At 73.6% G+C, this 114946-nt stretch carries 106 protein-coding genes, 2 tRNA genes and 1 other RNA gene (1 of these 109 cut by a window edge); 41 read left to right on the plus strand and 68 right to left on the minus strand.

Annotated features, from left to right (window positions below):
- Together EV378_RS11110 and ssrA are read right to left on the minus strand one after the other, a co-directional pair.
- Positions 1 to 708 carry the 5' end (the start) of an AAA domain-containing protein gene (locus tag EV378_RS11110; RefSeq protein ID WP_132423585.1) on the minus strand. 2046 nt of this gene lie to the left of the window's left edge, so only the first 708 of its 2754 coding nucleotides appear in the window; it begins with the start codon at positions 706 to 708; its stop codon lies off the left edge, out of view.
- 136 nt (positions 709 to 844) lie between these two features.
- Positions 845 to 1231, minus strand: a transfer-messenger RNA (tmRNA) gene (ssrA, locus tag EV378_RS11115).
- Positions 1232 to 1364: 133 nt separating this feature from the next.
- Here ssrA and EV378_RS11120 point away from each other — a divergent pair.
- Both EV378_RS11120 and EV378_RS11125 read left to right on the plus strand, forming a co-directional pair.
- The gene (locus EV378_RS11120) at positions 1365 to 1634 is read left to right on the plus strand and encodes a type II toxin-antitoxin system Phd/YefM family antitoxin (RefSeq protein ID WP_279389612.1); all 270 of its coding nucleotides are present in this window, start codon (positions 1365 to 1367) and stop codon (positions 1632 to 1634) included.
- A complete protein-coding gene (locus tag EV378_RS11125; protein WP_132423588.1) occupies positions 1631 to 1882 on the plus strand; it encodes a Txe/YoeB family addiction module toxin in 252 nt (83 codons plus the stop codon). The genes EV378_RS11120 and EV378_RS11125 overlap by 4 nt, the downstream gene beginning before the upstream one ends.
- On the opposite strand, the gene EV378_RS11130 is transcribed toward EV378_RS11125, so the two are convergent.
- From EV378_RS11130 to EV378_RS11140, 3 genes are read right to left on the minus strand one after another with little or no spacing between them, the layout of a single operon-like run.
- Positions 1876 to 2790 carry an amidohydrolase family protein gene (locus tag EV378_RS11130; RefSeq protein ID WP_132423591.1) on the minus strand — a complete coding sequence of 305 codons (915 nt, stop codon included), beginning with the start codon at positions 2788 to 2790 and terminating at the stop codon, positions 1876 to 1878. The two genes, EV378_RS11125 and EV378_RS11130, sit on opposite strands and share 7 nt — an antisense overlap.
- 32 nt (positions 2791 to 2822) lie before the next feature.
- Entirely contained in the window at positions 2823 to 4718 is a 1896-nt protein-coding gene (locus tag EV378_RS11135; protein ID WP_132423594.1) for a primary-amine oxidase, read from the minus strand.
- Between the two features lie 11 nt (positions 4719 to 4729).
- Positions 4730 to 6157, minus strand: a complete 1428-nt coding sequence (locus EV378_RS11140; RefSeq protein WP_132423597.1) for an APC family permease — start codon at positions 6155 to 6157, stop codon at positions 4730 to 4732.
- Between the two features lie 187 nt (positions 6158 to 6344).
- Here EV378_RS11140 and EV378_RS11145 point away from each other — a divergent pair, with 187 nt between their 5' ends.
- The gene (locus tag EV378_RS11145; RefSeq protein WP_132423600.1) at positions 6345 to 7766 is read left to right on the plus strand and encodes an APC family permease; all 1422 of its coding nucleotides are present in this window, start codon (positions 6345 to 6347) and stop codon (positions 7764 to 7766) included.
- Positions 7763 to 8509 carry an IclR family transcriptional regulator domain-containing protein gene (locus EV378_RS11150; protein ID WP_132423603.1) on the plus strand — a complete coding sequence of 249 codons (747 nt, stop codon included), beginning with the start codon at positions 7763 to 7765 and terminating at the stop codon, positions 8507 to 8509. The genes EV378_RS11145 and EV378_RS11150 overlap by 4 nt, the downstream gene beginning before the upstream one ends.
- A gap of 19 nt (positions 8510 to 8528) precedes the next feature.
- Here EV378_RS11150 and smpB read toward each other — a convergent pair whose 3' ends face one another.
- The 8 genes from smpB to EV378_RS11190 form a co-directional block, all read right to left on the minus strand.
- Complete coding sequence (gene smpB, locus EV378_RS11155; protein ID WP_132423606.1) at positions 8529 to 9014, minus strand: SsrA-binding protein SmpB; 486 nt, start codon at positions 9012 to 9014, stop codon at positions 8529 to 8531.
- A 40-nt stretch (positions 9015 to 9054) separates the two neighbouring features.
- Positions 9055 to 9957, minus strand: a complete 903-nt coding sequence (ftsX, locus tag EV378_RS11160; RefSeq protein ID WP_132423609.1) for a permease-like cell division protein FtsX — start codon at positions 9955 to 9957, stop codon at positions 9055 to 9057.
- A complete protein-coding gene (gene ftsE, locus EV378_RS11165) occupies positions 9957 to 10646 on the minus strand; it encodes a cell division ATP-binding protein FtsE (RefSeq protein ID WP_132423612.1) in 690 nt (229 codons plus the stop codon). The genes ftsX and ftsE overlap by 1 nt, the downstream gene beginning before the upstream one ends.
- Positions 10647 to 11006: 360 nt before the next feature.
- Positions 11007 to 11714 carry a LolA-like protein gene (locus EV378_RS11170; protein ID WP_132423615.1) on the minus strand — a complete coding sequence of 236 codons (708 nt, stop codon included), beginning with the start codon at positions 11712 to 11714 and terminating at the stop codon, positions 11007 to 11009.
- Complete coding sequence (gene prfB, locus EV378_RS11175; RefSeq protein ID WP_132423618.1) at positions 11711 to 12829, minus strand: peptide chain release factor 2; 1119 nt, start codon at positions 12827 to 12829, stop codon at positions 11711 to 11713. Before prfB ends, EV378_RS11170 begins: the two co-directional genes overlap by 4 nt.
- Positions 12830 to 12895: 66 nt before the next feature.
- On the minus strand, positions 12896 to 13405 hold the full coding sequence (locus EV378_RS11180; protein WP_132423621.1) for a PadR family transcriptional regulator: 510 nt from the start codon (positions 13403 to 13405) through the stop codon (positions 12896 to 12898).
- 125 nt (positions 13406 to 13530) lie between these two features.
- Positions 13531 to 14553, minus strand: coding sequence for an acyl-CoA dehydrogenase family protein (locus EV378_RS11185; RefSeq protein ID WP_132423623.1), 1023 nt, complete (start codon positions 14551 to 14553; stop codon positions 13531 to 13533).
- Positions 14554 to 14562: 9 nt separating this feature from the next.
- Positions 14563 to 15735: an acyl-CoA dehydrogenase family protein gene (locus tag EV378_RS11190; protein ID WP_132423626.1), complete on the minus strand. Its 1173-nt coding sequence runs from the start codon at positions 15733 to 15735 to the stop codon at positions 14563 to 14565.
- A gap of 117 nt (positions 15736 to 15852) precedes the next feature.
- Here EV378_RS11190 and EV378_RS11195 point away from each other — a divergent pair, with 117 nt between their 5' ends.
- From EV378_RS11195 to EV378_RS11205, 3 genes are read left to right on the plus strand one after another with little or no spacing between them, the layout of a single operon-like run.
- Positions 15853 to 16095, plus strand: a complete 243-nt coding sequence (locus EV378_RS11195) for a hypothetical protein (protein WP_132423629.1) — start codon at positions 15853 to 15855, stop codon at positions 16093 to 16095.
- A gap of 7 nt (positions 16096 to 16102) precedes the next feature.
- Entirely contained in the window at positions 16103 to 16495 is a 393-nt protein-coding gene (locus tag EV378_RS11200; protein ID WP_132423632.1) for a hypothetical protein, read from the plus strand.
- Between the two features lie 41 nt (positions 16496 to 16536).
- On the plus strand, positions 16537 to 17508 hold the full coding sequence (locus EV378_RS11205; RefSeq protein WP_132423635.1) for a zinc-binding dehydrogenase: 972 nt from the start codon (positions 16537 to 16539) through the stop codon (positions 17506 to 17508).
- 136 nt (positions 17509 to 17644) lie between these two features.
- On the opposite strand, the gene EV378_RS11210 is transcribed toward EV378_RS11205, so the two are convergent.
- A complete protein-coding gene (locus tag EV378_RS11210) occupies positions 17645 to 18442 on the minus strand; it encodes a tyrosine-protein phosphatase (RefSeq protein ID WP_132423638.1) in 798 nt (265 codons plus the stop codon).
- A gap of 57 nt (positions 18443 to 18499) precedes the next feature.
- On the minus strand, positions 18500 to 18982 hold the full coding sequence (gene soxR, locus EV378_RS11215) for a redox-sensitive transcriptional activator SoxR (RefSeq protein WP_279389614.1): 483 nt from the start codon (positions 18980 to 18982) through the stop codon (positions 18500 to 18502).
- Positions 18983 to 19376: 394 nt separating this feature from the next.
- Here soxR and EV378_RS11220 point away from each other — a divergent pair, with 394 nt between their 5' ends.
- Both EV378_RS11220 and EV378_RS11225 read left to right on the plus strand, forming a co-directional pair.
- A complete protein-coding gene (locus EV378_RS11220) occupies positions 19377 to 20180 on the plus strand; it encodes a transglycosylase SLT domain-containing protein (protein WP_165922245.1) in 804 nt (267 codons plus the stop codon).
- Between the two features lie 101 nt (positions 20181 to 20281).
- Positions 20282 to 22366 (plus strand): acyltransferase family protein, encoded by a 2085-nt coding sequence (locus EV378_RS11225; protein WP_132423644.1) that lies wholly within the window; start codon positions 20282 to 20284, stop codon positions 22364 to 22366.
- A 9-nt stretch (positions 22367 to 22375) separates the two neighbouring features.
- On the opposite strand, the gene EV378_RS11230 is transcribed toward EV378_RS11225, so the two are convergent.
- On the minus strand, positions 22376 to 22600 hold the full coding sequence (locus EV378_RS11230) for an RNA-binding S4 domain-containing protein (protein ID WP_132423647.1): 225 nt from the start codon (positions 22598 to 22600) through the stop codon (positions 22376 to 22378).
- A 34-nt stretch (positions 22601 to 22634) separates the two neighbouring features.
- Here EV378_RS11230 and EV378_RS11235 point away from each other — a divergent pair, with 34 nt between their 5' ends.
- A complete protein-coding gene (locus EV378_RS11235; protein WP_207908635.1) occupies positions 22635 to 23264 on the plus strand; it encodes a class I SAM-dependent methyltransferase in 630 nt (209 codons plus the stop codon).
- Here EV378_RS11235 and EV378_RS11240 read toward each other — a convergent pair.
- From EV378_RS11240 to EV378_RS11250, 3 genes are all read right to left on the minus strand, one after another.
- Positions 23262 to 23335: transfer RNA gene (locus EV378_RS11240), tRNA-Met, on the minus strand. The genes EV378_RS11235 and EV378_RS11240 overlap by 3 nt on opposite strands.
- 253 nt (positions 23336 to 23588) lie before the next feature.
- A tRNA-Met gene (locus EV378_RS11245) sits at positions 23589 to 23662 on the minus strand.
- A gap of 93 nt (positions 23663 to 23755) precedes the next feature.
- A complete protein-coding gene (locus EV378_RS11250; RefSeq protein ID WP_132427733.1) occupies positions 23756 to 26653 on the minus strand; it encodes a UPF0182 family protein in 2898 nt (965 codons plus the stop codon).
- Positions 26654 to 26863: 210 nt separating this feature from the next.
- Between EV378_RS11250 and EV378_RS11255 the strand changes: the two genes are divergently transcribed.
- Together EV378_RS11255 and EV378_RS11260 are read left to right on the plus strand one after the other, a co-directional pair.
- A complete protein-coding gene (locus tag EV378_RS11255; protein WP_132423654.1) occupies positions 26864 to 27868 on the plus strand; it encodes a YlbL family protein in 1005 nt (334 codons plus the stop codon).
- 105 nt (positions 27869 to 27973) lie between these two features.
- Positions 27974 to 29464: a zinc-dependent metalloprotease gene (locus tag EV378_RS11260; protein ID WP_132423657.1), complete on the plus strand. Its 1491-nt coding sequence runs from the start codon at positions 27974 to 27976 to the stop codon at positions 29462 to 29464.
- 9 nt (positions 29465 to 29473) lie between these two features.
- Here EV378_RS11260 and EV378_RS11265 read toward each other — a convergent pair whose 3' ends face one another.
- Positions 29474 to 30079 (minus strand): M48 metallopeptidase family protein, encoded by a 606-nt coding sequence (locus EV378_RS11265; RefSeq protein WP_243653387.1) that lies wholly within the window; start codon positions 30077 to 30079, stop codon positions 29474 to 29476.
- A gap of 113 nt (positions 30080 to 30192) precedes the next feature.
- Here EV378_RS11265 and EV378_RS11270 point away from each other — a divergent pair, with 113 nt between their 5' ends.
- Together EV378_RS11270 and EV378_RS11275 are read left to right on the plus strand one after the other, a co-directional pair.
- The gene (locus EV378_RS11270; RefSeq protein ID WP_132423660.1) at positions 30193 to 31227 is read left to right on the plus strand and encodes a TOMM precursor leader peptide-binding protein; all 1035 of its coding nucleotides are present in this window, start codon (positions 30193 to 30195) and stop codon (positions 31225 to 31227) included.
- Positions 31224 to 32552, plus strand: a complete 1329-nt coding sequence (locus EV378_RS11275; RefSeq protein ID WP_132423663.1) for an ABC1 kinase family protein — start codon at positions 31224 to 31226, stop codon at positions 32550 to 32552. The genes EV378_RS11270 and EV378_RS11275 overlap by 4 nt, the downstream gene beginning before the upstream one ends.
- 88 nt (positions 32553 to 32640) lie before the next feature.
- On the opposite strand, the gene EV378_RS11280 is transcribed toward EV378_RS11275, so the two are convergent.
- From EV378_RS11280 to EV378_RS11295, 4 genes are all read right to left on the minus strand, one after another.
- A complete protein-coding gene (locus EV378_RS11280) occupies positions 32641 to 32880 on the minus strand; it encodes a hypothetical protein (protein ID WP_132423666.1) in 240 nt (79 codons plus the stop codon).
- A gap of 41 nt (positions 32881 to 32921) precedes the next feature.
- Positions 32922 to 33272, minus strand: coding sequence for a WhiB family transcriptional regulator (locus EV378_RS11285; RefSeq protein ID WP_132423669.1), 351 nt, complete (start codon positions 33270 to 33272; stop codon positions 32922 to 32924).
- Positions 33273 to 33423: 151 nt separating this feature from the next.
- Positions 33424 to 33615 carry a hypothetical protein gene (locus EV378_RS11290; RefSeq protein WP_132423672.1) on the minus strand — a complete coding sequence of 64 codons (192 nt, stop codon included), beginning with the start codon at positions 33613 to 33615 and terminating at the stop codon, positions 33424 to 33426.
- 146 nt (positions 33616 to 33761) lie between these two features.
- Positions 33762 to 35810, minus strand: a complete 2049-nt coding sequence (locus EV378_RS11295; protein ID WP_132427737.1) for an ATP-dependent DNA helicase UvrD2 — start codon at positions 35808 to 35810, stop codon at positions 33762 to 33764.
- Positions 35811 to 36034: 224 nt separating this feature from the next.
- On the opposite strand from EV378_RS11295, the gene EV378_RS11300 reads away from it, so the two are divergent.
- Together EV378_RS11300 and EV378_RS11305 are read left to right on the plus strand one after the other, a co-directional pair.
- Entirely contained in the window at positions 36035 to 36274 is a 240-nt protein-coding gene (locus EV378_RS11300; protein WP_132423675.1) for a mycoredoxin, read from the plus strand.
- Positions 36271 to 37503, plus strand: a complete 1233-nt coding sequence (locus EV378_RS11305; RefSeq protein WP_132423678.1) for an MFS transporter — start codon at positions 36271 to 36273, stop codon at positions 37501 to 37503. The genes EV378_RS11300 and EV378_RS11305 overlap by 4 nt, the downstream gene beginning before the upstream one ends.
- A 612-nt stretch (positions 37504 to 38115) precedes the next feature.
- On the opposite strand, the gene nudC is transcribed toward EV378_RS11305, so the two are convergent.
- From nudC to EV378_RS11330, 4 genes are read right to left on the minus strand one after another with little or no spacing between them, the layout of a single operon-like run.
- Positions 38116 to 39126, minus strand: a complete 1011-nt coding sequence (gene nudC / locus EV378_RS11315; RefSeq protein WP_132423681.1) for an NAD(+) diphosphatase — start codon at positions 39124 to 39126, stop codon at positions 38116 to 38118.
- Complete coding sequence (locus EV378_RS11320; protein WP_132423684.1) at positions 39123 to 40514, minus strand: M16 family metallopeptidase; 1392 nt, start codon at positions 40512 to 40514, stop codon at positions 39123 to 39125. Before EV378_RS11320 ends, nudC begins: the two co-directional genes overlap by 4 nt.
- Positions 40511 to 41854 carry a M16 family metallopeptidase gene (locus EV378_RS11325; RefSeq protein WP_243653388.1) on the minus strand — a complete coding sequence of 448 codons (1344 nt, stop codon included), beginning with the start codon at positions 41852 to 41854 and terminating at the stop codon, positions 40511 to 40513. The genes EV378_RS11320 and EV378_RS11325 overlap by 4 nt, the downstream gene beginning before the upstream one ends.
- Before the next feature lie 50 nt (positions 41855 to 41904).
- Positions 41905 to 43179, minus strand: coding sequence for an aldehyde dehydrogenase family protein (locus tag EV378_RS11330; RefSeq protein ID WP_132423687.1), 1275 nt, complete (start codon positions 43177 to 43179; stop codon positions 41905 to 41907).
- Between the two features lie 106 nt (positions 43180 to 43285).
- Between EV378_RS11330 and EV378_RS11335 the strand changes: the two genes are divergently transcribed.
- Positions 43286 to 43477 carry a hypothetical protein gene (locus tag EV378_RS11335; RefSeq protein WP_132423690.1) on the plus strand — a complete coding sequence of 64 codons (192 nt, stop codon included), beginning with the start codon at positions 43286 to 43288 and terminating at the stop codon, positions 43475 to 43477.
- 7 nt (positions 43478 to 43484) lie between these two features.
- Here the strand turns inward: EV378_RS11335 and EV378_RS11340 are convergent, their stop codons facing one another.
- From EV378_RS11340 to EV378_RS11360, 5 genes are all read right to left on the minus strand, one after another.
- Complete coding sequence (locus tag EV378_RS11340) at positions 43485 to 44429, minus strand: class F sortase (RefSeq protein WP_132423693.1); 945 nt, start codon at positions 44427 to 44429, stop codon at positions 43485 to 43487.
- Between the two features lie 35 nt (positions 44430 to 44464).
- The gene (locus EV378_RS11345) at positions 44465 to 45382 is read right to left on the minus strand and encodes a DUF4142 domain-containing protein (protein WP_132423696.1); all 918 of its coding nucleotides are present in this window, start codon (positions 45380 to 45382) and stop codon (positions 44465 to 44467) included.
- Between the two features lie 102 nt (positions 45383 to 45484).
- Positions 45485 to 46348, minus strand: a complete 864-nt coding sequence (locus EV378_RS11350; protein ID WP_132423699.1) for an exodeoxyribonuclease III — start codon at positions 46346 to 46348, stop codon at positions 45485 to 45487.
- Positions 46349 to 46383: 35 nt separating this feature from the next.
- Positions 46384 to 47397 carry a potassium channel family protein gene (locus EV378_RS11355; protein WP_132427741.1) on the minus strand — a complete coding sequence of 338 codons (1014 nt, stop codon included), beginning with the start codon at positions 47395 to 47397 and terminating at the stop codon, positions 46384 to 46386.
- Between the two features lie 55 nt (positions 47398 to 47452).
- On the minus strand, positions 47453 to 48604 hold the full coding sequence (locus EV378_RS11360) for a saccharopine dehydrogenase family protein (RefSeq protein WP_132423702.1): 1152 nt from the start codon (positions 48602 to 48604) through the stop codon (positions 47453 to 47455).
- A gap of 53 nt (positions 48605 to 48657) precedes the next feature.
- Between EV378_RS11360 and EV378_RS11365 the strand changes: the two genes are divergently transcribed.
- The 6 genes from EV378_RS11365 (at position 48658) to EV378_RS11385 (ending at position 54774) form a co-directional block, all read left to right on the plus strand.
- Positions 48658 to 49779 (plus strand): sensor histidine kinase, encoded by a 1122-nt coding sequence (locus tag EV378_RS11365; protein ID WP_243653389.1) that lies wholly within the window; start codon positions 48658 to 48660, stop codon positions 49777 to 49779.
- A gap of 65 nt (positions 49780 to 49844) precedes the next feature.
- A complete protein-coding gene (locus tag EV378_RS11370; protein ID WP_243653603.1) occupies positions 49845 to 50576 on the plus strand; it encodes a LytR/AlgR family response regulator transcription factor in 732 nt (243 codons plus the stop codon).
- Positions 50573 to 50938, plus strand: coding sequence for a hypothetical protein (locus EV378_RS36265; protein WP_243653390.1), 366 nt, complete (start codon positions 50573 to 50575; stop codon positions 50936 to 50938). The genes EV378_RS11370 and EV378_RS36265 overlap by 4 nt, the downstream gene beginning before the upstream one ends.
- Positions 50935 to 52608 (plus strand): sodium/solute symporter, encoded by a 1674-nt coding sequence (locus EV378_RS11375; protein ID WP_243653391.1) that lies wholly within the window; start codon positions 50935 to 50937, stop codon positions 52606 to 52608. Before EV378_RS36265 ends, EV378_RS11375 begins: the two co-directional genes overlap by 4 nt.
- Positions 52609 to 52792: 184 nt before the next feature.
- The gene (locus EV378_RS11380; RefSeq protein WP_132423708.1) at positions 52793 to 53158 is read left to right on the plus strand and encodes a DUF485 domain-containing protein; all 366 of its coding nucleotides are present in this window, start codon (positions 52793 to 52795) and stop codon (positions 53156 to 53158) included.
- Positions 53155 to 54774 carry a solute symporter family protein gene (locus EV378_RS11385; protein WP_132423711.1) on the plus strand — a complete coding sequence of 540 codons (1620 nt, stop codon included), beginning with the start codon at positions 53155 to 53157 and terminating at the stop codon, positions 54772 to 54774. The genes EV378_RS11380 and EV378_RS11385 overlap by 4 nt, the downstream gene beginning before the upstream one ends.
- Positions 54775 to 54890: 116 nt before the next feature.
- Here EV378_RS11385 and EV378_RS11390 read toward each other — a convergent pair whose 3' ends face one another.
- The 3 genes from EV378_RS11390 to EV378_RS11400 all read right to left on the minus strand — a co-directional run bounded on the left by EV378_RS11390 (position 54891) and on the right by EV378_RS11400 (position 60887).
- Positions 54891 to 55676, minus strand: coding sequence for a glycoside hydrolase family 16 protein (locus EV378_RS11390; protein WP_165922247.1), 786 nt, complete (start codon positions 55674 to 55676; stop codon positions 54891 to 54893).
- 164 nt (positions 55677 to 55840) lie between these two features.
- Complete coding sequence (locus tag EV378_RS11395; protein WP_132423716.1) at positions 55841 to 59179, minus strand: ATP-dependent helicase; 3339 nt, start codon at positions 59177 to 59179, stop codon at positions 55841 to 55843.
- A 34-nt stretch (positions 59180 to 59213) separates the two neighbouring features.
- The gene (locus tag EV378_RS11400) at positions 59214 to 60887 is read right to left on the minus strand and encodes a family 16 glycosylhydrolase (protein WP_132423719.1); all 1674 of its coding nucleotides are present in this window, start codon (positions 60885 to 60887) and stop codon (positions 59214 to 59216) included.
- Positions 60888 to 60997: 110 nt separating this feature from the next.
- Here EV378_RS11400 and EV378_RS11405 point away from each other — a divergent pair, with 110 nt between their 5' ends.
- Together EV378_RS11405 and EV378_RS11410 are read left to right on the plus strand one after the other, a co-directional pair.
- Entirely contained in the window at positions 60998 to 61837 is an 840-nt protein-coding gene (locus EV378_RS11405; protein ID WP_132423722.1) for an LLM class F420-dependent oxidoreductase, read from the plus strand.
- A 51-nt stretch (positions 61838 to 61888) separates the two neighbouring features.
- Positions 61889 to 62572, plus strand: a complete 684-nt coding sequence (locus EV378_RS11410) for a phosphatase PAP2 family protein (RefSeq protein ID WP_132423725.1) — start codon at positions 61889 to 61891, stop codon at positions 62570 to 62572.
- Between the two features lie 27 nt (positions 62573 to 62599).
- Here the strand turns inward: EV378_RS11410 and EV378_RS36270 are convergent, their stop codons facing one another.
- Positions 62600 to 66376, minus strand: a complete 3777-nt coding sequence (locus tag EV378_RS36270; protein ID WP_243653392.1) for an ATP-dependent helicase — start codon at positions 66374 to 66376, stop codon at positions 62600 to 62602.
- Between the two features lie 89 nt (positions 66377 to 66465).
- Between EV378_RS36270 and EV378_RS11425 the strand changes: the two genes are divergently transcribed.
- Entirely contained in the window at positions 66466 to 66771 is a 306-nt protein-coding gene (locus EV378_RS11425; RefSeq protein ID WP_132427749.1) for an MGMT family protein, read from the plus strand.
- Positions 66772 to 67309: 538 nt separating this feature from the next.
- On the opposite strand, the gene EV378_RS11430 is transcribed toward EV378_RS11425, so the two are convergent.
- The 11 genes from EV378_RS11430 to EV378_RS11480 all read right to left on the minus strand — a co-directional run bounded on the left by EV378_RS11430 (position 67310) and on the right by EV378_RS11480 (position 82339).
- Complete coding sequence (locus EV378_RS11430; RefSeq protein ID WP_132423728.1) at positions 67310 to 68116, minus strand: putative protein N(5)-glutamine methyltransferase; 807 nt, start codon at positions 68114 to 68116, stop codon at positions 67310 to 67312.
- 7 nt (positions 68117 to 68123) lie between these two features.
- On the minus strand, positions 68124 to 69098 hold the full coding sequence (locus tag EV378_RS11435) for an ArsR/SmtB family transcription factor (protein WP_132423731.1): 975 nt from the start codon (positions 69096 to 69098) through the stop codon (positions 68124 to 68126).
- A gap of 97 nt (positions 69099 to 69195) precedes the next feature.
- A complete protein-coding gene (locus EV378_RS11440) occupies positions 69196 to 69918 on the minus strand; it encodes a sirohydrochlorin chelatase (protein ID WP_132423734.1) in 723 nt (240 codons plus the stop codon).
- Positions 69915 to 71093, minus strand: coding sequence for a uroporphyrinogen-III synthase (locus tag EV378_RS11445; RefSeq protein ID WP_132423737.1), 1179 nt, complete (start codon positions 71091 to 71093; stop codon positions 69915 to 69917). The genes EV378_RS11440 and EV378_RS11445 overlap by 4 nt, the downstream gene beginning before the upstream one ends.
- Before the next feature lie 77 nt (positions 71094 to 71170).
- Entirely contained in the window at positions 71171 to 71614 is a 444-nt protein-coding gene (gene nirD / locus EV378_RS11450; protein WP_132423740.1) for a nitrite reductase small subunit NirD, read from the minus strand.
- Positions 71611 to 74148, minus strand: coding sequence for a nitrite reductase large subunit NirB (nirB, locus tag EV378_RS11455; RefSeq protein ID WP_132423743.1), 2538 nt, complete (start codon positions 74146 to 74148; stop codon positions 71611 to 71613). Before nirB ends, nirD begins: the two co-directional genes overlap by 4 nt.
- Positions 74149 to 74333: 185 nt before the next feature.
- Positions 74334 to 75689 carry a nitrate/nitrite transporter gene (locus EV378_RS11460; RefSeq protein WP_132423746.1) on the minus strand — a complete coding sequence of 452 codons (1356 nt, stop codon included), beginning with the start codon at positions 75687 to 75689 and terminating at the stop codon, positions 74334 to 74336.
- A gap of 124 nt (positions 75690 to 75813) precedes the next feature.
- On the minus strand, positions 75814 to 76641 hold the full coding sequence (locus tag EV378_RS11465) for a TIGR02569 family protein (RefSeq protein ID WP_132423749.1): 828 nt from the start codon (positions 76639 to 76641) through the stop codon (positions 75814 to 75816).
- Positions 76642 to 76726: 85 nt separating this feature from the next.
- A complete protein-coding gene (locus EV378_RS11470; protein ID WP_132423752.1) occupies positions 76727 to 79759 on the minus strand; it encodes a hypothetical protein in 3033 nt (1010 codons plus the stop codon).
- A 269-nt stretch (positions 79760 to 80028) separates the two neighbouring features.
- Complete coding sequence (gene moeZ / locus EV378_RS11475; RefSeq protein WP_132423755.1) at positions 80029 to 81201, minus strand: adenylyltransferase/sulfurtransferase MoeZ; 1173 nt, start codon at positions 81199 to 81201, stop codon at positions 80029 to 80031.
- 103 nt (positions 81202 to 81304) lie between these two features.
- Positions 81305 to 82339 carry an alpha/beta fold hydrolase gene (locus EV378_RS11480; protein ID WP_132423758.1) on the minus strand — a complete coding sequence of 345 codons (1035 nt, stop codon included), beginning with the start codon at positions 82337 to 82339 and terminating at the stop codon, positions 81305 to 81307.
- A 157-nt stretch (positions 82340 to 82496) separates the two neighbouring features.
- On the opposite strand from EV378_RS11480, the gene EV378_RS11485 reads away from it, so the two are divergent.
- From EV378_RS11485 to EV378_RS11495, 3 genes are read left to right on the plus strand one after another with little or no spacing between them, the layout of a single operon-like run.
- Positions 82497 to 83420: a glycoside hydrolase family protein gene (locus EV378_RS11485; protein ID WP_132423761.1), complete on the plus strand. Its 924-nt coding sequence runs from the start codon at positions 82497 to 82499 to the stop codon at positions 83418 to 83420.
- Between the two features lie 6 nt (positions 83421 to 83426).
- Positions 83427 to 85160 carry an HAD family hydrolase gene (locus tag EV378_RS11490; RefSeq protein ID WP_132423764.1) on the plus strand — a complete coding sequence of 578 codons (1734 nt, stop codon included), beginning with the start codon at positions 83427 to 83429 and terminating at the stop codon, positions 85158 to 85160.
- Between the two features lie 27 nt (positions 85161 to 85187).
- Positions 85188 to 85823 (plus strand): TetR/AcrR family transcriptional regulator, encoded by a 636-nt coding sequence (locus tag EV378_RS11495; protein WP_132423767.1) that lies wholly within the window; start codon positions 85188 to 85190, stop codon positions 85821 to 85823.
- Between the two features lie 67 nt (positions 85824 to 85890).
- Here EV378_RS11495 and EV378_RS11500 read toward each other — a convergent pair whose 3' ends face one another.
- Genes EV378_RS11500 through EV378_RS11510 form a run of 3 tightly spaced genes read right to left on the minus strand, consistent with a single transcriptional unit; the run spans position 85891 to position 88629 of the window.
- Positions 85891 to 86814: an alpha/beta fold hydrolase gene (locus EV378_RS11500; protein ID WP_243653393.1), complete on the minus strand. Its 924-nt coding sequence runs from the start codon at positions 86812 to 86814 to the stop codon at positions 85891 to 85893.
- 32 nt (positions 86815 to 86846) lie between these two features.
- Positions 86847 to 87749, minus strand: coding sequence for an AurF N-oxygenase family protein (locus EV378_RS11505; protein WP_132423770.1), 903 nt, complete (start codon positions 87747 to 87749; stop codon positions 86847 to 86849).
- A gap of 1 nt (position 87750) precedes the next feature.
- On the minus strand, positions 87751 to 88629 hold the full coding sequence (locus EV378_RS11510; RefSeq protein ID WP_132423773.1) for an SDR family NAD(P)-dependent oxidoreductase: 879 nt from the start codon (positions 88627 to 88629) through the stop codon (positions 87751 to 87753).
- A gap of 45 nt (positions 88630 to 88674) precedes the next feature.
- Here EV378_RS11510 and EV378_RS11515 point away from each other — a divergent pair, with 45 nt between their 5' ends.
- Positions 88675 to 89385, plus strand: coding sequence for a TetR family transcriptional regulator (locus EV378_RS11515; protein ID WP_243653394.1), 711 nt, complete (start codon positions 88675 to 88677; stop codon positions 89383 to 89385).
- Positions 89378 to 89689, plus strand: a complete 312-nt coding sequence (locus EV378_RS11520; protein ID WP_132423776.1) for a DUF4873 domain-containing protein — start codon at positions 89378 to 89380, stop codon at positions 89687 to 89689. Before EV378_RS11515 ends, EV378_RS11520 begins: the two co-directional genes overlap by 8 nt.
- A gap of 106 nt (positions 89690 to 89795) precedes the next feature.
- Here the strand turns inward: EV378_RS11520 and EV378_RS11525 are convergent, their stop codons facing one another.
- Positions 89796 to 90026, minus strand: a complete 231-nt coding sequence (locus tag EV378_RS11525) for a DUF3107 domain-containing protein (RefSeq protein ID WP_132423779.1) — start codon at positions 90024 to 90026, stop codon at positions 89796 to 89798.
- Between the two features lie 56 nt (positions 90027 to 90082).
- Entirely contained in the window at positions 90083 to 90757 is a 675-nt protein-coding gene (locus EV378_RS11530) for a ferritin-like fold-containing protein (RefSeq protein ID WP_132423782.1), read from the minus strand.
- A 326-nt stretch (positions 90758 to 91083) separates the two neighbouring features.
- Between EV378_RS11530 and EV378_RS11535 the strand changes: the two genes are divergently transcribed.
- The 4 genes from EV378_RS11535 to EV378_RS11550 all read left to right on the plus strand — a co-directional run bounded on the left by EV378_RS11535 (position 91084) and on the right by EV378_RS11550 (position 96097).
- Complete coding sequence (locus EV378_RS11535; protein WP_424511216.1) at positions 91084 to 92811, plus strand: DEAD/DEAH box helicase; 1728 nt, start codon at positions 91084 to 91086, stop codon at positions 92809 to 92811.
- Between the two features lie 7 nt (positions 92812 to 92818).
- Entirely contained in the window at positions 92819 to 94042 is a 1224-nt protein-coding gene (locus EV378_RS11540; protein ID WP_132423785.1) for an Rv3212 family protein, read from the plus strand.
- Positions 94043 to 94081: 39 nt separating this feature from the next.
- Positions 94082 to 94690 carry a PadR family transcriptional regulator gene (locus EV378_RS11545; RefSeq protein WP_132423788.1) on the plus strand — a complete coding sequence of 203 codons (609 nt, stop codon included), beginning with the start codon at positions 94082 to 94084 and terminating at the stop codon, positions 94688 to 94690.
- Between the two features lie 75 nt (positions 94691 to 94765).
- Positions 94766 to 96097, plus strand: coding sequence for an FAD-dependent oxidoreductase (locus EV378_RS11550; RefSeq protein WP_132423791.1), 1332 nt, complete (start codon positions 94766 to 94768; stop codon positions 96095 to 96097).
- 18 nt (positions 96098 to 96115) lie between these two features.
- Here EV378_RS11550 and EV378_RS11555 read toward each other — a convergent pair whose 3' ends face one another.
- From EV378_RS11555 to EV378_RS36725, 5 genes are all read right to left on the minus strand, one after another.
- Entirely contained in the window at positions 96116 to 96400 is a 285-nt protein-coding gene (locus EV378_RS11555) for a hypothetical protein (RefSeq protein ID WP_132423794.1), read from the minus strand.
- A gap of 239 nt (positions 96401 to 96639) precedes the next feature.
- Positions 96640 to 97497: a RecB family exonuclease gene (locus EV378_RS11560; protein WP_243653395.1), complete on the minus strand. Its 858-nt coding sequence runs from the start codon at positions 97495 to 97497 to the stop codon at positions 96640 to 96642.
- Positions 97498 to 97539: 42 nt separating this feature from the next.
- Positions 97540 to 98421 (minus strand): PHP domain-containing protein, encoded by an 882-nt coding sequence (locus tag EV378_RS11565; protein WP_132423797.1) that lies wholly within the window; start codon positions 98419 to 98421, stop codon positions 97540 to 97542.
- Between the two features lie 30 nt (positions 98422 to 98451).
- A complete protein-coding gene (locus tag EV378_RS11570; protein ID WP_132423800.1) occupies positions 98452 to 99006 on the minus strand; it encodes a PH domain-containing protein in 555 nt (184 codons plus the stop codon).
- Between the two features lie 2 nt (positions 99007 to 99008).
- Positions 99009 to 99134, minus strand: a complete 126-nt coding sequence (locus EV378_RS36725) for a hypothetical protein (RefSeq protein ID WP_279389618.1) — start codon at positions 99132 to 99134, stop codon at positions 99009 to 99011.
- 322 nt (positions 99135 to 99456) lie between these two features.
- On the opposite strand from EV378_RS36725, the gene EV378_RS11575 reads away from it, so the two are divergent.
- Entirely contained in the window at positions 99457 to 99888 is a 432-nt protein-coding gene (locus EV378_RS11575; RefSeq protein WP_132423803.1) for an NUDIX hydrolase, read from the plus strand.
- A 4-nt stretch (positions 99889 to 99892) separates the two neighbouring features.
- Here EV378_RS11575 and EV378_RS11580 read toward each other — a convergent pair whose 3' ends face one another.
- Entirely contained in the window at positions 99893 to 100396 is a 504-nt protein-coding gene (locus tag EV378_RS11580; protein WP_132427759.1) for a MaoC family dehydratase, read from the minus strand.
- Between the two features lie 305 nt (positions 100397 to 100701).
- Between EV378_RS11580 and corA the strand changes: the two genes are divergently transcribed.
- The gene (gene corA, locus EV378_RS11585; RefSeq protein ID WP_132423806.1) at positions 100702 to 101808 is read left to right on the plus strand and encodes a magnesium/cobalt transporter CorA; all 1107 of its coding nucleotides are present in this window, start codon (positions 100702 to 100704) and stop codon (positions 101806 to 101808) included.
- A 10-nt stretch (positions 101809 to 101818) separates the two neighbouring features.
- On the opposite strand, the gene EV378_RS11590 is transcribed toward corA, so the two are convergent.
- From EV378_RS11590 to EV378_RS11615, 6 genes are all read right to left on the minus strand, one after another.
- The gene (locus EV378_RS11590) at positions 101819 to 102883 is read right to left on the minus strand and encodes a methyltransferase domain-containing protein (RefSeq protein WP_341540418.1); all 1065 of its coding nucleotides are present in this window, start codon (positions 102881 to 102883) and stop codon (positions 101819 to 101821) included.
- A gap of 101 nt (positions 102884 to 102984) precedes the next feature.
- Positions 102985 to 103503: a YflT domain-containing protein gene (locus EV378_RS11595; protein WP_132423812.1), complete on the minus strand. Its 519-nt coding sequence runs from the start codon at positions 103501 to 103503 to the stop codon at positions 102985 to 102987.
- 157 nt (positions 103504 to 103660) lie between these two features.
- Positions 103661 to 104854, minus strand: a complete 1194-nt coding sequence (locus EV378_RS11600) for an acyl-CoA dehydrogenase family protein (RefSeq protein WP_132423815.1) — start codon at positions 104852 to 104854, stop codon at positions 103661 to 103663.
- A gap of 259 nt (positions 104855 to 105113) precedes the next feature.
- Positions 105114 to 106073: an HpcH/HpaI aldolase/citrate lyase family protein gene (locus tag EV378_RS11605; RefSeq protein WP_207908636.1), complete on the minus strand. Its 960-nt coding sequence runs from the start codon at positions 106071 to 106073 to the stop codon at positions 105114 to 105116.
- Between the two features lie 143 nt (positions 106074 to 106216).
- Positions 106217 to 107092: a PhzF family phenazine biosynthesis protein gene (locus tag EV378_RS11610; RefSeq protein ID WP_132423818.1), complete on the minus strand. Its 876-nt coding sequence runs from the start codon at positions 107090 to 107092 to the stop codon at positions 106217 to 106219.
- An 11-nt stretch (positions 107093 to 107103) separates the two neighbouring features.
- A complete protein-coding gene (locus tag EV378_RS11615) occupies positions 107104 to 107760 on the minus strand; it encodes an O-methyltransferase (RefSeq protein WP_132423821.1) in 657 nt (218 codons plus the stop codon).
- Positions 107761 to 107827: 67 nt separating this feature from the next.
- On the opposite strand from EV378_RS11615, the gene EV378_RS11620 reads away from it, so the two are divergent.
- The 3 genes from EV378_RS11620 to EV378_RS11630 are packed head-to-tail and all read left to right on the plus strand — an operon-like array spanning position 107828 to position 110761.
- Positions 107828 to 108772, plus strand: coding sequence for a LysR family transcriptional regulator (locus EV378_RS11620; RefSeq protein WP_165922248.1), 945 nt, complete (start codon positions 107828 to 107830; stop codon positions 108770 to 108772).
- 38 nt (positions 108773 to 108810) lie between these two features.
- Entirely contained in the window at positions 108811 to 110127 is a 1317-nt protein-coding gene (locus tag EV378_RS11625) for a magnesium transporter MgtE N-terminal domain-containing protein (protein ID WP_132423827.1), read from the plus strand.
- Positions 110120 to 110761 (plus strand): DUF1003 domain-containing protein, encoded by a 642-nt coding sequence (locus tag EV378_RS11630; RefSeq protein ID WP_132423830.1) that lies wholly within the window; start codon positions 110120 to 110122, stop codon positions 110759 to 110761. The genes EV378_RS11625 and EV378_RS11630 overlap by 8 nt, the downstream gene beginning before the upstream one ends.
- Here EV378_RS11630 and EV378_RS11635 read toward each other — a convergent pair.
- Positions 110739 to 111149 carry a MarR family winged helix-turn-helix transcriptional regulator gene (locus EV378_RS11635; protein ID WP_132427763.1) on the minus strand — a complete coding sequence of 137 codons (411 nt, stop codon included), beginning with the start codon at positions 111147 to 111149 and terminating at the stop codon, positions 110739 to 110741. The genes EV378_RS11630 and EV378_RS11635 overlap by 23 nt on opposite strands.
- Before the next feature lie 192 nt (positions 111150 to 111341).
- Here EV378_RS11635 and EV378_RS11640 point away from each other — a divergent pair, with 192 nt between their 5' ends.
- A complete protein-coding gene (locus tag EV378_RS11640; RefSeq protein WP_132423833.1) occupies positions 111342 to 112496 on the plus strand; it encodes an Mrp/NBP35 family ATP-binding protein in 1155 nt (384 codons plus the stop codon).
- A gap of 64 nt (positions 112497 to 112560) precedes the next feature.
- Here the strand turns inward: EV378_RS11640 and EV378_RS11645 are convergent, their stop codons facing one another.
- Together EV378_RS11645 and EV378_RS11650 are read right to left on the minus strand one after the other, a co-directional pair.
- Positions 112561 to 113817 (minus strand): aspartate aminotransferase family protein, encoded by a 1257-nt coding sequence (locus EV378_RS11645; RefSeq protein WP_132423836.1) that lies wholly within the window; start codon positions 113815 to 113817, stop codon positions 112561 to 112563.
- Between the two features lie 94 nt (positions 113818 to 113911).
- Positions 113912 to 114844 (minus strand): AEC family transporter, encoded by a 933-nt coding sequence (locus EV378_RS11650; RefSeq protein WP_132423839.1) that lies wholly within the window; start codon positions 114842 to 114844, stop codon positions 113912 to 113914.
- Positions 114845 to 114946 lie beyond the last annotated feature (102 nt).

The following is a 114946-nucleotide window of genomic DNA, read 5'->3' on the forward strand; positions in this document are numbered from 1 at the left end:
GTACGAGATCACCCCGACGCTGCCCAGCCGAGCGCTGACGATGTTGGCGACCAGATTGAGGATCGTCTCCGTCTTTCCGGTACCGGGCGGACCCTCGATGACCGATATCGACCGCCTGAGGCCGAGTTCGACGGCGGTCCGCTGGCTGAGGTTGCACCGGAACGGAAAGATCAGGGAGGTGTCCGGATCCCGCTCGACGACGGGCGTCGCCCGTAGGTAGGTCCCGAGAACGCTCTCCGGATGGACGAAATCCAGCCGACGATACGGATCCCGTAGAGGGTCGTCCTCTGGCCGTCCGTCGACGACCTCGCGGAAGTACCTCAGCACCTCGGCCGCGCCTCGCTCCTGCTCGGCACTCGTCACGACCCGGATCAGAGAAGCCGGGAACGTGTAGTGATCCGCGTCGCCGCGGAAGACTCGCCACCACTCACCGTCGCGGTCGGAGAAGATCAGGACGGCGGTGACCCGGCTCCAGCACACGCCGGCAACCTCGATGCGCATCCGCGCGTCGAGCGGCAGCGGCCGAGGCGCGCGCAGGATCCGGACGTTGCCCGGACGGTAGGTATACGACCTGCGTCCCCCGCGGAACGCGATGTGGGTCGTGCCGTCGGAACCGACGTCGTAGCGATCCACGTCCCTGGTGCGGTCCGAGAGCAGGCCGGTGCTCTTGTCGGTGATCAGAACGGCTTCACCACGAGGGTCGATCACACGGTCTCCCGAGAGTTGGCCCTGTCACCAACAGTGACATGAGGGAGACCGGATGTCACGAATGGGTTCGCACCTGCGAACGAGAACGGGGCCGCACCCACCGGCTGGTGGATGCGGCCCCGTCTGCGGTTTCACTGGGTGGAGGTGCCGGGAATCGAACCCGGGTCCTCCGTCGGTTCACGAGGGCTTCTCCGTGTGCAGTCTGCTGGGTCTCTACTCGGGTCCACCGCTCACGCAGACAAGCCGGTGTGACGACCCCAGTCACTGTTTGGTGTTCCGTACGGCCCCGTGACCGGGCCGGACGGTGAGTCCCCTAGATGATGCCGGGATCCGGGGCGGGGACGCCCCCGGTCCGACAGCCTCTACCTGACTAGATCAGGCAGCAAGAGCGAGGTCGCTCTTGGCGGCAGCGGGACTGTTGTCCGCATTTATTGTTTGCGACGTCATGGTTAACGAGATCATCGCCGCTTTCCTCGACACGCTTCACCTCGATCGACGATCGGAGTCGAAACCGTTCACCCCCTTGGCGTGGTACGCCGGCCCGGCGTTCCCGGGCGGTCACCCAGCATAACGCGCCCGCCATCGCGGATCATCCCGGTTCCACGACGGCGGTCCTAAGCTCCCGAGTGGTACCATAAAGCGGTACAAGCGAGGTGATGACCGTGGCGCTGTCGGCGAGCGAGGCTCGCAAACTGCTCTTCCCGCTGATCGAGCAGGTCAACAACGACCAGGTGCCAGTGGAGATCGTCTCCAGGACCGGCACCGCCTTCCTGGTCTCTGCCGACCAGTGGCGATCCCTCCAGGAGACCGCCTACCTTCTCCGCTCGCCGGCCAACGCCGAGCGCCTGCTCCGCAGCATCGCGGAAGCGGAGTCGGGGCATGGCGAGCCCCACGAGCTGATCGATCCCGGGCACGATGTCGCGTGAAGGTCACCTTCACACGTGACGGCTGGGCGGACTACACCTCGTGGGCCAACGAGCGGGCGACGCTAAAGCGGATCAACAGGATGATCGAGGAAGCCGTGCGTGACCCCGCGGTCGGCATCGGCAAGCCTGAACGGCTGTCGCACAACCTGTCCGGTTACTGGTCCCGCCGCATCACAGACGAACACCGCCTCGTCTACCGCGTCCGCGACGAGGAGCTCGTCATCGTGCAGGCCCGTTATCACTACTGATCGTCGAGACCCAGCAGCGCTGACGGCGCGTCGTGCAGGACGGAGCGCAGGAACGCGAGACCGAGACGGTCGTCCGCGGCGGCCCACGACTGGATCGTCCGCAGCTGCTCGGCGTACTCGTACGGGATGTTCGGGAAGTCGGTGCCGAGCACGACGCGGCCGGGGAACTCGGTCAGCAGCGCGGGCCATTCCGCCGGCAGCGGAGCCATGGCCTCGGTGAACGCGGTACCGACCATCGTCGTGTCGATCAGGACGTTCTCGTGTCGGCGCAGGATCTCCAGGGCGCCGGTGTAGTCCGGGAGCCCGGCGTGGGCGATCACCACCCGCAGGCCGGGATGCGCGTCGAGCACCTCGCCGAACAGGTCCATGCCGGTGTACTTCCCGGGGATCGGCCCGTTGCCGCAGTGCACGATCGCCGGCACGCCCGCCTCGGCGAGCAGGCCCCACGCGTCGCGGAGCAGCTCGTCGCGCGGGTCGTAACGCCCGACCTGTACGTGCGACTTGACCAGCCGCGCGCCCTTCTCGACGGCCGCGCCCAGATAGTCGACGACGTCCGGCTCCGGGTAGAGCGTGGCCGTCCGGACCGCGTCCGGGTGCTCGTCGCAGAACTCGCCCGCCCACTCGGTGAGCCACCGGCCCATGCCCGGCTTGTGCGGGTAGGTCAGCGGCGCGAACCGGCGGACGCCGAGCCGCCGGAGCACCGCGACCCGCTCGGACTGGGGCAGCCGGTAGCGGATCGGCCAGTCCCGTCCGTAGTGCTCCCTGGCCTCGTCGAAGTACGCCCAGACCTTGCGCAGCATGCGCTCCGGCAGGAAGTGCACGTGCGCGTCGACGAGACCGGGGAGGCCGAGCTCGGCCGTCCAGCGGGGGACGTCGTCGTCGGAGTCCGGCGGGGCGGGGAGATCCACCCCAGCACGGTACGACGTCCCCCGCCGTACGGTTACTCGCCGCCGCCGCAGTGAGCGCTACGGGTGGGCGGCACGTCGAGCGCCGGGTTGCGGTCGAAGAAGTTGACCGGCTTGAGCGTGAAGCCGGTGTAGTCCACCGGCATGACCGGCCAGTCCTCCGTGCGCGGGAAGTGCGTCGTGCCGAACGTGTGCCAGACGACGATGTCCTCGCCGTCGACGTCGCGGTCCGCCGCCGTCCACGCCGGAAGCCCTGCACCGCCCGCGTTCTGGTTCACGAAGTCCCCCGCCGGGTAGCGCTCCGAGTGCTCGTAGCGGGTGACCCACAGGTTGCGGGTCGCGAACGTGGCCCGCCCCCGGATCGACGAGTTCTCGTCGGCCAGCAGCGTCGCCTTGTTCTCCGGGATCAGCGCGTAGCCGACGTTCTGGCCGAGCGCGTTCTGCTTGTCCCGGTTGACCACGTGCCAGGTCCGCACGACCGACCCGTCGTTGACCCGCTGGGCCTCGGACTCCGTCGTCAGCGGCGTGACCTTCTTGCGGAACGCGTTGCCGTACAGGTTGCCCTCGCCCATCGGCACGCGCTCGGCCTCGACCTCCTCGACGGCGTTGCGGACGCCGTCGACGGTCATGTCCAGCCGGGCACAGAACAGGTGCTGGTGGTACGGAGCCCCGACACCGGGCGCGACCTCGCTCGCGTACTCCCCCGGCGTGCCGGACGCGAACACGATGCCGGTCGCCTTGCACTCGAGCTGGATCGTGCCGTCGAGGTAGAGGTACCAGTAGAAGCCGTAGTCGTAGTTGCCGATCGGCACGAAGAAGCTCAGCACCAGGCGTCGCTGCCGTCGCACCTCGCTGGCCTGGGTGAAGAACACGTCGGTGTGCTTCCACAGCACGCCGTAGTCCTCCTCGTGCATGCAGATCGCGTTCTCGATCGTGCGCGGGTTGCCGAAGTCGTCGGCGATCGTCGCGTCGGTGTAGTGGATGTCGCCGAGGCAGTCGCAGCCGAGCGTCAACGAGTCGGCGTAGCGGGCGAACATGTACTCGCCGCAGTCGAAGTAGTTCTGCCAGAAGCGGACCGGGGCCGGGTCGGCGTAGGGCACGACCATCTCGGCGACGCTGGCCCGGTAGACGATCGGGCGGCCGTCGAACGAGATCTGGTGCAGGGTGAGGCCCTCGCGCTCGTTGAAGCCGTAGCGCAGGTCCCACTTGCCCCAGCGGACGCGGTTGCCCTCGACGGTGAAGCTGCGCCCCTCCGGCTGGGTGATCTCGATCGGCTTGAGCGAGTCCAGCGGCGGGCCCTGCACGTCGGGGTCCTGGAAGTTGCCGGACCCGTCCGGCACCGGCACCTGCTGGTGGTCGATCACCTTGTCGACGGTGCGCGCGGTGAGGTCGACGTAGGCGACGAGGCCGTCCACCGGGTGCGCCCACGGGTGGTCGTCCGGGCCGTCCTGGCGGAACGCGAACGCGCGGGCCAGCCGCCGTCCGGTCTCCTCGGGGTAGTCGTAGACCCCCGCGGACAGCGGCACGGCGCGCACCGACGCCGGGTCGATCCCGCGGGCCGCCAGTGCGTCCGTCCATCGTGGATCGGCGTTGAGGATGTCCTCCATCGGCTCGAACTCGGAGTCGATGATCGGCGGCTGGCCGTCGCGCGGCGGGTCGAGCTCGCGGGAGGAGACGACCTCCCTCGCATCCGTCGACACGACCGTGTCCCAGGACCGGCCGGTGTTCAGGTCGAGCAGGACGGCCCGGAAGCGGCGGTCGGTCGGGCCGCCGGCCAGCACCTCGTCCTTCGGCGGCTCCTCCGGCGCGAAGAACGCGTAGCGGACGGAGTCGGTCAGCAGCCCGGCCCCGGTGAGGACCTCGCGGACCGTGCGGACCTCCGCCTCGGTCGTCATCTCCAGGGCGTGTGTGCGGTTCTCCAGTGTGGTCACGGATGTCCCCTTCAGGCGGCGGGCGCGGTCGGCGTAGGAGTAGATTCGGACAGAACGGACGGTCGGCGCAACGACCAGACGATGCCGACGACGAACGCGAGCACCAGCACCGCGCCGATCGCGGTGGCCAGCGCCGGCGAGCCGCCGATCAGGGTCGGGAAGTTGCTCACCGTCAGGACCAGGCACGTCAGCAGCCCGAGCATGCCCAGTACGGGTGCGACGAGCGTGTGCCACACCCGGGTGTCCGCCCGGCTCCGGCGGAAGTAGGCGAGCACGGCGGCCGACGTCAGCGTCATCAGCGCGAGCACGCCCAGCGTCGCGGTGCCGGCCATCCACGCGAACACCTGCGCGACCGGATCCATCCCGGCCAGCGCGAACACGACGATGAACGCGGCCGCGACGACGGTCTGGGTGGCCGACGCGACGTGCGGCGAGCGGTGCTTGGGGTGGCTGGTGCCGCAGGCCCGGTGCAGCGCGCCGGTCTTCCCGAGCGCGAAGTAGTAGCGGGCGAGCACGTTGTGGAACGACAGCGCAGCGGCGAACAGGCTGGTCATCAGCAGCACCTGCGCGATGTCGCCGCCGACGGGGCCGAGGACGTTCGTGACCGTCGTGATGATCATGTTGCCGGGGTCGGCGCCGGCGGCCTCGACGGCGGCGGCGTCGCCCCACGCGGACACGACCGACCAGCTCGAGACGGTGTAGAACACGCCGATCAGCAGCAGCGCTGCGTACGTGGCGCGCGGGATCGTGCGCTGCGGGTCGCGGGCCTCGTCGCGGAACACGGCCGTCGCCTCGAACCCGATGAACGACGCGATCGCGAACATGATCGCGATGCCGAGCGAGCCGGACACCCACTGCGGCGGGGCCAGGAACGCGGTCGAGAGGTGCTGTCCCCGGGCGACGACGACGGCGTCGAACACCAGCACGATCGCCACCTCGGCGATCAGCAGCAGGCCGAGCACCCGCCCGGACAGCTCGATGTGCCGGTAGCCGAGCACGCCGACGACGGCGATCGCCACCAGCGCCCACAGCCACCACGGCAGCGCCGGCCCGCCCCAGTGCTGGACGAGCCCGTCGACGACGGCGCCGAGGTAACCGAACACGGCGAGCTGCACGGCCGCGTACGTGACCAGTGCGAGGAACGCGGCGCCGAGGCCGGGCGCCCGGCCGAGTCCCTGCTGGACGTAGGCGTAGAACGCGCCGGCCTGCGGGACGTGGCGGCTCATCGCGCAGAATCCGACCGCGAACAGCAGCAGCACGGCGCAGCAGAGCGCGAACGTGATCGGGAACGCGGGGCCGTTGCCCGCGGCGAGCCCGAGCGGGACCGTGCCGGCGATCACCGTCAACGGCGCGGCCGCGGCGACGACCATGAAGACGATCGACCCGACCCCGAGGCGTCCGGTGAGGGTGTGTGATCGTTCCGTACCCGTGTCGCTCATGAAGGCCTCCCAGGCCATCCGGGTCCTGTGACGCCGAGCACCCTGCGCGGGCACCACGGCGGGGTCAAAGGCCGTTCTCATTCGACCCGCTGGTGCGTGCCGGTCGTTCTCATTCGGGAGTCGTCGCTGGTCATCGGGCTGTTGCCGGCGGTTACGATCGCGCCCTGCCACCTGAGGAGCAGAGCGGATGAGCGACGACGTGCGGCCCGGCCTGCGGCGGCGGTCGCCGGTGCACGGGCTCGCGCGACGGCAGCTCGGACCGCTGGAGGTGCTCGCCCAGTCGGTGTCCGGCGCGGCGCCGTCGGCGGCCATGGCGGCGGTGCCGGCGATCGTCGCGGCGTCGGCCGGGGGCGGCACGGTCTGGTCGTTCGTGATCGCCACAGCGCTGGCGCTGCTGATCGCCGGCTGCATCGCCCGGTTCACGCGGCGGATGGCCGCGCCGGGAGGTCTGTACAGCCTGACCGCGAAGGGGCTCAACCCCGCCGCGGCGTACGCGAGCGCCGTCGGCATGGTGACCGGCTACGGCCTGCTGGCGGCGGGGACGCTGGCCGGGTTCACGATCTACGTCGAGGCGTTGCTCGGTGGTCTCGGGCTGGGGTTCGACGTGCTCACCGTCGTCGTGGCCGGGGCCGTGACCGGCGTGTTCGTGCTCCGCGGCGCGCGGCTGTCGGCCCGGGTCGTGCTGCTGGTGGAGAGCGTCTCGATCGGGCTGATGCTGGTCGTGTTCACGCTGCTGCTGGCGACGACGCCCGCGTCCCCGGCACCGTCGGCGCCGGCGAGCGTGACGGGTGTGGCGGTCGGGGTGCTGCCCGCCCTGACCGCGTTCATCGGGTTCGAGATCGCCACCGCGCTCGGTGCCGAGGCGCGCAGGCCGTTCCGCAGCGTGCCGCGGGCCGTCGGGATCACCGCGGCCGGGACCGGGGTGCTCTACCTGTTCGCGGCGCAGGTGCAGGTCGTGGGGTTCTCGGCGACGCCGGGCGGGCTGGCCGGCTCGGTGGAGCCGGTCGTCACGCTCGCCGAGCGGGGTGGCTGGAGCTGGATCCCGACGGTGCTCGACGCCGGTCTCGCGGCCTCGTTCTTCGCCGGCTGCCTGGCGGCGTCGACGGCATTGGTGCGGGTGCTGTTCTCGCTCGCGCGCGACGAGGTCGTCCCGGCCCCGCTGGGCCGGACGCACCCGGTGCACCGCACGCCGCACGTCGCCGTCGCCGTCGCGCTGCCGGTGGTGACGGCCGTCCCGGCGGTGATGCTGGCCGTCGGTGTCTCCCCCACGACGGCGCTGATGGCCCTCGTGACGCTCGCCGCCTGCGGGTTCCTGCTCGCGTACGTGCTGGTGTGCGCCGCGGCGCCGGCGTTCCTGCGCCGGATCGGGGAGCTGACGTGGCCGGCCGTGGCGGTCAGCGTGGTGCTGGTGCCGATCCTGATCGCGGTGCTGGTCGTGTTCGTCGCGGGCTCGCCGTGGTCGGTGCCGGTGCTGGGCGCGCTGCTGCTCGCCGGTGTCGCCGGGTACGTGACGCTGCGGGTCCGCCGTCCGGCCGCGCTCGCGGCGATCGGGGTCTACGACGAGACGACCGCCGACGACGTGCTCACCGACCGGTCCGGCCCGACATGACCGGCTCCCTCCCGCTCTCCGGGCGTCAGCCACGCGCCGTGCGCAGCGCGCTCGAGGTGCTGGAGGAGGTCGTCGTCGCCGGGCCGGGGGTGACCGCGAAGGAGATCTCGGAGAGCGTCGGGCTGCCGCAGGCCACGACGTACCGGATCCTCAACCTGCTCGTCGCCGAGGAGTACCTGGTCCGGCTGCCGGACCTGTCCGGGTTCGCGCTCGGTCGCCGCGCGTCCCGCCTCGCGCTCCCGGTGCCCGCCACGCCCAGCACGGCGGCGCGGGCCGTCGTCGCACACATGCGGACGCAGACACGGTGGGCGGTGCACCTCGCGTGGCTGACGTCCGGACGGATCACGTTGGCGGACACCGACCCGGACCATCCCGGACCGGACGCCGACCTGCTCACCCGGCATCCGTACGCGTTCGCGCTCGGGCGCCTCCTGCTGGCCGAGCACGCGGACTGGCGCGTGCTGGTCCGCGACCTGCGCGCGCTCACGCCCCGGACCGTCACGTCGGAGTCCGAACTGGACACGACGCTGAAGGCGGTCGCCCGCGACGGCGTCGCGAAGCAGTGCGGCGAGGTGCGCGAGGACCGCGGCTGCATCGCACTGCCCGTCCGCGCTCCGGACGACGGGCGCCTGGTCGCCGGGCTGGCGCTCGCCGGCCCCGCCGCACGCGTCGCGGAACCGAACGCGGAGCTCGTCGCCGTGGCGCGGGAGCACACGGACCGTCTGGCACCGTTGCTCGCGTGAACCGCGCTCCTCCGCCGGCTCAGCGCATGCTGCGGGCGCGGCCCTTTGCGGCCCGGCCGATCGCGCGCTGCATCTCGCGGTCGGCGTCCCGCTTGGCCATGTCCTGGCGCTTGTCGTAGTCCCGCTTACCGCGGGCGAGCGCGATCTCGCACTTGACCTTGCCGTCGTTGAAGTACAACGACAGCGGGACCAGCGTCAGGCCGCCCTCGCGGATCTTGCCGTACAGGCGGTCGATCTCCGAGCGGTGCAGCAGCAGCTTGCGCGACCGGCGCGGGGCGTGGTTCGTCCAGCTGCCCCGCAGGTACTCCGGGATGTGCAGCCCGCGCAGCCAGACCTCGCCGTCGTCGATGTTGGCGAACGCGTCCGCCATCGAGGCCCGGCCCTCCCGGAGGCTCTTGACCTCCGTGCCCATCAGGGCGACCCCGGCCTCATAGGTGTCCAGGATCGTGTAGTCGTGCCGGGCCCGGCGGTTCTGCGCGATCACCTTCCGGCCCTTCTCCTTCACCCCTGCAGTCTACCCGTGCAGGTCCAGGCGGTTCCGGCCGTCAGACCTTCACGTACCAGCGGAGCGTGAGGTAGCCGGTCAGGCCGGCCACGATCCCGCCCGCCGGGACGAGCAGCACCGCGACCGTGACCACATCGGACAGCAGGACCGGCGGGATCACGTTGGACTGCGCGATGGCGCCCAGCAGGTCGTCCACGACGAGGAACTTGCCCGCGATCAGCCCGGCCCCGGCCAGCGCACCGCCGATCAGGCCGGCGACCATCGCCTCGACCAGGAACGGCAGCTGCGTCGTCCACCGCGTGGCTCCGACCAGGCGCATCACACCGACCTCGGTGCGCCGCGTGAACGCCGACACCTGCACCGTGTTGGAGATCAGCAGCACGGCCGCGATCGCTTGGACCAGGGCCAGGGCGAACGCCACGTTGCGGACGCTGCCGAGGAAGTCGAACAGCTTCGCGACGACGTCGCGCTGGTCGATGACGTCACGCACGCCGGGCTGGCCGGTGACGGCGGCGCTCACCGCGGCCGGGCCGCCGACCTGGTCGGTCAGCTGCACGCGCAGCGTGGCCGGGAGCGACTGCGGGCGGGCGACGTCGGCGACGGCCTGACCGGCGAACAGCTCCTTGAACCGGGTGTAGGCGTCCTGCTGGCTCTCGAACCGCACCTCGCCGACACCGGGCGTCGACCCGATCAGGTTCCGCAGGGCCGAGCACTCCGGACCGGAGCAGTCCCGGTCGGACGCCGAGACGTCCGGGGTGAGCGCGACCTGGATCTCCAGCTGGTCGGTGTAGAGGTCACCGATCGCGTCGATCGTGCGCACGACGAGCAGCCCGGCGCCGACGGAGAGCAGCGTGACGGCCGTCGTCAGCACCATCGCCACGCTCATCGTGACGTTGCGGCGCAGGCCGGAGGAGACCTCGCGGGTGAGCAGCCCGGCGCGCATTACCGGCCCGCCCCGTAGACCGCGCGGGCCTCGTCGCGCTGGACGACGCCGTCGTCGAGCTCGATGACGCGGCGACGCATCGAGTCGACGATCCCGTCGTCGTGCGTGGCCATCAGGACGGTGGTGCCGCTTCGGTTGATCCGTTCCAGCAGGTGCATGATCCCGCGGCTGGTCTCCGGGTCGAGATTGCCGGTCGGTTCGTCGGCCAGCAGTAGCGGCGGCTTGTTCACGCTGGCCCGTGCGATGGCGACGCGCTGCTGCTCGCCGCCGGAGAGCTCGTGCGGCATCCGGTTCGCCTTGCCCTGCAGACCGACCATCTCCAGCAGCTCCGGGACGGCGCTGCGGATCTCGGCGGGTCTGCGGCCGAGCACCTCGAGCGCGAACGCGACGTTGCCGCCGACCGTGCGGTTGGACAGCAGGCGGAAGTCCTGGAACACGCAGCCGATGCGCTGGCGCAGGCGCGGGATCCGGCGGCGGGACAGGCTGCCGATGTCCTGGCCGTCGACCAGGACCTTGCCGGACGTCGGGCGGTCCTCACGCAGCAGCAGCCGCAGCAGCGTCGACTTGCCCGACCCGGACGGCCCGATCAGGAACACGAACTCGCCTCGGTCGACCGTGGCCGAGACCCGGTTCAGCGCCGGACGGGTCGACGCCGGGTACAGCTTGGTGACGTCCCGCAGCTCGATCACGGAGCGAGACGCTACCGCCGCCGGACGTGCACACCGCGTCACGACGCGCCCGTGGCGTGGCATCTCACCTGGCCGTGCTCCGAGCCGCTCCGCGCTCGCCGGAGCCTTGCCGGACGACGCTTTGCTCTGCTCACGCGGGCGCACCACCACCTGGACCAGCGCGTGCTCCATCCGGGTCGTGAGCCCGTTGCGTGGAGGTGAGCAGAGCAAAGGCGCAGTTCGGAGGGTCCGCCGTGGGTGGCCGAGCCGCATTCATGATCCGCGGAACGCGCTCGCCACGGGAGAACGCGCGTGCCCGGGCGCACGCGTTCTCCGACGACGCGCGCGTTCTGCGGATCAGCACGCGTGCGGCAGGACGGGCTACGGCGACGGCGGGGTGATGTCGGTGGGCACGCCGAGGTCGGTCAGGCGCAGCGTGACCGGGCCGGTGGCCGACCCGCCCGCCGGTGAGACACGCAACTGCGCGACCCGTCCGTCCGGGCCGAGCCAGACCTCGACGGCCGGGCGCCCGGTCACGAGCCCGGCCAACGACCGCAGGCCCGCCGCGGTGGCGGGATCGGCCGATGCCGCCGCGGCCGCCTCGAGGTCGGCGGTCCCGCGGTAGCGGGTGGTCGGGACACCGCCGAGGTCCTCCGTCCCGTCCGCGACGACGTCGCGCAGGCCGGGCGCCGCGTGCAGTGCGCCGGTCAGCGCGTCGACCGGGACGAGCCCGGAGGAGACCCGCTGCCACCGCCCGCCGAACTCGACCCACGACGAGCCGTCGACGGTACGTACGGAGACCGCCCTGCCCTGCACGGTCGCGGACAGGTCGGCGGCGAACGGCGCGAACCGCAGAGGGCCGTTCGCGGTCACCGCTCCGGCGGCGGTGCCTGCGTCGATCGACGCGCGGGCCGAGCCGGCGGACAGCGTCGCGGCGAGCGCGTCGCCGACGACGCGGTCCGGGGACGCCGTCGTGGCGGGGGACGGCGTGGCCACGGACGCGGCGGGCGTGGTGCCGGTGCACCCGGTCAGGACGAGCAGGGCGCAGGCCGCGGCGGCGAGCGCCGCGGCCGGTCGGGCGAGGTTCACGCGCCGGTCGACTCGGTCTCGGTCTGCTTGCGCCAGCGGATCCCGGCCTCGATCAGGTCGTCGATGTCGCCGTCGAGGACACCGCTCGGGTTCTGGTTCTCCAGGCCCGTGCGCAGGTCCTTGACCTGCTGGTACGGGTGCAGGACGTAGTTGCGCATCTGGTTGCCCCATGACGAGTCCGACGAGTCCTTGAGCGAGTCCATCAGCTCGCGCTCCTCCTGCTTGCGGCGCGCGAGCAGCTTGGCCGAGAGCACGACCATGGCGCTGGCCTTGTTCTGCAGCTGCGAGCGCTCGTTCTGGCAGGAGACGACGATGCCGGTCGGGATGTGCGTCAGCCGGACCGCGGAGTCGGTCGTGTTCACGCCCTGACCACCGGGTCCGGACGAGCGGTAGACGTCGACCCGCAGGTCCTTCTCGTCGATCTCGACGTGGTCGGTGGTCTCCACGACCGGGACGACCTCCACGCCGGCGAAGGACGTCTGGCGGCGGCCCTGGTTGTCGAACGGCGAGATCCGGACGAGCCGGTGGGTGCCCTGCTCGACGGACAGCGTCCCGTAGGCGTACGGCGCGTGGACCTGGAACGTCGCCGACTTGATCCCCGCCTCCTCGGCGTAGGACGTGTCGTAGACGTCGGTGCCGTAGCCGTGCCGCTCCGCCCAGCGCAGGTACATCCGCATGAGCATCTCGGCGAAGTCGGCGGCGTCCACCCCGCCCGCGCCCGCGCGGATCGTGACCAGCGCCTCGCGCGGGTCGAACTCGCCGGACAGCAGCGTGCGGACCTCGAGCGACTCGATCTCGGAGCGCAGCTTGCCGCGGTCCCGGTCGGCGTCGGCGATCGCGGAGTCGTCGCTCTCCTCCTCGGCCAGCTCGTAGAGCACCGGGAGGTCGTCCAGCCTGCGGCGCAGCTCCTCGAGCCTGCGCAGGTCGCCCTGGGCGTGCGCGAGCCGGCTGGTGATCTTCTGCGCGGCCTCGACGTCGTCCCACAGATCCGGACGCCCCGCCTGCTCGGACAGCTCGTCGATCTCCGTGCGCAGGTTCTCGACGTCGGCGACGGTCTCGATGTTGGAGAGCGTGCCGTCGAGTTCCTTGAGGTCGGCCTGGACGTCCGGGTTCACAACGGTCCAGCCTACGCGGCCGGACGAACCGCCCCGATGCCCGGCAGCCGGTGCGGAGGCCGCGGATCAGTCGGTCGGGACCGAGTCGATCAGCTTGATCATGGCCCGGGTGTGCGCGACGGCGAACTCGGCGACCGGCTTCTCGTACGGGTCCTCCGTGTCCTTGGCCGCGGCACGTGCCTGCGCCAGGCGCTCGGTGTAGGCCTGCTTCGCGTCACGGACGAGCTCGGTGCGCTGCTTGACCGTCAGCGACCCGGCGTGCAGCACACGCAGCACCAACGGGCTGCGGACCGGCTCCGCCTCGCCGCCCTCGGCGAGCCAGGCCTTGAACGCGCGCTTCCCGGCGGCGGTCAGCACGTACTGCTGCGACGCGCGGGCACCCTGCTTGCCGAGCCGGAGCAGTCCGGCGTCGGTCAGGACGGGCAGCTCCCGGTAGACCTGGCTGCGGGTGACCGAGAAGAACAGCCCGAACTGCTCCCCGGCGGCGGACACGAGCTGACCACCGGTCATCGGCCCCCCGTGCAGCAGGCCGAGGAGTGCGGCGGCGGTGGAATTCACGGGTACGGCAGGTGGCATCGACTCACCGTCCCACGTCAGCGCCGTACCCGCCATTCCACAGTGCACATCCGCGACGGCGTGTCGCCGGGCGGTCCGATGCGGACCGTCCCGGCGAGACATCCACCACGGGATCGGTTGGGGCTCTAGACGGTCAGCGCCGCGATCTTCTCGCGCTGGACGTCGACGCCGCCGAACTGGCCGGCGAGACGCTTGGCGCGCTTGTAGAAGAAATGCGCCTCGTGCTCCCAGGTGTACCCGATGCCGCCGTGGTACTGGATCATGGCGCCGGTCGCCTGCAGCGCGACCTCGCTCGCCTTCCCCTTCGCGACGGCGACGGCGAGATCCGCGTCGTCGAGCCCGGTGTCCACCGCGTGCGCGGCGTACAGCGACGCGTGCTCGGCCATCGTGACGCCGACGTGCAGGTCGGCCATCACGTGCTTGATCGCCTGGAACGAGCCGACCGGGACGCCGAACTGCTCGCGCTCGCGGTCGTAGGCCACGGTGCGGCTCAACGCCTCCCGCGCGATCCCGACCAGGTCGGCCGCGACCAGCACGGTCGCCCGGTCCACGAGCGCCTTCTGCACCTCGACCGTCGCGCCCGCCAGCTCCTCGGCCGTCCCGCCGGACAGCGACGCGAGCCGCGTGGTGCCGTCGTAGCTGCCGACCGGCGTCGCGGACGCGCCGGTGACCAGCGACAACCCGGGCACACCGTCCTGCGACGGGGCCACGACGACGTCGGCGATCGCGCCGTACTCCACCGCGGGCAGCCCGCTCGCGGCGCTGCCGCGCTCGGTGAACGCGCCGACGGCCTGACCGGCGGCGAGCTTCGGCAGCCACTCCGAGCGCTGGGAGTCGCCGCCCGCCAGCCGGATCGCCTCCGCGGCGAGGACGGTGCCGCGCCACGGTCCCGGCGCGCAGCCCGCGCCGAGCGCCCGCGCGATCACCTGGGCCTCGACCAGGCCGAGGCCGAGCCCGTCGTTCTCCTCTGGCACGAGCGTCGCGAGCCAGCCCTGCTCGCCGGCGGCCGACCACAGCGAGGCCGGGTTGCCGTCGGACGCACCGTCCTCGACGACGCCGCGCACCGCCTCCAGGTCGAAGCGCTCCGCCAGGTAGCCACGCACGGCGGCGTCGAACTCGCGCTGGTCCTCATCGAGTGCGAAGAACATCGCTTTCCCCTACCGCGGCAGGCCGAGCACACGCTCGGCGGTGATGTTGCGCTGCACCTGAGACGAGCCGCCCCAGATCGTCACCGAACGCGACCACATGGCCTGCGCGTTCAGCGGACGGAGGTCGGTCCCGTCCGGCAGCGTGTCCTGTGTGGCGTACTCGCCGAGGATCCGGTCGTAGACCTCCCAGAGGTCCTGGAACGTCTCGGACCACTGCAGCTTCGTCATCGACGCCTCGAAACCCAGGTCACGGCCCTGCTCGACCTGGGTGAGCACGTGCATCGAGTGCAGGCGCAGGCACTCCAGCTCGGTCAGCACGCGCGCCAGCTCGTTGCGGATCACCGGGTCGGAGTCCCTGCCGAGCGACGTCGCGACGGCCACGATCTCGTCGTACTGCCTGCGGAACTCCGTGTACTGGGAGATCCCGGACGCGCCGCGCTCGAACGAGAGCAGCAGCATCGCCGTCCGCCAGCCGTCGCCGATCTCGCCGAGGCAGTCGGTGGCCGGGACGCGCGCGTCGTCGAAGAACACCTCGCCGAACTCGCTCGCGCCGCTCATCTGGCGCAGCGGCCGGGCGTCCACACCGGACTGGTGCATGTCGATCAGCAGCATCGAGATGCCGCGGTGCTTCTCCGAGCCCGGCTCGGTGCGCACCATGGTGAAGATCTTGTCGCCGTGCACGGCGTTGGTCGTCCACACCTTCTGCCCGTTGACGACGAAGTCGTCGCCGTCCCGGGTCCCCTTGGTGGACAGGGCCGCGAGGTCGGATCCCGCGCCGGGCTCTGAGAAGCCCTGGCACCAGATCACCTCGTTGCGCAGCATCGGGCCGATGATCTCCTTGCGCTGCGCGTCGGTCCCGATCGCCATGACCGTCGGCGCGAGGAACGTCAGTCCCAGCGGGTTCACCGTGCGCGGGGCGTTCGCGAGGACCATCTCCTCGTCGTAGATCGCCTTCATCCCGGGCGTACCGCCCCGGCCGCCGTACTCGGTGGGCCACTGGATGCCGGCGAAGCCGGCCAGTGCCTTGTCCCGCTCCCAGTCGCGGCGGATCCGGAAGTCCTCGTCGTCGTCGAGGGCCTCCCAGAAGCCGGGGCGGGACCACTCGTCGGGGATGTTGGCCGACAGCCAGGACCGCAGCTCGCTGCGGAAGTCCTCCTCGGCCGCGGAGTAGGTCAGGTCCATCGTGCGGTCTCCTCACCACGCTGCTTCGCGGGAGCGTACTCGTCGGTAACGTATCTATCACCCGACGGGAAGCGCCGCTCCGTGGTCGGCGCGGTATGCACGCGGTACGATTTCGGTATGCGCAGTGAGCGGGTGACGGTCACCCTGCCGGCAGAGCTGGTGGCCGAGGCGCGCGACGCGGTCGCGCGCGGATCGTCGGCGAGCCTGTCCGCGTACGTCGCGGAGGCCGTGCAGGCGAGGCAGGATCGCGACGCCTCGCTGGCCACCCTGGCCAGCCTCTACGGCGGCCCGCCACCCGCGGACGAGCTGGACGCGGCGCGGCGGTCGCTGCGCCCGCGCCACTCCGCGTGCGTCGGCTGACCCGCCGATGATCGGCGGACGCGTACTCGACTCCTCTGCACTGGCGGCGTTCGCGACCGGACGTCCGGTCTACGTGCGCGCCCTCGTCTGGGCCGCGGTCGAGGAGAACATCGTTCTGGCCATCCCCAGCGCCGCGCTCGGACGGGCCTGGTCGGTCCTCGAGCCGGAACACCACGGCGCGCTGCAGGTCCTGCTCGGGCTACCGAACACGGTGATCCACGAGCTGGACCCGGACACGGCGCAGGAGGCCGGGCTCCTGCTCGCCTCGACCGGCCAGGAGGACCTCGTCACGGCGCAGGTCGTGAGCACGGCACGGAAGCGCGGCTGGCCGGCCGTCACCGGCGACCCGGGCGGCCTGCGCAAGCTGGACACCGCCGTGATCGTCGAAGAACTGCCCTAGACGCTTGACCTGAAGTCGGCTTCATCTCGGATGATCGCGTCGTGGACGCGATCGTGCAGGAGGAGTTCGGGCCGCCCGACGTGCTGGTGGCCCGCGATGTCCCCGACCCGGCGCCCGGGCGGGGACAGGTGCGGGTCCGGGTCGCGGCGGCCGGGGTCCACCTGGTGGACACGCGCCTGCGGGCCGGCGAGGCGGGCGGGCCGTTCGGGCTGCCCGAGCTGCCGATGGTGCCCGGACGCGAGGTGGCTGGCGTCGTCGATGCGGTCGGCGCGGACACCGACCCCGACTGGCTCGGCGTCCGGGTCAGCGCGCACCTCGGCCCGGCCGCCTCCGGCGGGTACGCCGAGCTGGCCGTGACCGACGCGGACGCGCTGCACCGGCTGCCGGACCACGTGTCCGAAGTGGATGCCGTGGCCGTGCTCGGGACCGGCCGGATGACGACCGGGCTGCTGTCGCTCGCCCGCCCACGTACCGGTGAGCTCGCGCTCGTCACGTCGTCCGCGGGCGGCATCGGCACGCTGCTGGTGCAGTGGCTGGTCGCGAACGGCGTCGACGTCGTCGCGACCGCCGGATCGACCGCGCGGGCGGCGTCGGCGCACGGCACGGTGGCGACCGCCGGCTACTCGACGCCCGGCTGGGAGGCCCGCCTGGCCGCGGAGCTCGGGGACCGGCGCCCGTCGCTGGTGTTCGACGGCGTGGGCGGCGCGGTCGGGCGGGCCGCGTTCGACCTGCTCGCGCCCGGCGGGCGGATCGTGCTGCACGGGTGGTCGTCCGGGTCGGCGACGGCGTTCACGTCGCAGGACCTCTACACGACCGGCCGGACGGCGATCGTCGGGCTCGGGCCGCCGATCCTCGCACTGGGTCTGCGCCGGCTCGCCGACGAGGCGCTCGACCTGCTGGCCGACGGCACGTTCGCGCCGGTGACCACGCGCTTCCCGCTCGTCGACGCGGCCGGGGCGCACCGGGCGCTCGAGGAGCGCCGCACGGAGGGAAAGGTCGTGCTCGTGCCCTGAGTCGGTCGAGCTCGTGGTCCAGCTCGACGCCGTGGGTGCCGTCGGCGTCCACGACGAGCGCGCCGCGGCCGTGGATGCCGGGCCAGCTACCCGTACGAGCGCCCACCGACACCGGATCGACGACTCGCGACGCCGGCTAGTGACGGCCCTCGGCGGAGACGGTCTCGCCGGGGACGTCGTCCGCCGCGTCGTCGCGGAGGCGGGCGCGCAGGTGGGCCAGCTCGTCGTCGGTGAGGCCGTTGGCCTGCAGCCACGCGACCGGGCCGCCGTAGCGCTCGTCGAGCAGGGCCAGGAACCCGTCCATGACCTCGGCGCGCGGGCGGTGGCGGTCCAGCTCCTCGGCGTCCGGCATCGGCACGCCCGCGACGGTCGACCAGCGGCGGAACATGTCGTCGATCCGGGTCGCGGACAGCGCGTAGTCCGCGACGACGTCGTCGCGCCGCACACCGGCCGCGGACAGCACGAGCGCCACCAGCACGCCGGTCCGGTCCTTGCCCGCCGCGCAGTGCACGACCGTCGCTCCGGAGTCGAGCCCGGCGACCAGGCGGACGCCCGCGACGACGTTCTCGGCCCGGTCGGTGAGGTAGGCCAGGTAGTTGTGGACGACCGGGTCGATGTCACCGTCGATCTCCGGGAGGCCCCTGCCCTCCTCCGGGATGAAAGACAGGCGGTGCGTCTCGACGCCCGCCGCGTACAGCGCGCCCCGCCCGAAGCTGATCACCTCGCCGTCCTTGCGCAGGTCGATCACCTGGCGCACGCCGAGGAGCCCGGTCAGGCGGGAGACGTCGGAGTCGCTGAGCGACTCCAGGGACTCGGTGCGCAGCAGCACGCCGGTGCGCACGTGCCCGCCGCCGTCGAGCGGGAGCCCGCCGACGTCGCGGGCGTTCGAGAGGCCGTCGAACGGGAGCCAGCGATCCTGCTCGGCATCGGTCACGATCCCAGCCTAGGTGCCGGAACCGGCGCGGCGGGCCGGTTCGTGACGAGTACCCCGTCAGCGACCGTGCGGGGGCGGGCGGCGCAACGCGGACGGCAGGCCCTGCGCACCGGCGCCCTGGGCGCTGATCCGGTCGTCCGGGTTGATCAGCCGGCAGGTCGTCATGGACAGGCAGCCGCAGCCGATGCACCCGTCGAGCCCGTCGCGCAGCGCGAGCAACGCCTCGACCTCCTCGTCGAGGCGGGCGCGCCAGGCGCGGGAGAGCCGGGACCAGTCGGCCTTCGTCGGCGTCCGCTCGGACGGCAGCGACTCCAGCGCCTCCCGGACCTCGTCGAGCCCGATCCCGATCGACCGGGCCGCGCGGATGAACGCCAGCCTGCGCAGCGTGCTGCGGCGGTAGCGGCGTTGGCCGCCCGACGTCCGCGTCGTCGAGATCAGACCCTCACGCTCGTAGTAGCGCAGCGCCGAGTGCGGGAACCCGCTGCGCTCCACCATGTCGCCGATGGTCAGCAGATCCTTCGCGTCCACTTCGTCCCCCACGCAGAACCGACTCTGAAGCTGACTGGAGCTTACGGGATTCGGGCCCTTCGTCGCCCGTCGACGCCGTGCCCGGTACCTGGGTGATCGACCGCCTGCCGTGCGGGTGGCCCGTCGATCGCGCGAGCAGTACCTGGTTTCATGATCGAATCGTCGGTGAGCGGTATCGCAGACGCGCCGACGGACACGCCCCGTAGTGGACGTGATCATGGCGGAGCCGTAGGGTCCTCCGAGTCATCACGGCCCAGTCACGGACGGGCCGGGAGCCGGCCCCCCGACCGGCTCCCCCGGGACCCCCGACCCGGACGTCCGTGAGTGCGCCGTCCGTTGATCGCGAAAGGCGCGCACAACCTTGCCTGCACACCGCTCCCCCGGTGGCTACCGCATGCCTCCGACCGTGGCAGTCCCCGCTGCCGCACCGGCCGGTCCCTCCCCGAACCGGCCCCTGCCCTCGCCGGCGTCCGCCGCCCGGCGGGTCGGCACCTCGACCGTCGCGGCGGGCGCCGCGTTCGGCGTGGTCGCCTCCGGCGCGTTCGCCGCCGTCATCCCGACGACGCTGGACGGGCACTCGACCGAGGCCGCCGCGTCCGACGCCCCGGCGACGATGCTCGCGTCGCAGTCGACGCCGCTGGCCATGAAACCGACGTCGAGCAGCGCGACCGGCACGTTCAGCCCGGTCTCGTTCGCCGACGCGCCTGCCGCCCCCGGCGCCGCACAGGTCAGCAACGCCGATCTCGCATCGGCCGGCAAGGCGGGCAAGATCGCCCAGAAGATCGCCGCAGAGCAGGCCCGCGCGGTCGCCGCCGACCAGCAGCGGCAGGCCGCCCGCTCGGCACTGGACAAGAAGATCGCCGCGGGCGGGCTGGACGGCTGGATCGCCGAGGCGCTCGACCACATGGGCATGTCGCAGGACTTCGCCCCCGGTCTGAAGCGGATCATCCTCAAGGAGTCCAACGGCAACCCGGACGCGATCAACAACTGGGACTCCAACGCGCTCGCGGGCAACCCGTCCGAGGGCCTCATGCAGGTCATCCCCTCGACGTTCAAGAAGTACGTGCACCCGGACTTCGCCGACCGCGACGTCACCGACCCGGTCGCGAACATCACCGCGGGCGTCCGGTACATGATCGACCGCTACGGCGAGGACACGCTCGCCGCAGGCGGCCGCTCCGGCTCCGGCGGCGGGTACCTGGGCTACTGACGCCCGGCGTCACGTAGCGTCTCGGACGGGCCGGCAGGTTCTCGCTGTCGGCCCGTTCGCGTGTGCGGGGTCGATTCCCCCGCGCCACGGAGGGAGACGGTTTGGGCCCACAGGACCCCGTTGCCGGTTCCGTCGGCACCACGGCGGGACACGCGACCGCCCGGCGGCGCTTCCGGCCCGAGCTGGAGGGTCTGCGCGCGGTCGCCGTCGTCCTGGTGGTCGTCTACCACGTCTGGCTGAACAGGGTCTCGGGCGGCGTCGACGTCTTCTTCCTGATCAGCGGCTTCCTGGTGACCGGCGGGCTGTACCGGAGGGCGGCGGGCAAGGGCTCGGTGGCCGTGCGTGCGACGTGGGCGCGGCAGTTCGCGCGCCTGCTCCCGGCCGTCGCGGTCGTGCTGCTGGCGACGGTCGTCGCCGCCGCGCTGCTGCTGCCCGAGACGCGCTGGCTGCCGACCGTGCGCGAGATCGTCGCGTCCGCGCTGTTCCTGCAGAACTGGGAGCTGGCCGCGGACGCCGTGGACTACGCGGCGCGCAACGACGCGGCGAGCGTGGTGCAGCACTTCTGGTCGCTGTCCGTGCAGGGGCAGTTCTACCTGGTCTGGCCGCTGCTCGTGGGTGCGGTGGCGGTCGTCGCCCGGCGCGACGGCGCCGGTCTGCACCGGGCGCTGACGGCGACGCTGCTCGCGGTCGGTGTCCCGTCGCTGGTCTACTCGGTGCTGCTGACGGCCTCCGACCAGCCGCTGGCCTACTTCCACTCGCTGACCCGGGTATGGGAGTTCGCGCTCGGCGGCCTGCTCGCGTTGTGGATCGACCGTCTGGAGCGCCTGCCGGGGCCTCGCACCCGTGTCGTCATCGGCTGGACGGGCGTCGCCGCCCTGGTCTCCTGCGGGCTGCTGCTGACCGTCGACCGGGCGTTCCCCGGCATCGCGGCGCTGTGGCCGACCGGGGCGGCGGCTCTCGTCCTCCTCGCCGGGCACACCGGTCACCGCTTCGGCGCCGACCGCTGGCTGTCCGGTCCGCTGGCCCAGCGCCTCGGCGCGCTCGCGTTCCCGCTCTACCTGTGGCACTGGCCGATCCTGGTGCTGACGCTCGTGGTCACCGGACGCGAGCAGCTCGGACTCGCGTCCGGCGCGGCGGTCATCGCGGCGTCGCTCGTGCTCGCCGAGGCGACCCGGCGGCTCGTCGAGGAGCCGTTGCGCGGCGCAGGCACACGGACGGCGCTGCGGACGTCGGTCGCACTCGTCGCCGTCGTGCTCGTGCTGTGCGGGGCCTGGCAGGCCCTTGCCGTGGCGCGTACCGCGAGCGGGGGCGAGGACGTCGCCGCCGGGTCGGAGGACGTCTCCCTGACCCATCCCGGCGCCGCCACGCTGGACCCGGCGTCCGCCGTGGACTCGGCGACGACGGCCGAGGCGCCGCTGCTGCCGTCACTCGTCGGCGCCGGTGACGACTGGAGCTACCGCAACGGCACGTGGCAGTGCGGCCCGTCGCCGAGCCGTCCCGATCTCGAGGTCTGCCGGATCCCGCCACCGTCCGGGGCGCCGCCGCAGAAGCGGATCGCCGTCGTCGGGGACTCGCACGCCCAGCAGTACACGGCGACGCTGATGCCACTGGCCGCGCAGCGGGACTGGGAGCTCGTCGTCATGTTCCGCGGCGCCTGCCCGTACTCCGCGGCGTCCGAGGTGGACCCGGCCGACGACGGTTGCGTGAACTGGAACCGCGAGGCCGCCGACGAGGTCGCCGAGCAGCGCCCGGACGCGCTGATCACGCTGGCCAGCCGGGACGTGCGCACCGGACCGGACGGTCCGACGGAGCAGACGCCGCCCGGGTTCGTCGCGCAGTGGTGGCGTGCCCACGACGCCGGGATCCCGGTCGTCGCCGTGCGCGACAACCCGCGCCCCGGCTTCAACGTGCCGGACTGCGTCAGCCGCGAGGGCCGCCACTCGGGTGCCTGCGACCTGCCCCGCGACGGGTACTACCACTCGCTCCCGCCGTGGTCGACGGTCCCGGACGTCCCGCCGAACGTGAGCTTCCTCGACGTCGCCGACCTCGTGTGCGATCCGCAGCACTGCCCCAGCGAGGTCGGGAACGTGCTCGTCTACCTCGACGACAACCACCTGACGGCCACGTACGCGGCCACGCTCGCCCCGGCGATGGGCCGGCATCTGGAGACGACACTGGCCTGGTGAGACGGGCGCTCAGCCGGTCACCGGACGGGCGCTGCGGCCGTTCACGGCGACGACGTCGCCCGCGCGCAGCTGGGCGCCCCTGCGGTCCTCGGTGCGCCCGTTCACCGTCACCTCGCCGGACTCGAGCAGCTCCTTGGCGTGCCCGCCGTCCTCGGCCAGGCCGGCGAGCTTGAGGAACTGGCCGAGCCGGATCGGCTCCGCCGAGATCGGGACGTCGTCGGTCGGCGCGCTCATGCCGACCATCATCGCGCCCGTAGCATCACCGGGCGTGCCGGACCACTACTTCTCCGCCGCGCCGTCGGCGCCCAGCCGGCCGGGCTCGGTCCGCCTGCACACCGACGGCGTCGACCTGAGCCTCGCGACCGACTCCGGCGTGTTCTCCCAGGGGCGGGTCGACCGCGGCACGCAGGTGCTGCTCGACCACGCCCCGATGCCGTCCGTGCGCGGGCCGCTGCTGGACCTGGGATGCGGGTACGGCCCGATCGCGCTGACGCTGGCCACCCGTCGTCGACGGCTGCCGGTGTGGGCGGTGGACCTCAACGAGCGCGCCGTCGGGCTCACCCGGGCGAACGCGTCGTCCGCCGGGCTCGGCAACGTGACCGCCTGCCACCCGGACGAGGTCCCGGACGACCTGGAGTTCGCCGGTATCTACTCGAACCCGCCGATCCGGTCCGGGAAAGCGGCCCTGCACGAGCTGCTGCTGCGGTGGCTGCCGCGCCTGCAGCCGGGCGGGGCGGCGTTCCTGGTGGTGGGCAAGAACCTCGGCTCGGACTCCCTGGCCCGCTGGCTCGACGAGCGGGGCTGGCCGACGACGCGCGTCACGTCGCAGAAGGGATTCCGTGTGCTGCGCTGCGAACGGGCCCCCGGGAGTGATCCCGAGGGCCCGTCCGATGAGTAGCGGGGGCAGGATTCGAACCTGCGACCTCTGGGTTATGAGCCCAGCGAGCTACCGAGCTGCTCCACCCCGCGTCGGTAGTGACCACTCTACAGGTCAATGATCGACGCTCTCCGCGGGGGCCCGCCTGCCGTGCGGGCCCCCGCGACCCCCGACGACGCACCGGAGCTCCTCGTCCTGCTGAGCCGCCGCACCCCCGGTCGGCGTGTCGCACCGGCTGCGACGTGTGCGGCACGCCGGGAAGTGGTGCGGCACGCGCCGGGGAGGTGCGGCGGAGCACACACGCGACGACGCCCCCGGACCGGGGTCCGGGGGCGTCGCGTTTCGTAGCGGGGGCAGGATTCGAACCTGCGACCTCTGGGTTATGAGCCCAGCGAGCTACCGAGCTGCTCCACCCCGCGCCGTGTTTCGTTGTGTCCCTGACAGTACACGTCGTGTTCGCGTGAGGAGTCGGTGGGGTCCGGGGACGCAGGCCGTCCCGGACCCCACCCCGGTCAGCCTCCGGACGCCGACTGGAACTTGTTCACGGCCGAGTCCAGCGCGGACAGAGCCTCGCCCTGCTTGGCGAAGTCGCCGGACTGCTGGGCGGCCTTGAGCTCGTTCAGCGCGCTCCGGATCTCCGCCGCGGCCGCCTGCTGCGCCTGGCTCCCGCCCGCCGGGGTGGGCGTGGTCGGCGTCGTGGGCGTCGGTGTCGGCGTGCTGCCCTGGGTCGGGGCGGCACCACCGGCTGCTGCGCCCGCTCCCGAACCGAACACCTGATCCAGGGCGGTCGCGAGGCTCGGGTGGTATCCGACGCGACCGCCGTAGCTGACCAGCACGCGAGCCAGCTGCGGGTACGACGAGTCCTGCCCCGCCCGTTCGATGTAGACCGGCTCGATGTAGAGCAGCCCACCGGCGACCGGCAGCGTCAGCAGGTTGCCGTAGTCGATCGTGGTCTGGTTCTGCCGCAACAGGTTCAGCTCCTGGGACACCTGCGGTGACCCGAGGAACTGGGCCTGCACCTGTTGCGGACCGAGCGTCTGCGTGTCCGTCGGCAGCTGCAGGACCGTGAACTTGCCGTAGTTGTCCGGGTCGGAGTCCACGGACACGTACGACGCGAGGAACTGCCGTCGCAGGCTCACCAGAGCGCTGGTCAGCTGGAACGACGCCTCACGCTGGCCCGGCAGCCCGGCCAGGATGTAGTACGGCGGCTGCGCGTCCTGCGCCGCACCGGTGTTGCCCTGGACGGTCGGGTCGGACGGCACGTCCCAGAACGACACCGTCGAGAAGAACTCGCCGGGGTCGTCCACGTGGTAGCGGGTCAGCAGCTCCCGCTGGACCTTGAACTGGTCCTCCGGGTAGCGCAGGTGCGCGTTGAGCTCCGGCGAGATCTCGGACTTCGGCCGGACCGAGCCCGGGAACGCCTTCTCCCACGTCTGCAGCACCGGGTCCTGCTCGTCGAACGCGTACAGCTTCACGCTGCCGTCGTAGGCGTCGACCGTCGCCTTGACCGAGTTGCGCAGGTAGCTGATGTTGTCGTTCGGCAGCTGGGAGCCCTGCGCGCCGAGACGGCTGTCCGATGTGGTCTCGCCGAGCGGGACCTGCTGCGCGTACGGGTAGTTCTGCAGCGTCGTGTAGCCGTCGACGATCCACTGGATGCGCCCGTCGACGACGGCGGGGTACGGGTCGTTGTCGGCGGTCAGCCACGGGGCGACCTGCTGCAGGCGGTCCCGCGGGTCGCGCACGTAGAGGATCTTCGAGTTCTCGTTGATCGAGCTGTTGAACAGGATGTTCCGCTCGCCGTACTCGATCGCGAACACGAGCCGGTTGAAGATGTTGCCGATCGAGACGCCACCGGCACCGTCGTAGGTCCACTGCTGGGTGTCCGAGTCGTACTCGCGCGGGGCGTCACCGGGCCCGGCGCCGACGATCGAGTACTCGTTGTTCAGCAGCTCGCCGTAGTAGATCCGGGGCTGCTGGACCGGGATGGTCCCCTGGCCGGACGTGTCGCTGACCGAGAACCGCGGCAGGCCGCCCTGGCCACCGGTGTCCTCCAGCGCCGCGTTCACCTGGTTCGCGGGTGCCGAGACGAAGCCGTTGCCGTGCGTGTAGACGAGGTGCTTGTTGATCCAGTCCGTCTGGTTCCCGACGAGCGCGCTCTGGTCGAGCTCCCGGGCCGCGACGACGTAGTCCTGGGTCTGGCCGCCGACCGTGTACCGGTCGATGTCCAGGCCCTGGGCGAAGCCGTAGAAGTTCCGGCGCTGCTGGAGCTGCGTGAACGTCTTGTTCAGCTTGCCAGGGTCGAGCAGCCGGATGTTCGGGATCGTCGTGGTGTCCGCACGCACCTGGGCCGGCGTCGCCGTCGACGTTCCGCTGTAGGGCTTGATGTCGACGTTGTCCGGGGTCAGCCCGAACGCCTGCCGGGTGGCGTCGATGTTGCGCTGGATCGACGGGGCCTCGCGCTCGTTCGCGTTCGGCGCGACGACGAACTGCTGCAGCACGGCGGGCCACGCCGCCCCCAGCAGGATGGACGAGATCACCAGCATGACCAGCGCGATCGCGGGCAGCTGCAGGTTGCGCCGGAACGCCGCGACGAAGAACGCGATCGCGCAGATCACCGAGATGATCAGCAGGATGAGCTTCGCCGGCATGACGGCGTTCAGGTCGGTGTAGGTGGCGCCGAAGAACGTCGCCCGGTTCCGGGTGGAGAACAGCAGGTCGTACCGGTCGAAGTAGTAGGCGACGGCCTTGAACAGCACGAACACGCCCGCCAGCACGGCCAGCTGCGCCCGTGCGGCGGACGACACCTGACCGGAGCGGCCGGTCAGCCGGATGCCGCCCATCAGGTAGTGCGCGATCAGCGCGACCACGAAGCTGATCGCCGTGGCGGCGAACAGCCAGTTCAGCACGAGGCGGAAGAACGGCAGCGAGAACGCGTAGAACGAGACGTCGTTGCCGAACTCCGGATCCGTCTGACCGAACGGCGTGGCGTGCAGGAACATCTGCACGGTCTGCCAGTCGCCCTGGGCGAACACGCCGCACAGCAGACCGACCACCACCGGGATCCCGATCCCGAACAGCCGCGGGCGCTGCAGGATCACGGTGCGCCAGCGGGCGACCGGGTCCTCGGGGCCGCTCACCGGGACGAACACCGGCCGGAACCGGTAGGCGATCCACAGCGCGAGCGCGGTCAGGCCGCCCAGCACCATGCCGACGACGAGGAACTGGACGATCCGGGTGAACAGGATCGTGGTCAGGACGTTGCGGAAGCCGACCTCGCCGAACCACAACCAGTTCACGTAGAAGCTGGTCAGCCGTGAGCCCACGATCAGTAGGACGACCACCACCCCGGCGGTGATCAACAGCAACCGGGTACGGCGGGACAGCGACGGCGCTCCCACCGGGGGCCGCATGGACACGGGCACGCTCCATGGTTCGGGGTCTTCGAGAGCGGGTGCCGGGCCGACGGGGAGCGACGGCGCGATGTCCCACCTGTTGCAGACAACTCTACGGAGAGCGCGTGAGTTCCCTGTTGATTCCCCCTGACTTCGACGGATCCCCGGCCGCGCCGTCCCGCCGGGCGGCCGTAGGGTGCGCCCGTGGGCGTTCGATCATCTCCGTGGGTGACGTCGCTCCTGCTCCTGTTCGCGGTCGTGGTCGTGGCGCTCGTCGTGCCGGTTCCGGTCGTCGCGCTCGGGCCGGGACCGACGTTCGACACCCTCGGCGACGCGGGCGGTCGCCCGGTCGTCACGGCGGGCGGCCTGCGCACCTACCCGACGACCGGACACCTGAACATGACGACGGTCGGGGTCACCGACGGCATCACGGCCGTCCAGGCGCTCGGGTTCTGGGCCTCCGGTGACCACCAGCTCGCCCCGCGGTTCACGCTGTACCCGCCGGAGCTCTCCGGCGACCAGGTGACGCAGGAGAACCAGCAGGAGTTCGACTCGTCGGTGGCGAACGCCGAGGCCGCCGCGCTGACCTACCTGCGGCTGCCGACGAAGGTGACGGTCGGAGCGCTGACCCCCGGATCGCCGTCCGCTGGCGTGCTCACGGCCGGGGACCAGCTGGCCGCCGTCGGAGGGCGGCCGGTGAGCTCCGTCCCGATGCTGTTGGACGCGCTGCGCACGGCCGCACCCGGCAAGCCGGTCACGCTGCGGGTGGTGCGCGGTGACGACCCTCCGCGCGACGTGACGGTCACGGCCGCGCCCTACCCGGGCGACCCGTCACGGGCGTTCCTCGGCATCACGCCCGCGACCACGCCGCTCGACGGCGACCGGATCTCGATCGCGCTCGCCGACGTGGGCGGCCCGTCCGCGGGGCTGATGTTCACGCTCGCACTGGTCGACAAGCTGACCCCGGGCCCGCTCACCGGCGGCCGGTTCGTCGCCGGCACCGGGACGATCACCGCCGACGGGGCGGTCGGCCCGATCAGCGGCATCCGCTTCAAGATGCTCAAGGCGTCCGAGGTGGGAGCGACGACGTTCCTGGTGCCGGCGGACAACTGCGCCGAGGCCGCGTCGGACGCGCCGGACGGCCTGCAGCTCGTCCGCGTCGGATCGCTCGGCGACGCGATCACGGCGCTGGACATGCTCCGCGGCGGGGGCACGCCACCCGGCTGCTCCTGAGTTCCCTCCGACCGGGAAGTTCCCGGATCACCTCTCGGCGAACACGGGCCGACCAGCGGCGGAGCGACCGGCGACCGGACGTCGCACCCGCGTACGGTGGAGGCCATGAGCGACATCCCGTTCGGCTTCGGACCGTCCGACCGCGACCGCGACGACCGCAGCCGCGAGTCGGGGTCCGAGGGCGCCGAGGGATCCGGGAGCTCGGGCAAGGACCCGTCGGAGGAGGGCCCGAAGGATCCCTTCGGCTTCGGCACGCTGCCCCCCGGCGCGAACGACCCGTCCGGTGGCCAGGGCGGCATGCCCGGGTTCCCGGGGATGCCGGGCATGCCAGGGATGCCGGGTGGAGCGGGCGGCTTCGACATGAGCCAGCTCGGCCAGATGCTCAGCCAGCTCGGCCAGATGCTCAGCCAGGCCGGCACGACGTCCGGTGACGGCGGCCCGGTCAACTACGACCTGGCCCAGCAGATGGCCGTCCAGCAGCTGTCGCAGACGACGTCGTCGCTGACCGACGCCCAGCGCACGGCCGTGCGGGACGCGTTCGGACTGGCCGAGCTGTGGCTGGACCCGGTGACCGAGTTCCCGGCCGGCGCGCACGACGTGGTGGCCTGGACGGCGTCGGACTGGGTCAAGGCGGGCATGCCGACCTGGAAGCGGCTCTGCGACCCGGTCGCCCGCCGGTTGTCCTCGGCCTGGGTGGACGGACTGCCGGAAGAGGTGCGCTCCGCGGCCGGCCCGATGCTGTCGATGGTCGGCCAGATGGGCGGCATGGCGTTCGGAAGCCAGCTCGGGCAGGGCCTGGCCCAGCTCGCGGCCGAGGTGCTGACGTCGACCGATCTGGGCATCCCGGTCGGCCCGGACCGTACGGCGGCGCTCCTGCCGGAGGCGATCGCCACGTTCACCGAGGGTCTGGACCGGCCGTCCAGCGAGGTGATGCTCTACCTGGCCGCGCGCGAGGCCGCCCACCAGCGGCTGTTCGCGCACGTCGGGTGGTTGCGGGAGCGTCTGCTCGGCACGGTCGAGGAGTACGCGCGCGGCATCACCGTCGACACGTCGCGGATCGAGGACCTGGCGCGCAACATCGACCCGTCGAACCCGGCGTCGATCCAGGACGCGATGTCCTCGGGCATGTTCGAGCCGGAGGACACGCCGGAGCAGCAGGCGGCGCTGGCCCGGCTGGAGACGCTGCTCGCCCTGATCGAGGGCTGGGTGGACACGGTCGTCGCCGAGGCCGTCGGTGAGCGCCTGCCCGGTGCGGGCGCGCTGCAGGAGACGATGCGCCGCCGTCGTGCCTCTGGCGGGCCCGCGGAGCAGGCGTTCGCGACCGTCGTCGGGCTCGAACTGCGTCCGCGACGGCTGCGCGCGGCCGCCGAGCTGTGGGAGCGACTCGGGTCCGAGCTCGGCAGCGCCGGCCGCGACGGCGTGTGGGGCCACCCGGACCTGATCCCGTCCGCGGACGACCTGGACGACCCGGAGTCGTTCGTGCGCCGCACCGCGGGCTCCGGAGACGCCGACGACCCGATCGCCGAGCTCGAGCGTCAGATGAAGGCCGACGAGCAGAAGGCCGACGAGGAGAAGAAGGACGACGACGAGTCCTGACCGGCGCGGTCAGCCCGCCGTGACGGCGTCCTCCACCGGCTCGTCGGCGTCCGCGTCCTCGTCGGCACCGCCGGTGTCCTCGCCGTCGACGCCGGTGAGGCCCAGCGCGGCCGCGGCGTTGAGCCCCTCCAGGTAGCCGATCGCCCGCTCGGTGCGCGGATAGCGGTGCACCCACGACCAGAAGCGGGCGTCGTGACCGGCCTCGAGCAGGTGCGCCAGCTCGTGGACCAGCACGTAGTCGACCACCCACCCGGGAGCGTCGCGCAGCCGCTCGCTCAGGCGGATCGTGCCGTCGACCGGCGTGCAGGACGCCCACCGTGTGCGCATCGGCGGCACCCAGCGGATCGAGACCGGACGGGCGCGCCCCTCCAGGTAGCGGGTGGAGAGCTCCCGGCCGCGGCGCAGCAGCGCCTCGTCACCGCGGCGGCCCGGTGAACGCCTGCGCGACTCGCTGCGCTCCAGGCGCCGGACCATCTCGGCCACCCAGTCGTGCTCCTCGGCCTCGCTCATCCACCCCGGGATGAACACGACGACGGTGTCCCCCTCGCGCCGGGCACTGACCATGCGACGCCTCCGGGCGCTGCGGCGGACCTCGACGACCGGAGTGGAGCCCATGCGTCCAGGGTAGGCACCCCCGCCACGCACGGCGACGCCCGAGCAGTGCACGGGTGCGAACGGCCCACCCGGAGCGGCGGCCGTGGGACGGGCGGTCCGGGCACGATCGACGGGTGTCACCGCGATCCGCCCGCGTCCTCCCGGACCGGCTCGTGCTCGCCGCCCACCATGCCGTGCACGTCCGCGGGCCGGACGCACGCCAGATCGGGCTCGACCCGGCGTCCGGAATGGTGCTGGAGGACCTCTCCCCCGCCATCGCCGCGATGCTCGACGAGCTCGGACCGGCCGCCGTCGGGTCCTCGGAGCTGCTGGAGCGGGCCGGTGCGCGGGGCGCCGAACCGGCCGACGCGGCCGCCGTCCTGTCCGGGCTGCTGGACGGCGGTCTGGTGTGCGACGCGAGCGGTGCCGGACGGGTGGAGCGGCGTCGGGCGGGGTCGGTCGTCGTCGTGCGCGGGGACGGCCCACTGGCGCTCGGCACGGCGGCCGGGCTGGCGGCGGCCGGGGTGGGCGCGGTGCACGTGAAGACGGCGGGGCGCATCGACCGGTCCGATCTCGCCGTCGCCGGGCTCGTCGCCGACGACGTGGGCCGGGACCGTTCGGCCGTCGCCTCGGCGCTGCTGCACCGGGTCTCCCCGAGCGTGCGGACCGGGTCGCCCGGGCGGAACGCGCCGGACCTCGTGGTGCTCGCCGACGCGCAGGCCCGCCACCCCGACGAGGGCGCGGCGCTGGTCGGGAGCGCCGTCGAGCACCTTGCCGTGCACCTGCGCGACGGGCGGGGTGTCGTCGGGCCGCTCGTGCTGCCCGGCCGCTCGGCGTGCCTGGGCTGCCTCGACCTCGTCCGGACCGGACTGGATCCGGGGTGGCCCGGTGTGGTGGCCGGCCTGCTCGGGCGGACCGGAACGGCCGAGCAGGCCGTCATCGGCGCGACGGTCGCGCTCGCCGTGGCACAGGCTCTGCTGGCCCTGGACGGCCCGGTGACCGGTGGTCCGCCCCCGCCGACGCTGGGAGCCACCGTCGAACTCGATCCGGCACGGGCCAGCGTGACCACCCGGCGCTGGGACCCGCACCCCGGATGTCCCTGCGGCGCGCCGCCTCCGGGCGACGCACCGTGCGGAGCCACGGCCGGTCGGGGGACAATTCCGGGGTGAGCGACATACCCCGCCGGACCGCCTCGCGTACCGCCAAGCTCGCCGGCCTGCCCCTGGGCGTCGCCGGACGTGCCGCCGCGGGCTGGGGGCGTCGCCTCACCGGCGGCGACCGCGACGAGATCTCGACGCAGCTCGCGGCGAAGAGCGCCGAGCAGCTGTTCGCCGTGCTCGGCGAGCTCAAGGGCGGCGCGATGAAGTTCGGCCAGGCGCTGTCGGTGTTCGAGGCCGCGATCCCGGACGAGTACGCGGAGCCCTACCGCGAGGCGCTGACGAAGCTGCAGACGGCGGCACCGCCGATGCCCGCCGACGACGTGCACTACATGCTGTCCGAACAGTTCGGCCGCAGCTGGCGCACGCGCTTCCGCGAGTTCGACGACACCCCGGCCGCGTCGGCCAGCATCGGACAGGTGCACCGGGCGGTGTGGCGCGACGGGCGCGAGGTCGCGGTCAAGGTGCAGTACCCGGGCGCCGAGGAGGCGCTGCGCTCGGACCTGCGCCAGCTCGGACGGATGAGCAGGCTGCTGCAGCCGCTCGCCCCCGGCCTGGAGCTCAAGCCGCTGATCACCGAGCTGCGCGAGCGGATGGAGGAGGAGCTCGACTACCGCGACGAGGCCGCCTACCAGCGCGAGTTCGCCGCCATCTACGACGGCGACCCGAACGTGAAGGTCCCGGCCGTCGTCGCGTCCGCGCCGAAGGCGATGGTCAGCGAGTGGGTCACCGGGCGGAAGCTGGCGTCCGTGATCCGGGAGGGCACGCGCGCCGAGCGCGACCACGCGGGGGCGCACCTGGCCCGCTTCCACTACTCCGCCCCCGCCCGCGCGCACCTGCTGCACTCCGACCCGCACCCCGGCAACTTCCAGATCCTCGACGACGGCCGCCTGCTCGTCCTCGACTTCGGAGCGGTCGCGCGGCTGCCGGAGGGCATGCCGTCGACGCTCGTCACGATGACGAAGTACGCCCTGCAGGGACGGCCGGCCGAGCTCATGCAGGTGATGCGCGACGCAGGGTTCGTGCTGCCCGGCACACAGCTCGATCCGGACGAGGCGATGGCCTACCTGGCGCCGTTCACCGAGCCCCTGCACACGACCGAGTTCCACTTCAGCCGCCGGTGGATCCAGCGCCAGGCCGAGCGCGTCGGAGACCTGCGCAACCCGGAGGCCGCGACCGGCCGGAACCTGAACCTGCCGCCGCAGTACCTGCTGGTGCATCGGGTGTCGATGGGCACGCTCGGCATCCTCTGCCAGCTCGACGCGACGGTGCCGCTGCGCGAGATCGTCGCCGAGTGGCAACCGGAGCTGTTCGAGTCCGACGGCCGCACCGGCTGACCGGGAGCGACCGGCCCACGGCGGCCCCGGACACGACGGTGCCCCCGTCGCGGCGTGCGCGACGGGGGCACCTCCTGCGGCGGAACGCTCAGGTCACCGCCGTGCGGGCCCGGTCGGCCCGGCGCGCGGCCCATGCCGCCAGCCGGGACCAGGAACGGCCCGCGGTCAGCCGGCGGGCCCGGCGGTACTCCGCCGCGGCCCGCTCGGCCTCGGTCTGTCGTGACCGTGCGAGGGCTTCGTGGATCAACATGCCCGGGTCTCCCTCTCCTCGGGTGCGGATCGTCATGTCGCGGTCGAGTACGGAGATCGGCTTCGGGAAGTCGGACATCGTCGTTTCTCTTCTCTCGTCGTTCGGTTCGGTCGGGAAGGTCAGGCGCCCGCGGCGAGGGCCCAGGCGCGGTCGCGCTCGAGGTCGGCCTTGCGCGGCCGGCCACGCGGCCGCTTCCGCGGGATCACCCGACCCCGCTCCAGGATCTCGCCGCCCCACACGCCCCACGGCTCGCCGCGGGACAGGGCTCCGTCCAGGCACTCGGCCCGGATCGGACACTGGACGCAGAGGGACTTCGCCTCCTCCAGCGCGGACGGCGACTCGGCGAACCACAGGTCCGCGTCGACGTCGCCCCGCAGGCACGGCAGGTCCTGCCCCGCCGTCGGCGTGGCGGTGAGCAGGCCGGCGAGCGCACCCGCCACCGTCCCGCCACCGCCCTCCGACGTGACCACTCCGCCCTCGCACGGAGTCGATCGCACTAGCACTGAACTCGACCTCCTGAATCAGAACTGCATTTCGGTTGTCGGACAAAAAAATCGGGGCCGCGGATCCCTGGTGTGGGTTCCGCGGCCCCGATGAGCTTCGGCCGTCGACGTCGGGCGTCTAGGTGACACCTCGGCATCCAGGAACAGACACACCTGTGGACTTGTGCTTCTGCCAATCGGCGACACGCGCGACCACGCCGTCGGCCATCGGGTACGCCGGCCGCAGACGCGGCAGGAACCCGGGGCACGCGGACACGACGAGCTGCCCGCGACGCGTGCCGAACTCGATCGAGATCAGGTTCGTGGTCATCGGGGCACCTCCTCCATGGATCGCGGACCGGCTACCGCCGTCCGATGAGTCGACTGTAGAAGCCGCCTCCCGGCCGCACAACGGATTAAATCGCTTGATACTCAGAAAATCGCGTGAGTGTTGCATGCGGAACGATCACTCGTCGCTCAGCCGTCCTCCGAGACCAGGGCGAGCACCGCGTCGCCGTAGCGGTCCAGCTTCGCCGCGCCGATCCCCGGGATGCCGACCAGCGACGCCGGGTCCGACGGGCGCTGCTCGGCGATCGCGGTCAGCGTCGCGTCGGTGAGCACGACGTAGGCCGGGACGTCCTGCTGCTTCGCCGTGTCGGCCCGCCAGCGCTTCAGGCGGTCGAGCAGCTCCAGATCCACATCGGACGGACAGTCCGAGCAGCGGAGCAACTTCGTGGCGGCGCTGCCGAACAGCGGCGTCCCGCAGACCCGGCAGCGCGGCCGGGGCGCGCCGGGCCTGCGCTCGCCCGCGACGCGCGACGCCGGGTGCGAGTCCGGGACCAGACCGTGCAGGAACCGGCTGCGACGGCGGGGGCGGCCGCGGCCGGGTGCGCGGGTCAGCGACCAGGACATCGTCAGCACCCGCCGCGCGCGCGTGATCCCGACGTAGAGCAGCCTGCGCTCCTCCTCGATCGCGACCTCGTCGTTGTCCGCGTGCTGGATCGGCAGCGTGCCGTCGGCGAGCCCGACGAGGAACACGACGTCCCACTCCAGGCCCTTGGCCGCGTGCAGCGAGGCGAGCGTGACGCCCTGCACGACCGGCGGGTGCGAGCCGTCCGCGCGGGTGTCCAGTTCCTGGACCAGCCGTGCCAGGTCGGCGGCCGGTTCGACGGCGGCGAGCTCCTCGGCGACGCCGACGAGCGCCAGCAGCGACTCCCACGCGGCGCGCGCCGCGGCACCGGCGGGCGGTTCGTCGGTCAGGCCCGCGCGGGCGGCGAGCACCGCGCGGGTGATCGCGACGAGGTCGGTCTCCGGGCCGTCCTCCCCGGCCCGCTGCTCCGGCGCCGCGGACCGCAACGCGATCATCGCCCTGCGGATCTCCGGACGGTCGAAGAAACGCTCGCCGCCGCGCACCTGGTACGGGATGCCGGCCTCGGTCAGCGCCTGCTCGTAGGCCTCGGACTGGGCGTTGATCCGGAACAGCACCGCGATCTCCGACGGCGGCGTGCCCTCGGCAACCAGCCGCGTGATCCGGCCGGCGACGGCGTGCGCCTCCGCGGGCTCGTCGTCGTGCTCGGCGAAGTCCGGGTCCGGGCCCGGCGGCAGCTGCCCGACGAGCTGCAGCCGCGAGCCGGCCGGACGGTTGCGGGCCGCCGATATCAGCTGGTTCGCGCTGGACACGATCTGCGGCGTGGACCGGTAGTCCCTCTGGAGCCGCACGACCGTCGCGTCCGGGAATCGGCGCGGGAACTCCAGCAGGTAGCGGGGCGACGCACCGGCGAACGTGTAGATCGTCTGGTTCGCGTCCCCGACGACGGTGAGGTCGTCCCGCTCGCCGAGCCACGCGTCGAGCAGGCGTTGCTGCAGCGGCGTGACGTCCTGGTACTCGTCGACGACGAAGCAGCGGTAGCGGGAGCGGAACTCGTCGGCGACCCCGGCGTGCTCCTCCAGCGCGACGGCGGTGTGCAGCAGCAGGTCGTCGAAGTCGAGCAGCTCGGCGGCGTTCTTGAGCTCCTCGTAGCCCGCGTAGACGGCGGCGACCTGGTCGGCCGAGCCCGGGGTGTCCCGGCGGCGCCGCGCCGCCTCGGCCGCGTACTGCGACGGCGCGACGAGGCTGGACTTCGCCCACTCGATCTCCGAGGCGAGGTCACGCAGGGCGTCCGCGTCGGTGCCGGCCCGCGCCCGTGCCGCGGCCTGCCCGACCAGGCGCAGCTTGCCGTCGAGCAGCTGCCACGGCTGCCCGCCGACGACGCGCGGCCAGAAGTAGCGCAGCTGGCGCAGCGCGGCCGCGTGGAACGTGCGGGCCTGGACGCCGTGCGCGTCCAGCGCGCGCAGGCGGGTCCGCAGCTCGCCAGCAGCCCGGGCCGTGAACGTCACCGCCAGCACCTGGCCGGGCGCGACGTGGCCCTGGCCGACCAGGTGCGCGATCCGGCGGGTGATCGTACGGGTCTTGCCGGTCCCGGCACCGGCCAGCACGCACACCGGGCCGCGCGGCGCCGTCACGGCCTCCTGCTGCTCCGGGTCCAGCCCACCCGGTCCGGCTCCGCCCGGTCCTGCTCCGCCCGCGGGCTCGGGACGGGCGGCGGCTGCGGTGCGGGGGGCGGAGGGCGGCACGAACCCATCCTGACACCCGCCACCGACGATTCCGCGTCACCTCCACCGCGCCCGTCGCACCCGTGAACACCTCCGGTCGACGCTGTGAGTTCCGGCACCGCGGGAAGATGCGGGGACTCGGCGGGGTTCCATCGGTCATGGCCGATCTGACGATGTACACGACCAGCTGGTGCGGCTTCTGCCGCCGGCTGAAGATGCAGCTCGACGACGCCGGCATCGCGTACCGGGAGATCGACATCGAGCGTGAGCCGGACGCCGCGTCGTTCGTCGAGAAGGCCAACGGCGGCAACCGGACGGTGCCGCTCGTCCTGTACGCCGACGAGACGACGGCGACGAACCCCAGCTTCTCCGAGGTCAAGGCGAAGCTCGCTGCATGAGTGCGGAGCCCTCCGCCGCGACGACACGGACCCCGGCCGGGATCGGCCGGGGTCTCGTGCTGTTGCTGGCGATCACGTGCGGTGCGGCCGTCGCGAACATCTACTACGCGCAGCCGCTGCTCCCGATCATCGGCCAGGCCCTGCGGGTCTCCGAGGGCACGGCCGGTCTGCTCGTCACGGCGTCCCAGGTCGGGTACGCGCTGGCGCTCGCGCTGCTGGTCCCGCTCGGTGACGTCCTGGAGCGACGACGGCTGGTCTCCGCGCTGCTGGGCGTCACCGCCCTGACGCTGCTGGGCGCCGCGTTCGCGCCCGGGTTCGCCGCGCTGCTCGCGGCCGTCGCGCTGGTCGGTGTGACGTCGGCGGTCGCGCAGATCGTGGTGCCGATGTCCGCGTCGCTGGCCGACGACGAGTCCCGCGGCCGGGTCGTCGGGACCGTGATGAGCGGGTTGCTGATCGGCATCCTCGGCGCGCGAACGCTGGCCGGCTTCGTCGCGGAGCTCGGCGGCTGGCGCGCGGTGTTCGGCCTCGGTGCCGCGCTGATGCTGGTACTGGCCGTCGTCGTGCGGCTGGTGCTGCCGCTCGTGCCGGCGCCCGCACCGGACACGTCGTACCCGCGCCTGCTCGGCACGGTGCTCGCGCTCATCCGCGACGACCCGGTGCTGCGCGTGCGGATGGCGCTGGCCGCCGTCGGGTTCGCCTGCTTCTCCGTGCTGTGGACGGCCGTGTCGTTCCTGCTGGCCGCGCCGCCGTACGTCTACGGCCCGGCGACGATCGGCCTGTTCGGCCTGGCCGGTCTCGCGGGCGCGCTCGCGGCCCCGCTGGCCGGACGGCTCGCCGACCGCGGTCACGCGCTCCGGACGGTGACGGTCGGTCTGGTCACGCTGGCCGTCAGCTGGGCCTTCCTCGGACTGGGCGGCGTCTCGCTCGCCGCCCTGCTGGCCGGAATCGTGCTGCTGGACCTGGCCCAGCAGTCGTTGCAGATCTCGCACCAGAGCGCGATCTACGCCCGGCACCCGCAGGCCCGCAGCCGGGTGACGACGGCATTCGTCACGTCCGCGTTCGCCGGCGGCGCCGTCGGGTCGGCCGCGGCGTCGACGCTGTACGTCGTGGCCGGCTGGGTCGGCGTGTGCGTGCTGGGCGGCGTGATCGCCCTGATCGGCACGGGGATCTGGGTACTGGCCCACGTCCGCGGGATCGCCTCCCCGGACGCCCCGCTCCGCACCGCCTGACGCCCCTGGCCCCGCCCAGCAGGGCCCTGAACTGCCCCTTTGCTCTGCTCACACGGGCGCACCACCGCCTGGACCAGCCTCGACACGATCAGCTCAATCGGGCGTTGCGTGGAGGTGAGCAGAGCAAAGCGTGCTCCGGAGGGGCTGTCGGTCCGGCGTCCGGGGACCGGGGACCGGCATCCGGGGACCGGCATCCGGGATCCGGCGTCCGGCGACCGGCGTCCGGCGACCGGCGTCCGGCGTCCATGATCAGCGGACCGGTCCGGTTCGGGGCGAGATGATGCCCGGATCCGGACCGGATCGGCGATCATCCGACGCGGCCGCCCGTCGCGCCGCGCATGATCGCCGGAACTGGTCGTACCGCGACAGGGATGGCGCGCTCTGACCAGTTCCGCCGATCATGAAATCGGCGGCGGACCGTGAGCCGCCCATGATCGTCGGAAATGGTCACGGGGGCGACACGGATGGGGCGATCCGACCGATTGCGCCGATCATGGGGCGGAGGCGGGCCGTCCGCGGCGCGCCGGGTACCGGGTCCTCGTCCTGCCGGCTCGCTCCGCGGCGCGAACGGCCCGGTGTCGCCTGCGGGCGCACCGGATATCCCGCGGGGGCTCAGCCGCCCTGGGCCGCCCAGGACTCGAGCATCGTGCGGGCGATCGACACCTTGCCGGGCAGCATCACGACCGGCTGGCCCTCAGCGGGCTCGCCGCCCCACTCACCGCGGGCCAGTGCCGCGCGCAGTTCCGCGCGGGTGATCCACAGCGCGTCGGCGATCTCGCCGTCGGCCGGGGCGAGCGGGACGTCGGGGTCGCCGATCGCGTGGAAGCCCAGCATCAGCGACCGCGGAAACGGCCAGGCCTGGCTGCCCAGGTAGCGGACGTCGGAGATCGCGATGCCGACCTCCTCGCCGATCTCCCGGTGCACGCACGCCTCGAGCGACTCGCCGGCCTCGACGAACCCGGCCAGCACCGAGTACCGCCCGACCGGCCACACCGGCTGGCGGGCCAGCAGGACCTTGTCCGCGCCGTCGTGGACCAGGCAGATGATCGCCGGGTCGGTGCGCGGGTACTCCTCGTGCCCCTGCTCGCAACGGCGGGCCCACCCGGCGTTGTGCGGGGTCATCGGGGTGCCGTCCTGAGCGCAGAACGCGGCACGGTCGTGCCAGTTCAGCGACGCGACCGCGCCGGTGAGCAGCGCGGAGCCCAGCGCGTCGAGCCAGGCACCCGCGGCGCGCAGGTCGGCCCACTCCGACGGGTCGTCGCCGGCGACCAGGTCCGGCTCGCCGTGGACCGCCCAGTAGGCGACGCCGTCGGCCTCGCCGAGCAGCACCGCGTCCGACGGCGGGCGGTCGCCCAGCGTCGCCGCCGACCGGGTGCGCAGGCGGCCACCGCTGCCGGCGGCGGAGTCCCACGCCGCGGCGTCGCCCTCCCGGAACGACTGCTGCGGCTGCTCCTCCCAGGTCACCGGCGTGCGTCCGGTCTTGTCGACGACGACGAGCCGCGCCTGCGGCCACGTCCGCAGCTGGTAGTCGGGGTCGAGGCGCAGCTGCTCGTCGCGGTCGACGACGCCGCGGGACAGCACCGGCGGCTCGATCAGGCCGAAGTCCCCCGGCGAAGCACTCACGAGACACCGCCGAGCGCCCGCAGCCGCGGTCCGACCACGTCCGCGTCCCCGACCACCACCCCGGTGAACCGGGCCGGCGCGAACAGCTCCGCCGCGGCCGCGGCGACCTCGTCGACGGTCACCTCCTCGAGCCGCTCCGGCCGTTCCCGCAGCCAGTCGACCCCGAGCCCGACGGCGTCGAGCGCGGACAGCGTCGAGGCCAGCGCGGACTGGCTGTCCAGCGAGATCAGCAGCGAGCCGATCGCGTAGCGGCGGGCCGACTCGACCTCCTGCTCGGTCGGCGGCACGGCCACCATCCGGCCGAGCTCGTAGCGCGTCTCCAGCAGAGCGGCCGCCGTCACGTCGCTCGCGACGTCGGTGTCCACGCTCAGCACGGCGCCGCCGGGAACGAACTCCTGCCCGGAGTGCGCGCCGTAGGTGTACCCCTTGTCCTCGCGGACGTTCTCCATCCACCGCGAGGAGAAGTAGCCCCCGAACACCAGGTTCGCGATCTGGAACGCGGTGTAGCGCGGGTCCTCACGGGACAGGCCCTGCGCGGTCAGCCGGAGCTGCGACTGCACCGACCCCGGCCGGTGCACCAGCTCCAGATCCCCGGGTTCGACGGCCGGTGGTGCGGAGAGCTCGCGCGCCGCGTGTCCCCCGGTCCATCCGCCGAGGTGCCCGGCGACCGTCTCGATCGCCGCGTCCGGGTCGAGGTCGCCGACGATCGTCAGCCGGGCCCCGCCGGGGACGACGGCGTCGGCGTGCAGGGCCCGGACGCGGTCCGGCCCGATCTGCGCGACGGCCTCGGCGGTCGGCATCTCCGAGGCGATCGGGTGATCACCGAAACGCTTGCGCTGCAGCGCCTCCCGCGCGACGGTCCGGGGTTGGGACCGGGCCACGGCGATCCGTTCGCCGAGCCGGTCGCGCTCGCGCAGCACCTCGGCGTCCGGGTACGTCGCGGCGGTCAGCAGGTCGGCGAGCACGGCCAGCGTCCGGGGCAGGCCGTCGGACAGCGACGACGCGCCCACCTGCAGCCACTCCGGGTCGACGCCCACGCCGAGCTCGGCGCCGACGGCGGCCAACTCGTCGTCGATCCCGACGCGGTCGCGGCTCGCCGTCCCGGCCGGCATCGTCTCGGCCAGCAGCTCCATCCCGGCCGTGTACGCCGGATCGCCGGTGGCCCCCGGCGCCGCGGCGGGGATCCGCAGGGCGACCTCGGCCATCGGGGCGCCCGCGCGGCGGGCCGCGAGGATGCGCAGCCCGTTGTCCAGCGTCGTCGCGCGGACGTCCGGCAGCGGCACGTCCCGGGTACGGCCGAGCTCGGGCAGCGACCGCGGACCGGCCGGCGTACGCCCGATCTCCTCGGCGCTGCGGTGGCCCGCGCGAGCCGGCGAGGTGGCCGTCACTGCATCTCCTCGGTGTCGTCGAAGCCGAAACCGTCCGCGGCCGGTTCCACCAGCAGCACCGCGCGCCCGGCGCTCCGCAGCCGTGCCGCGGCGGCCGCGACGTCGTCGGTGCGCAGGGCCGCGAGCCTGCCGGTCAGCTCCCTGGCGATCTCCGCACGGCCGTAGAGCAGCTCCCGGCTGGCCAGGCCCAGCATCCGGTACATCGCCCTGTCGTCCTCGCGGTGCAGGGCAGCGGCCCAGCGGGCGGACTGGCCGGCCAGCTCGTCGGCGCCGGGGCCCTGCGACGCGAGCCGGTCCAGCTCCTCGTCGACGACGCCCAGCACCCGGTCCGGCTCGACGGACGCCGGGTGCACCGCGGTGATCGTGAACGTGTCCGGGTCGCGCGCGTCGAGCGGTCCGCCCATCAGCCCGTTGGACGCCGTGACGTCGGTGACCAACCCCTCGCCCTGGACGAGACGTCGCTGCAGGCGGGCGGACTCGCCGTCGGTGAGGACCGAGGCGAGCATCGCGTGCGCGAGGTAAGCGTCCAGCTCGGTCGCCGGGTCCGGCACCCGGTAGCCGACGGCCGTCGCGGGCAGCGGCGCGTGCGCGTCGGTCACCGCCTGCCGCCGCTCGTCGCCGGGCACCGGCTCGGCGAACGACGGGCGCTCCGGCGTCGGCCGCTCCGGGATGTCCCCGAAGTGCTTCTCGACGAGCGCGAGCACGCCGTCCACCCCGCCGCCGGAGTCCAGGTCGCCGTACACGGTGACCTGCGCGTTGCCCGGCGCGTAGAACGTGTCGAAGAACGCCGCCGCGTCGTCCAGGCTCGCCTGCTCCAGCTCGGAGAAGTCGCCGTAACCGTTGTGCGCGTTGGGGAACGTGTCGTACAGGACGGGCGGCAGCAGGATCCACGGGAGCCCGCCGTACGGCCGGTTGTGCACGTTGAGGCGGATCTCCTCCTTCACCACGTCGACCTGGTTGCGCAGGTTCTCCTCGGTGAGCCGTGGCGCGCGCAGCCGGTCCGCCTCCAGGAACAGCGCCCGCTCCAGCGCCGCGCCGGGCAGCACCTCGAAGTAGTCCGTGTAGTCCTGGTGGGTGCTGCCGTTGAAGATCCCGCCGGAGGCCTGGACGTGCCGGAAGTGGGCCAGCTTCTCCAGGCTCTCGCTGCCCTGGAACATCAGGTGCTCGAACAGGTGCGCGAACCCGGTCCGGCCATGGGGCTCGGACCGGAAACCGACGTCGACGTGCACCGCGACCCCGACCACCGGTGTCGACGGGTCCGGCACGACGAGGACCCGCAGTCCGTTGGGGAGCGTGGCCCGGTGCAGCTGGGCGGCGCGTTCGAGATCGGTCACCGACACGGGAGCGACACTATCCCCCGGCCCCGACGATCTGCGCGATCAGGAGGCGCTCACCCGGGCGGCAGCACGACGAACTGGCGCAGGCCGAGATCGTGGTACGTGACCGGTCCGCGCGGGCCCGGCGTGTGGTCCACGTTGATCCCGGTCTCCGGCAGCCCGAGCAGCTTGAACCCGTCGAGCAGGCGCGAGGTCGTGTTCCAGAACGCGCCGGTCCCGGTGTAGTGGTCGAGGAACGTGGTGGCGGCGCCCTCGTCGGTGGTGCACACGGTCGCCGCCAACCCGGACGTCTCCCGGGACGCGACGAGCGCGGCGTCGGCGGGCCCGTCCACCGGTGCGACGGTCACGTGCGCCTCGGAGCCGGAGTCGAGCGCCCACTCGTGGCCGAGCGGGTGGGCGTGCGGCGGCTCGGACAGCGTGATGCCGCGCTCGTCGAGCGCCGCACGGGCAACCGGGAGCAGGCGGTCCCACGCCGGGCGGTCGACGAGCAGCAGGTTCAGCCGGTTGCAGACGCCGAGCCGGTCGGTCGAGTCGGTGACCAGGCGTGCCACCGCGTCCGGGTCGGCCGCGGAGTCCAGGTAGAGGACGCCGCCGCCGTCGGCGTGCGCCAGGATCCGCGTCCCGGCCGTCGCACCCAGCACGGACAGCCGCCGGGTCACCTCGCCGCTGCCACGCACGACGACGAGCGGGACCAGGTCCGGCAGCCCGACGAGCGCCTCGGCGCCCGCGTGGCCCGGGGTCGGGACGAGCGACACGGCGTCCGCCGGGATGCCCGCCGACTCGCACGCCGGGCCGAGCACCTGCTCCACCAGCGCCGTCGCGCTGCCGAGGGCCGCCGACCCGGTCCGCAGCACGGCCGCGCTGCGCGCCTTGAGCACCTGCGACGCGACGTCCACGGTCACGTTCGGCCGGGCCTCGAACACGGCCCCGATCACGCCGACCGGGATCCGCCGCTCGATCACGCGCTCACCGGTCTCCAACGTGCGCACCGGCCACTCCGACGGCGGCTCCGGCGTCCCGGCCAGCACCTCCAGCTGACCGGCGATGCCGGCGAGGCGTTCCTCGTCGAGGCGCAGGCGGTCCAGCAGGCCCGCGGCCATCCCGCCGCGCTCGGCGGCCGCGACGTCCTCGGCGTTCACGTCGAGCAGGTCGCGTGCCCGCTCGCGGATCAGGGCGGCCGCGGTGCGCAGCGCCTCGTCCACGGCAGCTCCACCGGCCGCGCGCACGACCGGTGCGGCCGCCCGGGCCCGTTCCGCCGCGGCACGGACGGCCTCGACGTCCGACGGCTCGGTGACGGCGGGGGCAGCGGTGCCGGTCGAGGTGCTCACAGCGTACGAGCCTACCGACCCGGATTTCCGGGACGAAGCACTGCACGTTCGTGAGCGGATCTGTCACACTTCGCGTCGATCCGCACCGACCAGCAGGGGGAAGACCATGGACGACAAGCTGCGCAGCGCACTGATCGCCGGGCTCATTGCGGCGGTGATCTGGACCGTGATCTCGCTGCTGACCGGAGCGGCGGTCGGCCCCACGCTCGTGTGGGCGGTGGTCTTCTTCGTCGGCACAGCCGTCGTCAGCTGGCTGGTCTACACCGCGATCGCACGCTCCAGGGCGCCGCGCGCCTGAACGACCCTCAGGCCGGGACGGCGTAGACCACGATGTTCGACTCGTAGCTGCGCGCGGCCGGGTCGAACCGCCCGCCGCACGTGATCAGCACGAGCTGCGGGGCGCCGTCGCGGCGGAACACGTCGCGCGGGAGGTCGTACTTGCCGTACTCGCGGCGGGCGGCGACCCGGAACGTCGCGGTCCGCCCGGTCGCGTCCCGCACCAGCACCGGCTCGCCCTGGGTGAGCTGCGGCAGCACCGACAGCACGCCGACGCCCTGCGCGCGGGAGTCGACGTGACCGGCGATCACCGCGCTGCCGACGGAACCACCGGGCAGTACGCCGGGTGCCCACCAGCCGACCGTGCGGACCTGCTCCGGCACGACCATGCCACCGGACGGATCGGTCCCGACGGGATCGACGGGCGCGGTGACGGAGCGGGCGGGCAGGTCCAGCTGTGCCGGGACGACGGGCGTCCGGGTGCTCGACGGCGGCGGGTCCGGAACGCGGTAGAGCGGCGAGACGAGCCAGGGCACCTGCGGGGCCAGTGACGGCTCCGGGCGCGGCATCGGCTGCGGCGACGGACGCGGCGGGTCGTAGGTCGGCGTGGGGTCCGCGAGCTCCGGGCCCGGTTCGACCGACGGCGCGGACGTGCCCGGTGCGGGCGAGCCGGGTGTGGTCGGCGGGGACGGTGTACGGGGCGGCGCGGCCGAGGCACCCGCGGATCCCGTGGCGGGCGCGGGCGCCGCCTCGAAGCCGCCGGGCACCGGGCCGGCCGACCGGTCCGGGTCGTCCGGCCCGGACAGGACCGGGATGTCGTCGGCCACCGGGCCGGACGTGGTCATGGCGACCGTGGCGGGAGATCCCGGCACCGCGCCGAGGTCCTGCGCGACGACCGAGCGGTCGTCGTCGTCCTGAAGACCGAGAACGGCGCCGACGCCCAGGGACAGCGTTCCGGCCAGCAGCAGAGCCACCGGTCCGCGAATCCCCGGGCGCCGACGCCGTGCACTCACGCGCGGGAGCGGCGCAGCCACACTCCGGCACCGGCGATCAGCAGCAGGCCGAGCCCGCCGAACGCCAGCGGCAGGGTCGGGTCGCCGGACTCGGCGGCCTGACCACCCGTGCCCGCGTTGACGGCCGGGCCGCTCGTACCGTCCGAGCCGCCCTGGCCGGAGCCGGCCGAGCCGGACCCGCCGGACCCGCCGGACCCGCCGGACGCCGAACCGGAGCCCTGGCCCGCGGCGCCGCCCTGGCCCGCGGCGCCGCCCTGGCCGGAGCCGTCACCCTGGCCGGAGCCGTCACCCTGACCGGAGCCGGAACCGCCGGCGGCCTGGTTGCTCTGGTCACCGCCCGGCGTCGCGGCACCGGACGCCGAGGCCGCGGCGGCCAGCTTCTGGCCCAGCTGGTCGAGGTTGTCGATCTGCTGCTTCGCGGCGGCCTTCTGGTCCTCCGGCAGGCCGGGGATGTTCAGCAGGCCGGACGCCTGGTCCTTCAGCTTCTGCTGCTCGGCCTGGGCGGCCTGGAGCCACGCCGGGTCGAACTGGTCACCCGCGCGGGCCTTCAGGTCGTCGAGCTGCGCCTGCACGTCCGGGTTCACCTGGTCCGGCAGCGAGACGCCGACGGCGGACGCGAGCCCGCGCAGCTTCTGGTCGATGCCCTGTCCCTCGGACTGCACCTGCGGCGCGAGGTCCTTCACCTGCTGCCCCACACCCTGGGCGGCACCGAGGCCGCCGAGCGCGGCGAGCCCGAGCGCGCTCTGGTGCGCGTCGCCGAACGCGGCCTTCGGGTCACCGACCCCCGGCACCGACGGCAGGTTGGACGGCAGGTTCGGCACCTGCGGCGTGTTGCCACCGCAGGCGGTCACGCCCACGAGCGCGAACGCGGCCACGGCGGCGCCGACTGCGGTGCGGCGACTCTTGACGGTCATTGCTCTCCCCCGAGGGTCGTGGTTCACGCGCGGTGACTAGCAATGCTGCTCCATCTGGCGCAACCGGGACCCTACGGAAGGTGAAGGCCAGGCGGTGAACGGTTACTTCTTCGCCCTCAGCGGCGCCGGTGCACTCGGGGGCGGGACGACGGGCCCGGTGTCGCCGTCCGGCGCCTCGTCGAGATCGAGGATCAAGGGGGCGTGGTCGCTCGGGCCACTGCCCTTGCGGGCCTGGCGATCCACCCAGACCGCTGCGCGGCGGCCCGCCGGGCCCGAGCCGGCCAGGATCAGGTCGATGCGCATGCCCTGGTCCTGGTGGAACCGCCCGGCGCGGTAGTCCCAGTACGTGAACACGCGCTCGGTGGGCCACCGCTCGCGGGTCACGTCGGTCAGCCCGGTGTCCTGCAACGCGGCCAGCGCGGCGCGCTCGTCCGGCGTGACGTGTGTGGCGCCGTCGAACGCCGGGCGGTCCCACACGTCGTCGTCGGTGGGGGCGATGTTCATGTCCCCGGCCACGACCGACGACGACGGGTCGCCCGCGGCGACCATGTCCCGCAGCGCGCCGAGCCAGCGCAGCTTGAACAGGTAGTGCGGGTCCTGCGGGTCGCGCCCGTTCGGCACGTAGACCGACGTGACCCGCAAGCCGCCGCAGGTCGCGGTGACGGCGCGGGCGTCGGGCTCGTCGATGCCGCCCTCGGTGAACGCCGGCTCGACCGGCAGGCCGCGCACCACGTCGTCGAGCCCGACGCGGGACAGCAGCGCCACCCCGTTCCACCGGCCCTGCCCGTGGTGGGCGTGGGCGTAGCCGCGCTCGGCCAGCGGGGCCGCCAGCGCGTCGTCGAAGTCGCCGTCGGAGAGCTTCGTCTCCTGCAGGCAGACGACGTCCGGCGCGCGCTGGTCCAGCCAGGGCAGCAGCCGGGGGATCCGGACCTTCGCCGAGTTCACGTTCCAGGTGGCCAACCGCACCCGGGCGATCCTAGGGGGTGTCCGGCGAGCCGGGCTCAGTCGTCGTCCGGCGGTGTCGCCTTCCGCACGTACAGCAGCTGGTCACCGCGCTCCAGCGCGTCCACCGCCGCCGCATCCACCCGGTGCAGCTCCCCGCCCCGGACCACGCCGAGCACGATGTCCGGCAGGTGCCGCGGCGATCCGCCGACCTCCTGGGTCTCCACCGGCCGCTGGCTGATCGCGAACCCGGCGTCCGGCGTGAGCAGGTCCTCCACCACCTCGACGACGGCCGGGGACCGGGTCGCGACGCCCAGCAGCCGGCCCGCCGTCTCGTCGGAGACGATCACCGAACTGGCCCCGGACTGGCGGAGCAGGTGCACGTTCTCGGCCTCCCGCACGGCGGCGACGATGGACACGGTGTCGGAGATCTCGCGCGCGGTCAGCGTGACCAGCACCGCCGTGTCGTCGCGGTCCAGAGCGACGACCAGCGAGACGGCCTGGTGGACGCCGGCGATCCGCAGCACCTGCGACCGGGTCGCGTTGCCGGACACGGTGACCAGCCCGAGCCCGGACGCGACGTCGAGCCGCGTCCGGTCGGTGTCCACCACCACGATCTTCTCCGGGTCGACGCCGTCGCCCAGCATCGTCTCCACCGCGGCCCGGCCCTTCGTGCCGTAGCCGACGACGACCGTGTGCTCGCGCACGCGCGACCTCCAACGCTGGATCCGGAACGACTGGCGGGAGCGCTCGGTGAGCAGCTCGACCGTCGTACCGACGAGGACGATCAGGAACAGGACCCGCAGCGGCGTGACGACCAGGATGTTGATGCCACGCGCGACGGGTGAGACCGGGACGATGTCGCCGTACCCGGTCGTGGACAGCGACACGGTCGAGTAGTAGAGCGCGTCCAGCAGCGAGATCGGTCCGGCGCCGTTGTTGTCCAGGTAGCCGTCGCGGCCGAAGTAGACGATCAGGGTCGTGGCGGCCAGCGCCGACACGGCGATGATCAGCCGCACCACCAGCGACCGGACCGGCCCGACGCGCTGGTCCGGCATCCGCAGAGCGCCCATGACCTGCGGGTCGAGGGTCGAGAAGCGCGACGACAGGTCGGACACGCCGCGCAGGCTAACGCGTGTCCGGTACGACGCCCGCGCAGGCGGCGCCGGTCGTGAGCTCGTCGAGACCGAACGCACCGACCGGGTCCAGCGCCCCGGTGCCCCGCACGCCGTGCTCCGCGGCGCGGGTCGCGCCCCATGCCAGCAGGCCTGCGGTGATCGTGTACGTGTCCGGCGCGGTGAGCCGCGTGCGGGCGAGCAGCGTGCCCGCCGGATCGAACACCTCGGCGACGAACGACGACGTCGTGCGCTCCAGCGTGTCCGGGTCCGGCGCCTCGGACGCCCGGCCCGTGGCGAGACCGGCCAGCCCGGACACGGCCCTGCCCAGCGCAGGCACCCGGTGCAGAAGCGCCGACGCGCCGCTGGTGGCGTGCACGATCCCGCTCGCGGAGCCGAACCAGCCGAGGTACACGTCGACGACGCGCAGGCCGGGCTCCAGCCTCGGCAGCGCGAACTGCTCGACGCCACCGATCGTCACGCCGTGGCGCGGCCTCCCGGCGACGTCGAACGTCCGCATCCGGGCGCCCGCGGGCTCGGCGCGCAGCGTCCCGCCGCGCCAGGCGTACCCCGGCGCCGTCGCGGCACCGGCCAGCGAGCGCAACGTGCCGCGGGAGAAGCCCTGGCCCTTCCCCGTCCCGTGCTGAGGCTCGTTCCGCGTGGGCTCCTCCCGCTGCACGAAGTACCCGACGTCGACGCGTTTGGGCTCGCCACCGGCGGCGCGGGCGTCACGCAGTGCGAGTGCCCCGGCCAGCACGCCGGGCACGTAGTCGTTGCCGAACGCGGTGAGCAGAGCGGCGCCGGTGCGCTCGGCGCGCGGGCCGTGCTCGTCGAACACCCGGCGGACGAACGCGGGCTCGCCGGCCGAGTCCAGGTAGACCGCCCCCTGCGCCACCGCGGCCCCGACCGCGGCCCCGCCCACCTCCGAGAACGGCCCGACGGTGCTGACCAGCACGTCACCGGCCCCGAGGAGCGTCTCGAGCGACTGCGGATCACCGACGTCCGCGACGCGCGTCGGCAGCCCGCCGAGCGTCGCACCGAGCGTGGCCAGCCGCTCGTGGTCACGGCCGGCCAGCACCGGTTCCGCGCCGCGGGCCACGAGCGCCTCGGCCACCCGCGTCCCGGTGTATCCGGTCGCTCCCCACAGGACGATCTTCGAGCTCACGGCCGCGAGGGTAACCACCCCGAACGACGTCCGGCGCCCCCTATGGTGGGCGGGTGGCGACGACGGGGACGGACGGCGACGGCCATGGCGCCGACAGCGCCCGGACCGTCGTCCGGCGCCCTCGTCTGCCCCGCCGGGTCCGGCCGGCCCCGGCACCGCCCCCGCCCCCGCTGGACGTCCTGGACGCCGGCCTGGCGATCGCCACGGACCTGCGCGACGGGCCGTCCGGTCCCCGCGCCGCGGACGCGCTGCGCCGCCTCGGCGAGCTGGCCGGCGCGGACGCGCTCGGGCTCGCCGATCCGGACGGCACGGTGGCCTGGTGGGGCCCCGGCCACGACGAGGGTGCCGCGCTCGCCGGTCGCGCCGCCGCGACCGGGCGCCGCGCGTCGGACCGGGAGCGGGTGGCGCTGCCGCTGCGCACCGAGGACGGTGCGGCGGCGGGCGCGCTGGTCGTCGGTGGCGCCGTCCCGGCGGCGACGGCGCGCCGGGTCGCCGCGTGGGTCGGTGACGCGCTGGAGCGCGGGCGGCTGGAGGCGGGCGCCGCGGAGGCCGAGCGCGCCCGCCTGCGCACGCTGCGCGCCCAGATCTCGCCGCACTTCGTCTACAACGCGCTGACCACGATCGCGTCGTTCGTGCGCTCGGACCCGGCGCGGGCCCGTGACCTGCTGCAGAGCTTCGCCGAGTTCACCCGCCACTCGCTGGCCGCCCGCGGCGACTACACGACGCTGGCCGGCGAGTTCCGCTCGGTCGAGGCCTACCTGACGCTCGCGCGGGCCGTGCTCGGTGACCGGCTGCGCGTGCAGGTGCGGGTCGCGCCGGAGGTGCTGCCGGTCCCGATCCCGGTGCTGGCGCTGCAGCCGCTCGTGGAGAACGCGGTGCAGCACGGCGTCGAGCGGTCCGGCGACGGCGGCACCGTCCAGGTGTGCGGCGAGGCGCGCGGCGACGACTGCCTCGTCGTCGTCGAGGACGACGGGCCGGGCATGACACCGGAGCACGCGCGGGCCGTGCTGGCCGGGACGGCCGACGGCGCCGGGCTGGCCCTGGTCAACGTGGACCGGCGGCTGCGCGCGGTCTACGGGCCGGACCACGGGCTCGTCGTGGAGACCGCGCCCGGCGCCGGGACCCGGATCGTGCTGCGCGTCCCGCGCTTCCAGCCGGGCGTGGTGGTGTCGTGACGCTCCCGGATCTGTCCGTGCTGGCCGTCGACGACGTCGCCCCGGCACTGGACGAGTTGTGCGCCATGCTCGCCGACACCCCGGGCGTCGGGACCGTCGCCCGCGCCGGGGACGCCGTCTCGGCGCTGCGGCAGATCCCCGGTGGTCGCTTCGACGCCGTGTTCCTGGACATCACGATGCCGGGGATGGACGGCCTGGAGCTGGCCAGGGTGCTGGCCGCGATGGCCGACCCGCCGGAGGTCGTGTTCGTGACGGCGTTCGACGAGCACGCCGTCGCCGCGTACGGGCTCGGCGCCGTGGACTACCTGCTCAAGCCCGTCGCGCAGGACCGGCTCGCCGAGGCGCTGACGCGCGTCCGGCGGGTCACCGGCGCGGTCCGGCCGGCCGTCGCCCCGGACGCACCTCCGTCCCCGGCGCCGGAGCCGCCGCCGGTGCCGCGTGTCGACGAGCTCGCCGTCGTCCCGGTGGAGCTCGGCGGGCGGACGCGCTACCTGCGGCGCGAGGACGTCCGGTTCGTCGAGGCGCACGGCGACTACGTGCGGCTGCACACGGTCCGCGGGTCGCACCTGGTCCGGATCCCGTTGTCCCGGCTCGAGGAGCACTGGGCGCCGCACCAGTTCGTCCGGGTGCACCGCAGCTTCCTGCTGGCGCTCCCGTCGGTGGTGGAGCTGCGCAGCGACGCGGGCGGCGGGCTGCTCGCGCACACCGAGGCCGGGGACGTGCCGGTGAGCCGCAGGCACTCCCGCGAGCTGCGCGAGATGTTGCTGGACGCCGCGGCGGGCCGGGCGGCGCCGTGAACCGCCGACGGGTCGCGGTCACCGCCCCCGCAGATCCGACCCCGCCGCGACGGCGACCGCAGGCCGACCAGGTCGTCCCCCCGGAGTCGCTCGCGGCGGCGCGCCGGATCCGTCGCACCCAGCTGCGGCGGACGGCCGTCGTGCTCGGCGCGAGCGCGCTGCTGCTGTTCGGGGTGCCGGTGCTGATCCGGCTGGCGCCGTGGCTGGTCGAGATCCGGCTCGCCGGGGTGCCCGGCGGATGGCTCGTGGTCGCCGTGCTGCCGTACCCGGTGATGGCGGCGCTGGCCTGGGCGCAGCTCGTCGCGGCCGAGCGGGCCGAGCGGGCCCCCTCTCCCCCGCCTACCGGGCGGGACCGCGCGTGACCGAGGCCGCCGTCGTCGCGCTGGTGCTCGTCACCGTGCTGATCGGCGCCCGCGGCGTCGCGGCGATGCGCACGACGTCGGACTTCCTTGTCGCGTCCCGCCGGACGTCGCCGCTGCTCAACGCCGCCGCCGTGTCCGGGGAGTACCTGTCGGCGGCGTCGTTCCTCGGCGTGGCAGGCCTGGTGATCAAGGAGGGCACCGGCGCGCTCTGGTACCCGGTCGGCTTCACCGCCGGGTACCTGCTGATGCTCGGTCTGGTCGCCGCGCCGATGCGTCGCTCCGGCGCGCTGACCGTGCCCGGGTTCGCCGAGGCCCGCTTCGGTTCGACGCGGCTGCGGCGGTTCTGCGCGCTGGTCGTCATCGTGATCGCCGGGCTGTACCTGGTGCCGCAGCTCGTGGCCGCCGGGCAGCTGCTGACGGCCCTGTCCGACGTGCCGTACTGGGTCGGCGTGATCGTCGCCGGGGCCGCGATCGGGCTCACGCTCGCACTCGGCGGGATGCGGGCCGCGACCTACGTGCAGGCGTTCCAGTTCGTGCTCAAGCTGCTGCTGTTCGCCGGGCCCGCGATCTGGCTGCTCGTCGTGGCCGGACCGGACCTGCGCGAGCAGATGACCGCACCGCCGCCGTTCGAGCGGTTCGCCCGCGAGACGACCGTCGACTTCCGGCTGCCGGCCACGCTCGTCGTGACCGAGCCGGTGACGGTGCTCGTCGACGGCGAGGCGCGCGAGCTCGAGCCGGGCCCGCACCGGGCAGCCGCCGACCAGACGTGGGCGTTCCCGGCCGGTGCCGACGTGCCCGACGTGGAGGGCAGCAACCTGCCGGTCCCGGGCGGTCCGGAGTGGACGATCCCGCTGCTCGGGTCCGGCACGGACTCACCGCTGCTCGTCACGTGGTCGGTACTGGCCGCGACGGCGCTGGGCACGATGGGGCTGCCGCACATCATCGTCCGGTTCCACACCAGCCCGGACGGCCGCGCGGCCCGTCGTACCGCGGCGATCACGGTCGCGATGCTCGGCACGTTCTACCTGTTCCCGATCGTGTACGGCCTGCTCGGCACCGTGCTCACCCCGGAGCTCGCGCTGTCGTCGGCGACCGACACGGCCGTCGTCACGCTGCCGGGGCGGGTCGCGGGCGGGACCTCCGGCTCGGTCGTCGGGGCGCTGCTGGCGGTCGGCGCGTTCGCCGCGTTCCTGGCCACCTCGCTCGGGCTGCTGCTCGCGCTGTCCGGCGCGCTCGCCCACGACCTCATGCCGTCCGGTCTGCGACGGCTGAGGCTCTCCGCACCCGCCGCCGCGGCCGTCGTCGTGGTCGCCGCGTTGTTCGCGGGCGGGCTCGACGTCAGTGCCGCCGTCACCTCCGCGTTCGCCGTGGCCGCGTCCACGTTCTGCCCGCTGCTCGTGCTCGGGCTGTGGTGGCGCGGGCTCACCGCACGCGGCGCGGGCGCCGGCATGGCGACCGGCCTGGTGACGTCGGCGGGGGCGATGGCGCTCGCCGCGCTGCCCGGACCCCCGATCCCCGACGACGGCACGGTCGCGCTGCTCTGCGCGCAGCCCGCACTCTGGTCGGTCCCGCTCGCGTTCGCGGTCATGATCGGCGTGTCGCTGCGTGACCACGCTCCGGCGTCGGCCGAGGTCGCGATGCTCCGCCTGCACCTGGACGACGAGCGTTAGCGTTTCGTGTCAAGACCGTTCGTCGATCGGTGTTGTCGTCGGCGGCCCGATCGTCCACCGTTCGACTCAGTTGTCGCCTGTGCGGCGCGCGCGGCTTTCGCTCCCGGCTCCCACGCCCTTTCCTGGGGCGCATCGGTGGCCGGGCGGAACCGTGCGCGGGCACGAGACATGCGAGGAGGCATGCGTGAGTACCACGGAGTCCGAACAGAGTGCGGGCGGTCCGCCCCCCGGCGGTGGTGGCGGAACGGACTGGACGGCGGTGCAGGCCAGCTCCGACTTCCAGGAGCTGCGCAGCCGGCTGCGCCGGTTCGTGTTCCCGGTGACGATCGGGTTCCTCGCCTGGTACCTGCTCTACGTCCTGCTGGCCAGCTACGCGCCGGGATTCATGGCGGCGAAGGTGCTGGGCAACATCAACATCGGGCTGATCTTCGGCCTGCTGCAGTTCGTGTCCACGTTCGTGATCACGATCCTGTACGTGCGCTTCGCCGACCGCAGGCTCGACCCGCTGTCGTCGAAGATCCGTGAGGAGATCGAGGGAGGCTCCCGATGACGCTCGCCCAGGGCGGCACGATCGCCAACCCGGCCCTCAACATCACGATCTTCCTGGTGTTCGTCGTCCTGACGCTCGGCATCGTCATCTACGTGAACCGCCGCGCGCAGCGAACGGCGTCGGACTTCTACACCGCGGGCGGCGGCTTCTCCGGCCCGCAGAACGGCACCGCGATCGCCGGTGACTACCTGTCCGCCGCGTCGTTCCTCGGCATCGCGGGCGCGATCGCCGTGAACGGCTACGACGGGTTCCTCTACTCGGTCGGCTTCCTGGTGGCGTGGCTCGTCGCGCTGCTGCTGGTCGCGGAGCTGCTGCGGAACACGGGCCGCTTCACGATGGGCGACGTACTCGCGTTCCGGATGAAGCAGACCCCGATCCGGGCCGCGGCGGCGACATCGACGCTGGTCGTGTCGTTCTTCTACCTGCTGGCCCAGATGGCCGGCGCCGGCGGCCTTGTGTCGCTGCTGCTCGGCGTCACCGAGCCGATCGTGCAGGACATCGTGATCGCGGTCGTCGGCATCGTGATGATCGCCTACGTGCTGATCGGCGGCATGCGCGGCACGACGTGGGTCCAGATGATTAAGGCCGTGCTGCTCATCCTCGGCACACTGATCATGACGATCTGGGCGCTGGCGCTGTTCGGGTTCAACTTCTCCGGCCTGCTCCAGGGCGCCGTGGACAAGGGCGGCGCGACCGGCGAGGCGCTGCTGGCACCCGGCAAGCAGTACACGAGCAAGATCGACTTCATCTCGCTCGGCCTCGCGCTGGTGCTCGGCACGGCGGGTCTGCCGCACGTGCTGATGCGCTTCTACACCGTGCCGACGGCCAAGGAGGCTCGGAAGTCGGTCGAGTGGGCGATCTGGCTGATCGGCATCTTCTACCTGTTCACGCTCGTGATCGGGTACGCGGCAGGCGCCCTGGTGGGCCCTGAGGCGATCAAGGCGGCGCCGGGCAAGGTCAACTCGGCGGCACCGCTGCTGGCCAACGCGCTGGGCGGACCGGTCCTGCTGGGCATCATCGCGGCGGTGGCGTTCGCGACGATCCTCGCCGTCGTCGCCGGTCTGACGATCACGGCATCGGCGTCGTTCGCGCACGACGTCTACATCAACGTGATCAAGAAGGGCAACGTCCAGGACGAGCAGAAGACCGAGGTCCGGGTCGCGCGGATCACCACGGTCGTGATCGGCATCGTGGCGATCGTCGGCGGCATCCTGGCCAACGGCCAGAACGTCGCGTTCCTGGTCGCGCTCGCGTTCGCGGTGGCGGCGTCGGCGAACCTGCCGACGATCCTCTACTCGCTGTTCTGGAAGCGGTTCAACACGACCGGCGCGCTGTTCAGCATCTACGGCGGCCTCGCGAGCGCCCTGATCCTGATCGTCTTCTCGCCTGCCGTGTCCGGGAAGCCGGCGACGGCCTCGACGCCGTCGATGATCACCGGGGCGGACTTCGCCTGGTTCCCGCTGGAGAACCCGGGAATCGTGTCGATCCCGCTGTCGTTCGTCCTCGGCATCGTCGGCACCTACGTCGGCCAGAGCCGGGCCGACGGCAGCAAGTACGCCGAGATGGAGGTCCGGTCCCTGACCGGCGCCGGGGCGGCCAAGGCGTCCACGCACTGATCCGCTCGCACCACTGATCGACGAGGAGCCCGCGTCCCCGACATCCGGGGGCGCGGGCTACCTGCGTTCCGGGCTCGGTCCGCCCTCGGTCTCGGCCCGGCAGGCTGTCCGGCCGCTCAGCTCGTCCGGTACTGGCGCGCCCAGTCGACCTGCAGCCGGACCTCGTCCGGTGTGGACGCGTCCGGGGCGGGCATCCAGTTCACGGCCGGTCCCTGGTCGAGCTGGATGCACAGGTGCATCGGCGTCGTGGGGATGACCGCGCGGTCGGTGGTCTCCCAGGCCTTCCTGCCGTCGACGAACCAGGTGATCCGGTCCGGCTGCCACTCCATGGCGAACGTGTGCCACTGCGTGAAGTCGCCGTCCCGGCTGGTTCCGACGATCCTGTTGTCCGCTCCGTAGTGGACGAACGCGGTCGCGGCGGTCCGCTTGTCGCTCGGGACCTCCATCATGTCCAGCTCGCCGTCCTCCGGGAACTTCTCGGAGTCCGGCCACAGCAGGATCGCCGAGCTGTAACCACGGCCCGGGTCGGTGCGGGCGCGGAACTCCCAGCGGCCGTAGAGCTGGCCCTCGCCGAGCGCCATGCCTCCGGACGTGCCGCCGTCCTGCCGGGGACGGGCGGTGATCGTCAGCAGGCCGTCGCCCTGGGAGATCGCCGACGGGTGGCGCGTCCCGTTGCCGAACGCACCGACCGAGTCGTAGGCGTTCCATCGGTCCGTGTCGAGCGCCGGGCCGTCGAACTCGTCGCCGCCGGTGTAGGTCCAGCCTGCCGGCGCCGGGACGGCGGGCTCCTGCACCCGCGGAGCGGCCACGGCGGACGGGGCGATCACGGCCAGCGCCGCGACGGCGGCCAGTACCACCGCACCGACTCCGGCTCGGCGGGAGCGCAGGGCAGCACCACGCACGGGAACTCCTCGCCGCCGGTCGGGGGAGCGGCGCGCCCTGGGGAGTGGGCGGCCTCGGGAGCTCTCCGGCGTCACCCGAAAGAGTAATAGCGGACATCACGGCGCCGTCACGGACGAGTCACGCTTGCGCCGAACAGCCCTGCACAGAGCGCCGACCGGTCGAGTCAGACTGTCTCGGCCACCTGCGGCACCGACGCGAGAAGGCCGCGGAGTCCGTCCGCGTCGAGCAGGTCGGCCGGGCGGAGCGTGATCCCGTGCCGCACGTAGTGGAAGACGGCGCGGACCCGCTCCGGATCCACCCCGGCCAGCGCGGCCCAGGCCAGCCGGTAGGCGGCGAGCTGCACCGCGACGGCCTGTTCCCGGGCGCCCTCCGGCACCGCGCCGGTCTTCCAGTCCACCACCGTCCACCCGCCGTCGGCGTCGGCGAACACCGCGTCCATCCGCCCGCGCACGGCGATCCCGTCCACGACCGTCTCGAACGACACCTCCACCTCGACCGGGACGCGCTCCGCCCACTCCGAGGCCAGGAACGCCTCCTGCAGCTCGGCCAGAGCGTCGTCGCCGGCAGCGTCCGCGTCGGCGGCACCGGGCAGCTCGTCGAGGTCGAGCAGCCGCTCGGCTCCGAAGCGCTGCTCGAGCCAGGCGTGGAACGCGGTGCCCCGGCGGGTGTGCGGGTTCGGCGGCATCGGGACCGGGCGCCGGAGCCGCACGGCCAGTTCGTCCGGGTCGTCGGCCAGCTCGACGAGCCGGCTGACCGACACCTGGCCCGGCAGCAGCACGGTCGGGCGCCGGGCCGCGGCCGCACGCTCGGCCAGCAGCACGTCGACGTCCGCGGCCCAGCCCTCCGGGTCCCCGCTGCCGTCCACGACGTCCTCCGGCGTCGGGGGGAGGTCGAGGCTCAGCTGGTCGGGGGAAGCGGGCCGGGCGCGCCGGCCGGGCGGGCGGGAGCGGCGCCGGACCGCGTCCCGGACGAGGTCGGCACCGGCCCGCACGTCGGTCGCGCGCTCGCCGAACGGCTCGGTCGGCCACACGGCCGTACGCCGGACCGTCAGCGCCGGGTTGCCGTCCTCGATCTCGGGAGCCGGCGCCCACTCGTCGAGCACCCCGACCTCGCTGCCGCCCGGTCCCTCCAGGATCTCCCGCAGCTCCTCGAGGAACACCGACGGTTCCTTCGGCCGCTCCCCCGTCGCGGGCCAGCGGTGCCCGGAGGCCAGCAACGTGTGCTCCGAGCGGGTCAGTGCGACGTAGAACAGGCGCCGCTCCTCGGCGAGGCGGCGATCGTCCAGCGCCGCGTCGTGGGCGTCGAGTGCCTCCTCGATCTCCTTGCGGTCGCCCCCGGGCGGCAGGAGCAGGCCGGGCAGGTCGTCCGCGTCGCCGCGCAGTACCACCGGCAGCTCGGAGGGGTCCTTCAGCCAGCTGCCGGACATCTTGCGGCCCGGGAACACCTGGGAGACCAGGTGCGGCACCGCGACGATCTCCCACTCCAGGCCCTTGGCCGCGTGCACGGTGAGGATCTGGACCCGGTCCGGCGCGACCTCGACCTCGCCCGGCGTCAGCCCGTCCTCGGCCTTCTCCGCCGTCTCCAGGTAGTCCAGCAGCGCGGGCAGCGTCGCCACCTGGGCGCCCGCCGAGAACTCGGCGACGACATCGGCGAACGCGTCCAGGTGCGCCCGCCCGGACGGTCCGGGCCGGGCGGCGGTCTCGACGTCGAGCAGCAGCGTCCGCTCGGCGTCGGCCACCAGGTCGGTCAGCGGTGCCGAGGCACGCCCGCGCAGCAGGGACAGCTCCCGGCCGAGCCTGCGGATCCGGTCGAACCCGGCCTCGGAGTACCGGCCCGGCTCCCCCGGATCGTCGATCGCGTCCACCAGCCCGGCCTGTTCGGCGTGCTCGCCCGGCAGGGCACCGAGCGCGAGCTCTTCCGGCGAGAGCGGACCGGGACGCGGGCGCGACGCCGGGACGAGCTCGCGGGCCCGTTCCCAGAGCGCCGCCAGGTCCGCGACGCCGAGACGCCACCGCACGCCGGTGAGCAACCGCACCGCGGACGGGCCGGCCAGCGGGTCCGCCACCACGCGCAGCGCACTGACCAGGTCCCGCACCTCCGGCGTGTCCAGCAGCCCGCCGAGCCCGACGACCTCGACCGGAAGCCCCCTCGCCCGCAACGCCGATGCCAGCGGATCCATGTCCGCACGGCGGCGGACCAGCACGGCCGCCGTCGGCGGGCTGCCGTCCCGCTCACCGGCCCGTTCGTGCCAGCGTGACGCCACGGCGTCGGCCACCCAGTCCACCTCGGCCCCGACGTCCGGAAGCAGCGCGGCCCGCACCTCGCCCGGTGCCGCTCCCGGCACCGCCCGCAGCTCGCCGACCTCCACCGTGTTCGACCGCAGCGCTCGTAACTCCTCGGAGACCCGGTTCGCCAGCGTCAGCACCTCGTCCGGGTTCCGGAAGCTGGTCAGCAGCCCGTAGACCGGGGCGGGGTTCCCGTCGACGTCCGGGAAGTCGGTGCGGAAGCGGGCGAGGTTGCCCGCGCTCGCCCCGCGCCACCCGTAGATCGACTGGCACGGGTCGCCGACCGCGGTGACCGACCCACCACCGCCGGCGCCCCGCCCGAACAGCGCGCGCAGCAGCACCCGCTGGGCGTGGCCGGTGTCCTGGTACTCGTCGAGCAGCACGGCCCGGTACTGGCCCCGCTCGATCTCGCCGACGCTCCCGTCCGCCTCGGCGATGCGCGCGGCGAGCGACATCTGGTCCGAGAAGTCCATCGCCTGCTCGGCCTGCTTGCGCCGGGCGAACTCCTCGACCAGCGGGAGCAGCTCGCGGCGCATCCGCTGGCCGGTGATCCGGGCCCGGTAGCCGGCCGACGGCTCGGCCCGCTGCCCCTTCCCGCGCGGCGCCCGCTCCAGCGTCGCGATCATCTCCTCGGCGAGCCGCCGGACGTCCCCCGGCTCGGCGAGGTGCTCCCCCAGCTCGCCGGACAGCGCGAGCAGGTAGCCGGTGACGGTGGCCGGCACCCGGTCGATCTCCAGGTCGTCCGCCCACGTGGACACGACCCGGTGCGCGAGCTGCCACGCACCCGTCGGGGACAGCAGGCGGTTCGCCGGCTCCGCGGGCAGGCGTAGCGCGTGCTCGGACACGAGACGGCCCGCGTAGGCGTGGTAGGTCGACACGGTCGGTTCGCCCGCCAGCAGGGCAGCCCTGCGACTGCCGCCGGGATCGAGGTCGTCCAGCAGGCGGGAGTTCGCCAGCCGCCGCAGCCGCGACCGCACCCGCGTGCCGAGCTGCTGGGCGGCCTTGCGGGTGAACGTCAGCCCCAGTACCTGCTCCGGCAGCGCCCGGCCGGTGGCGACGAGCCAGACGACGCGGGCCGCCATCGTCTCGGTCTTGCCCGCGCCCGCTCCGGCCACGACGAGGGCGGGCGCCGGCGGCGCGGCGATCACCGCGGCCTGCTCCTCGGTCGGGGCCGGCAGGCCGAGAGCGACGGCCAGCGCGGACGGGGTCAGTTCCACGGGACGGTTGTACCGCCCACCCCCGACAGTTCCGTCACCCGACCTCGTACTGGCGGGCCCAGTCCACCTGCATGCGCACCTCGTCCGGCGTGGTGGCGTCCGGCGCTGGCATGAACTTCGCCGCCGGACCCTGGTCCAGCTGGATGCACAGGTGCATCGGCTTCGTCGGGATCACCGTCCGGTCGGTGATCTCCCACTGCTTCGTGCCGTCGACGTACCAGGTCAGCCGGTTCGGCAGCCACTCGAACGCGAACGTGTGCCACTGGGTGAAGTCGCCGTTCACCTGCGCGCCGCGGGTCTTGTTGTCCGCGCCGTAGTGCACGTACGCGCTGGCCGTGCTCCGGTCGCCGACCGGTGCCTCCAGCATGTCCAGCTCACCGTCGATCGGGAACCGCTCGGAGTCCGGCCAGAGCAGGACGGCGGGGCTGTAGCCCGTTCCGGGGTCGGCGCGGGCCCGGAACTCCCAGCGTCCGTGCAGCTGGCCCTTGCCCATCGAGATGCCGCCGGACGTGCCGCCGTTCAACCGCGGCCGAGCGGTGACCGTCAGCAGACCGTCGCCCTGCTCGACCGCGGACGGTCTGCGCAGCCCGTTGCCGAACCCGCCGACCGAGTTGTAGACGTTCCACCTCGAGCGGTCGAGGGACGGCCCGTCGAACTCGTCGCCGTTCGTGCGGACCCAGTCGACGGGAGGTGCGGCCGGTCTCGCCGGTACGGCGGCCGGGCGCTCGTCGGCCCGGTCGTCGCTCCCGACCGGTGGGACCAGGATCGTCCAGCTCGCGGCGATGATCGCGACGAGGCCCAGCGCGATGCCGCCCATGACGCCACCCGCCCGTCGTGCCCGGGAGGCCTTGCCGCGCTTCGCCATCGGGTCGGCGGGCGGCACGGCGCGCGCCGGAGGTCGTCCGGCGGGGGCGCGGCCGACGGCGGGTGACGGGGAGACGGCCGCCGCGGTGCGCCCGGGCCCGGTCGGGCGGGGACCCGCCGGACGAGGTGGAGCGGCGGGGCGGGCGGACGGTGCCGCTGCCGGGCGCGGAGTCGCCGGGCGCGGCGCAGCCGGTCGGGGCGGGTCCATGGTCCGCGTGGCTTGAATGGACGGAGCGGGCTGAGCCAGGTCGGACGGGGCCTCGCCGGACGGGGCCTTGCCGGACGGGGCCTGCTCCGGCGCGGGGGCCGCGGCCGAGTCCATGATCGGCGGAACGGGAGCGGACGCGCCACCAGTGGCGCGATCAGACCACTCCTGCCGATCACCGCCCGGTTCGCCGGTGCCGGGTGGGGACGGGGGCGGACCACCGGGCATCACCGGACGGCCCTCCGGCATCGGGCGTGGCTCGCGTGGGGCGCGGGCCGCAGCCGGAATGACCAGGCCCGGCCCGGGGACGTGGCCTTCCTCGGCGGCGCGGGCCGAGACCTGCGTGACCGCCTCGACGGCCGCGGCCGGGACTCGCGACGTCGCCTCGACCGCCGCGGCGGGGACCCACGAGGTCGCCTCGGTCGTCGAGACCTGCGCCTGGGCACCGGAGCGGACGACCCGCGTCGTCCCGTCGACGCGATCGGCCCGCTCGGCGGGCCCGTCGGCGGCGATGGCCCGCGTCCGCTCCACCTCGACGGACACCGTGGTCGACGGCAGCGCCACGGTCCCGGCGACCGGCGACGCGCCATCGTGCGGCGCGGCAGCGGCGTTCAGCCGGACGGTGGAGTCGTCGCGCATCGCGGTCACGGTACGAGACGACGATCATTGTCGGTTCACTCGGGTAGCGGGCCGCCCCGGTGACGCCCGCACGCAGGAATTCCGCCGGGGTCGAGAACGTCCCAGTGACCATGACGATCGATCCGGGCCGCTACGGGATCTGGCGGCGAGCGAACGGGCTGGGACCGGAGCTGGCGCAGGAGGTCGAGCGCCTCGGCTTCGGGGCGATCTGGATCGGCGGCTCACCTCCCGCCGATCTCGCGGTCGCCGAGTCGCTGCTCGCCGCGACCGACCACCTCGTCGTCGCGACCGGGATCGTGAACATGTGGTCGACGCCCGCCGACGACGTCGCGCCGTCCTACCACCGCCTCGCCGAGCGGTTCCCGGACCGGTTCCTGCTCGGCGTCGGCGTCGGGCACCCGGAGCACACCGGCGAGTACACGAAGCCGTACGCGACCGTCGTCGAGTACCTCGACCGGCTCGACGCGCTCGACGTCCCGGTCGCCGGACGGGCGCTCGCCGCGCTGGGGCCGAAGGTGCTGGCCCTGGCCGCGGAGCGGACCGCGGGCGCCCACCCGTACCTGACCACCCCGGAGCACACGCGCCGGGCGCGCGCCACACTCGGGCCGGACGCGCTGCTCGCCCCCGAGCACAAGGTGGTCCTCGACGACGACGCCGACCGGGCCCGCGCGCTCGGCCGCCCCGCCGTGCAGACGCCGTACCTGGGCCTGCGCAACTACGTGACCAACCTGAAGCGACTCGGCTGGACCGACGCCGACATCGAGAACGGCGGCAGCGACGCGCTCGTCGACGCGCTCGTCGCGCACGGTTCTCCGGAGGTGGTCGCGGCCCGGCTGACCGAGCACCTGGACGCCGGTGCCGACCACGTCTGTGCCCAGGTCCTCACACCGGACGGCGCCGACGTCGTGCCGGACCTGCGACGGCTGGCCGGTGCGCTCCGGCTCGGCTGACACCCGTCCGGGTCGGCGTCCCGGGCCACGTGCGGCGGTACCCTCGATCCGGTGCTCGTCTCCCGCGATCCCGTGACCGTTCTCGGCCCGTTGCGCCGGCCGGCTCCGGCAGTGATCGCGGTGGCGCTGGCCGTCGCGGTCGCGCTCGGGGTCTGGTATTCCGGAGACCCGGTCGCGGGCCGCGTGGACCGACGCACCGAGTCCATCGTGGACTCCGTGACCGGGGACCACTGGCGGTTCTTCTCGCGGATCGTCGAGCTGGGGTCCCCGCAGTTCGTCGTGCTCTGGGCCGTGCTGCTCGCCGGGGCGGCACTGCTGCTGCACCGTCCCCGCCACGCGGTGCTGGCGATCGTCGGGCCGGGCGTCACGGGGGTCGCGACGACCGTGCTCAAGCCCCTGGTCGGGCGCTCGATCGGCGACTCCGCCGGCTACGCCTATCCGAGCGGGCACACCGGCGGCGCAACGTCGATCGCACTGGCGGTCGCGCTGCTGGTGATCGGGCTCGCCCCGACCGGACGGGCGGTCGCCGTGACCGTCGTCGCGTCCGCGGCTCTGCTCGCGGGCGGTGTCGTCGGCACCGGAATGATCACCATCGGTGCCCACTACCCCACCGACACGGTCGGCGGGTTCTGTTTCGCCGTCGCGATCGGGCTCGGCTCGGCCATGGTGATCGACCGCGTCGCGGACCGGCGGGCCGCACGCGCGGGCCGGTCACCGACCCCGTCGCCCCGCTGATCCCCGGGCACGCCCGGCCGAGCAGCGTCAGCCGTCGAGCACCGACCGGCCCGGCTCGACGGCGGGGCAGCTCGTCCGCACCGGACAGCGGTCGCAGTCCGGCCCGACGCGCGCGACGAACGCCGTCCCCGACGAGTCGTCGGCGCACTGCAGCACCACGTCCCGCCACTGCTCGGTGCCGTCGCCCTCCAGCGGTGGTTGGCTCGGCTCCTTGGGCATCCCGCTCGCCTTGCGGTCGGCCAGGAACACCAGCCGGGCCCCACCGGGCGGGGCACCGGCCCCGACCAGCGAGTCGAACGCGCCGAGCGCCGCGGCGAGCTGGTACACCGCCAGCTGGGGGTGCTCGGCGGCCTGCTTGGCAGGGGTCGCCGTCTTGCCGGTCTTGACGTCGACGACGACCGGGCGCCCCTCGGCGTCGGTCTCCAGCCGGTCCACCCGTCCCCGCAGACGCACCCGTCGGGGCCGCTCCTCGGCGGGCGGGTCGTCGTCCGGAGTGTCGCCGCCGAGGTCGAGTTGCACCGGCTGCTCGACCGCGACGAGGGACAGGCCGCCGTCGCGACTCGCACGGACCCACTCGTCGAACGCGGCCAGCATGGCCCGCACCCGGTCCAGCTCGCGCCGCCCGAACCAGGGCGCGCCGGCGTCGAGCCGGGCCCACGCGGAGTGCAGCGCCGACTCCAGCTCGCCCGGGTCCGCGCCGGCGGCCTTCGCCTGGACGAGGGCGTGCACGAGCGAGCCGGTGACTGCGGCCAGCGCACCGGTCTCGTCGCCGCCGTGGCGGGCCAGCACCCAGCGCAGCGGGCACGAGCTGATCGTCTCCACGTCGCTCGGCGAGACCGGCACGAGCTCGCCGGGCGCGCGCAGGGGCTCGGTGCTCGACGGCGGGGCCAGCCCGTACCAGTCGTCGGGATGCGCCCCCGGCACTCCGTCGGCCGCGAGCCGGGACAGCTGGACGGCGGCCCGACGACGGCGCGCGACGGCGGCGGGCTCGCCGCGGTCCGGGGTGCACACGGCGCGGCGGAGCTCGCCGACGAGCTCGGAGAGCACGAGCGACCGGCCCGGGTGGTGCACCGGGCGGGACTCCGACGCGTCCGCCGGGAGCGGGTCGAGCTCGTCGAGGAACCGCGACGGCTGCTCGTCCTCCCCCTGTACGCCGCTCACCAGCAGCATCTCCCGGGCGCGGGTACAGGCGACGTAGAACAGCCTGCGTTCCTCGGCCAGCAGCGGGGCGACCCGGGACACCGACCCGTCCGGTTCGTCGACGCCGGCGACGAGGTCCACGAGGCGTTCGTTGCCGAGCAGGCTTCCGCGCAGGCGCAGGTCCGGCCACAGTCCTTCCTGGACGTTCGGCACGGCGACGACCCGCCACTCCCGGCCGCGCGCCGCATGCGCCGTGAGCAGCTCCACGGCGTCGCCCTGCGGCGACTGCGGGGCCAGCGTGTCGCCGGGTAGCTGCTGGTCGGCGATGTAGTCGAGGAAGCCGGCGACGTCGGCGCCCGGCAGCCGGTCGGTGTAGCGGGCGGCCGCGTCGAACAGCGCGAGCACGGCGTCCAGGTCGCGGTCGGCGGCGGCACCGGCCGGACCACCGCGGGCGCTCGCGTCGCTCCAGCGCCGGGCGAGGCCGGTCCGCCGCCAGACGCGCCACAGCACCTCCTCCACCGAGTGCCCGTCGGCGACCGCGCGCGACGCGGTGTCCAGCAACGTGCCGACGTCCCGCAACGGGGCCGTCTCGGCGGGCGCGAGCGCGGACAACGGGTCGGGGTGTCCGGTCGCGGCGGCACGAAGCGCCTCGACGAGCAGCGGATCGCTGCTCGCGGCCTCGACGTCGGCCGCGGTGGAGGCGGGTCTCGGCGGGGACGCCAGAGGACCGTGTGCGGGTGGACCCGGCGTCTCCGAGCCGGCGTCACTCCCGGTCGGGCGGTCACCGGCCGGTCCATCGGTGACGGGACTCGGATCGGGGCCGGTCGCGCGTGGCACGTCCGGTCGATCCGGTGCCGGGTCAGCGGTGGCGACCGGGCCGTCCGCCCCGGCCGCGGGAGCCTCCGGCACGCCGTCTCCCTCGCGCGCACCGGCGCCACGGCGGCCCGCGGCGTGCAGTCGCAGCAGCCCGCGGCGCAGGCGGCGCATCCGCATCGGATCACCACCGCCGAGCGACGAGGTGAGCAGCGCGACCGCCAGGTCGGCGTCGATCGTGGACGGCCGCGTCACCCCCTGCAGGATCAGCAGCAACGGCACGACGGCGGGCTGGCGGGACAACGGCAGCTCGTCCGGAGGCGCGACGATCGGCACCCCGGCCGCGGCCAGCGCGCGCCGCAGCGCGGGCAGTGTGCGGCGCGCGGAGCGGGACAGCACGGCCATCTCCGACCACGGGACGCCGTCCACGAGGTGCGCCCGGCGCAGGCGGTCGGCGATCCAGCCCGCCTCCGTCGCGGCCGAGGCGAACACACGGACCGCGACGGCGTCCCCGGCCTCCTCCACATCCGGCCCACCTGCGCCCGGGTCCCCGGTTGCACGGTCACCACCCGACGTCGACCTCTCCGCTCCGGGAGCATCACCGTCGGGGTCCGTGACGGTGTCGGCGCCGTCCGCCTCAGGTCGGGCGCCACCGGCGTCGGTCGCGGGAGCGGTCTCGCGGGTGCCGTCCGTGCTGCTGTCCGCCCCGTCGACTCCGGGACGGGTGCCGGGGGAACCCGCGTCGGGCTCGTCGGGTCCCGGCGGGACGCGGCGCCGCCCCGGCCCGGCGCCCGGCAGGCGGGCGGCCAAGCGGGCCGCGGCGGCGCGGACCCCTGCCGTCTGGCGGTGGTCCTCGATCAACACCTCGGTCGGGGCGTCGACGGCGTTCATGCCCTGCGGGTCGGCGCCGCGGAACGTGAGCACCGCCTGATCCGGGTCACCCGCCAGGAGCGTCGCCCGTGCCGACCCGGCCAGTTCCCGCACCAGCTCCATCTGCTGGGGATCGAGATCCTGCGCGTCGTCCACCAGCAGGTACCGCACCCGCTCCCGTTCCCGGGCGCGCAGCTCCGGATCCGCGGCCAGTGCGTCCAGCGCGGCCGCGACGAGCTCGGCCGAGTCGAGCGCGGGCGCCGTCGCCTGCGGGGCGCCGCGGCCCGCCGCCCCGCGCAGCAGCACCACCTGCTCGTACGTGCGGAAGAACCGCCCGGCCGCGACCCACTCGTCGCGGCCCCGTGCCTCTCCGATCTCCTCGAGATCGTCCGGACCGAGACCGCGTTCGGCCGCGCGCAGCAGCAGCTCGCGCAGTTCGGCCGCGAACCCCGGCAGGCCGAGCGCCGGGCTCAGGCGGTCCGGCCAGCCGGACCCAGGCACGCTCCCGTTCCAGTTCGCGATCTCGCCCGCGAGCAGATCCCGCACCACGACGTCCTGCTCCGCGCTGGCCAACAGGCGCGGCGGCGGGTCCTCGTGCTGCGCCGCGTGCAGCCGGAGCACGCCGAACGCGTACGAGTGCACAGTGCGCACCAGCATCTCGCGCGACGTGCGGGCGGCACCCTCGCGCGCGAGCAACGGCGTCAGGCGGCCGCGGAGGTCGGCGGCCGCACGTCGGCTGCCCACGAGCAGGAGGACGTTCTCCGGGGCTGCGCCGTCGGCGATCCGCCGCGCGACGGACTCGATCAGTACCGTCGTCTTGCCGGTGCCAGGGCCGCCGACCACGCGCAGCGGACCGTCCCGGTGGTCCAGCACCCGCCGGGCAGGCGCGGACCACCGCCGCGGCGTCACGACCGCAGCCGGGACGCGGACCAGGCGCGGCCCGGTCGACGCCGCCGGGGTGGCGGTGCGCGAAGCTGTCACGCGGACGATTCGACCACGCCACCCCGACAAGAACGGGTCCCGGTCGTACCGCGGCGGCGGATGGCGGGCTGCGATCGACGGGAGACGGAATGGACGAGGAGACGGTGGAGCGGGTGCGCGCCGTCGTCGCCGCCATCCCGCCGGGCGAGACGTCGACCTACGGGGAGGTGGCCGAACAGGCCGGGCTCCCCGGCCGGGCCCGGCTGGTCGGAAAGATCCTCTCCGAGGACGGCGCCGACCTGCCGTGGCACCGGGTGCTCCGCGCGAACGGCACGTCCGCCCCGCACATCGCGCACGAGCAGGCCGAACGCCTCCGCGCCGAGGGCATCCTGATGGTCGACGGGCGCCTGCCTCGAGAGCACCGGCGCACCGCTGACCGCCGCCGGGAGAGCTGACAAGAGTGAGCGCGCCCGGGTAGTCGCCATCTGGGCACGGCCGAGGACGGCGGGTGAGAGCGTGCCGCACTCCAGCCGCCCGACGGGGCAGTCCGCTCCCGGCTACGCCCGTGTGCCCGGACGTCGGCCGTTCCCTGTCGAGTCGCGACGGGGACGGACAGTGCCCTCGGGCGGCGGTCCGGGCTCCTCCCGGAGGACGCTTTGCTCTGCTCACACGGGCGCAGCACCGCTCGGAGCAGCGGCGACCCGGACGGCCCACCAGACCCGTTGCGTGGGGGTGAGCAGAGCAAAGGCGCTGTTCAGGAGCGTCCCGACGAGGTCCTACGGCGGCCCGCGGGGCAGTTGGCGATCCGCGGAACGCGCTGCTCCTGGGCGAACGCGCGTGTCCGGGCAGTCGCGTTCTCCGGAGCGGCGCGCGTTCTCCGGAGCGGCGCGCGTTCTCCGGAGGGGCGCGCGTTCCGCGAGGTGGGTGCGCGTTCTCCGGGGCGGACGCGTTCCGTGGATGGTCCGGTCCGGGACGCGGTCGGCCGGACCGGTGTCAGGGGCCCGGGGCCGTGCCGATCACGACGGTGGCCTCCAGGTCGTCGTCGACGACGATCCTCGGGTCCAGGCCGTGCCCGGTGACCTCCTGCGCGAGCACCGGGGCCTGGCGCTCGCTCGTCTCGATCAGCATCGAGCCGGACGGGGCGAGCCAGAGCGGGGCCGCGGCGACGAAGCGGCGGGCGACGTCGAGGCCGTCCGGGCCGCCGTCGAGGGCGCGGCGCGGTTCGTGGTCGCGCGCCTCCGGCGGCATCCTCGCGATCGCTCCGGTCGGGACGTAGGGCACGTTCGCGACGAGGACGTCCACGCGCCCGCGCAGGTGTGGCGGGAGCGGGGCGTCCAGGTCTCCGGTGTGCACCTCACCGCCGTACGGCGCGAGGTTCCGGCGGGCGCACTCCGCGGCCACCGGGTCGATCTCCGTGGCATGCAGGTCCGCCGGGAGCGGACCGCCACCGCGGCGCAGGTCCTCGGCCAGCGCGGCGGCGATCGCACCCGCACCACTGCACAGGTCCACGACGATCGGCGCGGCGCCACGGGCCCGTACGAGCGCCGCGGCCTCGTGCACCACCGCCTCGGTCCGCCGCCGCGGCACGAACACGCCGGACGACACGGCGAGCCGGAGCCCACCGAACTCGACGTGGCCGAGCAGGTGCTCCAGCGGCATCCCGGCCACCCGGCGGGCGACGAGCGCGTCCAGGGCCGCGCGGTCCGGTGCGGCCTCGGCGAGCAGGTCGGCCTCCTCCTCGGCGAACACGCAGCCGGCCGCACGGAGCGTCCGGATCACGTCGGGCGGGGCGTCGGTCACCGGCCCATCATCGCGACCCGGGGCCGCCCGGGAGGTCAGACACCCCGTAGAGGTCCAGCAGCGCCGTTCCGCGCACCGTGCGCCGCACCAGCGTCCGGCGCCCGTCCCGGTGACGGACCACCAGCCCGTCGGCGACCAGAGCGGTGATCTGGTGCGTGAGCGTCGCCGGCGACAGGCCGACGCGGGCGGCCAGGCCGGACATCGACCACTGCGTGCCGAGCAGCCGCAGCAGGGCGGCGCGCACCGGGGTCAGCAGCGCGGCCAGGCCCGTCTCGTCCTCCGACTCCGGCCGCGGCGCCGGGTAGCCGAACCACACCTGGCCGGGGCGCTCCAGGTTGCTGATCGAGACGTCCACACCGGACAGCAGCGGCGCGAGCACGACGGTCTGCGGCGGCTCCGGCTCGATTCCCTCCGGATCCGGGAACTCGAGGACGCCGTCGACGATGCGGCCGCGCGGGTGGGCCCTGGCGAGGACGAGGTCCAGCGCGCCCCGCGCGGCGGCCGTGCCGACCCGCTCGATCTCCTTGCTGCGCAAGCGATCCTGCGCCGCCCAGGCCGGTTCGATCCACTGCCAGACGGCGTGCAGCGCGTCGGCGAGATCGGAGAGCCAGCGGGGGCCCTGCTCCGCCACGTCCTCCCAGTGCGCGGGCGGCGCCCCAGCCCATGTGGTGTCGATGTCCGCGTACAGCTCGTCCGCCGACATCGAGCGCAGCCGCTCCAGCTCGACCGCCACGTCGGTGTCCCGCTCCGGCACGGCCGGTGTGAGCGCCTCCGGCGCGACCGATGCCCCCGGTACGACGAGCCGCGAGATCGCGTACTGCTCGCGGCCGGACAGGCGTGCGGCGAGCAGTGCGTCCCCTCCCTCGCGGTGCGCCGCCACCGCCGCGCAGGCCAGCGCGAGCACGCTGGTGTACGGATCCACCGTCACCCGCACCCGCGCGTTCTCGTGCAGCCGGACGCGGCTGACCGTCCCGCTCGTCATCGGCCCCCCGGTGTTCGTCGCCGCCCCCCGACGGCCCTGCGAACGACCCTAGACCGACCCACCGACAATCATCGGATCGTTTCCCGGGCGGCGAACCTCACGCGACGTCGCGCACCACTCCGGCCACCGACCGGTAGCGCCGCACCACGGCGTCGACGACGTGCTCGTGCACACCCAGCGGCTCGGCGACGACCTCGGCGCCGGACCGACGCAACCGATCGGCGAACACCCCCGGCGCCAGCAACCACGACGCGACGGCCACGCGCCGCTCTCCGGCCCGGCGCAACGCCTCCACCAGGGCGGAGACCTCGGGCGCCCCGGTCGCGGCGAACCCCACCCGGACGCGTCTGCCCGCCGCCGCACCGAGCGCGCGGGCGGCGCCGCGCACCTGCGCCACGGCCCGCGCGTCCGACGACCCGGCCGCGGCGAGCACGACGGCGTCACCGGGCTCGTGCCCCGCGTCGGCCAGCCGCGCCCACGCGGCGGCGAGCACCGACGGGTCCGGCTCCGTGCCGGGGGTCCCGGCCGCCACCCCGAGCGCCGCCGTGAGCGGGAAGTGCCCGGCACCGCACGCCGCCAACCGGGCGGGCAGGTCGACCCGGACGTGGTATCCCGCGGCCAGGAACGCCGGGACGACGACGGCCCCCGGCAGGTCCGCGACGGTCTCCTCGACCGTCGGACCGTGCACGTCGACGAAGCAGACTCGCACGTCGAGATCCGGCTCGCGGAGCGCCACGGCCGCGGCGATCCCACCGGCGACGGACGCCGCGGCGGGGTTGCGACTGCCGTGCGCCACGAGCACCAGGGGCAGGCCGGTCATCGCGGTCCCGTGCGCGCGTCGGCCGTGCAGTGGCCCCCGGTCAGGCCGCCGTTCCCGGTACCGGGCTCCAGGGCGAGCCGGTACCCGCGCCGCACGACGGTCTGCACCAGCCCCGGCTCGCCGAGCGCCGTGCGCAGCCGGGCGATCGCGTTCTCCACGGCGTGCTCGTCGGTCCCGCCGGGCTGCGCGGCGAGCAGCTCGCTGCGCGCCACCACCCGCCCCGGCCGCCGGGCCAGCACGCGCAGCAGCGCCATCGGTGTCGGCGGGACCGGCCGCAGCACGCCGTCCACCAGAACCGCATGCCCGCGCAGCTCGATCTCCTTGCCGCCCACCGGGAGCCGGCGCGCACGGGCCGGAGCCACCGACTCCAGCGTCCGCACCATCGCCCCCAGCCGGGACCGCTGCGGCTGCACGGTCGGGACGTCCAGCGCCTCCAGCGGAGCGGCCGTCACCGGTCCGACGCACAGCGCCAGCACCGGTCCGCGCAGTGCGGCCACCAGCTCGTCGTGCTTCCCCCGCTCGGAGGCACGGGACAGCAGGCCGGCCGCCGCCGGGGCGCTGGTGAACGCGAGCATGTCGATCCCGCCGGCCAGGACCGCGTCGAGCAGCCGGTCCAGCGGGCCGAGATCGGCAGGCGGCGCCCAGCGGTACACCGGCACCGTTCGTACCTCCGCACCTGCCAGCTCCAGCGCCTCGACGACGTCGGGGAGCGGCTCCCCGTGCAGCTGCACGGCGATCCGGCGTCCCTCGACACCGCGTTCCAGCAGGTGCTCGAGCACTTCCGCGGTGGACTCCGACTCCGGCGACCACGCGTCGACCAGCCCGGACGCGCGGATCGCGCCGCGCGCCTTCGGTCCGCGGGCGAGCATCTCGCCCTGCCCGAGCGCGGCCAACAGATCCTCGCCCAGCCCCCAGCCGTCGGCGGCCTCGATCCATCCGCGGTAGCCGATACCGGTCGTCGCGACCGTGATGTCCGGCGGGTTCTCGATGAGCGCGCGCGTCGCGGTCTGCAGGTCGGTGTCGTCGGCGAGCGCGACGATCCGCAGTGCTGGTCCGTGCTGGATCGTCGCGCCACGGCGCTCCAGCATCGTCGCGAGCTCCTCGGCCCGCCGGGCCGCGGTGATCCCGACGGTGAAGCCGGCCAGTGGTGGGACGGCCTCGGCGTGCGTGCTCATTCCGGCTCCGATCCCCGGGCCGGGAACGGCGCGCGGGCGGGCCGGTGGCTGGTGCGTCGTCGCCCGGGTCCGGACGGTCACCGTAGCCCGATCCAGACGTCGCCGTCGTACGAACGGGGCTGGTAGACGGCCAGCGCGACGGCCGGGTCGTCGAGACAGCGGCCGTCGGCCAGGCCGAACGCCTGCTTGTGCACCGGGGACGCGACGGTCGGCACGCCACCACGGTCGCCGACGATGCCGCGGGAGATCACGGCCGCGCCGGTGAACGGGTCGATGTTGCCGACCGCGTACAGCGCCTCGTCGCCCGTCCGGAACACGGCGACCTGGACACCGCCGACGAGCGCGGCGACCCCGCGGCCGGGCTGCAGCCGGTCCAGGGCGCAGACGCGCAGCCACGCACCGGGCTCGACGCCCTCGCGGGCGGGCGGGCGGTTCTCCTGCGACGCGCGCGCCTCCGGGAGGTCGGCGGTGGTCGCGGGGTCGGCGACGCGGGACGTGGTGGTGGACGGGTCGGCGGTCATGCCGGCACCTCCGGGAGGCCGATCAGGACGGGGTCCTGCGAGGTCGGTGCGGGGACGTTCTGCCCGCGCTCGGTGACGAACTCGATCGTCGGGTCGGGTGTCTCGGGTGCGTTCACGAACGACACGAAGCGGGCGAGCTTCTCCGGGTCGTCCAGGACGCCACGCCATTCGTCGGCGTAGCTCTCGATGTGCCGGGCCATCGCGGCGTCCAGGTCGGCGCAGATCCCGAGCGAGTCGTCGACGATCACCTCCCGCAGGTGGTCCAGCCCGCCGTCCATCGCCTCGATCCAGGGCGCGGTGCGCTGCAGCCGCTCCGCGGTCCGGACGTAGAACATGAGGAACCGGTCGATCGTCCGGACCAGCGTCTCCGAGTCCACGCCGGCCACGAGCAGCTCGGCGTGGCGCGGGGTGAACCCGCCGTTGCCGCCGACGTAGAGGTTCCAGCCGTCTTCGGTGGCGATCACACCGAAGTCCTTGGCCCGCGCTTCCGCGCACTCGCGGGCACAGCCGGACACTCCGGACTTGAGCTTGTGCGGGCTGCGCAGACCGCGGTACCGCAGTTCCAGCTCGACGGCCATGCCGACCGAGTCCTGCACGCCGTAGCGGCACCACGTGGTGCCCACGCAGGACTTCACCGTGCGCAGCGACTTGCCGTAGGCGTGCCCGGACTCGAACCCGGCGTCGACGAGCCGCCGCCAGATCCGGGGCAGGTCCTCGACGCGCGCGCCGAACATGTCGATCCGCTGACCGCCGGTGATCTTCGTGTAGAGCCCGAAGTCGCGGGCCACCTCGCCGATCACGATCAGCCCCTCCGGCGTGACCTCGCCGCCCGCGATCCGCGGCACGACCGAGTAGGTGCCGTTGCGCTGCAGGTTCGCCAGGAAGTGGTCGTTCGTGTCCTGCAGCGTGGCCTGCTCGCCGTCGTGGATGTGACCGTTCCCGAGTGTGGCCAGGATCGACGCGACGACGGGCTTGCAGATGTCGCATCCCGCGCCGCGCCCGTAGGTGGAGACCAGCGCGGAGAACGACGTGATCCCGGCCCCCGCGACGATCTCGAACAGCTCGGCGCGGGAGTGGTCGAAGTGCTCGCACAGCGCCTTCGACACCTCGACGCCCTGCTGCGCGAGGATCTTGGCCAGCGTCGGCACGCAGGACCCGCACGTCGTCCCGGCGCGCGTGCAGGACTTCAACGACGGCACGTCGTGCGCCCCGTCGTCGATCGCCTCGCAGAGCTGTCCCTTGGTCACCGCGTTGCACGAACAGATCTGCGCCGAGTCCGGCAGTGCCCCGGCGTCCGGCTCCGCGCCGCCTCTGGAGATCAGCGTGACCGGGTCCTCCGGCAGCGCGGACCCGACGAGCGGGCGCAGCGCGCCGTAGCGGGACGCGTCGCCGACGAGGATGCCGCCGAGCAGGGTGGACGCGTCGTCGCTCACGACGAGCTTGGAGTAGGTGCCGGCCACCGGGTCGTTGACGACGATCTCCAGCGCGCCGTCGGTGGCGCCGTGCGCGTCGCCGAAGCTGGCCACGTCGACACCGAGCAGCTTGAGCTGGGTGGACATGTCCACGTCGTCCGGGGTCATCCGGGCATCACCGCCGAGCAGCCGGTCCGCGACCACCTCGGCCATCGCGTACCCCGGCGCGACCAGCCCGTACGTCCGGCCCTGCAGCGCGGCGCACTCGCCGACGGCCCACACGTGCTCGTCGGCGGTGCGGCAGCGGTCGTCGACGAGCACGCCGCCGCGCTCCCCGACGTCGAGCCCACACTCCCGGGCCAGCGTGTCCGCGGCGCGGATGCCCGCCGAGAACACGACGACGTCGGCGTCCAGCTCGACCCCGTCGGACAGCGTCGCGACCAGCCGGTCGCGGTCCGCGGCCACGGAGTCGACGGACACGCCGGTGCGCACCCGCAGCCCCTGGTCCTCGACGAGACCGCGCAGCAGGGCGCCGCCGCCGTCGTCGACCTGGACCGGCATCAGCCGCGGCGCGATCTCCACGACCTGCGGGGAGAGCCCGAGCTGCCGCATCGCCCGCGCCGCCTCCAGACCGAGCAGTCCCCCGCCCACCACGACCGCGGACCGCCTTCCCGGCGCCGTCGTCGCGACGGCCTTCTCCGCCGCCGAGCGGATCGCGTCCAGGTCGTCGAGCGTGCGGTAGACGAAGCAGCCCGGCAGGTCCTTGCCGGGCACCGGGGGCACGAACGGGACGGAGCCGGTGGCGAGCACCAGCGCGTCGTAGTCCAGCGTGCGCCCGGACGCGGTGGTGACCCGGCGTGCGTCGCGGTCGATCGCGGAGACCGGGTCGCCGAGGTGGTACGTGACGCGCTCGTCGGCGCGCAGGGACTCGTCGTCGAGGCGCAGATCCTCCTCGGTCGCTCCGTCCACGTAGGACGAGAGGGCGACGCGGTCGTACGCGCGCCGGTCCTCCTCGCCGAGGACTGTGATCGCCCACTCGCCGGGCGCATCCCGGTCACGGAGGGCGGACACCACCCGGTGCCCGACCATGCCGTTGCCCACCACCACGAGCCGCTTGCCCATGGACCCGACGCTAGGAACCGCAGATGACGACGAGGACACCCCCGATGACGTGGGCGTTACGAGGTGCTCCCCGGCGCGGGTGCCCGGCGTGAGCGGCCACGGCACGACGGCACCGCACCGTTGCGTCGGGCGTCCGACGAGCGGGGTGGGGGGTTCCCTTCGGGGGCGGTGCCCCGGACCCCGGGTCAGACCCTGGCGAACGCCACGTCCGAGCGGTCGGCTCCGACCGGCTGGCTCCGCAGGTAGACCGCCCAGGTGACGGCCATGCACAGCAGGTAGAACACGAGGAACGACCAGAACGCGGGCGCTCCGGTCTTCGCCGTCAGGAACGACTCCCGGAACGCCAGGTTGATCAGCACACCGCCGAGCGCACCGACCGCGCCGACGATCCCGATGACCGCGCCGGACACCCGTCGCGCCATGGCCAGCTCGGTGGCCTCGTCGCCACCGGACGCGATGTTCGCCTTCGCCCGGCTGGTGAAGATCGCCGGGATCATCTTGTACGTCGAGCCGTTGCCGATCCCGGTGAGCGCGAACAGCACCACGAAACCGATCGTGAACACGGCCAGCGAGTCCACCGCCGACGCCGCGATGACGACCGCCGTGGCCACGGCCATCCCGATGAAGTTGAGCATCGTGACCTTCGCGCCGCCGTAGCGGTCGGCGAGCCTGCCGCCGACCGGCCGGATCAGGGACCCGATCAGCGGGCCGATGAACGTCACGGCCGCGGCCTGCAACGGGGTGCGGCCGAACTGGTTCTGCAGGACCAGACCGAACGCGAACGAGTAGCCGATGAACGACCCGAACGTCCCGATGTAGAGGAAGGACATGATCCAGGTCTGGCGGTCCTTGCACGCCTCGGCGAACGCGCCGGTGTCGTTGGAGACGGCCGCGATGTTGTCCATCCGCGTCCATGCGCCCGCCACCGCGATCAGGATCAGCGGGACGTAGATCCACAGCAGCACCCGGGGCGAGCCCGCGCCCGCCGTCGCGATCACGAGCAGGCCGAGCAGCTGGACGACGGCGACGCCGAGGTTCCCGCCGCCCGCGTTCAGTCCGAGCGCCCAGCCCTTCGCCTTGTCCGGGTAGAAGGCGTTGATGTTGGTCATCGACGACGCGAAGTTCCCGCCGCCGACGCCCGCGACGGCGGCGGCGACCAGCAGCGTGCCGAACGAGACGCCCGGGTCCATCACGACCAGCGCGAAGATCGTCGGCGCCAGCAGGAGGGCCGCACTGATGATCGTCCAGTTCCGGCCGCCGAAGCGGGCGACGGCGAACGTGTACGGCAGCCGCAGGACGGCCCCGATCAGCGTCGGGAACGCGACCAGGAAGAACTTCTGCGCGGCGTCGAACCCGTATTCCGGCCCCATGAACAGGACCAGGACGGACCAGATGCTCCAGATCGAGAAGCCGATGTGCTCGGACAGGATCGAGAACCACAGGTTCCGGGTGGCGATCCGCTTACCGGTGCTCTCCCAGAACCCCGGATTCTCCGGTTCCCAGTGCTCGATCCATCTGCCGCCCAGCCTCGGTGTCGTCACGTGCTTCTCCCACCAGCAGTCGTCGGGGTCGCGACGACGGTAGGAAGATCCGGTTGCGACGATGTCGGCCTCGCGTGACGGGCCGGAAAACCCCTGCTCCCCGACGGGAGACGCGGCTGTGAGGTCAGATGCGGCGGCTGAGCATCCCCGCGACCCGCTCCAGCCCGGACAGCGACGACGGCGTGGCGTCCGGGTGCTGGGCGTGCAGCGCCAGCCGGTGCAGCAGCGCGCGCAGCAGCACCTGCGGCCACTCGGTGAGCTCCGACCACCGCTCGATCAGCGACTCCTCGGCTCCACCCCAGGCGATCGCGTCCACGACGACGACGGCGGCTGCCCATTCCGCGGGCCGCCAGAACGGCACCAGGTCGAGGACGGCGGGAACGCCGGAGCGGTCGAACAGCGTCGCCCCGAACAGCTCGCCGTGCACGATCTGCGGGGTGAGCCGGACGGTGCGACGGTGCGCGGCCAGCTCGGAGAACAGCGTCCCGCCGGTCGCCGGGTCGAGGTCGAGCTTCCGCTCGCCGAACGCGGCGGCGGCGGAGCGGGTCAGCAGGTCGTCCCGATCGTCGAGCAGGCGGGGGCGCAGGACGGACGCGGTCGCGGCGTGCAGGCGCAGGGAGGCGGCGACGACGTCGTCGTGCCGCGGTTCGGCCGTACCCGGCAGGTGACGGGACGCCGCCCAGCCCGCAACGACCCATCGGCCGTCCGAGGACCGCACGGGGCGGGCCAGGCGGACGCCGTCGACGTCCAGGTTCTCCAGCACGGTCGCCGACCACGCGGCGACGACGTTGTCCGACACCGGCCGGAGCAGCACGTCGCCGCAGTGCCACGCGCGCTGACCGGCCCAGACCACGGGTCGCGGCACCGCGTCCCGGACACCGAAGGCGACCCGGACGTGCTCCGGCAGGGCGCTCGCCGCCGGGGCGGGCGTGAGCGTACGGGCGGTGGTCACGGCCGGACGGTACCTCCGCCGGCCCCCACACGGGGTAGCGCCACGCGGCCGCCCGACGAAAGTCCGCCCGCCGGCGCAGGTCCTCCTACGCGCCGGCCGCCTTGTCGCCGGACCCGGCGGACGCCGTCTGGCCCGATCCGGACGTCGCCGTGGCGTTCGCCGACCCGCCCTTCGCGCTGGCCGACGCCGTGGCGGAGCCCGCCGACGCGGTGGCCGATCCGTTGGACGCGCTCGCGCTCGCCGTCGTGGTGGTGCCGTTGACGGTGGACGACGCGTGCGCCGAGCCGCTGCGCTCGGTGTAGCCGGGACCGTTCGCACTGTTCGACGACCGGGAACCGTCCGACTTCTGACCGCCGTCCGACTTCTGACCGCCGTCCGACTTCTGACCGCCGTCCGACTTCTGACCGCCGTCCGACTTCTGACCGCCGCCGGAGTTCTGACCGCCGCCGGAGTTCTGCGAGCCGTTCGCCTTCCGGCCCCCGTCCGACGTCTGGGCCGCCCCGCCCGACCCCTGCGAACGATCCGCGTTCTGCGAGCCGTCCGACGTCGCGTTGTCGGACCGGGAGTTGTGCGACGACGTGCCGCCGGACTTCTGCGACCCGTCGGACTTCTGCGACCCGTCGGACTTCTGCGCGCTCCCGGACCGATCGTGCGTCCGGTTGCCGTCGGACTTCTGAGCGCCGTCCGAGCGCTGGGTGCCGCCGGATCCGCCGTCCGGGAGCTGACCGTTGCCGGACCGCTGGCCCGAGCGGTCGTTGCGCTGCCCGTCCTGGCCGCCGGCGCTGCCGCCGCCGTTCTGCCCGCCGGCGCTGCCGCTGCCGTTCTGCCCGCCGGCGCTGCCGCTGCCGTTCTGCCCGCCGGAGCGAGCACCGTCACGGGACCGGTCCGCGCCGTCGGCGCCGTTGCCCTGAGCGCCGGTGCGGTCGCCGTTGTTCGTCGCGCGGAACGTCGCGTCGTCGGTGTTGCGCGCACCCGACGAGCCGTCGCCGACAACCCACCGGGTCATCGGTCCCGTGGGGTTCGACTGCCCGTTCGAGCCGTTCGCGCCGTTCGCGCCGTTCGCGCCGTCGCGTTTCTGGTCGGACCGATCCTGGCCGTCGCGGTCGGTCCCGTTCGGGGCGTTCCGGTCGGCGCCGTCGCGTCCGCCGGAGCCACTGTTCCGGTCGCCGCGGTTCCGGTCGCCGCTGTTCCGGTCGCCGCTGTCGCCCCGGTCGCCGCCGAGTCCGAGCGCTCCCGCCAGCCCGCCGCCCTTGTCGTCGCTGCGCTTGTCGTCGCTGCGCTTGTCGTCGCTGCGCTTGTCGCCGCCGGCGCCGCGGTCGTTCCCGTTGCTCCGGTCCTTGCCGTCGTTCCGGTCCTTGCCGTCGTTCCGGTCCTTGCCGTCGTTCCGGTCCTTGCCGTCACCCCCGCCACCGCCGAGTCCGATCGCCCCCAGCACGCCGCCATCGTTGCGGTCGCCACCGTTGCGGTCGCCACCGTCGCGCTTCTGCTCGTTCCCACCCCGGTCCGAGCCGGTGCCCTTGTCCCGCCCGGCGGTGCGATCACCGCTCCGGTCACGGTCCGGCCTGCGCTCCTGGTCACGGTCGCGGCTGCCGGACGGCCCGTCCTTCTTCGTCGCGTCGCTTCCGCCGCCGGTCAGCCCACCCAGCGCGTCGCCCGCGGCGCCGACGACCTGGCCGACCGGCCCACCGCGACCGGCCGGCTGCACGTCCGGCTGCCGCCGGTCCGACCCGGCCGTCCGTGCGCGGTCCCCGCCGGACTGTGCCGTGCGGTCCCCACCGGACCGTCCGCGGTCCCTGCTCCTGTCGTCGGCCTTCGCACCGGCCTTCGCACCGGCCTTCCCGCCGGCCTTCGCCTTGTCGCCGCCGACGATCCGGCCCACGCCGTCCGCGGCGTCGTGTACGGCCGTCGTCAGCGCCTGCGCAGGGCCCCGGTCCGATCCGGTCCCCGCGTTCTGCCTGTTCCGTTCGGCACGCGGCTCCGACTCGTCGCGCGGGCCGCGCGGGTCGGGGGGACCGCTCGTCGTGACCTGGTTGCCCGGGCGGTCGCCGTCGCCCTCGCGCCCGCCGGCGAGCACCTGCGGCGGGTTCGGGACGGACGTCCGCTCCGGCGTCCTCGTGGGCTCGCCCCGGGTCAGCGCCAGCACGTCCCCGGTGACGCGGTCGGTCTCGGCGGCGTCGGAGGGAAGGACCGTCCGGCGTGCGACGGAGACGTTCTCGTTCAGCGAGCGCAGCTCGTCGCGCTTGGCGTCCCGCTGGCGGGCGCGCATGTCGCGCTGCTCGTCGAGGGCGGCGATCGCGGCGACCTGGTCCGGGGTGCGCGCGCCGGCCGGAGGCAGGTCGGCGACGACGCCCTCGAGCTGGGAGAGCTGCTGGTCGGCCAGCGCGAGATCGTCGCCCGCCTTCCGCAGCGACTGGTACGCGTCGAGCTGCGAGGTGATGGCCGCGCGTTGCTGCATCAGCACGGCGCGGCGCTGTCCCAGCTGCTGGACGGCGACCGGCCGGGTGGACACGGCCCGCGTCGGGTCGCGCTGCACGGCCTGCCAGGCGAGCTCGGTGCGGTTCAGCGTGTCGAGCTGGCGGTCCAGACCGGCCAGCGCGACCCGGGCCTGGCCCGCCCACTCGTCGGCGCTCATCTCGCGGGGCGCCGCCGTCGGCGGCGTGGCCGGCACCGACGACGAGGTCAACGCGTAGCCACCGACCAGCACGGCCGTCGCGCCGATGATCGCGAGCGTCCGCTTGTGCCGCATCAGCATGCGGGGCACGGTCAGACGCGGCGCGGTGGCGGGCCGCTCCTCGGTCCGCGCGGCGAGCCGGTCCCGGCCCACGCGCGCCGGCTCGAGCATCGAGGAGCCCGCATCCGGCTCGTCGTCCGGCCCGGGCTCGGCGACGGACGACGACGGGTCGAACGACGACGGGACGGGCGACGACTCCTCGCGCAGCCACGGCAGCGTCTCGGCCAGTCGGACGTCCGACTGGGTGGCCTGGCGGCGGGCCCGCCGGGCGGCGGCGCGGTGGGCGGCCGTGCAGTAGCGCCGCTCCGGGCGGCCGGGCACGACCTCGATCGGCTCGTCGCACCCCGACAACGCGCAGTGCCTCGCCTCGCCCGTGCCGTCGTCCACCCGGCCCTCCCGCCCCTAGGTCCGCCGCGCGATGGGCCGAATCGCTCTTGGGAGCGCGCAGCAACCACCGGTTCGCCAAGGGCTTGTCGCGACGACCGGTCGTTACGTTTCGCCGTACGGCGGTGCTGCATCGTCGAACGCGGTGAATTCACTCATAAGGACGATCACCGGTGACACCCTGTCGGCAGTGGGACGCGAACGGCCGTACCGCTCGACAGGAAACGGCCGCCCCGGTCGGATCACCGGGGCGGCCGTCGAAGGGAACGGACTCAGTAGGTCGGCAGCGAGGGGTCGACCTGCTTGGCCCAGGACAGCACACCGCCGCCGACGTGCACGGCGTCGGAGAACCCGGCCTTGTGCAGCGCCGCCAGCGCCTCCGCCGAGCGACCCCCGGACTTGCAGTGCAGCACGACGGGCTTGTCCTGCGAGATCTCGGACAGCGCCTCTCCGGACAGGATCCGGTCCTTCGGGATCAGCGTCGCGCCGGGGATGTTCACGATGTCGTACTCGTGCTGCTCGCGGACGTCGATCAGCTGGAAGTCCTTCCCGGCGTCGATCATCTCCTTGAGCTCGAGCGCGGTGATCGTGTTGCCGGCCGCCGCCTGCTGGGCGTCGTCGGACACGGTGCCGCAGAACGCCTCGTAGTCGATCAGCTCGGTGATCTTCGGCGTCTCCGGGTCCTTGCGGATCTTCACCTGGCGCCAGGTGGTCTCCAGCGCGTCGTAGATCACCAGACGGCCGAGCAGCGGCTCGCCGATGCCGGTGATCAGCTTGACCGCCTCGTTGACCATGATCGAGCCGATCGACGCGCAGAGCACGCCCAGCACGCCGCCCTCGGCGCAGGACGGCACCATGCCGGGAGGCGGGGGCTCGGGGTAGAGGTCGCGGTAGTTCAGGCCCAGCCCGTTCGGCGCGTCCTCCCAGAACACCGACGCCTGGCCCTCGAACCGGAAGATCGAGCCCCAGACGTACGGCTTGCCCAGGATCACCGCGGCGTCGTTGACCAGGTACCGGGTGGCGAAGTTGTCCGTGCCGTCCAGGATCAGGTCGTAGTCGCGGAAGATGTCCAGCACGTTGTCGCTGGTCAGGCGCTCGTTGTGCAGCCGGACGTCGACGTACGGGTTCACCTCCCGGATCGAGTCGCGCGCCGACTCGCCCTTCGGGCGGTCCACGTCGGACACCCCGTGGATGATCTGACGCTGCAGGTTGGACGAGTCGACGACGTCGAACTCGACGATCCCGAGCGTGCCCACCCCGGCGGCGGCCAGGTAGAGCAGGGCGGGAGACCCGAGCCCACCGGCGCCGACGACCAGCACCTTGGCGTTCTTCAGGCGCTTCTGCCCGTCCATCCCGACGTCCGGGATGATCAGGTGGCGGCTGTACCGCTCCACCTCGTCCTTGGTCAGTTCGGTGGCCGGCTCCACCAGCGGCGGTAGCGCCATTCTTCACTCCTCGCAGCAGTTCGCGGCGTTCCGGGACCCAGGTCCCGTCCTCATCCGGCCCAACGCCGGTCCGACCGGCATTCTTCCCGGTCGGGCCGCAGGATCACGAGCCGGAGCGCGACCAGCGACCCTCGTCCTGCGCCTCCCACGCTCCGGCGACGGCGCGGGCGACCGTCTCCGGTGCCTCCATCTGCGCGACGTGCCCGACGTCCGGAAGCACCAGCAGCCGGCCGTCGGGCAGCGTCTGCGCCGTCCGGCGCGCGAGCCGGGAGGTGACGATCCGGTCCCGCTCACCCCACACGACCAGCGTCGGCACGGCGGTCCGGGCCGCCGTCGACCACACGGAACGTCCCGCCCACATCCCCAGCAGTCCGCGCGTGGCACCGTCGGCGGCCTCGGCGGCCCACGGCAGCGTGCGGCGCTCCTCGCTCTCGGCGATCAGCTCCTCGAGACGCCGCTCGCTGCCCCGCGCCGGGTCGGCGAAGCAGAGCGCCAGCACCCGCTCGGCCCGCACACGGGTCGACTCGGCCTCCAGCGCGCGCCGGGCGGAGCGCCCGAGCAGGGGCACCATCGCGAGCGCCATCCGCGGGTCGGACATCCGTCGCGGGTCGGGGCGGCGGTCCGGCATCGCGGGCGACACGAGCGTCAGCGACCGCACCAGCTCCGGGTGCCGCGCGGCGACGTTCATCGCGATCAGCCCGCCGAGCGAGTTGCCGACCAGGTGCACCGGGCCCCGCTCCTCGCGGCGCCCCGCCAGCCAGCACAGCAGCGCGTCGGTCAGCGCGGCCGGGTGGTACGCGCGGGACCGGGTGGGCTCGGAGCGGCCGAACCCCGGCAGGTCGACGGCGACCCCGGACGCCCGCGTGGACAGCAGCCCGGCAAGGTCGGTCCAGTTCGTCGACGAGCCGGCCAGACCGTGCACGTAGACGCACTCCGGCAGCTCCTGGCTCGCAGCAGGGGTCTCCCGCACGTGCATCGCGACGCCGCCTGCGGTCACCGTCCGGCCCGGCCACGGCGTCCGGTCCGGCTCGAGACGGCCCAGCGTGCCGGCGTGCGCGTGCTCGGGTTCGGCGAAGTCCAGCCCGTTCTCCCGGCGCGCGGGCGCGAGATGAACGTCCGGTGACGGGGAGACGACCATCCCTCCAGCATGACGTGTCGTCATCGCGACCCGCCCGACCCGGTGGTGGTGATCACCCGGTCGGCCGCTGCGACGCACGGTGACCAGATGGTCACGAACGGGCGTCCCCCGATCCGGTCGGCCGCGACCCCGGTCCCGGTGCGGGCGTTGTACAGGTGTGACCAGCGAGCCGGATCCCGACGAGCGCCGGACCCGTACGGCGGGCCGGGTGACCGCGCTCCTGGCCGCGGTCGCGCTGGTGTTCGCGGCCGGGTGGGCACTGGGCAGCATCGGCGGCGCGGCGCCCGGTTCCGCCGGCCGTCTCGCCCCCGGCCCGGCTCTGCGGAACGCCGTCGACACGGCCGACCCGGAGACCGCGCCGATGGGGCTGGTCTCCACCCGCGCCGGCTACACGCTGCACCCGGTCCGGACGGTGCTGCCGTGGAACCAGCCGACCGAGGTCGCGTTCACGCTGACCGGCTCGGACGGCGTCCCGGTACGGGCGATCGACGGCGGCGCGACGGCCGTGGACGTCGCCGTGATCCGCCGCGACGACGCCGGATACGAGCCGTTGCGCGCCACGGCCGGGCCCGACGGCGTGTGGCGGGCTCCGGTGACGTTCCCGGGGGCCGGGGTGTGGCGGCTCTACGCCGGGTTCACCCCGACCGGCGGTCCGGCGCTCGACCTGGGCGCCGACCTGTTCGTGCCGGGACCGTTCGGCCCGTTCACGTTCACCACCGAGCAGCGCACCGCCACCAGCGGCCCGTTCCAGGTCCGCGTGGACGGCGAGCTGGCACCCGGCGGCTCCTCCCCCGTGTTCGCGACGGTCTCGCGGGACGGCCGGCCGGTGACCGACCTGGAGCCGGTCGCGGGCACCGGTGGCGCCTACGGGCGGCTGGTCGCGGTCCGCCAGGGCGACCTGGCCCGCATCCCGCTGCGCGCACAGGTCACCGGAGCCGCTCCGGCGGGGCGGTCCGGCCCCGGCATCGGGTTCGTGGCCGAGCTGCCGTCCACCGGGAGTTACCGGCTGTTCCTGACGTTCACCCAGGGCGGTGCCGAACGGACGGCCGAGTTCACCGTCGACGCCGCCGCCGGGAGCTGACGGCCGGTGGTCCGCGATCGGCTCGTGGTGTGCGCGCTGCTCGCGGCGCCGGTCGTCGTGCTGTCCGTGGTGCCGTCGTGGCAGTTCGGGCACTGGACGTGGATCTGCCTGACGCTCGCCGCGCCCGTCGTCGCGTGGGGGGCGCTGCCGCTGTACCGGGACACCGTGGGCCGGGTGCGCCGCGGTACCCCGCCGGTGGACGCGCCCGCACTGCTCGCGACGGCCTGCGCGGCGATCTGGTCGACGGCCGTGCTGCTGCGCGCTCCGGCAGGCGACCCTGGCTGGACCCAGCCGTTCCCGCCGGGCAGCACGCCGCCGCCGATCCGGCTCGACGTTGCCGCAGGGGTCACGGTCGCGCTGCTGGTGGCGGCACACCTGCGCGGAGCCGGGTCGCCCGCCGGACGCGTCGGGCGCGCGGCCGGGAGGGCGGTCGTCCCGGTCGTGCTCGCCGTCGCCGCCGGCGTACTGGGCTACGGCCTGGGCGCGGGAGACGACCCGGTGCGGTCCGCATCCGCCGCGGCCGCCGTGCTGCTGGTCGCGGCTCCGTCGGCGTTCCGGCCCCGCGCCGGCGCCCCGCGCGTCGAGCGGCGGGTGGACACGGTGCTGTTCACCTCGCGCACGCTCGCCGGCGGCCCGCGCAGGCTCGTGGACGTCCACACGGACGGCACGGAACGCGACGAGGTCCTGCGGCTGGCGGGCTCCGTCGCCGAGCCGTCCGCGCACCCGGCTGCGCGCGCGATCGCGACCGCCGCGGCCGAGCAGGGCGAGGTGCCCGCCGTCGGGGAGTTCGACGAGCGGCCCGGACTCGGCGCGAGCGGCATCGTCGCCGAGCTGCAGGAGCCGTGCGACCCGGACGACACCCCGGACGACGCCGCATCGGGCGGCGGACCGGACGGCCCCGCCGCCGCCGGACGGGCCGGCCCGATCGGGCGCCGGGGCGACGGGACGGCCGTCACGGTCGTCGCGCACGCTGTGCTGCTGGGGCATCCGGACCTGCTCGCCGAGCACGACGTCGCGCTCCCGGACACGCTGCGGACCGCCAGCCAGGAGATCGAGGGGACCGGCCACACGGCCGTCGCGCTCGCCTGGGACGGGCGGGCGCGGGCCGTGCTCGCCGTGGCCGCGGACCTGGGGCCGGACGCGGACGACGCCGTCGCGACGGTCCGGAGGATGGATCTGGTCCCGGCGCTGCTGTCCGCGCGCCCGGAGGCCGCCGCGACCGCCGTCGCCGGGCGGGCGGGCATCGACGCCGGACCGAGCACGGTGCTGGCGGGCGTCCGCCCGGACGCCGAGGCGGACGCCGTCGCGCGGCTGCGCGCGGACGGCCGCGTGGTGGCCGTCGTCGGCAGATCCGGGCGCGACGACGCCGCGCTCGGTGCTGCGGACGTCGCCCTCGCCGTCCGCGGGGAGGAGGACGGAGCGACGGGACACGCCGACGCGGCCGCCGCGGTGGCCGCGCTGCGGCGCGGACGACGCCGCCCCGGCCGGGCACAATGGACGGTCGCGGCGGCCGTCGCCTACCACCTGGCGGTGATTCCGGTAGCGGCGTCCGGACTGCTCGATCCGCTGCTCGCGGGCGCCGCGGGCGCGCTCGTGACGGTCGCGGTCACCGGGCTGCCGGTGGCGGTGAGTGAACCAGGTGACCACGCCACGGGGACGACCCGCCCGACCGGGACGGCACACCGGGCGACGCGCGGTGGCGCCACGTCTCGTGATCGGGGCTACTCGCGGGTAGGGTGACGTCACCACCGGGTGAAAGGCGGCGCGATGACCGGCACCACCGCACCCCGCGGCGCGCGACTGTCCCGAGGTGCGCGGCGGGCCCAGCTCCTCGTCGCCGCTCGGGACGTGTTCGCCGCGCAGGGCTACCACGCCGCGGCCATGGACGACATCGCCGAGCGTGCGGGCGTCAGCAAACCGGTGCTCTACCAGCACTTCCCCGGCAAGCTCGAGCTCTACCAGGCGCTGCTCACCACGTACGCCGACGAGCTCGTCGAGAAGGTCTCCGGCGCGATCGCGGACACCGTCGACAACCGCGAGCGGGTGCACGCCGCCGTCGCCGCCTACTTCGACTTCGTGGCCGGCGAGGGCCGCGCCTACCGGCTCGTGTTCGAGTCCGACCTGCGCGGTGACCCGGAGGCGGCCTCGGTCGTCGAGGGCGCGCTGAACCGCTGCATCGATTCGATCGCGGGCGCGGTGACCACGGACGCGGGCCTCGACAAGGACCGGGCGCAGCTACTGGCCGTCGGGCTGGTCGGGCTCAGCCAGGTCGGCGCGCAGTACTGGCTCGACTCCGACCAGCGGATCCCGCGCGAGGAGGCCGTGGCGCTGATGTCGTCGCTGGCCTGGCGGGGCATCGCGGGCTTCCCGCGGGTGAACGAGTCGACGCCGGAGGCGTCCTGACCTCCCGCTGATCAGCGCCTTCGGAGGATCCCGGCCGCAGGTGGCCGGCATCCTCCGGACCGGCCGATCATGTGCTGGTGACGCGCGCGGCGGCCTGCTGGACCAGCGCGGCGATCCGGGAGGACACGCCGTCGACCCGCTCGACCGGGATCATGTGCCCGGCGTCCGGGAAGATCGTCATCGCCGACTGCGGCAGGTGCGTGCGGATCCGGCGGGTGAACCGCGGTGGCGTGAGCCGGTCGGCCGACCCGACCATCACCTCGACCGGCAGGTCGGCGAACGCGTCCAGCGCGGCGTCGCGCTCGTGCTCGGTGAGCGTCGGCGTGAAACCCGAGACCGTCGTCGGGCGGCAGTCACCGATCGCGCCGTAGGTCAGCCGTCGGGCACGGCCGTCCGGACGCCGCCCGAGCAGCAGCGCGCGCAGGCCCGGACCGAGCAGCGCCGGGTGGCGGCTCAGCTCGCGGCGCTCCGTCCACCGCGGACTCGTCGTCAGCGCCTGCTTGCCGGCCAGGAACATCCGCGCCGGCCGACCGGACATGCCGAGCGTCGCGGCGCCTCCGAGACCGCCGCTGGCGGTCGCGACGAGCGCGACACCGGCCACCCGGGACGCGACGAGCTCCGGGTGCCGCTGCGCGAGCGCCATCACGGTCATGCCGCCCATCGAGTGCCCGGCCAGCACGAGCGGACCGGACGGCGCCACCTGCCCGATCAGCTCGGCCAGGTCGTCGGCGAGGCGCTCGAGCGTCTTCGACGCGTCCGGGGTGTCGTCCGAGCGGCCGTGCCCCCGGTGGTCGTACCGGATCACCCGCGGGCGCGGGCCGGGGTGCGAGCCGCCGGTCAGCTCGTGCGCGACCGGTGCCCAGCAGCGCTCGTCGAGCGTCCAGCCGTGCGCCAGCACGACCGTCACCGGTGCCCCGTCCGGCCCGGAGTCGACGGCGTACAGCCCGGTTCCGTCGCCGGTCAGGACGCGGTACCGATGCTCGTTCCGCATGCGCTGCTCCCGGTACCGGCGTTCGTCGTGCATCAGATCAGGTCCGCCCTCCGCCAGATGATCTCGGTCGGTCCACCGATCATGCCCTGCTCGCGCAGGAACGGCACGAGCTTGCGGGCCGACCAGCGGCGCATCTCGATGTGGTGCGGGTTCCTCCGGGCGACGGCGTGGCCGACCTTCGGCTCGATCCCGACGCTCCGGTAGACCTCGGGGTGGATCAGGTTGTTCACGACGATCGAGGCGATCCGCGCCGTCTGGTAGTTCGCGAACGCCAGCTGCGCTTTGTTGATCTTCGGAACGAGCCGCTGCAGCTCCTCGCGGGCGTAGCGGACGTGCCGCGCCTCCTCCGTCACGTGGATCTTGTTGATCATCCGGGACAGCGGCTGGACACGCTCGTCGCGCATGCCCTCGCGCTGCAGCTGGTCCAGGATCTCCTCGACGAACAGCGTCCCGGCGAACATCGCGGGCCCGGTGCCGACGGCCTTGAAGTAGCGGCCGGCCTCGTGCACCAGCTTGCGCGGCGCGTAGTCCGGCACGCCGTAGCGCTCGGTCGCCTTCGCGAACATCATCGAGTGCCGGCACTCGTCGGCGATCTCGACGAGCGCGTACTGGATGTGCGCCGAGCGCGGGTCGCGGTCGTAGGCGTAGCGCAGCAGCATCTGCATGAGGATCATCTCGAACCAGAGGCCGATCCGGGCGACGCTGCAGAACTCGTGCACCGACAGCGTGATCCGCTGCTGTTCGCTCAGCCCGTCCCACAGCTCGGTGCCGTAGAGCGAGACGCGCTCCGGAACGATCCCGTACTTGCCCTCGACGAGCGGGGCGTCCCAGTCGATGTCGACGCTCGGCTCGTAGGAGTTCTGGACCGACGAGCCGAGCAGGCGCGCGGCGGTGGTCTCGCGGTCGTTGAGCTTCTTCGCCGTGGGTGCACTCATGTCAGGAGCTCCTCTGCTCGACGGGTGCGGTGACGGTCGGGACGGAACGTCCGGTCAGGCGCCGGACCAGGCCGGCGGCCAGCGGGGAGGAGTCGAAGACACCGGCCGCGGCACGCGAGCGCACCCGGCGGGCGACGACGGTGCCGATCAGCCAGGGCAGGTGCCGCCCGGCCCACAGCTCGACCTCGCCGAACCGGGACCCGGCCGTGTCCCGGCGCGGGCGCGCCGCGGTCAGGGCACGCAGGACGGTCCCCACGATGTCGTCGACCTGCTGGCCGAGCACCTGCCCCTCGAGCGCGAGACCGACGGCGCGGCCCTCGTCGTGGATCGGGGTGCGGACGTAGCCGGGGTAGACCGTGGTGACGGCCAGCTCCGTGCCGTACTCGACGCGCAGCGCGTCGGCGTAGGCGCTCATGCCGCGCTTGGCCACGCTGTAGGCGGAGACGAACGGGAGCGGGAGGTAGGCCAGCTCGCTGGCCACGAACACGACGCGCCCCTTTCCGCCGCGGCGACCGGCGCCGTCGAGCAGGGCGGGCAGCGCCGCCGCCGTGACCCGCCACGCGCCGAGCAGGTTCACCTGGAGGACGCGCATGGCGTCCGGCTCCAGCGGGCCGCCCGCGTCGTTCGGCGTACCGACACCCGCGTAGTGCACGACGGCGTCCAGCCCACCGAGCCGCCCGACCGCCTCGTCGACGGCGGCGGTGACGGCCGCGTCGTCGGTGACGTCGCAGGCGATCACACCGTCTCCTGCGGTCCGGTCCAGACCGATCACCTGGGCGCCGATCTCGCGGAGCCGGGCGACGGTCGGCTCGCCGAACCCGCCGGCCGCACCGGTGACCAGGACCCGGCTCCCGCGACGGATCTCCGGAACTGCGTCCACGGCATCTCCTAGCTGTTACCAGCGGTAACTGTTACCATTGGTAACGTGCCCCAGGACGGCAAGGATGTCAAGGCCGAGCGCGCCTACGCGCGGGACCGGCGCCGGACCGAGCGACGGGCCGAGATGGTCGAGGCCGCGATCGGCGCCGTGCGCGAGCACGGACCCGGCGTGTCCGTCGCGCAGATCGCGTCCGCGGCCGGGATCACGAAGCCGGTCCTCTACCGGCACTTCGAGGACCGCGGTGACCTCCAGCGCGCCGTCGGCGAGGCCGCGGCGCAGATGCTGATGGGCCGGATCTACCCGACGCTGGAGATCGAGGCCGAACCGGTCGAGCACGTCGCGGCCGTGATCGACGCGTTCCTCGCGGGCATCGAGGACGAGCCGCAGCTGTGGCGGTTCGTCGTGCACAACCCGGCGGAGCCGACGCCCGGCGCGGAGATCGTCGAGGACGTGCGCGGCACGATCGCCGCGCTGCTGGCGACGATCTTCGGCGAGCACCTGCGGGCGAGCGGGCGCGACTCCGGGGGCGCCGAGGCGTGGGCGTACGGGCTGATCGGCATGGTGCAGCTGGCCGGCGACTGGTGGCTGGACCGGCGCACGATGAGCCGCGAGGCGCTGACGAACTACCTGACGTCGCTGATCTGGGGCGGGATCTCCGGCGTCACCGGCCTGGACGGGACGGAGAGCACGGCCGACATCCTGAGCCTGGTCCCGAACCCGCGTTCCGACACCGCAGGGGAGGCCGACCATGGCTGACCAGGACCACGACCACGACGGCGAGTACGAGGGCCCGGCGACGATCGTCGTCGACGGCACCGAGGTCGTCGTCGAGGTCCGGCTCGGATGTCACCACGAACCGTTCGACGGGAAGCTGCACTGGGCGGGCCGGGTGAAGGCCGAGCCGCGGCTGGCGGAGCTGGTCGGCACCGGGGCGGACGTCGAGGTGCGCACCGAGGGGCACAGCGCCACGGGGCGCCTGGGCGATGCGGACCTGTGGGACCGCTACCGGCTCACCGGAACCGGACGGCCCCCGTTCGCCCTGGACGTCGCAGACGCGTAGCGCGCGGCAGCACACCCCTGCGGCGTGCCGCACCCCCGCCCGGCGTGCCGCACCCGTCGCAACCGGTGCGGCACGCCGACACGGGGTGCGGCGCCCCGGACGACGATCAGCCGCCCAGGCCGAACCCGACCTTGCGCTCCGACTCCGGGGCGATCTCGACGTAGGAGATCCGCGCGACCGGCACGACGAAGCGGTTGCCCTGGTCGTCGGTCAGGTCCAGCAGACCGTCGTCCGACTTCATCGCGCCGCTGACCTGCTCGGCGACCTCGTCCGGCGTCCGGTCGCTGGACACCACGAGCTCCCGCGGGCTCTCCGCGATGCCGATCTTGACCTTCACCGGTGACCTCCTGTGTTACTGGTGCCGAATGCGGGCGCCAGCGTAGTCCGGAATCGTCAGGAGAGTCCGAGGCGGGACATGCGCTTCCCGTGGTTCGTCTGCACCTTCTTGATCAGGTTCGCGACGCCGCCCGCGTCGCCGGAGCCGCGCACGATGAACTCGGCCAGCTCGTCGCGCTCGGCGACCACGCGCTGGGCCTGGGTGACCGCCTCGCCGAGCAGCCGCCTGCCCCAGAGCGCCAGCCGGTCGCGCTGCTGCGGCTGCACCTCGCACGCCGCGCGCACCTCGCGCTCGGCGAAGGCGCTGTGCCCGGTGTCCGCCAGCACCTGACGGACCAGCTCGCCGGTCCCCGGGTCGACCCAGCCGGCGATCTCGCGGTAGAAGTCGGCGCCGAGCCCGTCGCCGAGATACGCCTTGACCAGCGACTCCAGCCAGCTCCGCGGCGCCGTCGACACGTGGTAGGAGTCCCACAGCGCCACGAACGGCTGCATCGCGTCGGCCACCCCGACGCCCGTCCGCGCCAGGTGGTCCTCGATCAGCCGGAAGTGTCCGATCTCGGCCGCGGCCATCGTGGAGAGCTGGGCCCTGCCGGCCAGCGTCGGTGCGGCCCGCGCGTCCTCGGCCAGCCGGTCGAACGCGGACAGCTCGCCGTACGCGAGCACCCCGAGCAGGTCCACCATCGCCCGTGCCGGCCCGTCGGCATCGACCCCCGCACCGGCATCGGTCGTCATGGCGGCCACCCTAGTGGAGGGACCGGTCCGCTCGGGGTGGCGAGCGAGGTCACGGATGCGGCACGGGTCACCCGGCCCGGTGCGGGCGCGCCCCACCACCCTCGGGACGCGACGGGGTATCATGCACACCAGCACGACACGTCGTGCACACCGCGCGGATCACGGGCAACGGGTTCTCGCGGCGGGAAGTATCCAAATCCGCCGCGCAGCGACTCACCGGTTCCGCACACGAACCGGTGCGCGCAGCGCCTCGGCGGCTCTCCCACCAGCGGACCCGAGTGACACGGGACCGGGTGGTCGACGAGCCCGCCCCCGGCCTTGTGCGCTTGAGAGAGGCGATCACCCTGTCCGTGCAGAACGACAACTCCGAGACCACCCCCGAGAACCCCGCCGACCACGAGATCGACCCCGGGTTCGAGCAGACCGGCATCCAGGCGAAGGTCACCGACGCGCCGGCAGCCGACGAGAAGCTCCCCCCGACGTTCGCCGAGCTCGGCGTCCGTCCCGAGATCGTCTCCGCGCTCGCGGAGAACGACATCGTCCGCACGTTCGCCATCCAGGAGCTGACGCTCCCGCTGGCGCTGGCCGGCGAGGACTGCATCGGCCAGGCCCGCACCGGCACCGGCAAGACGCTGGGCTTCGGCGTCCCGATGCTGCAGCGGATCACCCCGCCCGGTGAGCGGGCCGCCGCCACGGCGGAGGGAGAGGCGGCCGACCGCACCAAGGACGTACCGCAGGCGCTCGTCGTCGTGCCCACGCGCGAGCTCTGCGTGCAGGTCGCGCGGGACATCGCGGCGGCCGGCAAGAACCTGGGCGTGCGCGTCGTCGCGATCTACGGCGGCCGTGCCTACGAGCCCCAGCTCGAAGCCCTGCGCAAGGGCGTGGACATCGTCGTCGGCACCCCGGGCCGGTTGCTCGACCTCGCCGAGCAGCGCCACCTGGTGCTCGGCCGGGTCAACGCGCTGGTGCTCGACGAGGCCGACGAGATGCTCGACCTCGGCTTCCTACCGGACGTCGAGCGGATCCTGAGGATGCTGCCCGAGCAGCGCCACACGATGCTGTTCTCGGCCACCATGCCCGGCCCGATCGTGCAGCTCTCGCGGCGGTTCCTGACCCGCCCGACGCACATCCGGGCCGAGGAGGCCGACCAGGGCGCCATCCACGAGCGCACGAAGCAGCACATCTACCGCGCGCACGCGATGGACAAGGTCGAGCTGCTCACCCGCGTGCTGCAGGCCAAGGACCGCGGCCTGACGATGATCTTCGCGCGGACGAAGCGGACCGTGCAGCGCGTCGCCGACGACCTGGCCGAGCGCGGGTTCGCGGTGGCCGCCGTGCACGGCGACCTGGGCCAGGGCGCCCGCGAGCAGGCGCTGCGCGCGTTCCGGTCGGAGAAGGTCGACGTGCTGGTGGCGACGGACGTCGCGGCCCGCGGCATCGACGTCTCCGGCGTCACGCACGTGGTCAACTACCAGTGTCCCGAGGACGCGAAGACCTACATCCACCGGATCGGCCGCACCGGCCGTGCCGGACGCGAGGGTGTCGCGGTCACGCTCGTCGACTGGGACGAGATCCCCCGCTGGAAGCTGATCTCCGACGAGCTGGGCCTCGGTGTGGACGAGCCGGCGGAGACCTACTCCACGTCCGACCACCTGTTCGCCGACCTGGAGATCCCGGCCGGGGCGACCGGCCGCCTTCCGATCGCGAACCGGACCCGCGCCGGACTGGACGCCGAGTACATCGACACCGAGGGCGACCACGGCGGACCCAAGCGCCGCAACGATCGCGACGCCGCCCCGGAGACGTCCCGTCCACGCCGCAACCGTTCCCGGACGCGCACCCGCGGCGGCGTGACGGTGAAGGGCGAGGCCGGCCCGGCCACGGCCGCGTCGGACGGGCGGTCCGCGCCGTCGGCGGGCCCCGAGTCGAACGGGACCGACGGCGAGGGTGCGGCCAAGCCGCGGCGCCGTCGTCGTCGCGGGTCGCGCAGCCGCTCCGGCGGTGGCGCGGAGACCACCGGCGACAGCAGCAACTCCGACGCCGCCGCGAGCTGACCCCGGCGTGCTGCGACGGCTCCCCAGGCCGGAACGACGGAACCGCGGTGACCTGCTGGTCGCTGCGGTTCTCGTCGTCGTGCTGGCCGGAGCCGCACTGGTCGTCGGGCTGAACAGCCCGGCGGCGACGACGGACTCGGTGACGGCCACGACGCCGTCCGATCCGCCGCCGCCCGCGACGGCCATCCCGCCGTCGTTCTCCGAGCTGTGGCGCGCGCCGAGTCCCGCGACGCCGGTTCCGATCGCGGCGGGCGGCGGGGCCGTCGTCGCGGAGGGGTCGCGGGTGTCCGGGCGCGACGCCCGCACCGGCGCCGAGCGCTGGAGCTACACCCGCGAGCTGTCGTTGTGCACGGTCGCGGCGGCGTTCGGCCGGGTGCTCGCCGACTACCGCAACGACGAGTACTGCAGCGAGCTGAGCTCGCTGGACGCCACGAGCGGGGCACGCGGGCCGGCGCGCACGCTGGACGCCCGGCCCGGGACCCGACTCGTCGGCGACGGGCCGGTCGTCGCGACCGGGCAGGACTACCTGGAGGCCATGCGCTCCGACCTGGTGCGCACGGCCGAGTACGGCAACGTCCGTGCCCTCGAGGAGCCGGACGACCAGCCGCGCACCGGGTGCACGTTCTCCTCGTTCGCCGTCGCCCCCGCGCGCGCCGGGGTGCTGGAGACGTGTCCCGGCGACGGGTCGGACCGGCTGACCGTGCTGCGCCCGGACGCCTCATCGGGCGACAAGCCGGCGTTCGACTTCTCCACGGTGCTCGGCGTGAGCGGGGCGCGCCTGATCGCGCTGTCCGGCGAGCGCGCCGCCGTGCTGCTGCCGGGCAGACCGCGCCTGCTGCTGCTCGACCGCGCGGGTGCCCGCGTCGGCGAGGTGCCGCTCTCGGTCGGGCCGGCCGTGCAGGAACCGCAGGACGGCGTCGCCCGCACGACCCGCGGCGGCGCGGCGCTGTACTGGTGGACCGGAGCGGCGACGGTCGCGCTGGACCCGGAGACGCTCGTCCCCCGCTGGACGCTGCCGAACGCGCTCGGCCCCGGCGTGGAGTACGACGGGCGCCTGCTCGTCCCGGTGCAGGGCGGGCTGGCCGACGTCGACCCGCGGACCGGCGCCGTCGCGCGGACGCTTCCCGTCGACCGGGCCGGTTACGTGGGCCCGGTGCAGGTCGTCGCGCAGGGCGAGATCCTGCTGGAACAGCGGGGCCGGGACCTCGTCGCGCTCGGGCCCGCACGATAGGACTGGATTAGTGTCGTCGACACTAGTACCGTCGACACTATGACCCAACGGTCCGGCCTCGCGCTCGCCGTCCTCGCCCTGCTCGTCGAAGAGCCGATGCACCCCTACCGGATGCAGCAGCTCCTGCGCGAGCGGGGCAAGGGCGACGTCGTGAACGTCGGCCAGCGGTCACAGCTGTACAAGACGATCGACCGGCTGGCCCGGGACGGCCTGATCGCCGAGCACGTCACCGAACGGGACTCCACGCGCCCGGAACGCACCGTCTACGCCCTCACCGCGGACGGGCACGAGACCGCGCAGGAGTGGACACAGGAGATGCTCACCGCCCCGCGCCAGGACTTCCCGGAGTTCGTCGTGGGGCTGGCGTACCTGCCGCTGCTGCATCCGGACGTCGTGGCGCGCGCCGTCGCGACCCGCCTGAGCACCCTGCGCACGCGGCTCGCCGCCACCCGCGCCGGGCTCGACGGCATCCGGGACCAGCTGCCGCGCGTGGTGCTCGTGGAGGGCGAGTACCAGGTCGCGATGTTCACCGCGGAGATCGCCTGGGTCGAGGCGCTGGCCGAGGACCTGCGTACCGGCGCACTGCACTGGGACCACGAGTGGATGGTCCGCATGGCCACGGGGCAGGTGCCGCTCTCCGGCGACTGACCCGGCACGTCCCCACCGCCCCGCGCGATCCCGCGCCCGGCGGCACCCCGTCCTGCCCTCGAAAGGGAGCACACCATGAAGGTGATCATCGTCGGTGCCGGCACCGGCGGCATGTGCCTGGCGCACGGCCTGCGCCACGCCGGCATCGACGTCGAGGTCCACGAGCGCGACCGCACCCGCACCGGCGGGCTGCACGGCTACCGGGTCGGCATCTCGCCGAACGGTGCCCGCGCGCTGAAGGCCTGCCTGTCCCCCGAGCTGTTCGACACGTTCGTCGCGACCACGGCGAAGCCGTACGACAACTACACGATGTACACCGAGCGGTTCCGCGTGCTGATGAGCATCGCCGCCGACCAGATGACGGGCGTCGGGACCGCGCCGGAGGACCGCGACCACAACGTCAGCCGGATGACGCTGCGCCAGGTCCTGTTCACCGGCATGGAGGACGTGATCCGGTTCGACCGGCGGTGCACCGGCTGGACGCGGCACGACGACGGTCGCGTCACCGCCCACTTCGACGACGGCGAGGACGCCACCGGGGACCTGCTCGTCGGCGCGGACGGCGCGAACTCGGCCGTCCGCCGTCGGTACCTGCCGCACGCCCGGCACACCGAGACCGGCCTGCTCGCGATCGGCGGCAAGCTCGCACTCACCGACGCGAACCGGCACCTGTTGCCGGACACGGCGATGCGCGGGATGTCGATGCTGTTCGACCGGCGCGGCCAGTTCGGGATCGCGCACGCCATGTACATGCCGTGGTCCGCCGACGGCGCTCCCGGATCGACCGACCGCGCGCTCGTCGAGCAGTGGCCCGGCATCTGCTACGACAACACGACCGACCACCTGTCCTGGGGCCTGTCCACGTCCCGCACGCTCGCGCCCCCGGACGCGCTGGACCGCCGCGGCGCCGACCTGAACGCGCTGGCGTTGGAGCTGACCCGGGACTGGGACCCGCGCTGGCGGGAGCTCGTCGCGACGTCCGACCCGTCGGCGTCGATCGCGTTGAGCGTCCGCACGTCGGACCCGCTGGAGCCGTGGGAGCCGACGCCGGTGACATTGATCGGGGACGCCGCGCACACGATGACGCCCGGGCGCGGTGCCGGCGCGAACACGGCGCTGCGCGACGCCAGGGAGCTTCGGGACCGCCTGGTCCGGGTGCGCGACGGCGAGCTGTCGCTCGTCGCGGCCGTCGGCGAGTACGAGGAGCTGATGCGGCGCTACTCGTCGCTGGCCGTGCGGGAGTCGCTGGAGATGATGAACGACGACGGCACCGCCCGCCGTCCGATCGTCGGCCCGCTGTCGGTGTTCGCGCAGCGCACGGGCATGCGGGTGGTGGACCACCTGCCGCCGGTCAAGCGCCGGATCGCCCGGAACATGCAGAAGGTGCGCGACTCGGAGCTGGTCTGAGCCTCCGGACGGCAGCGCTCAGAGGAACCAGGCGAACCCGAGCACCAGGATCACGATGCCGACCACGACCAGCGCCGCGACCGTGCCGGTGCGGTCCGGGCGCCGGTCGGCCACCCGCTGCCCGACGACCGCGAGGACGGCGCCGACGATGTGCCCGATCACGACGTCGGCACCCGGGCCGGGCAGCCCGTAGCGGTCGGCGCCGACCCACACGACGATCATGCCGATCGCCAGCACGACCAGGCCGCCCGCGAGCACGCCGGCCAGCCCGCGCAGCAACCGGTCCGGCCATGGCAGGCGCACCGTGTCCCCGTTGCGACGACCGGGCTCCTGACGATCGGGCTCGGGGCGTGCGGCCGGCTCGCGACGGCCCGATCCGCCCGGACCGTCGGCACCGCCCGGGTGCCGCAGTCGCCGGGTCGGGCCGGTGTCGCCGCTCCGGGCGGGTTCCGGCGGACGCCGGACCGAAGCGGGCGGGACCGGGCGGTGGCGACCGGTCCCGGTCCGCGACGCAGGACGCGGTCGCTCGGGGTACTCGGCCGTCACGACGGCAACAGAGCCCACGACGCGGGTTCCGGGGTCGCGGCCCGGCCCTGGGCGCAGTTCCGCCGGACCGGGCAGGTCCCGCAGTGGGTGCCGGTGACCACGCCGAACAGCACGTCCGGGTCGCCGCCGTCACCCAGGGCGTCCGCGGCCGCGGCCATCTCCGCCGCCTGGTGCTCGGCCCGCTCGCGGTGCCCGCGCAACGACGCGTCGTCGTGCTCCCATGCGGCGACCTCGCCGGTCGGCACGTGGTGCAGCTCGACCCGGTGGCACGGCCTGCGCAGCGCGGGGCCGGCGGCCAGCGCGTAGAGCGCGAGCGCCTGGGAGTCGCGGGCACGTTCGGGCGTCGGGACGTTCCCGGTCTTGTAGTCGACGACGACGGACTCGCCGTCGCGCACGTCGACGCGGTCGATCCGGCCCTCGACGAGCATCGTCCCCACCGGTTCGCGGACACCGCGCTCCAGCGCGACCGGCTCGGTCCGCCCGTCGGGACCCGCGGCGATCGCGGCGACCCAGTCGCGGGCGCGGGCGCGGTAGTCGGCGGACTGGGCGGCGTCCCGGAAGCCCTCGTCGGACCAGTTGCGGTCCACCAGCTGCGCGGCCAGCTCCGGGCTGCGACGCGACGGCACCAGCTCGAACAGCGACCGCAACGCCAGGTGGACGACGGCGCCGAGCGTCGTGTGCGCCCACGCCCCGCCCCGTGGAGGGGCGGGCCGGTCCAGGTAGAGCAGCCGGTACCGGCGCGGACAGGACGCCCACGCGGCGAGCCGGGCGGGGGTCACCCGGTGCAGCGCCGGCGCGGAGAACGCCGGATCCAGCAGATCGAGGCCGAGCTGCTCGTGATCGCCTGCACCCACGCCGTCAACGGTACCGATCCGCGTCCGGGCGGTGACGGGGCGTCAGCCGGTACCTCGGCCGGTGACGACCTCCACGCCGCGGGCCCGCTCGAGCAGCGCGTCGAGCACGTCGGGATCCGTGGTCTCGGCGGCGATCGGGGTGGTCTTGTTCCGGCCGTGGTAGTCGCTGGACCCGGTGGCCAGCATGTCGTGGCGGGCGGCGATGTCGCGCAGCAGCTCCCGGTCCTCCGGTGCGTGGTCCGGGTGGTCGACCTCCACGCCACCGAGCCCGCGCGCGGCCAGGTCGGACAGCACCGACGGCTCGACGACCCGTCCGCGCCGCCGGGCCAGCGAGTGCGCGAACACGGCCACGCCGCCCGCCGCGCGGATCATCTCGATCGCCGTCTCGACCGGCGTGTTCGAGCTGCGGACGTAGTACGGGCTCGCCGGGCTGAGCACCGTCGCGAACGCCTCCCCGACGGACCCGACCACGCCGGCCGACACGAGCGCACGGCCGAGGTGCGGCCTCCCCGCACTGCCACCCTCCGGCAGGTGGGCGAACACGGTCGGCACGTCGACCGGGTAGCCGTCGGCGGCCATCCGCTCGATCATCGTCTCCAGGCGGGCGACGCGCGCCTCCCGCCGTCGGGCCTGCTCCGCGACGATCGCCTCGTGCCCCGGGTCGAACAGGTACCCGAGCAGGTGCACCGAGCAGGGCGGCTCCCCCTCGCGCCCGGTCGGGCTCACGCAGGAGAACTCGGCGCCCCGGACCAGCCGCATCCCGGGCGGGCAGGCGTCCTGCGCCTCGCCCCAGCCCGCCGTCGTGTCGTGGTCGGTGATGGCGACGGCGTCGAGACCCGCCGCGGCGGCGGTCCGGACGAGGTCGGCCGGGCTGTCGGTGCCGTCCGAGGTGGTCGAGTGGGTGTGCAGGTCGATCCGGGCCACCCGGACGACCCTAGTGCGCCGCTCGGCGGGCTACCGGCGCCAGCGCGGTTTGGCCAGCATGCCGGTGGCGCGGGTCTTGCCCTTCTCCCCGAAGACCAGCTCGGAGAGCGCCTCGTAGATCTCCTCGGGGCGGGGCATGTAGTCGATCTGGTTCAGCGCCTGGATCTGACCGGCCGACTCGACGACCATCGTCCCGTAGCCGAGCATGCGGCCGGACAGCGTGCGCCGGAACGTGAGGTCCGTGACCTTGCCCAGCGGCATCATGCCGACGTTGTGCACGACGATGCCCTGGGCGATCATGACGCGCTTGTCGGTCACGACGATGCGCTCGATCCACCACAGGATCGTGTTGGCCGTGAACCGCAGGACGGCGACCAGCGCCAGGTAGAACGTGACGTTGTCGACGATGATGTCCGCATCGGCCGGTACCCGCCCGTCGAGCAGCGACTCGACCAGCACCATCACGAGGACGAACAGGGCCGTCTGCCAGATGTGCTTGGCCATGACGGCCCAGTGCTGGCGCACCCGGATGACTCGTCGCTCCGTCGGGAGCAGGTACTCGTCGATCTCCCGGGGCGCGAGCACGGTCAGACGAGGTTGGTGAAGAAGGTGGAGACCGACTGCGCGGCGTCGTACAGGATGTTGCCGATGTTCTGCACCGACGACGAGGCACCACCGGGATTGGTGATGATCAGGAACAAGACGAGTGCCACCCCGACGAGAGTCAAGACCCTCTTCACGTAAACCGCCCACCCGTTCTGGCCCGTAGGGAACTGCCCGTTCATTGGTACCGGACCACGGTGGCGGACCGACACCGGCACGCGGGCAGCATACAGAACACCCTCGCTGACCCACGGTAGCCGACACGACGCCGATGTGGGGTATTTCGGTTGCTATCGCGAAGACCCTCGGCGACGACGCGACCTCCATGCGTCACCCGTTCGCCCCATGTCGGGCACGATCACGAGGCCGATCGGATGATCTTCGACGTCCGGTGCGGCGGTCGTCCGGCGGTCCAGGTCGTACGCTCCGCCGATGACCGACCGTAGTGCGACCGGATCGGGTGAAATCCCGCTCGTGCCCTGCGTCGGCGGGCTCGTGTTCGACCACCGGGGCCGCCTGCTGCTGATCCGCAGGGCCAACGAGCCGGGTCGCGGGCTGTGGTCGGTGCCCGGTGGCCGGGTGGAACCGGGCGAGGACGACCACGCGGCCGTCGTCCGGGAGATGGCCGAGGAGACCGGGCTGAGCGTCCGGCCGGGGCGACTCGTCGGCGTCGTCGACCGCGGGCCGTACCGGATCGCGGACTACCTGTGCACGCTCGACGACCCGGCCGACGAGGAAGGACTGCGGGCGGGCGACGACGCGGACGACGCCCGCTTCGTGGACGCCGCCGCATTCGCCGCCCTGCCGCTCGTCCCGCTGCTGGCCGAGACGCTCGACGGGTGGGGCGTGCTGCCCCGCTCCTGAGACGTCAGACCTGCGGCTCCGGACGGCCCGGCTGCTCGCCGCCGCGGGTGTCGCCGTACACCGTCTTCGGCACCATCACCTTGCGGCGGAACGTGCAGACGACCGTGCCGTCCTGCTTGTAGCCGCGGGTCTCCACGTACACGACGCCGCGGTCGTCCTTGGACTTCGACTCCGTCTTGTCCAGGACCTCGGTCTCGCCGTAGATGGTGTCGCCGTGGAACGTCGGCTTCGTGTGCCTGAGCGACTCCACCTCGAGGTTCGCGATCGCCTTGCCGGACACGTCGGGGACCGACATGCCGAGCAGCAGCGAGTAGATGTAGTTGCCGACGACGACGTTGCGCTTGAAGTCGGTCGTCTCCTCGGCGTAGTTCGCGTCCATGTGGAGCGGGTGGTGGTTCATGGTCAGGAGGCAGAACAGGTGGTCGTCGTACTCGGTGACCGTTTTGCCGGGCCAGTGCTTGTAGACCGCACCGACCTCGAACTCCTCGTAATAGCGACCGAACTGCACCGTCCACGCCTCCATCGGGTCTCGCCTGCGTTGCGGGGGTAATCTATCCGGCGGTCCCCGCTGGCGTCGGCGCGGCACTTGTCACACCGGCGGCACGCGGAACGATGGATCACACGGCACACCGAGACGGACCCGGGAGGTGAGAGCGGTGTCGCGAACACCGGATAGCAGTACGACCCGCCTCCCGCGCACACGCGCCGGCATCCGGTAGACCCGGCCGTCCGGGCAGGGAGGCATCGACCGAACATCCGCGGCCGCCTCGTCGACGGCGACCGCGCTCCCGCCCCCGGCAAGGAGGTCCTGCCGTGCCGCCGCTGTCCCGCCTGCGTCCCGCCATCCGTTCCGCCGGGCATCTCGGTCGTCGCTCCGGCCGGGCCTCCGGGGTCCACCCTCCGAAGCTGCGCGTGCCGCTGTCGGCCTACGTCGTCGACTGCGCGGTCTACGTCGACGGGGCCCGCCTGCCCGGCCGCTGGAGCCACGACGAGGCGATCGCCGAGGTCCGCGAGCGCAAGGACGGCTTCGTCTGGATCGGTCTGCACGAGCCGGACGAGGAGCAGATCACCGGCGTCGCCGAGACGTACGGGCTGCACGAGCTCGCCGTCGAGGACGCCGTGCACGCGCACAACCGCCCCAAGCTCGAGCGCTACGACGAGACGCTGTTCATGGTGCTCAAGACGGTCCGCTACGTCGGGCACAAGGACCCGACGGCGGCGAACGAGATCGTCGAGACCGGCGAGGTGATGGCGTTCCTCGGCCGGGACTTCGTGGTCACCGTCCGGCACGGGCGCCACTCCGGGCTGCGCGAGGTGCGCCGCAAGCTCGAGGACGACCCGGAGCAGCTCGCACTCGGCCCGGCCGCCGTGCTGCACGCGATCGCCGACCACGTGGTGGACAGCTACACCGAGGTCGCCGGCCAGATCGAGGACGACATCGACGAGATCGAGGCCGAGGTGTTCTCGCCGCGCTCGACGATGAACCCCGAGCAGATCTACGTGATGAAGCGCGAGATCCTGGATCTGCGACGAGCGGTGATGCCGCTCGTCGGCCCGATGCGCAAGCTGTCCGAGGGCTACAGCTCGCTCATCCCGCACGACGTGCGGTCCTACTTCCGCGACGTCGACGACCACCTCGGCGGCGTCGCCGAGCAGGTGGCCGGGTTCAACGAGCTGCTCACCACGCTCGTCGACGCCGTGCTGGCGAAGATCAGCATGCGTCAGAACAACGACATGCGGAAGATCACCGCGTACGCCGGCCTGATCTCGGTGCCGACGATGGTCGCCGGGGTCTACGGCATGAACTTCGACAACATGCCGGAGCTGCACTGGAACTTCGGCTACCCGATGGTCCTGCTCGTGATCGCCGTCGTCTGCGGGGTGCTGTACCGGAACTTCCGGCGCAACGGCTGGTTGTAGCTCCGGCGCGTCAGCCCCGCACCGGAGGGTTGCCCTCCGGCGGCGTGTCGATGTCGGCGTCGCCGAGGCTCTCGCCGGTATCGGCACCCGGCTCGTCGTCGGCGGCGGGCTCGGGAGTCCGGTCGGTGCCCGCGATCGCGAACCGTCCGGTCGGTCGCCCACCGGAGGGCGCCGCGGGCGGGACCGCCGAGGGGGCGTCGCCAGCGTAACCGGCGTCCTCCGGACCGCCCGCGTCCTCCGGGCCCGGCGCGTCCTCGACGTCGGGGGCCGGCACGTCGGGCTCCCGTTCCGGGTCCGCGGCCGCGGCGGCCGCACGGGCCGCCTGACGCTGCCCGACCACGTCCGGCTCGTCGGGCCGCCGTCCCAGGAACGTGTAGACGACGTGCTGCTGCCAGCCCGGCACCGTCTGGACCCGCACGTCCTCGAACCCGGCCCGCTGCATCCGGTGGGTCATCGACTCCACGCCGTCGGCCGTCCGCACCCGGTGGGTGCGGTAGCGGAGCAGGTCGGCGGATCCCAGCCGGAAGCGCGACATCGGGATCAGATACCCCCACGACGCCAGGGCCCAGCGGACCCGGCTGGTGAGCCGGCCGGCGACGGCGTAGTCGTGGATCGCGAGCGGCGCGCCGGGGCGCAGCAGCGACAGGATCCGCCGCAGGCCGATCTCGGCGTCCGGGAGGTTCGAGACCAGGTAGGCGGCGAAGATGCCGTCGAAGGGCCCCTCGACGCCCGCCTCGGACAGGGTCTCCAGGCGGGACTGCACGAAGCTCACCCGCGGCGGCCAGTTCTTCCGGCGGGCCACCGAGAGCATGTCCGGCGACGCGTCCACCGCGACGACCTCGGCCCCGGGCGCCGCGTCCAGCAGGGCCGCGGTCGACGCGCCGGTCCCGCAGCCGAGGTCGAGCAGACGCAACCGGGACCCGCCGGTCAGGCCCATCCGCGTCGTCGACATCCGCAGGTGGTTGTGGTAGCCGGGGATCGACTTCACGAAGCCGTCGAACCCCGCGGCGCCGCGCCCGTAGGCCCGGTGCACGTTGGCCGGGCGGATCGGTTCGGTGGCGCCGGCGTCGTTCACGCGAGGCATCCTCGCCCATCACCTCCGGTCACCGGTAGCGGCGCGCCCGGGTCGTCCGGGATCGTCGGGTGACGGTCCGCGCGTGCGGTCGGGTGTCCGGCTCAGGTGTTCGGTGACGTGCCCATCGCCAGGCGGGCCAGCATCTCCCGGGCCTGCTCGGCGTTGCGCGGTTCGCACAGCACGTCGTAGCGACCGGCGACCATCTGGCTGGCCGTCTGGAAGTCCCGGCGTCCGCGGCTCGCGCCGTACCCGACGGCCGCGAACACCATCGCGAACACGGCACCGCTGATCAGGCCGACCAGGAAGGGGCCGATCCCGCTGCCCGGTGTGAACAGGAACAGCAGCATGCCCACGAACAGACCGAGCCACGCGCCGGACAGCGCCGCGGAGCCGAGGACCCGTCCCCAGCTCAGCCGGCCGATCACGCGCTCGACGAGCATGAGGTCCACGCCCACGATCGTCACGTCGCGGACCGGGAAGTCGGAGTCGGCGAGGTGGTCGACGGCCCGCTGCGCCTCGGCGTAGGTCGCGTAGGAGCCGATCGGCCATCCGGTCGGCGGGGTCGGCAGCTGGGGCAGTCCCGGCGCGGTGCGCGCAGGTCCGCCGAAGGGTGTCGTCATGGCGTCCTCCGCTTTCCTCTCGGGTTCCCGTGATGTCGGGTTCCTGCCCCGTACAACGTCTCCGGCCCGGCGGACGTGCCCGCCGGTGGGGCACGCCACCGGGCCGGTGAGGGTCGGGGCATCGTAGCGCCCGGATCGGGCACTCTACGAGTACACGTCAGCGCAGCTTGTAGTCCCGGAGCAGGCCGCGCGAGATGATCGTCTTCTGGATCTCCGACGTGCCCTCGCCGATGAGCAGGAACGGCGCCTCGCGCATGAGGCGCTCGATCTCGTACTCCTTCGAGTAGCCGTAGCCGCCGTGGATCCGGAACGACTCCTGCGTGACCTCGGCGCAGTACTCGCTGGCCAGGTACTTCGCCATACCGGCCTCGACGTCGTTGCGCTCGCCCCGGTCCTTCAGCCGGGCCGCGTTGACCATCATGTGGTGCGCGGCCTCGACCTTCGTCCCCATCTCGGCCAGCTTGAACGCGATGGCCTGGTGCTGGGCGATCGGCTTGCCGAACGTGGACCGCTGCTGGGCGTACTCCGCGGCCAGCTCGAACGCGCGGATCATGATCCCGCAGGCGCGCGCGGCCACGTTCACGCGGCCGACCTCGACGCCGTCCATCATCTGCGAGAACCCGCCGCCGCGCTTCCCGCCGAGGATCTGGTCACCGGAGACCTTGTGCCCCTTGAACACCATCTCGGTGGTGTCGACGCCCTTGTAGCCCATCTTGTCGATCTTGCCGGGCACGATCAGGCCGGGCGCGACCTCGCCGTAGCCGACCGGCTTCTCGACCAGGAACGTGGTGAGGTTCTGGTACGGCTTCTCGGCGCCCTCGTCCGTCTTCACCAGCGCAGCGGTCAGCGTCGACGTCCCGCCGTTCGTCAGCCACATCTTCGCGCCGTCGATGACGAAGTCGTCGCCGTCCTGCACGGCCTTGGTCTTGATCGCCGCGACGTCGGAGCCCAGGTCCGGCTCGGACATCGAGAAGGAGCCGCGGCACTCACCGGTGGCCATCTGTGGCAGGTAGCGCTGCTTCTGCGCGTCCGTGCCGTGGTGCATGAGCATGTAGGCCACGATGAAGTGGGTGTTGATCACGCCGGAGACGCTCATCCAGCCGCGCGCGATCTGCTCGACGACGAGCGCGTAGGTCAGCAGCGACTCGCCGAGCCCGCCGTACTCCTCCGGGATGGTGAGGCCGAACAGCCCCATCTCCTTCATCCCGTCCACGATGTCCTGCGGGTAGGCGTCCTCGTGCTCCAGCGCCGTGGCGTGCGGGATGATCTCCTTGTCCACGAACTGGCGGACGGTGTCGAGGATCTCGGTCTGGATGTCGGTCAGACCGGCGGTCTGGGCGAGCCGGGCCATGTGTGGTTCCTCCCTGGCTGACGTCGAGTGCCGCCGGGACCGACCCGGCGCTGGGCTGCGCGTGAGTATCCCCTGCGTGGCATACCTAGCGCTCGTGCTGTGAACGTACTCACCGGTAGCTCGTGGCGTGACACCAGCCACTCGGTCAGGTCACCCCGGCTCCGACGCCGGGCGGCCCTGGGCGGGAGCGCCGAGATGCAGCTCAGCGGGGGTCCGGTGATCGTTCCGGCCCGCTGGGCCGCATCTCGGCGCGCGGGGCTCACGCCTCCGGCGGGGTCCACTTGTCGCCACGCTGCATTCCGGCCGCACGGCCCTTGCCGGAGATGACGAGTGCCATCTTGCGGCTGGCCTCGTCGATCATCTCGTCGCCCAGCATGGCCGAGCCCTTCCTGCCGCCGGCCTCGGACGTGAAGTACTCGTACGCGTCGAGGATGTTCTCGGCGTGGTCGTAGTCCTCCTGGGACGGGCTGAACGTCTCGTTCGCGGCGTCGATCTGGCCGGGGTGCAGCACCCACTTGCCGTCGAAGCCGAGAGCGGCCGAGCGTCCGGCCACCCGCTGGAACGCCTCGACGTCGCGGATCTGCAGGAACGGGCCGTCGATGGCCTGCTTGTCGTGCGCGCGGGCGGCCATCAGGATCGACATCAGGATGTGGTGGTAGGCGTCGCCGACGTCGTATCCCGGGGGCTGCTCGCCCACGACCAGCGACTTCATGTTGATCGAGGCCATGAAGTCGGCCGGTCCGAAGATGATCGTCTCGACGCGAGGGGACGCGGTGGCGATCGCGTTCACGTTCGTCAGGCCCAGCGCGTTCTCGATCTGCGCCTCGATGCCGATCTTCCCGACCTCGTAGCCCAGCGTCTTCTCGATCTGGGTCATCAGCAGGTCCAGCGCGACGACCTGCTCCGGCGTCTGCACCTTCGGCAGCATGATCGCGTCCAGGTTCTCGCCCGCGCCCTCGACGACCTCGGTGACGTCCCGGTAGGTCCACTCGGTGGTCCAGTCGTTGACGCGCACGACCCGGACCTTCTCGCCCCAGCCGCCCTCGTTCAGCGCCGCGACGATCGTCTTGCGCGCGTCCGGCTTGGCCAGCGGGGCGCAGGCGTCCTCGAGGTCCAGGAAGACCTGGTCCGCGGGCAGGCCGCGGGCCTTGTCGATGAACTTCTGGCTGGAGCCGGGCACGGCCAGGCAGGACCGGCGGGCGCGGAGGGTGCGGCTCACTGGTGGACTCCTCGTCGAGATCGTCTCGCCCGCTCCGGAGCGGGCGCTGGCATCGCGCTGATGCTGGCACGACGAGCGCGGCTCCGCGCCCACGGGTGATTGGTTTCTCACCCACGGGAGGTCGGGATCGGGTTACCGACGGGTCACCCGGCTGGGACGGCGACCAGCTCCCCGCGTGCGACGGCGGCCACCCCACCGGCGACGGTCGTGGACACGGCGGCGCCCGCGGAGCTGGTGACGGTCGCGTACAGCGTCGACGGGCGACCGATCTCGGTCCCCTGGGAGACCGTGAACGCGTGCTCACCCTCCGGAGGGGTCAGCCCGCGATCGGCCAGGAACACCCCGAGTGCGACGGCGGCGGAGCCGGTCGCCGGGTCCTCGTCCACCCCGGAGCCTGGCGCGAACGTGCGCGCGTGCACCCGGGCCACGTCCGCGTCGACCGAGCCGATCATCAGCCCGGTCGCGGCGGGCGCCAGCGCCAGGATCGCCGCCGCGTCCGGTACCGCACGCGCCACCGCGTCCGGCCGGACCAGCAGGAACAGGTAGTCCACCCCGGCGCAGGCGAACCCGGGGGCGGCGGCGCCGTCCACGTCGTCGAGGGTCAGGCCGACGGCGGCGGCGACCGCGCCTGCGTCCGCGTCCTCCCCCACGGTCGGCGCGCCGCCCGCGATCCGCGCGCCGTCGCCGTCGACCCGGACCGGCAGCAGCCCTGCTCCGCACTCCTGGACCCGGTCGCCGTGCGCGATCACGCCGTCGCGGGCCAGCACCCACGCCGTCCCGACGCTCGGGTGGCCGGCGAACGGCAGCTCCACGGCCGGGGTGAAGATCCGCACGCGGTAGTCGGCACCGGTGTCGGTCGGGGGCAGCACGAACGTCGTCTCGGACAGGTCGAACTCCCGCGCGATCGCCTGCATCTGCTCCGTCGACAGGTCCTGCGCGCCGTGCACGACGGCCAGCGGGTTCCCGGCGTACGGGCGGTCGGTGAAGACGTCGACGACGTCGTAGCGCAGCGCGGTCACGGCCGCCGACCCTAACCGCGGATCGAGAGCTCCACCCCGTCGCCGACGCCGAGCGCCACCGAGCGGTACCCGCCGCCGTCGCGGACGTGCGCCAGGTAGGCGGCGAGCGTGTCCGGGAACAACGACGTGTCGTCGGCGACGACGAGCGCGCCGGCCCGCAGCCGCGGTTCGACCACCGAGAGCACGGGCAGATAGAGCTCGCTCCACCCGTCGAGCAGCAGCAGGTCGACGTCCGACGGCAGATCGCGCAGCGTCTCCAGCGCGTCGCCGACCCGGATCTCGGCGAGGTCGGACAGCCCGCTCGCCGTGAGGTGCGCCCGCGCGGCGTCCGCTTTCGACCGCTCGATCTCGGTGCTGACCACGGTGCCACCGCCGTTGTCCCGCAACGCCGCCGCGAGGAAGACGGTCGAGACGCCGAAGGACGTGCCGAACTCGACGACGGTCCGCGCGCCGGTCGAGCGGACGAGCATCGCGAGCAGCTCGCCGACCTCGCGCGGCACGCTGATCCACGCGTCGCGCAGGTGCGGTGCCAGCTCGGTCTCGCTGACGCCGCCGTCCGGCGCGACCTCGGCGAGCATCGCGTGCAGCTCCGGTTCCTGCGCGTCGGCGGCCGCCAGCATGGCCGCGATCTCCGCCCGTACCGGGCCGCTGTCCAGAGTGGATGTCATGGCGTCGACGCTAGGTGGAGGTAGAGTTGAGCGACAGTTACGAGTACTGAAAGTAGAGTTGCACACCGTGCAATCCACGGCGGACCTCAACCTGCTGGCGGTCCTCGACGCCCTGCTCCAGGAGGGCAGCGTCACCGGCGCGGCCCGGCGCCTGCACCTGACCCCGCCCGCGGTCAGCCGCGCCCTGTCCCGGCTGCGCACGGTCACCGGCGACCCGCTGCTCGTCCGGGCCGGCCGGACGCTGGTGCCGACGCCGGCGGCGGAGCGGCTGCGCGGCCCGGCGCACGAGGCGCTCGCGGCCGCGCAGGCGGTGCTCGCCCCGCAGCGCACCCCGTCGGACGCCGAGCTCGAACGGTCCCTGGACGCCGTCCTCGTCGTGCGCACGAGCGGCGACGCCGTGCAGGCGTGGGGCCCCGCGCTGCTGGGGGCCGTCACGACCGCGGCGCCCGGCGTGCGGCTGCGGTTCGTCGGCGAGGGCGACGAGTCCCCGGACCCGTTGCGCGACGGCAGCATCGACCTGGACATCGGCGCTCCCCCTCCGGACGCCCCCGGCGCCGACGAGCTGCACCACGAGACGCTGCTGCGGGACACGATGGTCGTGGTCGGCCGGGCCGACGGCGCGTTCGCCCGCCGCGTCGGCGACCGCTCCCCCACGGCGTCCCCGACCGCGGCGGACCTCGCCGCCGTCCGGCACGTCGCGGCGTCCCGGCGCGGGGTGCTGCGCGGCCCGCTCGACGACGAGCTGGCGCGGCACGGGCTGGAGCGCACCGTCGTCGCCACCGCCCCCGGGTACGTGCCGGCCTGCGCGCTGGCCGCGGACGCGGACCTGGTCTGCCTGGCGCCCGCCCGTCTGGTCGGCACGCTCGCCGTCACCGGCCTCGCGACGTGGCCGTCCCCCGTGCCGTTGCCGCCGGTGCGGATCGGGCAGACCTGGCACCGTCGCACGCACACCGATCCGGCCAGGAGGTGGCTGCGCGACCGCGTCCGGGACACGATCGCCCCGGGCGGGTGAGCAGGCCGGGCCGCGGTGCCGGGGCTACCCTCGCCCGCATGGCCGCCAACCGGGTGTTCGTCGCGCGCATGGCCGGCCTGGCCGTGTTCGGGCCCGACGGCGAGCGCATCGGCAAGGTCCGCGACGTCGTCGTGGCCCTGCGGGTGGACGCGAGCCCGCCGCGGGTGTTGGGGCTGGTGGTCGACCTGTCCAGCAGGCGCCGGATCTTCGTGCCGATGCTGCGGGTCGCGGACATCGACTCGGCGGCGGTCACGCTGGCCAGCGGCTCGGTGAACCTGCGGTCGTTCGACCAGCGACCGAACGAGACGCTCGTGCTGGGCCAGCTGCTGGACACCCGGGTCACGCTGCGCGACTCCGGTATCGAGGGCGTCGTCGCGGACGCCGGGATCGAGCCGACCCGGTCCCGGGACTGGGTGATCGGCCGGGTCGCGGTGCGGACGCGGCGGTCGCGGCTGTCCCGGCGCGGGCAGGTCGAGGTACTCGCCTGGGACGCGGTACAGGGTCTCGCGCTGGGCGAGTCGCAGGGCACCGACCGGCTGCTCGCCGTGTTCGGGACGATGCGCCCGGCCGACGTCGCGAACGCGCTGTCCGAGCTGCCGCGCAAGCGCCAGCAGGAGGTCGTCGACGGGCTCGACGACGAGCGGCTGGCCGACGTGTTCGAGGAGCTCTCCGAGTCCGACCAGCAGGTGCTGCTCGGGTTCCTGGACTCCGAGCGGGCCGCCGACGTGCTCGAGGCCATGTCCCCGGACGACGCGGCGGACCTGCTCGGCGAGCTGCCGGACGAGGAGGCCGGGCGGCTGCTGGCGCTCATGGAGCCGGACGAGTCGGAGCCGGTGCGACGGCTGCTGCGGTACGAGTGGAACACCGCGGGCGGCCTGATGACCCCGGAACCGATCGTGCTGACGCCGGACGCGACCGTCGCCGAGGCGCTCGCCCGGGTCCGCAACCCGGACATCCCGCCCGCGCTGGCCAGCATGGTGTTCGTCTGCCGTCCCCCGCAGGCCACGCCGACCGGGCGCTACCTCGGCTGCGTGCACGCCCAGCAGCTGCTGCGGGCGGCGCCGTTCGAGCTGGTCGCCGGCATCGTCGACGCCGAGCTGGCGCAGCTCGGCCCGGACGCGCCGCTCGGCGAGGTGACCCGCTACTTCGCGACGTACAACCTCGTCGCAGGCCCGGTCGTCGACCCGCAGGACCACCTGCTCGGCGCCGTCACCGTGGACGACGTGCTGGACCACCTGCTCCCGACCGGCTGGCGCGACCAGGAGGATCCACCGCTGGACGTCCCCGAGGTCGCCTCGGAGGTCGCCGGCGAGGTCGCTGCCGGGGTCGGTCAGGAGGAGGTGGCCGATGCCTGAGGCACAGCCGGGCAGGCGGCTCGACCAGCCGCTGGTCGCGCGGCGCCGGTTCGAGGTGGACCCCGACGGGTTCGCCCGGTTCTCCGAGAGGATCGCGCGGTTCCTGGGCACCGGGCGGTTCCTGGCCATCCAGAGCGTGGTCGTCGCGGTGTGGATCGCGCTGAACCTGATCGCCTGGCGGATCCAGTGGGACCCGTACCCGTTCATCCTGCTCAACCTCGCGTTCTCCACGCAGGCGGCGTACGCGGCGCCGCTGATCCTGCTGGCCCAGAACCGGCAGGACGACCGGGACCGGATCGCGCTGGACGAGGACCGCCGTCGCGCGGAGCGGACGAAGGCCGACACCGAGTACCTGGCCCGCGAGCTGGCGGCGCTGCGCCTGGCGGTCGGCGAGATGGCGACCCGCGACTACCTGCGCGGGGAGCTGGAGAAGCTGTCCGTCCAGATCCAGGACGCGCTCGACGGACGCGACGGCACCGACCCGTCGTCGACGTCGTCGCGGCGTCCGGAACGCCGCCGTCCGGACAAGCCGCGGGAGAAGAAGGACCGCGACAAGCCACGGGACAACCACCGCGACCGGGACGACCACCACCACGTCGGCGACGGACGGTTCAGGGGACCAGCTTCCGGGTGACCCGCTCGAGGTCGGCCAGGTCGTCCTCGTCGAGCTGTTCGGCGAAGTGCACGCGGATGCCGCGCAGGTGGGTGACCGCCGCCGTCCGCAGCCGGTTCAGTCCCTGCTCGGTGAGCTCGGCCGCGACGCCGCGGCCGTCGTCGGCCACCCGGGACCGCGCGACGAGCCCGACCTTCTCCAACCGGTCCACCAGCCGCGTCACGCCGGAGCGGGACAGCAGCACGGCGTCCGCGAGCTCCGTCATCCGCAGGCGACGGCCCGGGGCCTCGGAGAGCTGGACGAGCACGTCGTAGGCGGCGAGCGAGAGCTGCTGCTCGATCTCCAGCTCGCCCTCGAGCGTCTTCGTGATCGCCGCGTGGGCGCGCAGGAAGCTGCGCCAGGACGCCATCTCGGTCGGCGTCGGCACCACCCTGCGGTGTTCCGGATCCCGCGTCCGGGGCGTGTCGACACTCTCACTCACGGTCGTGATGCTACGGACACGCCGGAGTCTCCCGGCCTCCACGTAGCATGGGTGTGTCGCGATGCGGCCTTCACCGTCCGGCCCGCGACCCACCATTGGCGAGAGGTCTGAGCGCAGCGCATGTCCGTCATCGGCAACACCAGCACCGAGACCGTCGAGCAGGGTGTCCGCGCCGCACTCGGCGCGGTCGAGGACCCGGAGATCCACAAGCCGATCACCGAGCTCGGGATGGTCAAGAGCGTCGCCGTCTCGGCCGACGGCCTGGCGCAGGTGGGCGTCTACCTCACGGTGGCCGGCTGCCCGATGCGCGAGACGATCACCTCGCGGGTCACCGACGCCGTCTCGAAGGTCCCGGGCGTCTCGCGCGTCGAGGTCGAGCTGGACGTGATGAGCGACGAGCAGCGCACCGAGCTGCGGAAGAGCCTGCGCGGCGACACCGAGGAGCCGGTCATCCCGTTCGCCCAGCCCGGGTCGCTGACCCGCGTGTTCTGCGTGGCGTCCGGCAAGGGCGGCGTCGGCAAGTCGTCGGTGACGGTCAACCTCGCGGCCGCGATGGCCCAACGCGGGTTGAAGGTCGGCGTCGTCGACGCGGACATCTACGGCCACTCGGTGCCGCGGATGCTCGGCGCGGCCGACCGGCCGACGAAGGTCGAGAACATGATCATGCCGCCGCAGTCGCACGGCGTGAAGGTGATCTCGATCGGCATGTTCACCGACGGCAACACCCCGGTCGTCTGGCGCGGCCCGATGCTGCACCGCGCATTGCAGCAGTTCCTGGCCGACGTGTTCTGGGGCGACCTGGACGTGCTGCTGCTCGACCTGCCGCCCGGCACCGGCGACATCGCCATTTCCACCGCGCAGCTCGTGCCGAACGCGGAGCTGCTGGTCGTGACGACGCCGCAGCAGGCGGCCGCCGAGGTCGCCGAGCGTGCCGGGTCGATCGCCCTGCAGACGCGTCAGCGGCTGGCCGGCGTCGTGGAGAACATGTCCTGGATGGAGATGCCCGACGGCACCCGGATGGACGTGTTCGGCACCGGCGGCGGTCAGACCGTCGCCGACTCGCTGTCCCGCTCGATCGGCGCGACCGTGCCGCTGCTCGGCCAGATCCCGCTGGAGCCGAAGGTCCGGGAGTGCGGCGACGACGGCACCCCGATCGTGCTCGCCGACCCGGACGCCGCGAGCGCCAAGGCCCTGAACGGCGTGGCCGACTCGCTGACCAGCCGCGCCCGCGGCCTGGCCGGGATGAGCCTGAACATCTCGCCGGTCCGCAAGTAACCCCGCCCCTTCCCGCCCCGCCCCGCCCCGCGCGCGGGTGGGATGGGAGCGGGGCGCGGGGCGCTCAGCTCAGGGCGTCGTTCAGGGCCTTCGTCCACAGGGCCAGGCCCTCGTCGACCTGCTCGGACGTGACCACCAGCGGCGGGATCATGCGCACGACGTTGCCCTGCACGCCGCAGGTCAGCAGCAGCAGGCCCTGGGCCGCGGCGGCCGCGTGCACCTTCGCCGCGGTGGCGCCGTCCGGGTTCCCGTTGGCGTCGACGAACTCGATGCCGACCATCAGGCCGCGCCCGCGGATGTCGCCGATCGCGCCGATGCCCTCGGCCGCCTCGCGCACGCCCGCGACGAGCTTCTCGCCCTGCACCCGCGCGTTCTCGACGAGGCCCTCCTCCTGCACGACCTCCAGCACCGCGATCGCCGCCGCGCACGCCACGGCGTTGCCGCCGTAGGTGCCGCCCTGCGAGCCCGGCCAGGCCTTCTCCATCAGGGCCTTCGGCGCCGCGATCGCGGACAGCGGGAAGCCGGAGGCCAGGCCCTTCGCCGTGACGATGATGTCCGGCGTGAGGCCGTCGACGTGCTGGTGGCCCCAGAACCGGCCGGTGCGGCCGTAGCCGGTCTGCACCTCGTCGGCGATGAACAGGATGCCGTGCCGGTCGGCGCGCTCGCGCAGGCCCTGCAGGAACCGCGCGGGCGTCGGGACGTACCCGCCCTCCCCGAGCACCGGCTCGACGATGAACGCGGCGACGTCGGACGCCGGAGCGGTGCTGGCCAGGACCCGGTCCAGCTCGCGCAGCGCGAAGTCGACGGCCTGGTCCTCGGTCCAGCCGTAGCGGTACGCGTAGGGGAACGGGGCGAACGCGACGCCGCCCATCATCGGGCCGATCCCGGCGCGGATCTTGGCTCCGGACGTGGTCAGCGCCGCGGCGCCCATCGTGCGGCCGTGGAACCCGCCGTCGAACGCGATGATCGTGGAGCGCCCGGTGGCCTGGCGGGCCAGCCGCACGGACGCCTCGACGGCCTCGGAACCGGAGTTGACGAAGAACACCGAGTCGATGCCGTCGGGCAGCACCTCGCCCATCTTCTCGACGAGCGTGAGCAGCGGCTGGTGCATGACGGTCGTGTACTGGCCGTGGATCAGCGTGGCGACCTGCTCCTGCGCGGCCGCGACCACCTTCGGGTGGCAGTGCCCGGTGGAGGTGACGCCGATGCCCGCGGTGAAGTCGAGGTACCTGCGGCCGTCGGTGTCGTAGAGGTAGACGCCCTCGCCTCGGGCGGCCTGGACCGGGGTGGCCTGCTTGAGCTGCGGGGCGAGCTGTGCCATGTCGTGGGGCTCCTGGAGGTCGCGGTCGGACATTGTCAGGTTGTCGACAATCCTGATGGAAGCATGACGTGGCGCGGCGAGCAACCCTCGCGGCTCACGACACCAGCGCGACGACCCCGATCATCGCGGGGACGCCGACGATCGTGGTGGTCAGCGCCGCGTCCCTGGCGAGCGTGACGCCGCGGTCGTAGCGCACGGCGTAGCCGAACACGTTCTGCGCCGTCGGGAGCGCGGCGCACACGACGGCGGCCAGCAGCGGCGTGCCGGTCAGCCCGAGCACCGGCCCCGCGACCACCCACGCCAGCGCCGGGTGCGCGACGTTCTTGATCGCCACGACTGTCCACAGCGACGGGCCGATCTCCCCCGCGCCGGGCCGCGCGGCGCCGTTGAGCGAGATCCCGAACGCGAGCAGCATGCCCGGCACGGCCAGGTCCGCGATCAGCTGCAGCGGGGCGCCGACCGGCTCCGGGACCGGCAGTCCGGTGCCGGACACGATCAGACCGGCCGCCGTCGCGATCGCGATCGGGTTGCGCAGCGGCGCGGTCAGCGTGCGTATCCAGGACGGGCGTTCCCCGGCCGAGTCCCGGTCCGGCAGCACGTCGAGCAGCGTCGTGAACACCGGCGTCAGCACGGCGAGCTGGAACAGCAGGATCGGTGCGACGGCCGCCGCGTCCCCGATCACGTAGACGGCGATCGGCAGGCCGAGGTTGCCGGCGTTGACGTAGCCGGAGGCCATCGCGCCGACCGCCACCTCGCCTGCCGGACGCCGTCGCAACAGAGCGAACGGCACGTAGAGCAGGCAGGCCAGCGAGCTGGTCACGGCCGTGACCAGCAGGTTCGACGAGAACACGGCGCCGATGTCGGTGCGCGCCAGCGTCGTGAACAGCAGCGCGGGCGTGGCGACGAAGAACGCCGTCCGGGACAGCACCCGCGTCGCGTGCGGACCGAGCACCCCGGCCCGTCCGACCCCGTACCCGACGGCGACGACGATCCCGATGACCAGGAACCCCTCGAGCACGCCGTCCACGTGCCGCGACGCTACGGCGCGCGCCCCCGCGGGTGCCCCGGACCGGTCAAGCGTCACACCCCGCCGCGCACCCGATCCGTCGTGCCGCACCCGCGCCCGGCG

Source organism: Pseudonocardia endophytica, assembly GCF_004339565.1.
GTDB lineage: Bacteria > Actinomycetota > Actinomycetes > Mycobacteriales > Pseudonocardiaceae > Pseudonocardia > Pseudonocardia endophytica.

Excerpts from the sequence above, each read along its gene's own strand:
- EV378_RS11645 (WP_132423836.1), bottom strand. The coding sequence starts at position 113,817 with ATGGCACAGCTCGCCCCGCAGCTCAAGCAGGCCACCCCGGTCCAGGCC.
- EV378_RS11445 (WP_132423737.1), bottom strand. The coding sequence starts at position 71,093 with ATGAGCACGCACGCCGAGGCCGTCCCACCACTGGCCGGCTTCACCGTC.
- EV378_RS11600 (WP_132423815.1), bottom strand. The coding sequence starts at position 104,854 with ATGGCCCGGCTCGCCCAGACCGCCGGTCTGACCGACATCCAGACCGAG.
- EV378_RS11370 (WP_243653603.1), top strand. The coding sequence starts at position 49,845 with ATGCTCGCCGACACCCCGGGCGTCGGGACCGTCGCCCGCGCCGGGGAC.
- nirB (WP_132423743.1), bottom strand. The coding sequence starts at position 74,148 with ATGGGCAAGCGGCTCGTGGTGGTGGGCAACGGCATGGTCGGGCACCGG.
- EV378_RS11575 (WP_132423803.1), top strand. The coding sequence starts at position 99,457 with ATGACCGACCGTAGTGCGACCGGATCGGGTGAAATCCCGCTCGTGCCC.
- EV378_RS11625 (WP_132423827.1), top strand. The coding sequence starts at position 108,811 with ATGGCCGCCAACCGGGTGTTCGTCGCGCGCATGGCCGGCCTGGCCGTG.
- EV378_RS11300 (WP_132423675.1), top strand. The coding sequence starts at position 36,035 with ATGGCCGATCTGACGATGTACACGACCAGCTGGTGCGGCTTCTGCCGC.
- EV378_RS11480 (WP_132423758.1), bottom strand. The coding sequence starts at position 82,339 with ATGGTCGTCTCCCCGTCACCGGACGTTCATCTCGCGCCCGCGCGCCGG.
- EV378_RS11305 (WP_132423678.1), top strand. The coding sequence starts at position 36,271 with ATGAGTGCGGAGCCCTCCGCCGCGACGACACGGACCCCGGCCGGGATC.
- EV378_RS11280 (WP_132423666.1), bottom strand. The coding sequence starts at position 32,880 with ATGTCCGACTTCCCGAAGCCGATCTCCGTACTCGACCGCGACATGACG.
- EV378_RS11355 (WP_132427741.1), bottom strand. The coding sequence starts at position 47,397 with ATGGGCGCTCTGCGGATGCCGGACCAGCGCGTCGGGCCGGTCCGGTCG.
- EV378_RS11400 (WP_132423719.1), bottom strand. The coding sequence starts at position 60,887 with ATGCGCGACGACTCCACCGTCCGGCTGAACGCCGCTGCCGCGCCGCAC.
- EV378_RS11405 (WP_132423722.1), top strand. The coding sequence starts at position 60,998 with ATGACGATCGATCCGGGCCGCTACGGGATCTGGCGGCGAGCGAACGGG.
- EV378_RS11425 (WP_132427749.1), top strand. The coding sequence starts at position 66,466 with ATGGACGAGGAGACGGTGGAGCGGGTGCGCGCCGTCGTCGCCGCCATC.
- EV378_RS11345 (WP_132423696.1), bottom strand. The coding sequence starts at position 45,382 with ATGACCGTCAAGAGTCGCCGCACCGCAGTCGGCGCCGCCGTGGCCGCG.
- EV378_RS11185 (WP_132423623.1), bottom strand. The coding sequence starts at position 14,553 with ATGTTCTTCGCACTCGATGAGGACCAGCGCGAGTTCGACGCCGCCGTG.
- EV378_RS11550 (WP_132423791.1), top strand. The coding sequence starts at position 94,766 with ATGAAGGTGATCATCGTCGGTGCCGGCACCGGCGGCATGTGCCTGGCG.
- EV378_RS11265 (WP_243653387.1), bottom strand. The coding sequence starts at position 30,079 with ATGGGCTCCACTCCGGTCGTCGAGGTCCGCCGCAGCGCCCGGAGGCGT.
- EV378_RS11495 (WP_132423767.1), top strand. The coding sequence starts at position 85,188 with ATGACCGGCACCACCGCACCCCGCGGCGCGCGACTGTCCCGAGGTGCG.
- EV378_RS11635 (WP_132427763.1), bottom strand. The coding sequence starts at position 111,149 with ATGGCGTCCTGGCGCAGCTTCCTGCGCGCCCACGCGGCGATCACGAAG.
- EV378_RS11195 (WP_132423629.1), top strand. The coding sequence starts at position 15,853 with ATGCGCAGTGAGCGGGTGACGGTCACCCTGCCGGCAGAGCTGGTGGCC.
- nirD (WP_132423740.1), bottom strand. The coding sequence starts at position 71,614 with ATGACCGCCGACCCGTCCACCACCACGTCCCGCGTCGCCGACCCCGCG.
- EV378_RS11145 (WP_132423600.1), top strand. The coding sequence starts at position 6,345 with ATGAGCGACGACGTGCGGCCCGGCCTGCGGCGGCGGTCGCCGGTGCAC.
- EV378_RS11595 (WP_132423812.1), bottom strand. The coding sequence starts at position 103,503 with ATGACGACACCCTTCGGCGGACCTGCGCGCACCGCGCCGGGACTGCCC.
- EV378_RS11335 (WP_132423690.1), top strand. The coding sequence starts at position 43,286 with ATGGACGACAAGCTGCGCAGCGCACTGATCGCCGGGCTCATTGCGGCG.
- EV378_RS11500 (WP_243653393.1), bottom strand. The coding sequence starts at position 86,814 with ATGCGGAACGAGCATCGGTACCGCGTCCTGACCGGCGACGGAACCGGG.
- EV378_RS11200 (WP_132423632.1), top strand. The coding sequence starts at position 16,103 with ATGATCGGCGGACGCGTACTCGACTCCTCTGCACTGGCGGCGTTCGCG.
- EV378_RS11520 (WP_132423776.1), top strand. The coding sequence starts at position 89,378 with ATGGCTGACCAGGACCACGACCACGACGGCGAGTACGAGGGCCCGGCG.
- ftsX (WP_132423609.1), bottom strand. The coding sequence starts at position 9,957 with ATGCGCGCCGGGCTGCTCACCCGCGAGGTCTCCTCCGGCCTGCGCCGC.
- EV378_RS11615 (WP_132423821.1), bottom strand. The coding sequence starts at position 107,760 with ATGACATCCACTCTGGACAGCGGCCCGGTACGGGCGGAGATCGCGGCC.
- EV378_RS11640 (WP_132423833.1), top strand. The coding sequence starts at position 111,342 with ATGTCCGTCATCGGCAACACCAGCACCGAGACCGTCGAGCAGGGTGTC.
- EV378_RS11230 (WP_132423647.1), bottom strand. The coding sequence starts at position 22,600 with ATGAGCGCGCCGACCGACGACGTCCCGATCTCGGCGGAGCCGATCCGG.
- EV378_RS11385 (WP_132423711.1), top strand. The coding sequence starts at position 53,155 with ATGACGCTCGCCCAGGGCGGCACGATCGCCAACCCGGCCCTCAACATC.
- EV378_RS11180 (WP_132423621.1), bottom strand. The coding sequence starts at position 13,405 with ATGCCACCTGCCGTACCCGTGAATTCCACCGCCGCCGCACTCCTCGGC.
- EV378_RS11260 (WP_132423657.1), top strand. The coding sequence starts at position 27,974 with ATGAGCGACATCCCGTTCGGCTTCGGACCGTCCGACCGCGACCGCGAC.
- EV378_RS11150 (WP_132423603.1), top strand. The coding sequence starts at position 7,763 with ATGACCGGCTCCCTCCCGCTCTCCGGGCGTCAGCCACGCGCCGTGCGC.
- EV378_RS11140 (WP_132423597.1), bottom strand. The coding sequence starts at position 6,157 with ATGAGCGACACGGGTACGGAACGATCACACACCCTCACCGGACGCCTC.
- moeZ (WP_132423755.1), bottom strand. The coding sequence starts at position 81,201 with ATGGCGCTACCGCCGCTGGTGGAGCCGGCCACCGAACTGACCAAGGAC.
- EV378_RS11505 (WP_132423770.1), bottom strand. The coding sequence starts at position 87,749 with ATGAGTGCACCCACGGCGAAGAAGCTCAACGACCGCGAGACCACCGCC.
- EV378_RS11290 (WP_132423672.1), bottom strand. The coding sequence starts at position 33,615 with ATGACCACGAACCTGATCTCGATCGAGTTCGGCACGCGTCGCGGGCAG.
- EV378_RS11545 (WP_132423788.1), top strand. The coding sequence starts at position 94,082 with ATGACCCAACGGTCCGGCCTCGCGCTCGCCGTCCTCGCCCTGCTCGTC.
- EV378_RS11435 (WP_132423731.1), bottom strand. The coding sequence starts at position 69,098 with ATGACGAGCGGGACGGTCAGCCGCGTCCGGCTGCACGAGAACGCGCGG.
- EV378_RS11120 (WP_279389612.1), top strand. The coding sequence starts at position 1,365 with ATGACCGTGGCGCTGTCGGCGAGCGAGGCTCGCAAACTGCTCTTCCCG.
- EV378_RS11190 (WP_132423626.1), bottom strand. The coding sequence starts at position 15,735 with ATGGACCTGACCTACTCCGCGGCCGAGGAGGACTTCCGCAGCGAGCTG.
- EV378_RS11440 (WP_132423734.1), bottom strand. The coding sequence starts at position 69,918 with ATGACCGGCCTGCCCCTGGTGCTCGTGGCGCACGGCAGTCGCAACCCC.
- EV378_RS11630 (WP_132423830.1), top strand. The coding sequence starts at position 110,120 with ATGCCTGAGGCACAGCCGGGCAGGCGGCTCGACCAGCCGCTGGTCGCG.
- EV378_RS11530 (WP_132423782.1), bottom strand. The coding sequence starts at position 90,757 with ATGACGACCGATGCCGGTGCGGGGGTCGATGCCGACGGGCCGGCACGG.
- EV378_RS11250 (WP_132427733.1), bottom strand. The coding sequence starts at position 26,653 with ATGCGGCCCCCGGTGGGAGCGCCGTCGCTGTCCCGCCGTACCCGGTTG.